General features: G+C 65.4%; 92 protein-coding genes, 1 tRNA gene and 1 pseudogene (2 of these 94 only partly in view). 30 read left to right on the forward strand and 64 right to left on the reverse strand.

Features of this window, described 5'->3' with window-relative positions:
• From ACFQU1_RS12965 to ACFQU1_RS12975, 3 genes are all read right to left on the reverse strand, one after another.
• Positions 1–633, reverse strand: partial view of a hypothetical protein gene (locus ACFQU1_RS12965; protein ID WP_378133117.1) — the 5' portion only. 18 nt of this gene lie to the left of the window's left edge; 633 of the gene's 651 nt are visible here — the first part of the coding sequence; its start codon is at positions 631–633; its stop codon lies beyond the left edge, outside the window.
• Positions 634–670: 37 nt separating this feature from the next.
• Complete coding sequence (locus tag ACFQU1_RS12970) at positions 671–1,663, reverse strand: TRAP transporter substrate-binding protein (RefSeq protein ID WP_378133119.1); 993 nt, start codon at positions 1,661–1,663, stop codon at positions 671–673.
• Positions 1,664–1,788: 125 nt separating this feature from the next.
• The gene (locus ACFQU1_RS12975; protein ID WP_378133121.1) at positions 1,789–2,109 is read right to left on the reverse strand and encodes an NIPSNAP family protein; all 321 of its coding nucleotides are present in this window, start codon (positions 2,107–2,109) and stop codon (positions 1,789–1,791) included.
• A 120-nt stretch (positions 2,110–2,229) separates the two neighbouring features.
• Here ACFQU1_RS12975 and ACFQU1_RS12980 point away from each other — a divergent pair, with 120 nt between their 5' ends.
• Complete coding sequence (locus ACFQU1_RS12980) at positions 2,230–3,087, forward strand: amidohydrolase family protein (protein WP_378133124.1); 858 nt, start codon at positions 2,230–2,232, stop codon at positions 3,085–3,087.
• A gap of 220 nt (positions 3,088–3,307) precedes the next feature.
• Positions 3,308–3,958, forward strand: coding sequence for a TetR/AcrR family transcriptional regulator (locus ACFQU1_RS12985; protein WP_378133126.1), 651 nt, complete (start codon positions 3,308–3,310; stop codon positions 3,956–3,958).
• A 12-nt stretch (positions 3,959–3,970) separates the two neighbouring features.
• Here the strand turns inward: ACFQU1_RS12985 and ACFQU1_RS12990 are convergent, their stop codons facing one another.
• From ACFQU1_RS12990 to ACFQU1_RS13005, 4 genes are read right to left on the reverse strand one after another with little or no spacing between them, the layout of a single operon-like run.
• A complete protein-coding gene (locus ACFQU1_RS12990) occupies positions 3,971–5,104 on the reverse strand; it encodes a mandelate racemase/muconate lactonizing enzyme family protein (RefSeq protein ID WP_378133128.1) in 1,134 nt (377 codons plus the stop codon).
• Positions 5,105–5,127: 23 nt separating this feature from the next.
• A complete protein-coding gene (locus ACFQU1_RS12995) occupies positions 5,128–5,931 on the reverse strand; it encodes a 2-keto-4-pentenoate hydratase (RefSeq protein ID WP_378133130.1) in 804 nt (267 codons plus the stop codon).
• Positions 5,932–5,940: 9 nt separating this feature from the next.
• Positions 5,941–6,738 (reverse strand): HpcH/HpaI aldolase/citrate lyase family protein, encoded by a 798-nt coding sequence (locus tag ACFQU1_RS13000; RefSeq protein ID WP_378133132.1) that lies wholly within the window; start codon positions 6,736–6,738, stop codon positions 5,941–5,943.
• Positions 6,731–7,963: an alpha-hydroxy acid oxidase gene (locus ACFQU1_RS13005; RefSeq protein ID WP_378133134.1), complete on the reverse strand. Its 1,233-nt coding sequence runs from the start codon at positions 7,961–7,963 to the stop codon at positions 6,731–6,733. The genes ACFQU1_RS13000 and ACFQU1_RS13005 overlap by 8 nt, the downstream gene beginning before the upstream one ends.
• Positions 7,964–8,275: 312 nt before the next feature.
• On the opposite strand from ACFQU1_RS13005, the gene ACFQU1_RS13010 reads away from it, so the two are divergent.
• Complete coding sequence (locus ACFQU1_RS13010; RefSeq protein WP_378133136.1) at positions 8,276–8,998, forward strand: FadR/GntR family transcriptional regulator; 723 nt, start codon at positions 8,276–8,278, stop codon at positions 8,996–8,998.
• Between the two features lie 43 nt (positions 8,999–9,041).
• Here the strand turns inward: ACFQU1_RS13010 and ACFQU1_RS13015 are convergent, their stop codons facing one another.
• Entirely contained in the window at positions 9,042–10,307 is a 1,266-nt protein-coding gene (locus ACFQU1_RS13015) for an alpha-hydroxy acid oxidase (protein ID WP_378133138.1), read from the reverse strand.
• Positions 10,308–10,613: 306 nt separating this feature from the next.
• Here ACFQU1_RS13015 and ACFQU1_RS13020 point away from each other — a divergent pair, with 306 nt between their 5' ends.
• From ACFQU1_RS13020 to ACFQU1_RS13030, 3 genes are all read left to right on the forward strand, one after another.
• On the forward strand, positions 10,614–11,000 hold the full coding sequence (locus ACFQU1_RS13020) for a nuclear transport factor 2 family protein (protein ID WP_378133140.1): 387 nt from the start codon (positions 10,614–10,616) through the stop codon (positions 10,998–11,000).
• A 93-nt stretch (positions 11,001–11,093) separates the two neighbouring features.
• A complete protein-coding gene (locus ACFQU1_RS13025; RefSeq protein WP_378133142.1) occupies positions 11,094–12,053 on the forward strand; it encodes a 2-hydroxyacid dehydrogenase in 960 nt (319 codons plus the stop codon).
• A gap of 133 nt (positions 12,054–12,186) precedes the next feature.
• Entirely contained in the window at positions 12,187–13,146 is a 960-nt protein-coding gene (locus ACFQU1_RS13030) for a peptidyl-alpha-hydroxyglycine alpha-amidating lyase family protein (RefSeq protein ID WP_378133144.1), read from the forward strand.
• Positions 13,147–13,228: 82 nt separating this feature from the next.
• On the opposite strand, the gene ACFQU1_RS13035 is transcribed toward ACFQU1_RS13030, so the two are convergent.
• From ACFQU1_RS13035 to ACFQU1_RS13055, 5 genes are all read right to left on the reverse strand, one after another.
• On the reverse strand, positions 13,229–14,557 hold the full coding sequence (locus ACFQU1_RS13035) for an MFS transporter (RefSeq protein ID WP_378133146.1): 1,329 nt from the start codon (positions 14,555–14,557) through the stop codon (positions 13,229–13,231).
• A gap of 151 nt (positions 14,558–14,708) precedes the next feature.
• Entirely contained in the window at positions 14,709–15,764 is a 1,056-nt protein-coding gene (locus ACFQU1_RS13040) for an amidohydrolase family protein (protein ID WP_378133148.1), read from the reverse strand.
• Positions 15,765–15,790: 26 nt separating this feature from the next.
• A complete protein-coding gene (locus ACFQU1_RS13045) occupies positions 15,791–16,984 on the reverse strand; it encodes a lactonase family protein (RefSeq protein WP_378133150.1) in 1,194 nt (397 codons plus the stop codon).
• Positions 16,985–17,025: 41 nt separating this feature from the next.
• Positions 17,026–18,321, reverse strand: a complete 1,296-nt coding sequence (locus ACFQU1_RS13050; RefSeq protein ID WP_378133152.1) for an MFS transporter — start codon at positions 18,319–18,321, stop codon at positions 17,026–17,028.
• A gap of 86 nt (positions 18,322–18,407) precedes the next feature.
• Positions 18,408–19,697 (reverse strand): MFS transporter, encoded by a 1,290-nt coding sequence (locus ACFQU1_RS13055; RefSeq protein ID WP_378133154.1) that lies wholly within the window; start codon positions 19,695–19,697, stop codon positions 18,408–18,410.
• 252 nt (positions 19,698–19,949) lie between these two features.
• Between ACFQU1_RS13055 and ACFQU1_RS13060 the strand changes: the two genes are divergently transcribed.
• Positions 19,950–21,008 carry a hydroxyacid dehydrogenase gene (locus ACFQU1_RS13060; protein WP_378133155.1) on the forward strand — a complete coding sequence of 353 codons (1,059 nt, stop codon included), beginning with the start codon at positions 19,950–19,952 and terminating at the stop codon, positions 21,006–21,008.
• Positions 21,009–21,026: 18 nt separating this feature from the next.
• Here ACFQU1_RS13060 and ACFQU1_RS13065 read toward each other — a convergent pair whose 3' ends face one another.
• Complete coding sequence (locus ACFQU1_RS13065) at positions 21,027–21,989, reverse strand: hydroxymethylglutaryl-CoA lyase (RefSeq protein ID WP_378133156.1); 963 nt, start codon at positions 21,987–21,989, stop codon at positions 21,027–21,029.
• Positions 21,990–22,204: 215 nt separating this feature from the next.
• On the opposite strand from ACFQU1_RS13065, the gene ACFQU1_RS13070 reads away from it, so the two are divergent.
• The gene (locus ACFQU1_RS13070; RefSeq protein ID WP_378133157.1) at positions 22,205–22,885 is read left to right on the forward strand and encodes an antibiotic biosynthesis monooxygenase family protein; all 681 of its coding nucleotides are present in this window, start codon (positions 22,205–22,207) and stop codon (positions 22,883–22,885) included.
• A 4-nt stretch (positions 22,886–22,889) separates the two neighbouring features.
• Here ACFQU1_RS13070 and ACFQU1_RS13075 read toward each other — a convergent pair whose 3' ends face one another.
• The 8 genes from ACFQU1_RS13075 to leuC all read right to left on the reverse strand — a co-directional run bounded on the left by ACFQU1_RS13075 (position 22,890) and on the right by leuC (position 30,789).
• Complete coding sequence (locus ACFQU1_RS13075; protein WP_378133159.1) at positions 22,890–23,984, reverse strand: LacI family DNA-binding transcriptional regulator; 1,095 nt, start codon at positions 23,982–23,984, stop codon at positions 22,890–22,892.
• 352 nt (positions 23,985–24,336) lie between these two features.
• Positions 24,337–25,134: an ABC transporter permease gene (locus ACFQU1_RS13080; RefSeq protein WP_378133161.1), complete on the reverse strand. Its 798-nt coding sequence runs from the start codon at positions 25,132–25,134 to the stop codon at positions 24,337–24,339.
• A gap of 59 nt (positions 25,135–25,193) precedes the next feature.
• On the reverse strand, positions 25,194–25,946 hold the full coding sequence (locus ACFQU1_RS13085) for an ABC transporter permease (RefSeq protein ID WP_378133163.1): 753 nt from the start codon (positions 25,944–25,946) through the stop codon (positions 25,194–25,196).
• Positions 25,943–26,761 carry an ABC transporter ATP-binding protein gene (locus ACFQU1_RS13090; RefSeq protein ID WP_378133165.1) on the reverse strand — a complete coding sequence of 273 codons (819 nt, stop codon included), beginning with the start codon at positions 26,759–26,761 and terminating at the stop codon, positions 25,943–25,945. Before ACFQU1_RS13090 ends, ACFQU1_RS13085 begins: the two co-directional genes overlap by 4 nt.
• Positions 26,758–27,750: an ABC transporter substrate-binding protein gene (locus ACFQU1_RS13095; RefSeq protein ID WP_378133167.1), complete on the reverse strand. Its 993-nt coding sequence runs from the start codon at positions 27,748–27,750 to the stop codon at positions 26,758–26,760. The genes ACFQU1_RS13090 and ACFQU1_RS13095 overlap by 4 nt, the downstream gene beginning before the upstream one ends.
• A gap of 101 nt (positions 27,751–27,851) precedes the next feature.
• The gene (locus ACFQU1_RS13100) at positions 27,852–28,730 is read right to left on the reverse strand and encodes an oxaloacetate decarboxylase (RefSeq protein ID WP_378133169.1); all 879 of its coding nucleotides are present in this window, start codon (positions 28,728–28,730) and stop codon (positions 27,852–27,854) included.
• Positions 28,727–29,365, reverse strand: coding sequence for a 3-isopropylmalate dehydratase small subunit (gene leuD, locus ACFQU1_RS13105; protein ID WP_378133171.1), 639 nt, complete (start codon positions 29,363–29,365; stop codon positions 28,727–28,729). Before leuD ends, ACFQU1_RS13100 begins: the two co-directional genes overlap by 4 nt.
• Complete coding sequence (gene leuC / locus ACFQU1_RS13110; protein ID WP_378133173.1) at positions 29,362–30,789, reverse strand: 3-isopropylmalate dehydratase large subunit; 1,428 nt, start codon at positions 30,787–30,789, stop codon at positions 29,362–29,364. The genes leuD and leuC overlap by 4 nt, the downstream gene beginning before the upstream one ends.
• A gap of 235 nt (positions 30,790–31,024) precedes the next feature.
• Between leuC and gcvA the strand changes: the two genes are divergently transcribed.
• On the forward strand, positions 31,025–31,966 hold the full coding sequence (gene gcvA, locus ACFQU1_RS13115; protein WP_378133175.1) for a transcriptional regulator GcvA: 942 nt from the start codon (positions 31,025–31,027) through the stop codon (positions 31,964–31,966).
• 198 nt (positions 31,967–32,164) lie between these two features.
• Here the strand turns inward: gcvA and ACFQU1_RS13120 are convergent, their stop codons facing one another.
• From ACFQU1_RS13120 to ACFQU1_RS13160, 9 genes are all read right to left on the reverse strand, one after another.
• The gene (locus ACFQU1_RS13120) at positions 32,165–32,920 is read right to left on the reverse strand and encodes a 2-keto-4-pentenoate hydratase (protein WP_378133177.1); all 756 of its coding nucleotides are present in this window, start codon (positions 32,918–32,920) and stop codon (positions 32,165–32,167) included.
• A 13-nt stretch (positions 32,921–32,933) separates the two neighbouring features.
• On the reverse strand, positions 32,934–33,677 hold the full coding sequence (locus tag ACFQU1_RS13125) for an HpcH/HpaI aldolase/citrate lyase family protein (protein WP_378133178.1): 744 nt from the start codon (positions 33,675–33,677) through the stop codon (positions 32,934–32,936).
• A 33-nt stretch (positions 33,678–33,710) separates the two neighbouring features.
• Positions 33,711–34,685, reverse strand: a complete 975-nt coding sequence (locus tag ACFQU1_RS13130; RefSeq protein WP_378133180.1) for a D-2-hydroxyacid dehydrogenase family protein — start codon at positions 34,683–34,685, stop codon at positions 33,711–33,713.
• A gap of 22 nt (positions 34,686–34,707) precedes the next feature.
• Entirely contained in the window at positions 34,708–35,718 is a 1,011-nt protein-coding gene (locus tag ACFQU1_RS13135; RefSeq protein WP_378133182.1) for a TRAP transporter substrate-binding protein, read from the reverse strand.
• A gap of 43 nt (positions 35,719–35,761) precedes the next feature.
• Complete coding sequence (locus tag ACFQU1_RS13140) at positions 35,762–37,675, reverse strand: TRAP transporter large permease subunit (protein ID WP_378133184.1); 1,914 nt, start codon at positions 37,673–37,675, stop codon at positions 35,762–35,764.
• The gene (locus ACFQU1_RS13145; RefSeq protein ID WP_378133186.1) at positions 37,672–38,427 is read right to left on the reverse strand and encodes an alpha/beta fold hydrolase; all 756 of its coding nucleotides are present in this window, start codon (positions 38,425–38,427) and stop codon (positions 37,672–37,674) included. Before ACFQU1_RS13145 ends, ACFQU1_RS13140 begins: the two co-directional genes overlap by 4 nt.
• 72 nt (positions 38,428–38,499) lie before the next feature.
• Positions 38,500–39,231: a dienelactone hydrolase family protein gene (locus tag ACFQU1_RS13150; protein WP_378133188.1), complete on the reverse strand. Its 732-nt coding sequence runs from the start codon at positions 39,229–39,231 to the stop codon at positions 38,500–38,502.
• Between the two features lie 77 nt (positions 39,232–39,308).
• The gene (locus ACFQU1_RS13155; protein ID WP_378133190.1) at positions 39,309–40,340 is read right to left on the reverse strand and encodes a TRAP transporter substrate-binding protein; all 1,032 of its coding nucleotides are present in this window, start codon (positions 40,338–40,340) and stop codon (positions 39,309–39,311) included.
• A gap of 30 nt (positions 40,341–40,370) precedes the next feature.
• Positions 40,371–42,278: a TRAP transporter large permease subunit gene (locus ACFQU1_RS13160; RefSeq protein WP_378133192.1), complete on the reverse strand. Its 1,908-nt coding sequence runs from the start codon at positions 42,276–42,278 to the stop codon at positions 40,371–40,373.
• 120 nt (positions 42,279–42,398) lie between these two features.
• On the opposite strand from ACFQU1_RS13160, the gene ACFQU1_RS13165 reads away from it, so the two are divergent.
• A complete protein-coding gene (locus tag ACFQU1_RS13165; protein ID WP_378133194.1) occupies positions 42,399–43,298 on the forward strand; it encodes a LysR family transcriptional regulator in 900 nt (299 codons plus the stop codon).
• A 10-nt stretch (positions 43,299–43,308) separates the two neighbouring features.
• Here the strand turns inward: ACFQU1_RS13165 and ACFQU1_RS13170 are convergent, their stop codons facing one another.
• The 3 genes from ACFQU1_RS13170 to ACFQU1_RS13180 form a co-directional block, all read right to left on the reverse strand.
• Positions 43,309–44,415, reverse strand: a complete 1,107-nt coding sequence (locus ACFQU1_RS13170; RefSeq protein WP_378133196.1) for a Gfo/Idh/MocA family protein — start codon at positions 44,413–44,415, stop codon at positions 43,309–43,311.
• Positions 44,416–44,605: 190 nt separating this feature from the next.
• Complete coding sequence (locus tag ACFQU1_RS13175; protein WP_378133198.1) at positions 44,606–45,688, reverse strand: malate/lactate/ureidoglycolate dehydrogenase; 1,083 nt, start codon at positions 45,686–45,688, stop codon at positions 44,606–44,608.
• A gap of 247 nt (positions 45,689–45,935) precedes the next feature.
• Positions 45,936–48,149 (reverse strand): PAS domain S-box protein, encoded by a 2,214-nt coding sequence (locus ACFQU1_RS13180; protein WP_378133200.1) that lies wholly within the window; start codon positions 48,147–48,149, stop codon positions 45,936–45,938.
• Positions 48,150–48,518: 369 nt separating this feature from the next.
• Between ACFQU1_RS13180 and ACFQU1_RS13185 the strand changes: the two genes are divergently transcribed.
• Positions 48,519–50,942 carry a glycosyl hydrolase family 28-related protein gene (locus ACFQU1_RS13185; protein WP_378133202.1) on the forward strand — a complete coding sequence of 808 codons (2,424 nt, stop codon included), beginning with the start codon at positions 48,519–48,521 and terminating at the stop codon, positions 50,940–50,942.
• 48 nt (positions 50,943–50,990) lie between these two features.
• On the opposite strand, the gene ACFQU1_RS13190 is transcribed toward ACFQU1_RS13185, so the two are convergent.
• Together ACFQU1_RS13190 and ACFQU1_RS13195 are read right to left on the reverse strand one after the other, a co-directional pair.
• Positions 50,991–51,065, reverse strand: a tRNA-Gly gene (locus ACFQU1_RS13190).
• A gap of 292 nt (positions 51,066–51,357) precedes the next feature.
• The gene (locus ACFQU1_RS13195; protein ID WP_378133204.1) at positions 51,358–51,654 is read right to left on the reverse strand and encodes a hypothetical protein; all 297 of its coding nucleotides are present in this window, start codon (positions 51,652–51,654) and stop codon (positions 51,358–51,360) included.
• A gap of 292 nt (positions 51,655–51,946) precedes the next feature.
• On the opposite strand from ACFQU1_RS13195, the gene ACFQU1_RS13200 reads away from it, so the two are divergent.
• On the forward strand, positions 51,947–56,428 hold the full coding sequence (locus tag ACFQU1_RS13200) for an autotransporter outer membrane beta-barrel domain-containing protein (RefSeq protein ID WP_378133206.1): 4,482 nt from the start codon (positions 51,947–51,949) through the stop codon (positions 56,426–56,428).
• Positions 56,429–56,481: 53 nt separating this feature from the next.
• Here the strand turns inward: ACFQU1_RS13200 and cysW are convergent, their stop codons facing one another.
• The 5 genes from cysW to ACFQU1_RS13225 all read right to left on the reverse strand — a co-directional run bounded on the left by cysW (position 56,482) and on the right by ACFQU1_RS13225 (position 61,641).
• Entirely contained in the window at positions 56,482–57,351 is an 870-nt protein-coding gene (gene cysW / locus ACFQU1_RS13205; protein ID WP_378133208.1) for a sulfate ABC transporter permease subunit CysW, read from the reverse strand.
• A complete protein-coding gene (cysT, locus tag ACFQU1_RS13210) occupies positions 57,348–58,214 on the reverse strand; it encodes a sulfate ABC transporter permease subunit CysT (RefSeq protein WP_378133210.1) in 867 nt (288 codons plus the stop codon). The genes cysW and cysT overlap by 4 nt, the downstream gene beginning before the upstream one ends.
• Positions 58,215–58,218: 4 nt before the next feature.
• The gene (cysP, locus tag ACFQU1_RS13215; RefSeq protein ID WP_378133212.1) at positions 58,219–59,244 is read right to left on the reverse strand and encodes a thiosulfate ABC transporter substrate-binding protein CysP; all 1,026 of its coding nucleotides are present in this window, start codon (positions 59,242–59,244) and stop codon (positions 58,219–58,221) included.
• Between the two features lie 38 nt (positions 59,245–59,282).
• Complete coding sequence (locus tag ACFQU1_RS13220) at positions 59,283–60,383, reverse strand: sulfate/molybdate ABC transporter ATP-binding protein (protein ID WP_378133214.1); 1,101 nt, start codon at positions 60,381–60,383, stop codon at positions 59,283–59,285.
• 145 nt (positions 60,384–60,528) lie between these two features.
• Positions 60,529–61,641 (reverse strand): 2'-deoxycytidine 5'-triphosphate deaminase, encoded by a 1,113-nt coding sequence (locus tag ACFQU1_RS13225; RefSeq protein ID WP_378133216.1) that lies wholly within the window; start codon positions 61,639–61,641, stop codon positions 60,529–60,531.
• A 148-nt stretch (positions 61,642–61,789) separates the two neighbouring features.
• On the opposite strand from ACFQU1_RS13225, the gene apaG reads away from it, so the two are divergent.
• Entirely contained in the window at positions 61,790–62,182 is a 393-nt protein-coding gene (apaG, locus tag ACFQU1_RS13230; RefSeq protein ID WP_378133218.1) for a Co2+/Mg2+ efflux protein ApaG, read from the forward strand.
• Between the two features lie 28 nt (positions 62,183–62,210).
• Positions 62,211–63,374 carry an acetylornithine deacetylase gene (gene argE / locus ACFQU1_RS13235; protein WP_378133220.1) on the forward strand — a complete coding sequence of 388 codons (1,164 nt, stop codon included), beginning with the start codon at positions 62,211–62,213 and terminating at the stop codon, positions 63,372–63,374.
• Positions 63,375–63,551: 177 nt separating this feature from the next.
• Here the strand turns inward: argE and ACFQU1_RS13240 are convergent, their stop codons facing one another.
• From ACFQU1_RS13240 to ACFQU1_RS13250, 3 genes are read right to left on the reverse strand one after another with little or no spacing between them, the layout of a single operon-like run.
• Complete coding sequence (locus ACFQU1_RS13240; RefSeq protein WP_378134040.1) at positions 63,552–64,535, reverse strand: Hsp33 family molecular chaperone; 984 nt, start codon at positions 64,533–64,535, stop codon at positions 63,552–63,554.
• Positions 64,535–65,503, reverse strand: a complete 969-nt coding sequence (gene argF / locus ACFQU1_RS13245; protein WP_378133222.1) for an ornithine carbamoyltransferase — start codon at positions 65,501–65,503, stop codon at positions 64,535–64,537. Before argF ends, ACFQU1_RS13240 begins: the two co-directional genes overlap by 1 nt.
• Entirely contained in the window at positions 65,500–66,708 is a 1,209-nt protein-coding gene (locus ACFQU1_RS13250; RefSeq protein WP_378133224.1) for an aspartate aminotransferase family protein, read from the reverse strand. The genes argF and ACFQU1_RS13250 overlap by 4 nt, the downstream gene beginning before the upstream one ends.
• 411 nt (positions 66,709–67,119) lie before the next feature.
• Here ACFQU1_RS13250 and ACFQU1_RS13255 point away from each other — a divergent pair, with 411 nt between their 5' ends.
• Positions 67,120–67,650 carry a GcrA family cell cycle regulator gene (locus ACFQU1_RS13255; protein ID WP_378133226.1) on the forward strand — a complete coding sequence of 177 codons (531 nt, stop codon included), beginning with the start codon at positions 67,120–67,122 and terminating at the stop codon, positions 67,648–67,650.
• A 76-nt stretch (positions 67,651–67,726) separates the two neighbouring features.
• Here the strand turns inward: ACFQU1_RS13255 and ACFQU1_RS13260 are convergent, their stop codons facing one another.
• The 9 genes from ACFQU1_RS13260 to ACFQU1_RS13300 form a co-directional block, all read right to left on the reverse strand.
• Positions 67,727–69,655, reverse strand: a complete 1,929-nt coding sequence (locus ACFQU1_RS13260) for a zinc-dependent metalloprotease family protein (RefSeq protein ID WP_378133228.1) — start codon at positions 69,653–69,655, stop codon at positions 67,727–67,729.
• Between the two features lie 391 nt (positions 69,656–70,046).
• Entirely contained in the window at positions 70,047–70,748 is a 702-nt protein-coding gene (gene phoB / locus ACFQU1_RS13265; protein ID WP_378133230.1) for a phosphate regulon transcriptional regulator PhoB, read from the reverse strand.
• Between the two features lie 52 nt (positions 70,749–70,800).
• A complete protein-coding gene (gene phoU / locus ACFQU1_RS13270; protein ID WP_378133232.1) occupies positions 70,801–71,520 on the reverse strand; it encodes a phosphate signaling complex protein PhoU in 720 nt (239 codons plus the stop codon).
• A 39-nt stretch (positions 71,521–71,559) separates the two neighbouring features.
• Entirely contained in the window at positions 71,560–72,342 is a 783-nt protein-coding gene (gene pstB / locus ACFQU1_RS13275) for a phosphate ABC transporter ATP-binding protein PstB (protein ID WP_378133234.1), read from the reverse strand.
• Positions 72,339–73,178 (reverse strand): phosphate ABC transporter permease PstA, encoded by an 840-nt coding sequence (gene pstA, locus ACFQU1_RS13280; RefSeq protein ID WP_378133236.1) that lies wholly within the window; start codon positions 73,176–73,178, stop codon positions 72,339–72,341. Before pstA ends, pstB begins: the two co-directional genes overlap by 4 nt.
• Positions 73,179–73,180: 2 nt before the next feature.
• Positions 73,181–74,176, reverse strand: a complete 996-nt coding sequence (gene pstC, locus ACFQU1_RS13285) for a phosphate ABC transporter permease subunit PstC (protein WP_378133238.1) — start codon at positions 74,174–74,176, stop codon at positions 73,181–73,183.
• A gap of 263 nt (positions 74,177–74,439) precedes the next feature.
• The gene (gene pstS / locus ACFQU1_RS13290) at positions 74,440–75,489 is read right to left on the reverse strand and encodes a phosphate ABC transporter substrate-binding protein PstS (protein WP_378133240.1); all 1,050 of its coding nucleotides are present in this window, start codon (positions 75,487–75,489) and stop codon (positions 74,440–74,442) included.
• Positions 75,490–75,702: 213 nt separating this feature from the next.
• Positions 75,703–76,986, reverse strand: a complete 1,284-nt coding sequence (locus ACFQU1_RS13295) for an ATP-binding protein (RefSeq protein WP_378134042.1) — start codon at positions 76,984–76,986, stop codon at positions 75,703–75,705.
• 61 nt (positions 76,987–77,047) lie between these two features.
• Positions 77,048–78,148, reverse strand: coding sequence for a UPF0104 family protein (locus ACFQU1_RS13300; protein ID WP_378133242.1), 1,101 nt, complete (start codon positions 78,146–78,148; stop codon positions 77,048–77,050).
• A 255-nt stretch (positions 78,149–78,403) separates the two neighbouring features.
• Between ACFQU1_RS13300 and ilvD the strand changes: the two genes are divergently transcribed.
• From ilvD to ACFQU1_RS13325, 5 genes are all read left to right on the forward strand, one after another.
• Complete coding sequence (gene ilvD / locus ACFQU1_RS13305) at positions 78,404–80,263, forward strand: dihydroxy-acid dehydratase (RefSeq protein WP_378133244.1); 1,860 nt, start codon at positions 78,404–78,406, stop codon at positions 80,261–80,263.
• A gap of 47 nt (positions 80,264–80,310) precedes the next feature.
• Positions 80,311–80,781, forward strand: a complete 471-nt coding sequence (locus tag ACFQU1_RS13310; protein ID WP_378133246.1) for a TerB family tellurite resistance protein — start codon at positions 80,311–80,313, stop codon at positions 80,779–80,781.
• Positions 80,782–80,893: 112 nt separating this feature from the next.
• Complete coding sequence (locus ACFQU1_RS13315; RefSeq protein ID WP_378134044.1) at positions 80,894–81,955, forward strand: acyltransferase family protein; 1,062 nt, start codon at positions 80,894–80,896, stop codon at positions 81,953–81,955.
• Positions 81,956–82,365: 410 nt separating this feature from the next.
• Complete coding sequence (locus tag ACFQU1_RS13320; RefSeq protein WP_378133248.1) at positions 82,366–84,408, forward strand: autotransporter outer membrane beta-barrel domain-containing protein; 2,043 nt, start codon at positions 82,366–82,368, stop codon at positions 84,406–84,408.
• A 258-nt stretch (positions 84,409–84,666) separates the two neighbouring features.
• Positions 84,667–86,967 (forward strand): autotransporter outer membrane beta-barrel domain-containing protein, encoded by a 2,301-nt coding sequence (locus ACFQU1_RS13325; RefSeq protein WP_378133250.1) that lies wholly within the window; start codon positions 84,667–84,669, stop codon positions 86,965–86,967.
• Between the two features lie 66 nt (positions 86,968–87,033).
• On the opposite strand, the gene polA is transcribed toward ACFQU1_RS13325, so the two are convergent.
• The 3 genes from polA to ACFQU1_RS13340 all read right to left on the reverse strand — a co-directional run bounded on the left by polA (position 87,034) and on the right by ACFQU1_RS13340 (position 92,730).
• Positions 87,034–90,090, reverse strand: a complete 3,057-nt coding sequence (polA, locus tag ACFQU1_RS13330) for a DNA polymerase I (RefSeq protein WP_378133252.1) — start codon at positions 90,088–90,090, stop codon at positions 87,034–87,036.
• Positions 90,091–90,153: 63 nt separating this feature from the next.
• Positions 90,154–91,377: a peptide ABC transporter permease gene (locus ACFQU1_RS13335; RefSeq protein ID WP_378133254.1), complete on the reverse strand. Its 1,224-nt coding sequence runs from the start codon at positions 91,375–91,377 to the stop codon at positions 90,154–90,156.
• 96 nt (positions 91,378–91,473) lie between these two features.
• The gene (locus ACFQU1_RS13340; RefSeq protein ID WP_378134046.1) at positions 91,474–92,730 is read right to left on the reverse strand and encodes a cytochrome-c peroxidase; all 1,257 of its coding nucleotides are present in this window, start codon (positions 92,728–92,730) and stop codon (positions 91,474–91,476) included.
• A gap of 265 nt (positions 92,731–92,995) precedes the next feature.
• On the opposite strand from ACFQU1_RS13340, the gene ACFQU1_RS13345 reads away from it, so the two are divergent.
• The 3 genes from ACFQU1_RS13345 (at position 92,996) to ACFQU1_RS13355 (ending at position 95,803) form a co-directional block, all read left to right on the forward strand.
• Positions 92,996–94,540 carry an acid phosphatase gene (locus ACFQU1_RS13345; protein WP_378133256.1) on the forward strand — a complete coding sequence of 515 codons (1,545 nt, stop codon included), beginning with the start codon at positions 92,996–92,998 and terminating at the stop codon, positions 94,538–94,540.
• Positions 94,541–94,647: 107 nt separating this feature from the next.
• Complete coding sequence (locus ACFQU1_RS13350; protein WP_378133258.1) at positions 94,648–95,073, forward strand: GNAT family N-acetyltransferase; 426 nt, start codon at positions 94,648–94,650, stop codon at positions 95,071–95,073.
• A gap of 13 nt (positions 95,074–95,086) precedes the next feature.
• Entirely contained in the window at positions 95,087–95,803 is a 717-nt protein-coding gene (locus tag ACFQU1_RS13355; RefSeq protein ID WP_378133260.1) for a class I SAM-dependent methyltransferase, read from the forward strand.
• Here the strand turns inward: ACFQU1_RS13355 and ACFQU1_RS13360 are convergent.
• The 4 genes from ACFQU1_RS13360 to ACFQU1_RS13375 all read right to left on the reverse strand — a co-directional run bounded on the left by ACFQU1_RS13360 (position 95,772) and on the right by ACFQU1_RS13375 (position 100,679).
• Positions 95,772–97,052, reverse strand: a complete 1,281-nt coding sequence (locus ACFQU1_RS13360; RefSeq protein ID WP_378133262.1) for a CaiB/BaiF CoA transferase family protein — start codon at positions 97,050–97,052, stop codon at positions 95,772–95,774. The two genes, ACFQU1_RS13355 and ACFQU1_RS13360, sit on opposite strands and share 32 nt — an antisense overlap.
• A complete protein-coding gene (locus ACFQU1_RS13365; protein ID WP_378133264.1) occupies positions 97,049–97,645 on the reverse strand; it encodes an endonuclease domain-containing protein in 597 nt (198 codons plus the stop codon). The genes ACFQU1_RS13360 and ACFQU1_RS13365 overlap by 4 nt, the downstream gene beginning before the upstream one ends.
• Positions 97,646–97,731: 86 nt before the next feature.
• Complete coding sequence (locus tag ACFQU1_RS13370) at positions 97,732–98,943, reverse strand: acyl-CoA dehydrogenase (RefSeq protein ID WP_378133266.1); 1,212 nt, start codon at positions 98,941–98,943, stop codon at positions 97,732–97,734.
• 200 nt (positions 98,944–99,143) lie between these two features.
• The gene (locus ACFQU1_RS13375; protein WP_378133268.1) at positions 99,144–100,679 is read right to left on the reverse strand and encodes an aldehyde dehydrogenase family protein; all 1,536 of its coding nucleotides are present in this window, start codon (positions 100,677–100,679) and stop codon (positions 99,144–99,146) included.
• Between the two features lie 476 nt (positions 100,680–101,155).
• On the opposite strand from ACFQU1_RS13375, the gene ACFQU1_RS13380 reads away from it, so the two are divergent.
• Entirely contained in the window at positions 101,156–102,046 is an 891-nt protein-coding gene (locus tag ACFQU1_RS13380) for a hypothetical protein (protein WP_378133270.1), read from the forward strand.
• Positions 102,047–102,204: 158 nt separating this feature from the next.
• On the opposite strand, the gene ACFQU1_RS13385 is transcribed toward ACFQU1_RS13380, so the two are convergent.
• Complete coding sequence (locus tag ACFQU1_RS13385) at positions 102,205–103,380, reverse strand: fumarylacetoacetate hydrolase family protein (RefSeq protein WP_378133272.1); 1,176 nt, start codon at positions 103,378–103,380, stop codon at positions 102,205–102,207.
• 357 nt (positions 103,381–103,737) lie between these two features.
• Between ACFQU1_RS13385 and ACFQU1_RS13390 the strand changes: the two genes are divergently transcribed.
• The 4 genes and pseudogenes from ACFQU1_RS13390 to ACFQU1_RS13405 all read left to right on the forward strand — a co-directional run.
• Entirely contained in the window at positions 103,738–104,979 is a 1,242-nt protein-coding gene (locus ACFQU1_RS13390) for an HlyD family secretion protein (protein WP_378133274.1), read from the forward strand.
• Positions 104,980–105,073: 94 nt separating this feature from the next.
• Positions 105,074–107,167, forward strand: coding sequence for a peptidase domain-containing ABC transporter (locus ACFQU1_RS13395; protein WP_378133276.1), 2,094 nt, complete (start codon positions 105,074–105,076; stop codon positions 107,165–107,167).
• Between the two features lie 242 nt (positions 107,168–107,409).
• The gene (locus tag ACFQU1_RS13400) at positions 107,410–109,740 is read left to right on the forward strand and encodes a xanthine dehydrogenase family protein molybdopterin-binding subunit (RefSeq protein ID WP_378133278.1); all 2,331 of its coding nucleotides are present in this window, start codon (positions 107,410–107,412) and stop codon (positions 109,738–109,740) included.
• A 133-nt stretch (positions 109,741–109,873) separates the two neighbouring features.
• Positions 109,874–110,536 (forward strand): annotated as a pseudogene (locus tag ACFQU1_RS13405) (UdgX family uracil-DNA binding protein); the annotation flags it as partial.
• Positions 110,537–110,566: 30 nt separating this feature from the next.
• On the opposite strand, the gene ACFQU1_RS13410 reads toward ACFQU1_RS13405, so the two are convergent.
• The 3 genes from ACFQU1_RS13410 to ACFQU1_RS13420 all read right to left on the reverse strand — a co-directional run bounded on the left by ACFQU1_RS13410 (position 110,567) and on the right by ACFQU1_RS13420 (position 114,467).
• Entirely contained in the window at positions 110,567–111,373 is an 807-nt protein-coding gene (locus ACFQU1_RS13410) for a class II glutamine amidotransferase (protein ID WP_378133280.1), read from the reverse strand.
• 126 nt (positions 111,374–111,499) lie between these two features.
• A complete protein-coding gene (locus ACFQU1_RS13415) occupies positions 111,500–112,708 on the reverse strand; it encodes a carboxylate-amine ligase (protein WP_378133282.1) in 1,209 nt (402 codons plus the stop codon).
• A complete protein-coding gene (locus tag ACFQU1_RS13420) occupies positions 112,698–114,467 on the reverse strand; it encodes an N-acetylglutaminylglutamine amidotransferase (RefSeq protein ID WP_378133284.1) in 1,770 nt (589 codons plus the stop codon). Before ACFQU1_RS13420 ends, ACFQU1_RS13415 begins: the two co-directional genes overlap by 11 nt.
• A gap of 280 nt (positions 114,468–114,747) precedes the next feature.
• On the opposite strand from ACFQU1_RS13420, the gene ACFQU1_RS13425 reads away from it, so the two are divergent.
• Together ACFQU1_RS13425 and ACFQU1_RS13430 are read left to right on the forward strand one after the other, a co-directional pair.
• Entirely contained in the window at positions 114,748–115,038 is a 291-nt protein-coding gene (locus ACFQU1_RS13425; RefSeq protein ID WP_378133286.1) for a muconolactone Delta-isomerase family protein, read from the forward strand.
• Positions 115,035–115,343, forward strand: partial view of a CoA transferase gene (locus tag ACFQU1_RS13430; protein ID WP_378133288.1) — the 5' portion only. It continues 1,092 nt past the right edge of the window; 309 of the gene's 1,401 nt are visible here — the first part of the coding sequence; its start codon is at positions 115,035–115,037; the stop codon falls past the right edge of the window. Before ACFQU1_RS13425 ends, ACFQU1_RS13430 begins: the two co-directional genes overlap by 4 nt.

Here is a 115,343-nt window from a genome sequence, read left to right on the forward strand (position 1 = left end):
AGGGCCCGCCAACCATCTCTCGTAGCGTGTGTAGACATTGACCATGTCGAGGTAGCGCCGGCCCTCGCCGAGAGTGGCAACAGCGCCCTCGGGCGGCGTCCAGGGGGCATGGAGCTCGGCGATGCCGAGGAGGTCGGTGCCGTCAGACTGCTCGGCCTCGAACAGGCGCAATTGCGCTACTTCGGGCCTGCCTTCGTAGATCTCGCGCAAGCCGGCCAGGATCCGCTCGCCTGCGGAGGGCGGCACCTGCCGGAAACGCCAAACGGCGAGCCGCGACGAGGAGCCGTTCTGACCGAGGAGGGCCTTGCCCGGGTAGATCTGCCGCGCGCCGGCGCGGTAATGGCCCCAGACGCGCGGGACAACACGCGCCGTCCAGCGCGAATAGTTCTCGCCGGCGATCTTCGCGTATTCGGGCCCGCTCAGGACGCCGAGATCTTCGAGATCATAGATGGCGAGATAGCGCGGCCATCCGTCCAAGCAGACGAAGCGCGCGGCGGTCAAAAAGCCCTTGGTGCCCTGCCGCTCCGGGAAATGCTCCGTATCGTACCACTGCTGAAACTCCTCCTCCAGTTCCGGCGAGGGTTCCATGGCGGCCAAGAGGAGCCCCGCCTGGCCCGAGTTTGCGTTGTCCATGCGATCCGATGATGTTGCGAAGATGAAGATGACGATGCTATTGCGCGGAGGCGATCTTCTCGAAGAGATCCTTGTATTTGGGTCGGAACTGATCGTAGACCGGCTCCATCTTGGCGCGGAAGGCGGTGAAATCCGTCTCGCTCACCTGCATGCCCCGTTCCTTGCAGACGTCCATCGCTTTCGTCGAGGCCTCGGCGACGGAGCTGCGCCAGAACGGCTGCACATTCACCGCGGCAGCCTTGAAGATGTCACGCTCGGCCGGCGTCAGGCGCGACCACAAGGCCTTGCTGACCATGAGCGCGCCGGCATTGTAGACATGGTTTGTCAGCGCCAGGTTTTTCGTGACTTCATAGACCTTGAAGGTGACTGCGGTCGGCAGCGGAAAATCGACGGCATCGACCGTCTGTTGCGACAGGCCGAGATAGACCTCGCTTCCGTCGAGGGCGATGGGCACGGCGCCCAGCGCCTTGAACATCGCCGCGAAGACAGCACCCGGCTGGATCCGGATCTTCAGGCCTTCCATGTCGGCGGGCGTCTTCACGGCCCGATCGCGCGTCTCGAGCTGGCGCCAGCCGTACCAGCCCCAGGAGAGGCCGATGATGCTCTTTGCCTCCATGTCGGCGAGAAGGCGCTGTCCGACGGGGCCGTCGAGGATTTTCTCGGCGCTCGGCTTGTCTTTGAAGATGAACGGCAGGTCGATGACCTGCACGGTCGGCACGAGGCTCTCGAGATAACCGGAGGTCAGGATCGCGCAATCGACGATGCCCGTCTGCAGGCTGTTGCCGATATTGACTGTGCTGCCGAGCGCCCCGCCGACATACAGCTGCACGCCATATTTGCCGCCGGTCTTCTCGGCGATCTCGGCGCCGAAGCGCTGCCCGACCTGGTAGGACATGTCCTGGGTCGTGTCGGCCGTCGCGAGCTTGAGCTGAATGGGTGCCGCCGCCTCGGCGCGTCGCACATAGGGCGCCGCGACGGCACCGGCCATCAGGGCGACGAGACAGCTGCGGCGTGAAGGATTGATCGTCATCGTAACCTCCCCAGGGTCGGCGAATGATTGCGCCGCGATCGGCCGGCCTCGTTCGCTGGGCGGCTCGTCGCGAGTATTCAAGCTTAGTTATAGATATGTCAATAACAAAGAGCGTGGGACTGCCCCTAGGGCATCGGCGAGAAATCGGTGGGCGCCAGGAAGCGGTTCTGGGTGTTGAGCAGCAAGCCACCTTCGCCCAGGCGGCGAAGATAATCCTGCCAGGCGGGATCGCGGTTCATGACGGCTCGGCGGCTTTCGCGGTCGGCCTGGCTATCATAAGCCCAGAGATGCACCACCTGGTTCAGCTCGCCTTCAAGCCCCGTGTACCACCCGAGGCATCGGCCGAGGTATTTCTGCTGCAGTGGCCAGCCATATTCTTTGTAGAAGGCGACGAAGTCCCCGACGCGTCCGGGCTTCACAGTATAAATGCGCATGTCGACGATCATCTGTTCCACCATGCCGGATGAGGGAGTGCACCGCCTCCCATTGTCGCCTTGACAGAGCTGTTATTCATAGATCACTAAATAACGATACTCAAGGTCCGAAGCCATAAAGGAGGATGCCCGATGGAGCCATGCCAAGGTCCGCGCGACAGCACGAGGCCGCCGCGGTTTTCTGTTCCGGCCCGGGCCTGCGATTGCCACTCGCATATCCTCGGGCCGGTCGACCGCTACCCTTATGTATCGACGCGCAGTTTCACGCCGCCGGATGCTTTGCCCGATGCCTATCTGACGATGCTGGGGGCGCTCGGCATCGAGCGCATGGTCGTCGTGCAGCCGAGCGTCTATGGCTCGGACAACAGCCGGACGGCCGATGCCGTGGCGGAACTCGGCATCGCGCGCGCCAGGGGCGTTGCCATGGTGGGCGAGGGGATCGACCTTGCCGAGCTCCGGCGCCTCGATGACAGCGGCATTCGCGCGGCACGCTTCATCACGACGGCGGGCGGCGGCCCGTCGCTCGACAATCTGCCGGGGGTTGCCCGCAAGGTGGCGGAGGTCGGCTGGCATATCGAAATGTACGTTCCGCCCGAGGTCTGGCCGGAGCTTCTGCCCATCATCGAGACCTTGCCGGTACCGGTCGTCTTCGACCATATGGGCGGCCTCAAAGCCGATGTCGATCAGAACGACCCGACGTTGCGCGGCATCCTGCGCCTGCTCGGAACCGGCCGCCATTGGGTGAAGCTCTGTGGCTATCGCAATTCGGCCGGCCATCCCTATGGGGATGTGGCCGCGCTCGCCCGGCGCTTTATTGCCGAGGCGCCGGACCGCTGCGTCTGGGGCACGGATTGGCCGCACACCGCGATCAAGGGCTATATGCCGGACGATGGCGAACTGCTGGACCTGCTTGCCGATTGGGCTCCCGAGCCGGAGGTCCGCAGGAAGATCCTGGTCGACAATCCGGCCGCGCTTTATCGGTTCGACTAAGGCTCCCTGCGACCCCGAGACAGCGCGTGGGCGAGGTGTCAGTGCCTCGCCCTTCTGTTTTGCGCCATCGGATGCTAACGAGAGGCGCTTCATCACGCGCGAGTTATGCAGAGTGGCCGAGACGATGAAGGCGCGTCGGCGGGTTCCGCCCCGCGCCGCCAAACCAAATGCCCCCAAGGCGACCTCGAGGGTCCATGAACCTGCGCGCCCGCGCCGGCGCATGCTGGCGGCCGAACGGGAGGAGCTCATCCTCATTCAGGCGACCCGCTATTTCGCCGAATTCGGACTGAGCGCCGGCACGATCGAGCTCGCGCGTCGCATCGGCATGACGCAGCCGTTGCTTTACAAATATTTCCCGACCAAGGAAGCGCTCCTCGTCAAAATCTACGAGCGGCTCTTCCCGCAGAACTGGGGGCCCGAGCTCACGGAAATCCTCGAGGACGAGAGTCTTGCACTGCGCGAGCGGCTCACGAAGTTCTATCAGACATTTGCTGCATCTGTGCTCACCTATGAGCATGTGCGGCTCTTCCTGTTCAGCGGCTTGACGAATAATTCGCTCAATGCCCGCTATTACGCCATCCTGTCGGAGCAGTTCTTCACCCGGATCGTCATGGCGCTGAGGCTGGAATTCCTCGGCAGGAAGACCCGCCGCGCCATTGACGATGACGAGATGGAACTGGTGCAGTCGCTGCACGCCGCCATCTACCATGTCGCCTTCCGCCGTTGGGTGCACGGCTTGTCGGAGGATACCGACTGGGATGGGCTCATCGCCCGCAAGATCGACATCTTTCTCGACGGTGCCGCCCGGACCATGGAGAAGGTCCACGCCGGGCGGAGCCGCCGGCCTGCGAAGAAGACCGGCGCCCGCTAGCGAACCGGTCCATCACGCCTCCACCGTGAAGCGCTTGATGGCATCGCGGTCGACCTCGATGCCGAGGCCGGGGCCGGTGGGGATATCGACGAAACCGCCGTGCTGCTCGATGGGCTCCACCAGGACCGCCTTGCGGAAGGGATGTTCGGAACGGTCGAATTCGAGCAGCGGCTCGCGCGGGCGAAGCCGCGCCGGCGTGTGCGGAATGGCGCCGAGCAGTTGCAGGGCAGCCGCCATGCCGATGCCGGTGCCCCAGACATGCGGGATGTAACGGATGCCGAAAGCCGTCGCCATATCGGCGATCTTCTTGCATTCGGAGAGGCCGCCTGCCGCGCAGGTGTCCGGCTGCACGATGTCCATCGCGCGGCTCGTGAAGATATTGATGAAGCCCCAGCGCGTATAATCGCATTCGCCGCCTGCCACCGGAATCGGCTGGCTGGCTTTGACTTCGCGATAGCTGGCGAGATCTTCCGGAACGACCGGCTCTTCGAACCAGTCGATATTCTGGTCGGCGACACGCCGGGCGAGCGCGATGGCATCGAGCGCGTCATAGGCATGGTTGGCGTCCAGCATGAGCTGCCGCTCCGGCCCGATCTCCCTGCGCACGGCCTTGATGAGCGCGATGTCTTCTTCGAAATCGACGCCGATCTTCAGCTTCACGGCCTCGAAGCCTTCGGCCAGGCGCTCGCGTATTTCCCGGACGATGTAATCGAGCGGATCGCCCTCGTCGAGCCGGTAGGTGCCGGTTGCATAAGCCTGCACACGACTGCGCATCGGCCCGCCCATCAGGCGGTGCACGGGCACGCCGAAGGCCTTGCCCTTGATGTCCCAGAGCGCGATGTCGACGCCGCTCAGTGCCGTGACCGCGATGCCCTTCTGCCCCTGGTCGCGAAAGCGGTTGTAGAGGTTCTGCCAGATGACCTCTGTCGCGAGCGCGTCGGCATCGATGAGATGCCTGCGGAAGGCATTGACCATGGCGGCATTGACGCGTGCCGGGCCGAAGCACTCGCCCCATCCGACGAGCCCCGTATCGGTCACGATCTCGACGATGCAGGAGGCGCGCACCGTCGTGCGGTCAACCGACCAGCTGAAGGGCTGCTCCAGCGGCGCTTCCAGAACATGGGTGCGGAGCTCGGCAATTCTCATTGTGTGGGTCTCGTTCCTTTGGTTCAGTCCGCGAGCGTCAGGGCGCCAAACCCCTCGACCCGGATTGAGACGGATTGGGCGGGCAGCCTGATCGGCGTCGGCTTGACGAGGGAGCCGGTCAGCACGATCTCGCCGGCTGCAAGGCCATGGCCGTGACCGGCGAGCTTCTGCACGAGCCAGCGCAGCGCCTCGAACGGCCGCAGCACATCGGCCGTGCTGCCATGGACGACGGCGCCGTCGATTTCGGTGGCACCCCGGCGATCGCTCGTCAGAAGGTCCCGCCAATTGGCCTGCGGCGGGCCCAGGACGAAGGCGGCGTGGAAGAAATCGTCGGTGAGGATCGTTGGAATGCCGACCTCGAGCGGCGCGCCATAGCGGTTGTCGATGACCTCGCAGGCGAGATGGGTCGATTGCACAGCTCCCTGCAGGATATCGTCGGAGAGATCGCTGCCGCCGTGGAGATCGGCCCCCATCACGAAGGCGATCTCGCATTCGAGCGAGGGCGCGGTGAGCGGCCCTGCCAGCGCTTCGTGCAGGCTCGCGGCCTGCGTCGCGTCATAGATGCCGGCATAGATCGGCTCGGAGAGGCCGAGCGCGCGCTGGCCGGCGGTTGAGGTCGAGCCGATCTTGTAGCCGACGCGGCATATGCCGGCGGCGGCGAGCGCGCCGTGGATGGCGTGCTGCAGGTCGTAGCCTTCGGCCATCGTCTGCGGATGCGCGGCCGGCAAATGCCACTCCGGCCGGCGCCGGCGTGCGGCGACGAAGCCGGCGAGATCGCCGGCGGCAGGGGCTGCGGAGGAGGGGGGCACAGGGGAATGATCCGTCATGGTGGCGGCTCAGACCAGCGCGCGAAGGCTCGCCGCGGCGCTCGTCGCCCCGGCCATGATGAAAGCGGCGTCCGACTGCGTTGGAATAAATTGCGAGCCCAGCTCGATATAGGTGCTCTGGCGTTCGAGATTGGTGTCGCCGCCGACGCCGAAGAACTTGCCGTGCGCCTTGCAAGCCGCAGCCACACGCGCAACGGCGGCCATGACCTCCGGATCGCCCAGGCCGCCGGGCTTGCCCATGCTCGTCGTCAAGTCCGTCAAGCCGATGAAAACGACGTCGACCCCTTCGACCGCGGCGATCTCCTCGACATTGCCGAGCCCCTCCAGGGTCTCGATCATGCAGACCACGAGTGTGTTGCGGTTCATGATCGCGATCGCCTCGGCCTGGGGCACGGGGCGGAAGTCGAGGAGGGGATAGCCGCTCGTCGCCGAACGGCGGCCGATCGGCGCGAACTTGCAGGCATTGACGCCGGCGCGGGCATCCTCGGCCGTATTCACGTCCGGGAAGACGACGCCGGTCGCGCCGCCGTCGAGCAGCACCGAGATGTTCGGATCGCGGCAGCTGCGCACCCGCACGAGCGCTGTGATGCCTGCCCCGAGGGCGGTTTGCGCGATATGGCCGACGGTTTCCAACGCGAACAGGCCGTGCTGGGTGTCGATGAAGAGGAAATCGAGCCCGCTCGATTTCGCCACCCGCGCGATGTCGCCCGATCGGGCGAGGCGCACGATGAGGCCAAGCGCGAGCTCGCCGGCTTCGAGCCGCTGCTTGGCGGGATTGGTCACGACGGGAGCCATCGTCTCAGGCATGTCCGGCCTTTCTGAGCGGGGTCGGGGCGGGGCCGGCGTAATCGTCGGCGCAGCCGATGCGGAAGGGCGGCTCGCGCTGGAGGAGGCAGTGCGGGCCGAGGCCGTCGAGGGTGGGACAGCCGATCTGCGCCATGTTGAGATCGATCTCGTTGCGCAGGATATCGATCGCCTTGCGCGCTCCCGGCTTGCCGAAGGCTGCGACGCCGTAAAGCGTCGAGCGGCCGATAAAGACGAATTGCGCACCGAGGCAGAGCGCAATGAGGATGTCGGAGCCGCGCCGGACGCCGCTGTCGAGCATCAGCACCACCCGGTCGCCGACGGCGGCGCGGATCAGCGGCAGCATCTCGATCGGCGAGGGCGCCATGTCGAGCTGCCGGCCGCCGTGGTTGGAGACGATGATGCCGTCGACGCCGAGCGCGGCGGCGCGGAGCGCATCGTCCGGATGAAGGATGCCCTTCACCACGAGCTTGCCCGGCCACAGCTTGCGGTAATGCTCGAGGTCCGCCCAGGTCTGTTCGGAGGCCGGTGTCTGGCTGGCGAAGAGATTGGCCACGTCATCCGGGCTCGCGCCCTCAGGGGCGAAGGGCTGCCAGTTCGGCATCATCGGCGTGCCGCCGCCGGCCCTGAGATAACCGGCGAGCCAGCGCGGTCGCGAGAGCCCGTCGATGATCGTGGAGAGCTTCAGGCGCAGCGGCCGCGTGAAGCCGTTGCGGATGTTGCGCTCGCGTTTCGGGGCAATCGGCACGTCGGCGGTGAGCACGAGGGTGTCGATACCGTGCTCGGTCGCCCGTTCCATCAGCCGCCGGCCATAGCTGCGGTCGTGGGTTGTGTAGAGCTGGAACCAGATATTGCCCGGCGCACGGCCGACGAGGCCCGCGAGCGGGCTGTTGGTGGCGCAGGAGAGGGCGAAGGGGATATTGGCACTCGCCGCGGCTTCGGCGAGCATGTCGTCGGCGCCCGGCCGCCAGAGGCCTGCAAGGCCCGTCGGGCAGATGCCGAAGGGGCTGTCATAGGTCTTGCCGAAGATGGTCGCCGACTGACTGCGCTTCGACACGTCGGTGAAATAGCGCGGCAAGAGCCGGTAGGCCTGAAAGGCCGCCCGATTGCGCTGCAGACAGAGTTCGGCCTCGACGCCGCCGTCGATGAAATCGAAGGCGAGCCTGGGCAGCCGGCGCCTCGCGGCCTCGCGCAAATCGTCGATTGTGACGACCTTCTCGATCTTCATGACGATGTCTCGGGCATGGCGACGGAAAGGTATGGAACGGGCAGCGGATCGGCGCGAACGGCCTGTCGATGACGTCGCGTCGATTGCTTGTAATTCATATCATAATACTAAATGGAAGCCTGTCAACGCAGCCCGTCGAATGACCGGCGATTGGCGCCATCGACGGCAGGCGGCAAAGACACACAGCTGCGTCGATGTGAGCGATCCGCTTAGAATTTCAGCCTTTTTCGACTTGAGGTCTAGCCGGCACGCGTTGACACTTCGTCTCATCAACCTTAGTATTATTATATGCCGGAATCATCATCTTCACTCATGGACAAGACACTCAAGCGAAACCTGCGCGAGCAGATCGTCGACGTGATCGGCAGCGATATCGTCTCCGGGCGACTGAAGCCTGGCGATCTCTTGCCGAGCGAGGAGGTGCTGCTCGAACGCTACAGCGTGAGCCGCACGGTTTTGCGCGAAGCGCTCAATGTGCTCGCCGGCAAGGGCATCCTCGACGCGCGCCCGCGCCGCGGCACGATGGTGCGGCCACGCAGCGAGTGGAACCAGCTCGATCCTGTGGTGCTCGCCTGGCGCGGTCGGGCGAAGGGCAGTCAAGCCAAGCAGGAGAACGATCGGCGGACCGACCAGCTCATGGAGGTGCGCCGCATCGTCGAGCCGGGGGCCGCCGCCCTGGCCGCCCAGCGCGGGACGGACAAGGACTTCGCCGCCATCAAACAGGCCTATGACGCCATGGAGAGGGGGAGCGATTCGCCCGACGCCTTCATGGAGGCGGACCTCGCCTTTCATGTCGCCTGCCTCCATGCCAGCAAGAATGATTATCTCTCTCCGATCGCCCATGCCATCCGCACGGAAATGATGGCGTCGCTGCGCATCACCAACCGCGATCCCAAGCTAAACCGCAGCATCTCCCTGCCCCTGCATAGGGCCATTCTGGACGCCATTCTCGCGCGTGATCCCGAAGGCGCCGCCGAAGCCATGCGGCGGCATCTCGACGACACGGAGCGTCGCCGCGCACAGTCGCAGCGCTGACCGGGAAAAGAACGGCGCGACCACAGCCTTTCCAGCCGAACGGTCAATGCCTGCCGCTGGCCGGCACGAGAAAGGCCGGACTGAGATCCGCCAGGCTCGTGCAGCCGATGAGCGCCATGTCGCGGTCGATCTCCTCGGCGAGCAGGGTGATGGCGTGCCGCACGCCGGCCTCGTCCGCGACGGCGGCCGCGAACAGAAACGGCCGTCCGACGAAAACGAAGGAGGCGCCGAGCGCCAGCGCCTTCATGACATCGGTGCCGCGCCGGATGCCGCTGTCCAGCATGACGGTAAGACGGCCGGCAGCCGCGGCGACCTCGGGAAGCGCCCGGAGCGAGGCCATGGCGCCGTCGAGCTGCCGGCCACCGTGGTTGGATACGATGATGCCGTCGGCGCCAACCGCCTCGGCCTGGCGCGCGTCCTCCGGCGCCAGAATGCCTTTGATGACGAGCGTGTCTTTCCACTGCGCACGGATCCAGGCGATGTCGTCCCAGGTGAGTGAATCCCGCCGGCCGAAGGAGCGCTCGGCATGCGGCGAGATGAGCGGCGGCCCCCGCTCGATGGTGATGTTCTCGAAATGCGGCATGCCGTTCTTGAGCAGCGTGCGGCAGAGATTCATCACCAGCCAGCGCGGGTGGGTGATGCCGTCCCAGGCGAGCCGCATCGTCGGGCGCAGCGGCAGCGAGAAGCCGTTGCGGGCATTGTTCTCGCGGTTGCCGTTGACGGGAACGTCGACGGTCACCACGAGCGTTCTGTAGCCCGCACGCGCGGCACGCGCGATAAGCGGGCCGACGGTCGCGCGGTCGCCGGGAATATAGGCCTGGAACCAGGCGTCGGGATTGGCCTGGATGATCTTTTCCATCCGCATCAGCGTGGAGCCGCTGAGGATGAACGGGATGCCGGCCTCATAGGCCGTTGCGGCGAGCACGCGCTCGCCTTCGAAGGCGCCGAGCGACGTCGAGCCCATGGGGGCGATGCCGAAGGGGGCGCGGAAGGTCTGGCCGAAGAGCGTCGCCGCCTGGCTGCGCCCGACGGTGTTGACGAGCACGCGCGGCCGGAAGGACCAGTCGGCGAAGGCCGCACGATTGGCCTCACGCGAGACATTGGTCTCTACACCGCCGGAGACGAAACCATAGACACAGCGCGGCAGGCAGCGCTCAGCAGCGAGCTGGAAATCGTCGAGCGAGAAGATCTTCGCGAGCCGGCCCGGCGCCGCCGAGGGGCCGGCGGCGGCTGCCTTGACGTCCGACATCTTGATCAGCGGTGTGGCGGAATTCTCCGCGGATTCGATCTTTCGGTCGGCGGCAACCACGCGTTCCTGCCCTCGCTTTAGTCCTTCGCGATCGAGCCTCACATCTTGACGTATTCTTGCGGTCGACTGTCACGCCTAGGCGTTCCGGCCGCTCAGGGCCGTCCTGTCGTGAGCCGTTCGATGGGCCGTCTCGATCTTGCCTTTGGAAATATAATAGTATTTATTTGCTGTCAATTGGCAGTGGCCGCCGCCAGACCGCGTGAATGCTGCGGCGGCTGTGAGAGGGGATGAGGACGGACCTCGCGACGCACATACTGCCGCAGGTTTTCTTCGCGCGCCAAATCGGCCGCAGACGACGGAGATGACATGACGCAATCGCCGGATATGGCCGCGACGGCCGCAGTTTGGGAGCGCCGGCTCTATGACGCGATGGTCGCGCTCGATTACGACCGGCTGGACGCATTGCTCGCGGATGATGTCGTCTATATCCATTCGACCGGCGTCGCCGAAAGCAAGGCGGAGTATTTCGCCGGCCTGCGCCAGGGCCTCTATGATTACGAGACGGTCGAGACGCGCTCTGCCCGCACCTATGCCGACGGCCGATATGTGGTGCGCAACGGCATCGTCGAGATGGCCGTCGGCGAACGCGGCAAGGCGCGCAACCGCCTCGCGCTTCTTCACACTTTCGTCTGGAGGGTCGAGGGCGCGAACTGGCGCCTCGTCATTCGCCAGGCGACGCGCATACCGGGCTGACAGGCGCCGCTCAGGGCGGAGAGCCGCGCTTGCGCCGGCGACACCGCGCCTAAGAAAAGCAACAGAGTGTTTGAGAGAGTGCTTGGAGAGATCATGCCGAAACCGCTTGTCGTCATCACCAGCCGCTATTCCGATGCGCTCGTTGCAAAGCTCGAGCGGCACGCCTCGGTGATGCAGGGGGCGGACCAGCTCAAGGGCATGCCGCGCTGCGAGATTCTCGGCCTTATGGGCGACTGCGTCGGGCTCATCACGCAGGCGGAGCTCAAGATCGACGAGGAGCTCATCGCGCATGCCCCGAAGCTCCGCGTGGTCGCCAATGCGACGGCCGGTTTCGACAATATGGATATCGCCGCCATGCGCGCGCGGCGCATCTGGGGCACCAATTGCCCGGACAGCTTTTCGGCTGATACGGCGAGCCACGCCATCGGCCTCATGCTCGCCTTGACGCGCAACATTTTGGCGGCGGATCGCTATGTGCGGTCCGGCCAATGGAAGAGGGACGGCTGGATGCCGGGCGGGCGCTGGGACGGTGTCGCCCTCCCGGGCAAGATCATGGGCATCGTCGGTCTCGGCCATATCGGCCGCGAGGTCGCCCGCCGGGCGGAAGCCTTCGGCATGACGGTCCGCCACTTCTCGCGCTCGGGTGAGGGCACACCCGGTTATCTGCCGCTCGACGAGCTTCTCGCCGTGTCGGATGTCGTCAGCCTTCATTGCCCGCTCAATGCCGAAACGCGCCATCTGATCGATGTCCGGGCGCTCGCGCGCATGAAGAAGAGCGCCATCCTCATCAATGTCTCGCGCGGCGCGGTAGTGAAGATCGACGACCTCGTCGACGCGCTCGGGCGCGGCGAGATCGCCGGGGCAGGGCTCGACGTCTTCGAATTCGAGCCGGAGGTGCCCGAAGCGCTCTTCTCGATGGGCAATGTCGTGCTCTCGCCGCATATGGGTGGCTGCACGGCGGAGGCACGCCAATCCGCCTGGGAGCTCAGCGTCGACAATGTCATCGCCGTTTTACGGGGCGAGCCGCCGAAGACGCCGGCATTCGCCCTCTAAGCATGGCAGACAACGCCTCCGCGCGTCTCGCGAAGCCCGTACGTAAAGAGCAATCGACCGTGATTCTCGCCATACCCATAGCCGGCGCGCAGCGCGCCTGCCGGCCGTGAGCCAAATCAGGGAGGACGTGCCGATGAGCACGATCGTTGGAAGCGGTGAATTCACTTATCGCGTCGAGGAGGGCTGGGGAAAGTTGCCGGACGGCTGGAGCCTCGGCGATGTCGGCGGCGTCGCCGTCGACGCGCAAGACCGCGTCTATGTGTTCAATCGCGGCGGCCATCCCATGGTCATTTTCGATCGCGACGGAAATTTCTTGAAGTCTTGGGGCGAGGGCATGTTCCAGCGCCCGCATTCGATCTCGATGGCACCCGACGAGACGATCTACTGCGTCGACGAGGGCAACCACTGCGTCTATAGATGCACGCTCGGCGGCGAGGTGCTGTTCACGCTGGGCACGCCCGGAGAAGCCGCGCCGGAATTCAGCGGCAAGCCCTTCAACCGCCCGACCCAGGTGGCGCTGTCACCCGAGGGCGACATCTATGTGGCCGACGGCTACGGCAACGCCCGCGTGCACAAGTTCAGCCCCGATGGACAGCATATCCTCTCATGGGGCGAATACGGCACCGATCCCGGTCAGTTCAATATCGTGCACAACATCTCTTGCGACAGCGCCGGACGGGTCTATGTCGCCGACCGTGAAAACCATCGCATCCAGGTTTTCGACGGCGATGGCCGGTTCATCGAGCAGTGGAACAACCTGCACAGGGCCTGCGGGCTCACCATGGTGAACCCGGACGACCCCATTTTCTTCATCGGCGAGCTCGGGCCTTTTCTCGCCATTCATCGTCGTTATCCCAATCTCGGCCCGCGCGTCTCGATCGTCGACCGCCATGGCCGGCTGCAGGCGCGGCTCGGCGGTCCCCATGCCGGCACGGAGCCCGGCACCTTCATCGCGCCGCATACGGGCGCGGTCGACTCCCGTGGCGATCTCTATATCGGCGAGGTCTCGCATTCCGCCTGGGAGACCGTGTTCCAGACGCCGAAGCCCGCCTTCGTGCGCAGCCTGCAGAAATTCTCAAAGGTGCAGGCCTGAACGTTCCTCCATAGAACCGGCAGGCCCAAAAGACAGCGGGCGGCGAGGTTTTCATCTCGCCGCCTTTTTTTTCAGCCAGCTCCTACTGGCTTGTCATCGGCCGCCGGGTGACGCCGAGGACGATCAATGCCGTGATCACCGGCGCGATGGCGATCGGCAGCAGCGCCATCGAGAAGCTGCCGGTGCGGTCGCGAAGCAAGCCGATGACATAAGGGCCGGCAAAGCCACCGATGCCGCTGCCGACCGCATTGATCATGGCAAAACCAACCGCGGCAGCCGTTCCGGACAGGAAGGCGGCAGGCAAGGTCCAGAAGGACGAGACCAGCGAGAAGGAGCCGATCGCGGCGACGCAGAGCGAGCCGACGATCAGGGTGGGCGCCGCCAGCACCGTGCAGCCGGCAAAGCCCACGGCGGTGAGCAGTGCCGCGCAGGCGACGTGCCAGCGCCGCTCCCTCGTTTTGTCGGAATGGCGATTCCACAAGATCATGCCGACCGTCGCGCAGAGATAGGGGAGGGCCGCGATGAAGCCGACCTCGACTGTCGATAGCGACCCGAAGGCGTTGACGATTTGAGGTGTCCATAACGACAGGCCGTAATTGGTGATCGCCGCGCCTGTATAGGCGAGGGTGAGCGCCAGCATGAGCGGATGCGACATCGCCTGCCAGATGCTCCATTTCACGACCTTCTCGCGCTCCTGCCGCTCGAAGGCCAGGCGCTCCGCGAGCCAGGTCCGCTCGGCGGGCTTGAGCCAGCGGGCCTGGTCCGGCCGATCGATCAGATAGACAAGGACGAAGACGCCGAGCACGACGGAGGGCACCGCCTCCAGGATGAAGAGCCACTGCCAGCCGTGCAGGCCGGCAATGCCGTCCATGCGAAGCACGAATCCCGAGATCGGCGAGCCGATGACCACGGCGAACGGCGCGGCGGCCATGAACATGCTGATGATCCGCGCGCGATAGGCCGCGGGAAACCACCAGGTGAGATACAAAAGAATGCCAGGAAAGAAGCCTGCCTCGGCAAAGCCGAGCAGAAAGCGCAGGATGTAAAAGGACGTCTCCCCGGACACCGTGGCCATGAGGCCGGAGATGATCCCCCAGGTGATCATGATGCGGGCAATCCACAGCCGGGCACCGACCCGCTGCATGATCAGGTTACTCGGCACCTCCCCCAGCAGATAGGCGATGAAGAACACGCCCGCCCCCAGCCCATAGACGGTGGCGCTGAAGCCGAGATCGCGATTCATCGTCAGTGCGGCGAAGCTGACATTCACGCGGTCCAAGTAGTTGGCGATATAGCAGATGAAGAGCAGCGGCAGCATTCGCATCGCCGCCTTCCTCATGAGCGCGCGCTCGTCGACGCCGACGGCAGCGGCGTCCGGCGCCTCGAGCGCCAAGGACTGTGCTTGGCTCATTCCCGTCCCTCCCACGTCCAGCCGTTGCGCTGGTAAATATATGATATTACTTTTGTGCTGAGGCGAGGCAGAATGCCCCGCGAGGGCGTCCGCATCAGGCTGCGGCGGTGTCGACGGACGGCGTTCGTCCCGCGCCGTCCATCAAGGCAGGTCAGGTCAAGCGATAGGTATCGGCGGCCGTGCCGCTGAACAGCGCCGCCTTTACATCGGAGGAAGCGCCGGCCGTGATCCGCTTGAAGGCGTTCCACAAGGTCAGATAGCTGCAGGACTGCTTGTCCGGCGGGAAATTGCTTTCGAACATGCCGCGCCGCGGGCCGAAGGCCTCAATGCAGGTCTCGATATAGGGTCGCCAGGCGTCGGCGAGCGCTTGCGAGGAGGGGGGCTTGTCCTGCAGATGGAAATCGAAGCCGAAATGCAGGAGCCCGAGACCACCGAGCTTGACGCGCACGTTCGGGCATTCTGCCACGGCCAGGATGTTCTTCCGCCAGACCTCGAAGACCTCGGCGCGGTGGCCGGCATAGGGGCCGACACCTAAGGCGCCGCCGACATGGTTCAGAATGATCGTCGTGTCGGGGAAGGCGCGTGCGAGCGCAACCACGTCCTGCAGTTGCGTGTGATACATCCACAGATCGAAGGTCAAACCGAGCTTGGCAAGTTCAGCGAAGCCTTCTCGGAGCTTGGCATCGAAGAGGAGGCCCGGCGGGATATAGCGGGCGACATATTTGACAACTTCGTCATGCTTGTCCCAGGGCATGCAATAGCGCACGCCGCGCAGGATGCCGCCGCCGGCGGCGATCTCGGCTTCGAGCGTTTCGCGGACGCGCGCGCCGAGGGTGAGCTCGGCGAAGCCGACCATGCCGGCCGCGATCTTCGCCGGGCCGTATTGGCCGGATGCGCTCATGGCAGCTATGCCCCGCACGAATTCGACCTCGCCGACCGGATGCATCTCCTCGGGGCCCGAGGCGCGGTACATCGCCTCGCATTCCAGGAACATCGTCTGGACGACGTTGTGGCCGCTGTTGAGATCGGCCAGGAACTCGTGCAGCAGATAGCGCCCGCGCTGCGGCGTTTCCCAGAAGTGATGATGCGGATCGATGATCGGCAAGCCCGGGTCGAGAACCTCCTCGGGCTCGGCCAGCGCGTGCCAGGCGCGCAATTGGTCATTATTGCGATAGATCGCGCCGCGATAGACATAAGGCTCTGACATTATCCTCTCCAAAATGCCCGCGCGTGTCAGGCTGACATGCTCTGCTCGCCTGGCACGGCAACCAGTCCCATCCAGAACAAGAGATCGTCGCCGACGTCCTCCTCGTGGCGCCGCGCCAGCGTCAGCCGGCCGTCGTCGGCGATGCGGAAGATCGAGATACCCGCCGGCACGAGGCGTTCGAAGGCGCCTTCGCGTACCTTCAGGGCGGTGATATGAGCCGCGATCAACAGGCGGCCGCTCGCGTCGATCTGAAAGCAACGGCAGTGAATGCCGGCCGTATCGACATGCTGGATGAGCTGCGGCTCACCGCTCTCGGGATCGATGGCATAGACCGCAATGGTGTTGTCGCCGCCCGTGAAAGCGGGCCTGTGTCCCGGCCCGCGGATCTCCGGCGCGCGGTTCGCCACATAGACGAAGCGGCCGTTCGGATGCACGCGAACGAGGCCAGCCAGTTGATGCACATCGGGCCGGGCCGCGGCGAGGGTCGACACGCGTAAGCGCGGCTCGGCTTCGAGCGCGCCATCCGCGCTCCAGGCGAACATCGCGAGTTCGTTCTGCCGTTCCTGCGACACATAGAGCCAAGGCTTTGCAGGATGACAGTCGACATCGCGCGGGCCGAAGCCGTAGCCGCCTTGCGGCGCCACGACCTGCTGGTCGTGAAGCTGCCCGTCGTCAAAGGAAAAGACATTCAGCGACCCCGGCTGCTCCGGCTGCTCCGTGGTCGCGTCATGGCCGCGGCAGACGAGGATGGCGCGGCAGCCGTCGGGCGTGACATGGACGTGGTGGAGAAACCGGCCGAGCGTGATCGCCGCCAGCTGCCCCACCAAGCTGCCGAGCGTCTCGTCCGGCGCGGTGCGATAGATCTCGACCGCCGCCGGAACGCTGTAGGCGACGAGCAGGTGCCGGGACGCGGGATCGGCCGAGACATGGATCGGCCGCGACGGCAGTACGCGTGGCGCGCCGTGCGGCGTCAGCGCCCCAGTTCTTGGCTCGATGCGGAATGCCTCGAGACGGTGGATGCTGCCGGCGATGCCGAGCCCCGGCGCGCCGTCACTCGAGGCCACATAGAGCGTGCGGCCCGACTTATGTGCAACGGCATATTGCACGGCGGCCGGCAGGCGCAGACTGTCCCCTTTGGTCAGCCGCGCGCCATCGCTGTCGAGCAGATGACAGGTCAAAGCCGGTCCGATGGCGGCGTAGAGGAACGTCTTCGTCCGCATGGACTGTCCTTGGCCGGGGTCCGCCTGCATCACCGGCCGGCTCATGCCATCGAGTGGACGGGCTGGGCCACCGGGTCCGGGCTGGCTTCGCCGATCGTGCCGCGCGTCGCGAAGATCGCCGTGAGTGCGCCGATGACGGCAAGCACGCCGCAGACGATGAAAGCGGTGGTGAAGCTCCCCGTGCTGGAGACGAGATAGCCCGTGACGATCGGCGCCAGGATGCCGAAGCTGTTGCCGCCCAAGGTCAGGAAGGCGAAGGCGCGGCCCACGTCGTTCTGCGACGTGAGCAGGTCATTCGTCAGGGCGAAGTTCCACGATTGCGACGCGCCGTTGAAGGTGAGCGCGATGGTGAGCAGCACGACCATGATCGTGGTGGAGGAGGCAAAGGGCGTCAGCAGAACCACGCCGGCCGCGAGCGTGCCCAAGGCGACGGCATAGCGCCGCTTGCCGCCGCGCAGCTTCTCCGGGTCGAGCAGGCGGTCGCTGAAATAGCTCAACAGCAGACAGAAGATGATCGCGAAGCCGTAGGGCAGCGCGGTATAGATGCCGCTGCCCATGATGGAGAAGCCGCGGGACATCTGCATGTAGCCGGGCAGCCATGTCAGGAGGAAATAGGCCGTATAGGTCTGGCAGCCCTGTGTTACGGCGAGCCCCCACATGGTGCGCGAGGCGAATAAGCCGCGATAGCCGATGCTGTGGCCATCCGATACGCTGGCCGATTGATGGTCGCGCTCCGCCAGGATCTTCGCTCGCTCGTCGGGATGCAGCCAGCTTGCCTTCTCGGGCAAACGGAAGACGAGCAACCAGATGCCGACCCAGACGATGCCGATGAGGCCGGTGACGATGAAGGACGAGCGCCAGCCGAAATCGGACACGAGCCAGGCGACGAGCAGGGCGCCGACCGACGGCCCGGCGAGCGAGCCGCTGATCCAGATGGCCGAGGCGAGCCCACGCTCGGATCGCGGCGCCCATTCGCGGATGACGCGATTGGCGCCGGGGTTCGTCGCGGCCTCGAAGACCCCCAGCCCGAGCCGCGTCAACAGCAGCGGGACGAGCGACGATACGAAGCCGCCGAGCATCTGGGCGATGGACCAGAAGCCCACGGCGCAGGCGACGGTGCGCCGTGAGCCGAGCCGGTCCGTGAGGGCGCCGGCCGGTAGGAGGCAGAGGATATAGATCCACAGGAAAGAGGAGAACAGATAGCCGAGAGCCGTGGGGCTGAGGCTCATCTCCTTGGCGATCGAGCTGCCGGCGACCGACATGTTGATGCGGTCGAGCATGCTGATCATCAACAGACTGAACAGTAACGCATAGATGAAGCCTCGTTTCGTCTTCATCGCGGCCATTCCTTCCGTTCGCGCAATGTGTCGCCTCGCGCGGCGAGCGCGGCAGGCGTGAAGGGGTGGTTGGAACTGCCCGCGCGCTATCGCGCGGGCGCCGAGCGCAACTGGCGCTGCGTCCCTCTGCGGACCGCCAGCAGCCACAGCACGAACAACGCACCGACGGCGGCCAGCGTCCTCAGTCCGGCCTCGAAGCTGCCGGTCGTGTCGCGGAGATAGCCCATCAGATACGGGCCGACGAAACCAGCGACATTGGCGATGGCATTGATGGCGGCAATTCCCGATGCCAGGGCGGCGCCCCGCAGGAACTGCTGCGGTATTGCCCAGAAGGCAGGAAGATAACCGAACATGAAGAAGCCGGCGGCCGTCAGTGCGGCCATCTTGAGCACCAGCCCATCGAAGAAGGTGGAGAGTACAAGGCACGCGGCGACCAGCAGAATGGCGACTGCGGTACAGCCGAAACGACTGCCGGTCTTATCGGAGATATAGCCGAATGTCATGATGCCGCCGAGGGCAGCGACATAGGGAAGGGCGGATACGACGCCGACCGCAGTATTCGACAGTCCGAATCCCTTGATGATCGTGGGAAGGAAGAAACTCACACCGTAATTGATGATCACGGCGCCGAAGCAGACCAGCCCCATCGCGAGAACTCTGCTGTCCGTGATGGCGGCCAAAGCGCTATGGGGGCTTTCCTGGGATGCCGCGGCCTGTTCGCTCGCCATGCGCTCCACCAGCCATTCGCGCTCGTCACGCTCGAGCCAATCGGCTTCGGCCGGCCTGTCGGTCAGGACCCGCAGGAGGACGAAGGCCATGAAAATGGTGGGCAGCGACTCCAGGATGAAGAGCCACATCCAGCCTTGCAGGCCCCAAACTCCGTCAAGGCCGAGAATGAGGCCGGAGATTGGTGCGCCGATGACCGTCGACAGCGGGATCGAAAGCCAGAAGAGGCTGCCGATGCGGCCGCGGTACTCGGCCGGGAACCAAGTCGACAGAAAGTAGACGATGCCGGGATAAAGACCGGCCTCGGCGATGCCGAGCAGGCCACGCAGGATGTAGAAGCTGTACTCCCCCCGCACGAAGACCATGCAGAGTGAAATGATGCCCCAGGTGACCATGATTCGCGCCAGCCACCGGCGCGCGCCGACCTTTTCGAGAATGATGTTGGATGGAACCTCGAAGAGGACGTAGCTGAGGAAGAAAACGCCCGCGCCAAAACCGTAAGCGGCGGCCGAAAGGCCGATATCCGCATTCATGGTGATGGCCGCGAAACTGACGTTGACGCGGTCGAGATAGGCGAGAAACGCGCAGGTGATCAGGAGCGGAATGAACCGCCAAGCCACCTTGCTGATGACGGCTTTCTCTTGAACCAAGGCTGCCTCCCTAGTTGGGCGCCGAACCGTCGGCAATCGCCGCGGACGTGTTTTGTATTTATAATATGATAATATGGTAACTGCAGAGCGGCAAGCCGGTCGGGGTGGGTTGAGAGCTCTGCTCGTCGCGCTATGCTGGTCTTTATGGCCGCGGGGGCCTGAACCGGCCGCCTCCGGCCGTTGACACGTTTATATGGCTATAAATACTATAATAAGATATATGATTTGCAAAGAAGGAAAACGGGGAGGCCCATGACCGTCAATCGCAAACGGCTCGTCTTTTTCGAACGTTGGTTCCACCCCGTTGCGGAGGACATTCTCGGCGCGCAGGACGACATCGAGCTCGTCCGGCTGCATTATGGCGATCCCGAGCCGGAGAACTGGTCGGCGCTGGCCTCGGCCTGCGGCTATCAGGTGGCTGCGCGCACCGAATTGAAGGAGCCGTGGTTCGGCACGGCGGAGCTCTTGTCGCGATGCCCTCGCATGCTCGCCCTCTCGTCAGCCGGCGCGGGCTTCGACGTCATCGATGTCGAGGCCTGCACGGCGGCCGGCGTCATCGTCTGCAACCAGTCGGGCACCAACAGTCAGCCGGTCGCCGAACACGCCATCGGGCTCATGCTGGGGCTGACGAAGCGGATCGCCTTCACCAACCGCGCCTTGCTGCAAGGTACGGCGCAGGATCGCTTTCGGCTCACCGGCAGCAATATCATGGGCAAGACGGTCGGCATCGTCGGCATCGGCTATATCGGGCGCCTCACGGCGAAATATTGCCGCGCTTTCGATATGCGCGTGCTCGCCTATGATCCCTATCTGAGCGCCGGGGAGATCGCGGCGCGCGGTGCCGAGAAGGTCGATTTCGCGACGCTCCTCGAACAATCGGATTTCGTCTCCGTGCATTGCCCGCGGACGGACGAGACGCTCCGGATGTTCGGCGCTGAGGAATTCGCGCGCATGAAGCCGGGGGCCTTCTTCGTCAACACGGCCCGCGGCATGATCCACGATGAGGAGGCATTGCTCGCGGCTCTCCAATCGGGCCACCTCGGCGGCGCCGGCATCGACGTCTTCGATGTGGAGCCACCGCCGCCCGACCATCCGCTTCTCCACTTCGACAATGTCATCGCCACCCCGCATATCGCCGGCGCCACGCATGAGGCGGTCCACGACATGTCGAAGGCGGCGGCGGAGCAGTGGCTCGCCCTCTTGCGCGGGCGCGTGCCGCCCCGGCTCGTCAATCCCGAAGCCTGGCCGGCCTATTCCGCGCGTTTCGAGGAGATCATCGGCTTCCGCCCGGATCCACTCCTGGCTGCGTGAGGCCCTGAGGGGCCGCTCTCAGCCACCCGCCTCCAGCACAGCGACTTTCTGCTGCGCCTGGGGGGCCGGTTTCAGGTCGCTGCGCTTGCCCGCCCGCAGCAGCGCGCTGTCGAGCGGATGGTCGATGAAGGCCTCGTGCCTGCGCGCTATCGCCAGGACCTTGTCGAGATCGACGCCGGTCTCGATGCCCATCTCCTGCAGCATGTTGACCAGGTCCTCCGTCGCGATATTGCCGGAGGCGCCCGGCGCATAGGGGCAGCCGCCGAGGCCGGCGACCCCGCCGTCGAAGCGGTCGATGCCGGCCTGCATGCCGGCGAGCACATTGGCGAGCGCCATGTCGCGGGTGTTGTGGAGATGGAGCGTCCACGTCACCGCGGGATAGTTCGCGCGCATATGCGAGGCGACGCGATAAATCTGGAGCGGATTGGCGACCCCGATCGTATCGGCGAGCGACATATGCGTGATGCCGAGCGCGAGATAGCGCTCGGCCACCCGCTCGAGCTGACTGAGCGGCACCTCGCCCTCGAAGGGGCAGCCGAAGGCGCAGATCACGCTGCCGGAGACGATGAAGCCGGCCTCCTGCGCCACGGGCGCCATCGCCTCGATCTCCGCGAAGGTGTCGGCGATGGAGCGATTGCCGTTGGCTCGATTGTGCGATTCCGTGACCGACAGCATGACGCTGACGCCATCGAGCCGATCCTTGAAGGCAAGCGCGCGTTGCAGCCCGCGCATATTGGGCGTCAGCGCCCGATAGCTCACACCCTCGACGATATCGATGCCGCGCATCATCTCCTCGGCATCCGCGAGCTGCGGGATGGCCTTCGGATGGGTGAAGGACGTGACCTGGATCGTCGGCACGCCGGTGCGCGACAAGGCGTTGACGATCTCGATCTTGGTCTCGGTCGGAATCCACTTGCGCTCGGACTGGAAGCCGTCGCGCGGACCGACCTCCATGATATGCACCTTGTCGACGAGCTTCACGGCATTTCCTCCCTCGGGAACGCGGGCGCGTGGCGGTTTAAATGATCAGGCCCCAGGCTGGCGCCTTGCGCAAGAGCGCCGCGCGCTGCTGGCGCCCGCCGTTCTCCTCGTCGGCCCCTTGGCTCCAACCGCGAGGACTGTCCTTCGGCAGGCACGTCGGCTAACTTGGCGTCTTGCGCCCGATGACCTTTTCTCTGGCAGGGTAGAAGGAAAAAATGTTCGCGGTGATCTTCGAGGTCCAGCCGAAGGCCGAGCAATGGGATGCCTATCTCGGCGAAGCCAAGCTCCTCAAGCCGGAGCTCGAGCAGATCGACGGCTTCGTCGACAATGTCCGCTACCGCAGCCTCACGCGCGATGGTTGGCTGCTCTCGCTGTCGAGCTGGCGCGACGAGAAGGCGCTGGTCCGCTGGCGCACCAAGGCGCTGCACCACGACGCCCAGGAGAAGGGCCGCTTTCGGATCTTCAACGACTATCATCTGCGGGTGGGGCAGATCATCCGGGATAGCGAGCTGCCCGCCGGCTGTGAGCTGCGCGAACAGCGCCTGGACGAAACGGAGGTCGGCGAGGCAACCGTCGTCACGCTGGTCACCGGGCGACGCCCTGCGGATATCGCGGCCCCCGCCGCGCTGGCGAGCTGGCTCGGTCTCGACATCACGCGTCCGGGCCTCGTCGCCTGGGACGTGCTCGACGCCGTGTTGACGCCCGGCGACCTGATCCTGCTCACCTCCTGGCGCGACAAGGCCGCCGTGGAAGCCTACGAGACTTCCGCCGCCCTGCCGCCGGGCGCGCGCCTGCGCAGCGTGCGCATCCTGCGCGACTACGGCATGTTCGACCGCCGCGAGGCGCCGCAATATTATCCCGATGTGCCGCAATCGGCCGGGGCAGGATCGTTGTAGCGCGTCAACCGTCGACCTGCGGCACGCGCACGGTGCGCCGCCAGACCATCTGTGGTTTGACCTCGATCCGCACCGGCGCATCTTCTGTCGCCCGTTCGCCTGTGACCAGAGCGGCGACATGGTCGGCGATCGCGTTAACCGGCTGATCGAAGGTCGTCAGCGCATAGGACAGCCAGTCGGCCTCCCTGATATTGTCGAAGCCGATCACCGAGACATCGTCGGGCACACGCAGCCCGAATTCGCGTCGGGCCGCGTCCATCACGCCGCAGGCGATAAGGTCGTTGACGCAGAAGACGGCATCCGGCCGGTCGAGCCCGGTGAACAGCCGGCGGCCGGCGATGAGCCCGTTGTCGTAACTCGACGGTATTCCCTGCCGCACCACGTCGACCGTGAGCCCGACCGCCTGGGCTGCAGCGAGGAAGCCCGCTTCGCGCGCGGCCAAGCTCGGCGTGCCGAGTTCCGTGTTGACGACGGCGAGCCGCCGGCAGCCTGCGCGAAGAAAGGCATAGAGCGCGCTGCGGGCAGCGCCTGCATTATCCAGGCGGATATTGGCCGGTCCCTCGATCCGGTCGTCGCGGTTGATCAGGATGAGGCGCTGGCCGTTGTCGAGGCAGGTGCGCACGAGCGACTGCGCCGGTGTTCCCGACATGACGACCGTCGCGTCGGCACGGTAGTTGAGGGTCTGGCGGAGAGCCGCGCTGGCGTCGTCGTCCGGGCCGCCGGTCGAGAGCACCATGGCAACCTTGCCGGCCGCCTGAAGCGCATCCGTCAGCGCCCGCACCAGCCGTGCCGGCTGGGGCGCATCCATGTCGCTGACGATCAGACAGACGATGCCTGTCTCACGCCGCATCAGGCCGCGGGCGAGATGATTGACGTGGTAGCCGAGCTCGCTAGCCGCCGCGAGCACCCGCCGTCGGGTCTCCTCGGACACGCTCGCGCCCGGCGTGAAGACCCGCGATACGGCCGATCTCGACACGCCCGCGAGCGCCGCCACTTCGCGTGCCGCGACGAAAGCCCTCGCCGAACGCGCTTCGCCATCCGGATCCTGCACCGGTAATTTGTCGTGCACGAGCGATTTGCTGCGGCCGGAAATGCTCATCGGCGAAGACCCTGACCCGCCCGGACTTAAGGCGTGCGCGAGAGTTGAACGCCGGGGCGGATTTTGCAAGTCTCTGCACGCGTGTGCAAAAGAGAGTGTGCGGGCGTTCCAGCTGAGTGGTTGCGACTCGTGCCAACGCCGCTAAAGCGTTATTGCCCGGTGCCGAGCAGACGGCGAGGGTGAGCTCCGTCTCGGGGATCGCGGATAAGCGGCTGCGCCGGTGCATGGGCCAGCGCCTCGGTGATTAAGCAAGGCCTCCGGCAAGATCTGCCAGATCTCGAATTCCCGTCGCGCTACCTATGGCTATGACCGGCGCATGGCTGCGCAGACGTGAGCCTTTCGGGTTCTGTGATCAGGACTGCCCGTAGAGCCGCTTATTGAGATAGAGCAGGAAGCCGCTCGACGCGCCCGCCACGACGACGAGCAGGAAGGTGAGCGCCATGATCAGGTCGACATTGTGCAGGCCGATGGCGTTCATCAAGAGGAAGCCGAGGCCGCGCTGGGAAGCGAACATTTCGCCGAGCAGCGTGCCGATGAGCGTCAGCGAGAACCCGATCCGGATGCCGGCGAAGATCTCCGGCATGGCCGCGGGCAGCACGATGCGCGCGATCATGTCGGCCGAGCTCAGGCCCATGACATGCCCAGTCTTGATATAGACACGCCGGACGTTGCGCACCGCATTGATGGTGAAGAGCGCGATCGGGATCACGCCGTGAATGGTGCCGAAGGCCACTTTCGCCGACATGCCCAGGCCGAAGGCGAGCAGCAGAATCGGATAGAGCGTGATCTTCGGGATCGAGTAGATGGCGACGAGCATCGGCTCGAAGACGTCGGCAATCATGCGATTGAGGCCGAGGGTGAAGCCGATGGTGAGCCCGATGGCGACCGCGAGCACGAGCGCGAGGCCGAAGGCCTGGGCGGTCTCGGCGAAATGCACCCAGAACTGGTCGGTGGTGACGAGGTGAGCCGTGTAGCGGAGCGTCTCGAGCGGTGAGCGCAGCGCGATATCGCCGACGATCCAATAGAGGACCTGCCACAGGACGAGCAGCGTGACGATCAGGGTCAAGCCGTTGCGCAGGCCGTCGGGGATACGGACGGCCGCGGGTGTCGAGGCCTCGGCCGGCGAGGCCCGTTCGACTGTGGCGCTCATTGTTTTCATTGATCCCGAATGGTCCGCTCCGGAAGCGACCGCGTTCGCTGGCAGCTTGCTCATCGCAGCCCCCGCCGGTTCATCAGCATCTTCTCCCAGCGGGCGAGAAGCGTATTGATGGTGATCGACACGATCAGGATCAGCAGAATGAGCGGATACATGATCGCATTGTCGAAATTGTTGTAGGCGAAGCTGATCTCGTAGCCCATGCCGCCCGTCGACATGATGAATTCGGCACCAATGATGCCGATGAGCGAATAGGCCACGGCGAGTTTGGCGCCGGTGAGAATGTAAGGCGCCGCGCAGGGCAGGGTGATGCGCCAGGCGGTCTCGACCGCCGACATCTGGTTCACCTGCGCCGTCTTCAAAAGCACCCGCGGCACGCGGTCGAGGCCGTTCAACGTATTCACGATGACGGCGACGACGCCGAGCATGGCGCCGATGAAGATCTGCGGCGCGTCGCCCAGCCCGAGGAGGATGATCAGGAGGGGATAGAAGGCGAAAACCGGAATCGCATAATAGGTCGCGAAGACCGGTTCCAGCGTATCGCGCACGCGCTTGAAATGGTGGATGGCGATGGCGCTCGCGACGCCGGCAATCATGGACACGACGAAGGCGATCGCCGCATTGCCGAGCGTCTTGGCGATCGCCCCGTTGAGCGAGCCGGAAGCCAACATCGCCACGAGGTCGATGACGATGCGATGCGGCGGCTGCATTGTGAGCGGGGGAATGACCCCGACGAGGCACATCACTTCGAGGAGGCCGACGAGGCCCACAACGATGGCGATCCGCCAGATCGTAGCGCCTTTCATGCCGCTTCTTCCACTTTACCGATCGATTTCAGCGATTCCGCGCGCAAGGAGCGCCAGAGACGGGCGGTGATCGTTCCGAAGCGCTCTTCCTGCACGATGCGGCTGTCGCGGTCCTTCGGCCAGCCGGTCTCGACGACGTCGATCAGCCGTCCGGGCCGGGCCGACATCACGCCTATGCGGTCGGCGAGCATGGTCGCCTCGTCGAGCGCATGGGTGATGAGGAAGACCGTCGCGCCGGTCTTGCGCCAGAGGTTCAGCACCTCGTCGCCCATCAGGAGCCGCGTCTGCTGGTCGAGCGCGCCGAAGGGCTCGTCGAGCAGAATGAGCCGCGGTTCCGTCACCAGCGTCCGGGCGATGCAGACGCGCTGGCGCATGCCGCCGGAGAGCTGTGCCGGATAAGTCTTGGCGAAGGGCGTCAGCCCCATCATGGCGAGCGCGCGTTCGATGCGCCCGTCACGGTCCTGCTGGGAAATCTTCATGCGCCGGAGGCCGAAGGCGATATTCTCGGCGACCGTGAGCCAGGGAAAGGACGCATCCTCCTGAAAGACGACGCCGACGCCGTCCGGGATCCGGCCGGAGATCGGCCGGCCTTCGAAGGCGACCTCGCCGCGGGTTGCCGTCGACAGCCCGGCGACGAGTTCGAGCAGGGTCGACTTGCCGCAGCCGGAGGGGCCGACCACGGCGAAGAACTCGCCCTGCTTCAATTCCAGGTCCAGGGGGCCGAGCGCATGGACGGTATCACCCGGCCGTCCTGGCCGGGTGAAGATCTTGTCGACATCGCGCAGCGTGACCTGCGCACTCTGCGATTGGGTCATTTCAACGCCTTGATATCGTCCGGAAGAAACTGCGTATCGATCATCGACTTGAGGTCGATGTCACCGCTCAAGGCGCCGATCATCTTCTGCACCTCGACGGCCTTTTCGAGCCCTTCCATATGGATCTGGCCAGGACCCCAATATTCGACGCCGCTGGTGCGGCTGTCCACGAGGTTCTTGACCGCGCTGCGCGCCACTTCCGGGTCGAGGTTATAGACCTTGGCGACGATATCGCCGGCCTCGTCGGGGTTTTGCTTCATGAACTCGACCGCCTTGCGGCGGGCGCGGATCACCGCCTTGATGAAATCGGCCTTCTCCTTCGTCGCCGAGCCTGCGGCGGCGCCGAGCACATTGGCGATGGGCGGCAGGAGTTCGGACGCCCGGGCGATCGGCCGGTACTTGTCCTTGAACTTCGACCAGAGCGGCTCAGGGATAGGTGCGACATCGACAAGGCCGGTGTCGAGCGCCGCGACGCCTTCGCCGAAGCCGCCGGTCTTCACCAGTTCGGCATCCTCGGTCTTGAAGCCGCCGGCCTGCAGCACGAGCGTGGCGAGCCCCTGGCTGGTGGAACGCGGGTTGGTGTAGCCGATCTTCTTGCCCTTCAAGTCCTTCACGGACTTGATCGGCGAATCCGGCTTCACCGCCCAGACGAATTCAGCAACCGTCAGCACATTGTCGCTGATGATCTTGACGTCCGCGCCCTGCTTGATCGCCGCGATGATGGCGTTCGGATTGACTTCCGCATAGGGCGCATCGCCGGCGAGCATGTTGCGCAGCGTCGTGCCGCCGCCGGCCGAGGAGAGAATGCCGGTGACATTGGCGCCTTCCTCCTTGAAGAAGCCCTTCTCCATGGCGACCGCGAAGGGCATGCCGTTCGCCGAGACGCCATAGTTGCTGACGACGATCTGCTCGGCTTGCGCCGTGCCCGCCAAGGCAAGGCCCGCCACGGCTGCGGCGGCAACCCGCCACAATGCTTGTGATGCTCTCATCGATTCCTCCCTCGTGTTCCCTCGGGCATCGTTTGCCCCCAAACTGGCCGCTTCCTGCGGCCACTCGTCCGTGCGTCTAGAAGCACGGGCAATTCCTGACTTCACCTCTCCGCGGACTGCTCGATCGTCCGCCAGCGGGCGAGATCGACCGCGTCATCGAGGATGGCGCGCACGGCCGCGCCATTGGCGAGCGGCTTCAGCGGTTCGGTGCCGTCGGCGTGGCGCCTGAGCGCGGCGAGCGCCTCGTGCATCGCAGCAGTCGCGCGAAAGATGAGGCTCGCCGGAAACGAGATTTGGGTAAAGCCCATGGTGCCGAGATCGGCGGGGCTGAGCCAGGGCGTGTCGCCGCCCTCGAACATGGCGGCCGAGAGATAGGCGCCCTTGAAGGCGGCGCCGACCTTCCGGTAATCCGCCTCGGTCTTCAGTCCGGCGATGAAGATGCCGTCCGCGCCGAGCGCGAGAAACCGCTCGGCTCGCCGCATGGCGGCATCGAGCCCGAGCGGGCCATAGGCATCCGTGCGGCCGATAATGAAGGTTTCCGGATCCTGACGCACGCTCAAGGCGGTGCGGAGCTTGGCCTCGATCACCGCCTCGTCCGCCACGGCAGCGGCCTTGTCGGCGCGTTGCTGCTTGTGGTCGCGGCTCTGATCTTCGAGCAGGAGCCCGCGGACGCCGATCGCCTCATAGGCGACGATCGTGCGAGCGACGCTCTTTACGTCGCCATAGCCGTCGTCGGCGTCGCAGACGAAGGGGAGCGTCGAGGCCGCCGCGATGTCGCGAATGCCCTCGACCATATCCGTCAGCCCGATCAGGCCGATGTCGGGATAGGCATGGCGGGCGGCGAGCAGGGCCGAGCCGCCGATGCCGAAAGCCTTGAAGCCCGCCTGTTGGATCAGCCGGGCGGAGAGCGCATCATGGGCAAGCGGGGTGACGAGCGGCGTCTCCCGCGCCAGCGCCTCGCGGATGGTCAGACGCCTCACGGAGTCTGTTCTCCCGCCATGGCCTGGTAGAGCCAGCCGCGGCCGGCCTTGGCGGCCGCATAATAGGCCTCGATCTCGGCTCCGTGACGCAATGTGGTGTCGATCTCGTCGTCGCCGCGCATCAGCGCCTCGGCGCGGGTGGCGGGCACGCGGAAGGTGTAAGTTTGCCCGCCCGGTGCGGTAACGCTGCGCGCCGCGAGATCGACCTTGGCGATCGGCTCCATCGGGTAAGCCGCGACGGCGGCGGCAAGTGCCGAGAGCGTCTCGGCATCGATCAGACCGGCCAGCAGGCCGTTGCGGAAGGCATTCTCATAAAAGATGTCGGCGAAGCTCGGCGCCAGCACGCAGCGGATGCCGAATTGCTGGAGCGCCCAGACGGCTGCTTCGCGCGACGAGCCGCAGCCGAAATTCTCGTCCGCCAGCAGAATGCGCGCGGCGCGGAAGGGCGGTCGGTTGAGCACGAAATCCGGGCGCTCGCGGCCGGCATCGTTATAGCGATGGCCACCGAAGAGGCCCTTGCCGAGGTCGGCCTTCGCCGAGCGCAGATAGGCGGACGGAATGATCGCGTCCGTATTGACGTTGCTGAGCGGCATCACCGCCATCACGCCTTTGACGCAGGTGAAGGGCTCTCTCATAAACTGACCTTCCGGACATCGGTGATATGGCCGGCGAGCGCCGCGGCCGCGACCATCGCGGGGCTCGCGAGATGGGTGCGGCTGCGCGGGCCCTGTCGGTTCTCGAAATTGCGGTTGCTGGTCGCGACGCAGCGCAGGCCCGGGTCGACCACATCTTCGTTGATGCTGACGCACATGGAGCAGCCGGCGTCGCGCCATTCGAAGCCGGCGTCGCGGAAGATGTGGTGGAGACCTTTGTCTTCTGCCGCACGTTTCACGGACATGGAGCCGGGCACGACAAGCCCCCGGACATTGGGCGAAACCCTCCGGCCACGCACGACCGCGGCTGCCGCTTCGAGATCGGCAAGGCGCGAATTGGTGCAGGAGCCGATGAAGGCGATGTCGATCGGAATGCCGTCGAGCGGCGTTCCCGGCGGGATCCCCATGTAGCGAATGGCCTCGGCGGCGAGCTCGCGGCGCTTCACATCGGCGAAGGAGGCCGGATCGGGCACATGGCCGTCGATGCCGATGACGTCCTGCGGCGTCGTCCCCCAGGTCACCTGCGGCACGATCTTGTCGCAATCGATGATGACGTCGCGATCGAAGACGGCGTCCGGCTCGGTCGCGAGCGTCCGCCAATAGGCGAGCGCCCGGTCGAAATCCGGTCCGGTGGGTGCGTATTCACGACCGCGCACATAGGCGAAAGTCGTCTCGTCGGGGGCGACCAGGCCGAGCCGGGCGCCGAGCTCGATCGACATGTTGCAGAGCGTCAGCCGGGCTTCTGCCGCCAGCGCCCGCACCGCCGGCCCAGCATATTCGACGGCCGCGCCGCGACCGGCGGCGATGCCGAACTGGCCGATCGTGCGCAGGATCATGTCCTTGGCGGTCACGCCGGGCCCGAGCCTGCCCTCATAGGAGATGCGCATGGTCTGCGGCCGGGCGAGCGCCAGCGTCTGGGTGGCGAGCACATGCTCCACCTCGCTCGTGCCGACGCCGATGCCGAGCGCGCCGAGCCCGCCGACCGTGGAGGTATGGCTGTCGCCGCAGGCGAGCACCGAACCGGGCAGGGCAAGGCCGAGCTCAGGCGCGATCACATGCACGATGCCCTGGCGCGGATCGTCGACGCCGAAATGGCGGATCCGGCTCTGGTAGGCATTCGCCCGCATCAGCGAGAGAAGCTCGCGTCCGCCCGGATTGGTGTTTTCATCGCGGCCGGGGGCCGTCGAGATGATGTGATCCTGGGTGGCGACGGTCAGCTCGGGATGGCGCACGCTGCGTCCGGCTTTGCGCAAGCCGTCGAAGGCCGCGGCGCTCGTCGTCTCCTGGAGCACGTGCCGGTCGACGAAGATAAGGTCGCGGCCGTCATCGAGCTGCCGGATGAGATGGGCGGTCCAGATCTTCTCGAAGACCGTTTTCGGACCGGCGGAGCCTTGTTCGGTCGTCACGTCAGCCTCGCAAGACTGCGGCCGCAGGGCGGCATCGGCGCGCAATCAGAGTGGCAGCTGACATGACTTTTCCTCCCGGCCGAACATAAGTGTCCGGTCCTTTAAAGACTTGGCTCCGCCCGGTATTCGCGCCATGATGCGCCCGTTTGGAGTGATTGTAAGGTGACGCTACCCCCTCCATACGGGGCCGTATAGCCACAATTTGCTCTCGTGCTCTAAGGAAAAGTCATAGCAGATGACACGCCGGCTCCCCCCGCTGAACGCGCTCCGCGCCTTTGAGGCAACCGCTCGCAACGGCAGCCTGACGCGCGCCGCGCAGGAACTGTCGGTGACCCAGGGTGCGGTCAGCCGCCATCTGCACCAGCTGGAGAGCTGGCTCGGCACCACTTTGTGCCTGCGCCTGCGACGTGGAATCGAGACGACGCCCGAGGGCAAGGCCATGGCCTCGGTGCTGCGCGAGGCCTTTGACCAGATCGAGGCGCAGGCACGCCGGATCCAGGAGAAGCCGGGAGACAACAAGCTGCGCATCAAGCTGCCGCCGACCTTCGCCATTCGCTGGTTCGTGCCGCGGCTCGCGCGCTTTCATGCGCTCAACCGGCATGTGGATGTGCAGATCACCACCTCGCATCAGGAGGTGGATTTCGACCGGGAGGAGATCGACGTCTGCATCTATTCGGGATCGGCGCCGCTGCCGGGGCTTTATTGTCGGCGGCTGTTCGGGGAAATCCTGTTGCCGGTCTGCAGCCCCGGCCTGTTCCGCAATTCCCCGGCCTTGGCCGAGCCGGCGGATCTTACCCGCTATGTCCTGCTCTGCTCGATGCATAGGCCGGATGACTGGCCGGCCTGGCTGCGCGCCGCCGACGTCACCACTGTGGACGGCAACAGCGGCCTCAAATTCGAGAATTCGGCCCTCGCCTATCAGGCGGCGACCGACGAGCTCGGTATCGTCATGGCGCAGCGCGCCTTTGTGGAAGACGACCTGCGTGCCGGGCGCCTCATCGCACCCTTCCGGCTCAGGGTTCCGACGGAAGGCGCCTACTACCTGGTCTATCCGCGTACGCGGCGCGCGGCGCCGCTGATCCGCACCTTCGAGAATTGGATGGTGCAGCAGGCGGCGGAACTGGAGGAGGCGGCCGGTGAGCCCACCGACCCGGAGAAGGAAATGCGGGGTGTGTGATCGGTCATCCCGGGGCCGAGCGAAGCGAGGAGCCCGGGATCCAGAAACGATGTCGTATGAAAGTATTCGCGCCGTCCTGCCTCATCCGTTGTCCCGCATCGGTTCTGGATTCCGGGCGCGTTGCTGCACAACGCCCCGGGATGACCATCGCTCTACACCGATGAGTTTAAGCACGTATCAGCTAGTCCTGGAGGGCTTTCAAACCGACAAGGTCACCGTGATCTCGCCGTAGCCAGCGAATTTGGCCGAGACCACGTCGCCGGCCTTGGCATATTGCAGGCCGCTATAAGCGCCCGTGGTGATAATCGTGCCGCGCGGCAGGAGGTCCGGACGGCCGGGCGCCTGGATGAAGGCGAGCGCCGGCAGGCGCGGATCGCCGGCCGCATTGCCGCCGACCGTATCGGAGAGGAGCGTGTCCCCTGCCCGGAAGGTGATCGCGAGCTTCACCAGATCGTGTGAAGCGGCATCCGCCCACGGCTCGCCATAGACGAGCCCGCCGTTCGACATGAAGTCGGCTGCGCGATCGAGCAGGGGCGTGTCCGTGTAGCTCGTGAAGCGCGTATCCACCACCTCGATGGCCGGCAGGACGCTGACACGCCGGTCGAAGTCGGCGAGCGTTATACTCCGGTCGGCGGCGGTGAAGTCGTCCTCGAGCCGGTAAGCGATCTCCGCCTCGACCCCGAGCAACGGTACCTCGGTGGCGGCAAAGACGGCCGGGGCCGGCTTGAGGCGGGACCTCAGCACAGCACCCCACATCACCTCGGCGGGATCGGAGCCGGCAACCTTGTAACCGGCGACGGAATCGCGGAGCACACGAACGGTCGCCACCTGAATGGCGGCCGCATCGGCGAAGGTCGCGGGGCGGACGTCGTCGGGAAGCGCCGCGAGCGGACGCCCTTGCCGGCGTGCATCCGCCAGAAGATTCGCCGCCGTCATGATTGCGGTAGGTTGCACGGCAATGCTCCGATCAATAGGGCAGGGCGGTCGGGCGCGCCATGAGCTCCCGCATTCCGGCCAGAAGAACCTGATTGATCCAGGCGATCTTCATGAAATCCTCCCGGATCGGCTTGCCGGCCGCGCGGATGCGGTTGGCGGCCGCCTCCACCTGCCGGGCGACCTCCTTATGGCTCGGCTCGCCGGGAAAGCCCAGGGCCTGCGCAAGATCATTGAGGCCGAAGCTCAGATAATCCACACCCGGCAGGGCGGCGATCTTGTCGGCAGCTTCGAGCCCCGCCACGCTCTCGATCATGATGCCGACCGAGACGTCGTTGTTGCAGTCGACGAGGTGCTTGGGCAGATCGTCGATGGCCGTGAAGAAGGGGCGGCCGCCGCCGAAGGAGCGGTTGCCGGTCGGCGAGAAATAGATCGCGTCGAGCGCCTCCTCGGCGTCGGCCACCGAGTTCACATGCGGCACGACAATACCGCGCACGCCACGGTCGAGAAAGCGCGTGATGGTCGGCGCGGTGCGGTCCGGCACGCGGGCGATCGGCACGAGGTCGTGGCGCTCCGCGGCGAGGCAGGCGGTTTCGATGTCCTTGAAATCGAAGGTGCCGTGCTCGCCGTCGAGATAGATGAAATCGAGCCCGAGCGAGGCGAGCACCTCGATCACCGGCGGAGCGGCGAAGGTGAGATGGCAGCCCTTTATGGTTTCGCGGCTCGCAGCGGCCCGTTTGACCGCGTTCGGACTCAATCTCAGCGTCTTGTAATTCATGTCGAGGGCCCTTGAGGCGTTGGAATGAGGGTTTCAGGCGCCGTCCGTCAGCGGCCGAAGCGGCGGCTTTCCGTCGAGAAAGGCGAGCACGTTCTCGACGGACTGTCGGTAGAAGACGGCGAAATTCTCCTGGACGCAGTAGCCGAGATGCGGCGAGAGCACCGTGTTGGGCGCGCGGCGCAGCGGATGGTCCGCCGGCAACGGCTCGCGGTTATAGACGTCGAGCGCCGCGATGATCCTGCCGGCATTCAACGCATCGAGAAGCGCCGTCTCCTCGATGAGCGGACCGCGTGAGGTATTGACGATGATCGTGCCGGGGCGCATCAGCCCCAGCTCGCGCGCACCGATGATGCCGATCGTGGTCGGCGCCAGCACCATATGCAGGCTGACCACGTCGGCTCTTGCGAGAAGGTCATCCTTGGCGGCCCACTGGGCGCCGCCGGCCTCGGCCCGCTCGGGCGTGAGATTAGGGCTCCAGGCAAGCACGGACATGCCGAGCGCCCGGCCGTAGCTTGCCATGAAGGAACCGAGACGCCCGAGCCCGACGAGCCCGAGCGTCCGGCCGCGCAGGGTGAAGCCCGGCGCGATGCCCTCCTGGAAGCGGCCGGCCCGAATCGAGGCATCGCCGGCCGCGATCCGCCGTGCGGCGGCCAGCATGAGGGCGAGCGCGAGCTCCGCGGTCGCAGAGCCGTCCTCACCCGCCTCGGTGCGCGTCACGACGATGCCGCGCGCCGCGAGCGCCTTCAGATCGACGGACTTGTTGCGCGCACCCGTGACGCTCAGCATCTTGAGCTTCGGCAATCGGGCGATCAGGCTGGCAGGGAAGGGGGTGCGCTCGCGCATCGACATGATGACGTCGAAGTCTTCGAGCCGAGCCTCCGCCGCGTCCTCGTCGGCGACGGCATCCTCGAAGAAGCGGATCTCGGCGCGGGCACTGAGCCCCGACCAGTCGGCGCTCGTCTTGGCCACGCCCTGCCAGTCGTCCAATACGGCGATTTTCATCCTCATGCCTTTTCTGCCGGGTCGCGGCTCAGCTCAGGGCCGCGATGCCCTGGGCCAGGAGGTCCTTGCCGATCGGTTCTTCGAACTGCTGATAGACCGGCTTCGTCGCGTCGACGAAGAGCTTGCGGTGCTCGGGCGTGATGTCGTTGACGGCCATCAGCGTCTTGAGCTTCTCCAGCGCGGCGATCGTCGCCTCCGGCTGGACCTTCCATTCCCAGTCCATGGAGGTCTTCATGGCCGCGTTGAGAATTTCCTGCTGCTCCTTGCTCAGGCCGTCCCACAGGCCCTTGTTCATCGAGACGAGGAAGAAGTCCGTGACATGGGCGGTCAGCGACACATATTTCGAGACTTCGTAGAGCTTCACGTCGAGCAGATCGCGCAGCGGATATTCGAGGCCGTCGACCACCTTCTGCTGCATCGCGAGATAGATTTCGGCAGAATCGAGCGCGACGGGATTGGCGCCGAGCGCGCGGAAGGCCGCGAGATAGACCTGGCTGGAGATGACGCGGATCTTGAGGCCGGCGACATCCGCCGGCGTGTGAATCGGGCGGATGTTATTGACCATGTGCCGCGCGCCCATGAGCCAGGTGCCGAGGATCTTGAAGCCGGCCGCTTCGGCGAGGTCGTTGATATGGCCGCCGAAGGGCGTGTCGAGCGAGGCCCTGAGCTTGTCGGGCGAGGACACCAGGAAGGGCAGGGTGAACACGTCCATCTGCCGAATGAAATTGGAGTACCAGGCAGGCGTCGCATTGGTGAAGGCGAGGCTCCCGAGCTGAACGGAGGTCAGCATCTCCTTGATGCTGCCGAGCTGGGAATTCGGGAAAGTCTCGATCTTGAGCTTGCCCGACGACAGCTTCGCCACCTCGTCGGCGAAGATCATCATGGCCTGATGATAATTGGAGCCCGTCGGCTGGGGATTGCCGAAGCGCAGCGTCCGCGCGCGCTGGGCGATCGCCGGCGAGGCGATGGCCGCAGCCCCCGCCGCGAGCGACAGCTTCAGGAATGTCCGGCGGCTGCCGGCCGAATGCGATGTGTTCATGATGTCCTCCCTGGATATTGGTTGGCGTTCTCTAGCCATGGCGTCAGCGCATCCCGAAGAGCGTGGGCAGCCATGTCGTGATCTGCGGGAATAGGATGACGACGACGAGCCCGAGGATGAGAAAGATGTTGTAGTAGTAGGACGACCGCATGGCCTTGTTCACGGGCGCTTCGCCGATGGTGCACGCAATGTAGAAGCCGATGCCGACCGGCGGCATCATCACGCCGATGCCGGTCGCCATGATGATCAGAATGCCGAACTGCAGCGGATCGACGCCGAGCTTCTCGGCGAGCGGCAGCAGGATGGGAGCGGCGATCAGGATGGCGGGAAAGCCTTCCAGGACGAAGCCGATGACGATGAGCGCCGCGACGCTCAGGAACAGGAAGACCGTCGGATGGGCAGTGCCTGCGAAGGCATTGGCCAAGGTCACGCCGAGCCCGTCGATAACGATCGCCTGGACCAGGAGATTGGCCATGCCGACCATCAGCAAGACCATGCCGGAGACGAGCGAAGCCTCGCGCAATGCGAGCCAACAGCTCGACAGTTTCACCGAGCGATAGAAGAAGAGTGCGGCGAGGAAACCGTAGACGACCGCGAAGGAGGAGGACTCGGTCGGCGAGGCGACGCCGCCGACGAGCCCGCCGATGACGATGACCGGAACCCCGAGGGCCGGCAGGGCCGGCGGCACGCTGAGCAGCGCGCGCTTCAGGCTGAAGGGCGGCCCCTTCTGCCAGTTGCCCTTGCGGCTGCGCAGCACGACGGCGATGATGAGCGCAATGGCGAGAATGGCAGCCGGCAGGAAGCCCGCGATGAACAGCGCGCCGACCGAGAGGCTGGTCACTGAGCCGAGGATCAGCATGGCGACCGATGGCGGGACCGTCTCCGCCATGGCGGCGGAGGCCGCGAGCACCGCGACGAATTCGGTGGAGGGATAGCCGCGCTCGCGCATCGGCGCCTTCATCACCGAGCCGACGGTGGCGATATCGGCCGCCTTCGAGCCGCTGACGCCGGAAAAGACGTAAGTTGCGAGCACCTCGGCGATGAGCAGGCCGCCCTTCCAATGACCGACCCATTCCTGGACCATGTCGATCAGCTTGCGGGCCATGCCGGTGACGTCCATCAGCGAGCCGGCCGCCATGAAGAAGGGAATGGCGAGAAGGACGAAGCTGCTGATGCCGTATTGATAGGCGGCCGGGATGGCGACGAGCGGCGCATCTCCCGTCATCACCATGAAGAGCGCGCCGCCCGAGGCGAGGATGATCGGGATCGGCGTGCCGGAGATGAAGCCGAAAACGAGAAAGCCGAAGATGGGCAGGAAGGGATCGATCTCGATGGCGCCCGAGTAATAGCCGCTGCGCAAGAGAAGAACGAGAACGCCGAGGGCTGCCGTAATGACGAGCGCGATGGCGAGCGCCTTGGCGGTGATGCCGGCGAGCTTCTCGAGCGTATAGATGATCATCAGCACGAGCCCGACGCCGAGCCAGATCGCGACGCTGCCCATATTGAGTTCGAGAACGGGCAGAACCTGACGCGTCTGGGCAGCGAAGAAGGCGGGATAGACCGAGAGCGACAGCAGACAGAGCAGGATGACATTGAGGAGGCCGCAGCCCCGCAGCACGTCCCGCTTCAGGCCGGACATCTGGTCGATGAGTGCCGTATAGGCCATCCCCGTCGTCCGCCGCAGGAAAGCGGGTGCGCCGAGAAAGGTGACGATCGACATGAGCAGGGTGGAGACATCTGCGGCCCAAGGCAGGTCCTGGCTGACCACGTAGCGGAGCAGCGTGCTCGCGAAGGTCACGAGGATATTGACGAGAACGGCGAGGATGACGACGGTCTCGACCGCGGTGGCGAGCGCATCGAGCGGACGCCGCAGGCGATGGCGCGGCACGTCGAGGCCTGCCGTCTCCATGGGCGGCAGGTCGATGCCGGCTTCGGCCGTGGCGCCGACCGTGCTCATCGTGAAGCTCCGGGCGTGTGTTCGAGGAAGAAGTCGCGCGTGCGCTCGACGGCGGCATCGCGATGGTCGGGACCCTTCCAGGGCGACAGCACCTCGGCGCCGGTCAGGCGTGCGATATCCGCGGAGACCGTGACCGGATGCATGGTGTCGTCACCCGGCATCAACAGGGACGGCACATTGCAGCGTCCGGCGAAGTCGCGCGTGACGCTGAAGATGAAATCGCCGGCGAACATGCGCTCCCCCGCGGCCTTCAGCAGCGCAGGGTCCACATCCGGCCGCTGACCGACCTTGTCAGCCCATTGCGCGACCTCCTCGTCGACCGCCGCGCGGTTGGTATCGGAGAGGCCGATCGGGTTTTGCAGAACCTGCGCCGAGACGGTGCCGGGTGCTGCCTCCTCCAGCGCGAAGGCGAAGGAAACGCCGATGCAGCCGCCCATGACATGGCAGCGGCTGACGCCGAGATGACGCAGGAGAGCCAGATGATCCGCCGTATAGGAATGCCAGTCGTAGTCCGGCCCGATCTCCGCCCAGGACTGGCCGGCATTGCGGACGTCGAAGGCGATGACCGTGAAATGCGGCTCCAGCACCGGGATCGGATCACGCCAGGCCTGCGGCAGGCCGGGCTTCGAGGGATTGCTCCGCCAGCGCTCGATGCGCGAGCTCAAGAAGCCCGGCGCAAAGAGAAGAACGGGATAGCCCTTGCCCGACACTTCATAATAGAGCTCGCCTTTATCGATCGGCAGCAAAGCCATCGAGCATCCTCCAAACGGTAACTTACGCGTGTTGACTTGCGCCTGTGACGTGTTCAGTGGCCTAGCGGCCGTTCATTGCTTCAGATTGCGGTCCCAGAGGTCGAACAGGACCTCCCAGGCCTTCTCGGACGCAACCGCGTCGTAGTCGGGCCGCGCGGCGAAGCAGAAGCCGTGGTGGGACTTGGCATAGGTTTCGATGGTGTATTTCGTGCCGGCCTTGTCGAGCGCGGCGCGCAGATCCGGCACGACGTTCTCCGGCACGGCCGGATCGACCTCGGCGAAGCCGAAATAGAGCTCGCCCTGGACCTTATCGACCAGGAGATGAGGGGAATCGTCGCGATCGGTGACGATGTCCACACCATAGAGCGAGGCAGCCGCCTTCATGCGCGGGAACTGGGCGGCGATGGTCGTCACGAAGGAGCCGCTCATGCAATGGCCGACGCAGCCCAGCGGACCGGGCTTCACCTGGCTCTGGGCGTCGAGGAAGGCGATCATGCCGCGCGTGTCCTCCGCCACCATCTGATTGGTGAGGCTGTTCATGGCGCCGCGGATGACCACCGACATGGCAGGGTCGCGCCGCGCCACGTCGAAGCGCAGGGTGCCGAGCCGGTAGTAGAGATCCGGCAGCATGCAGTAATAGCCGTGGTTGGCGATGCGCCGGGCCATGTCGCGCAGTTCTTCGCGGAAGCCGGGCGCATCCATATAAAGAATGACCGCCGGATAGCTGCCGTTTTCATCCGGACAGGCAACGAAAGCGTGCTGCCGGCCGTATTTCGTCGTAACCAGGACGTCTTTCTCGTACATGGCCTAGCCTCAATGCTGCATAAGAAGTGCGACGACGGCACGGCGCGCCGTCGTCGTCTGGCGTGGTTTCGTTCGTGTCAGGTGCGCGCCGCCTGCGCCATCTTCACGAGCTCGGGACGGAACAGATCGGGGAAGTCCGTCACGACCTTGGAGCAGGCGACCCGGAAGGACTCCACGTCCGGCGTGGCATTCACTTCCATGCCGTTCGCCTTGAGAAAGGCAAGCGTCTCCTGCTCGTCCTTCTGCGTGTAGGCTCGCAAATACTTTGTCGCCTCATCGGCAGCTTCGTTGAAAGCGCGCTGTTCGTCGGGGTTGAGCCCGTCGTAAGCCGCGGGATTGACGATTGCGTAAGAGGTCGTCAGCACGTGGTCGGTCTTCGAGATGTGTTTCTGCACCTCGTAGAGTTTGTTGGATCTCACGACCGGCAGCGGCGTCTCCTGCCCGTCGGCGACGCCCTGGCTCAGCGCGAGATAGAGCTCGCTGAGGTCGATGGTGACGATCGAGGCGCCGAGCGCCTGCATCATCGCTACATAGGATTTCGAATCCGGCACGCGCATCTTCAGGCTCGCCAAATCCTTGGCGGTGTTGATGGGGTGCTTGTTGTTGGTCATCGAGCGCGAGCCGAGGTCGTGCCAGCCGGCCACACGAAAGCCCTTCTCGAGCGCCCGGCGCTTGAGCTCGGTGCCGAGTTCGCCGTCGAGCGCCGCATAGCACTGCGCGCGATCGCGGAACAGGAACGGCGCGTCGGTCACCGAAAAGTCGGGCACCCAGTTCATCAGCGCGACGCCGACACCGCCCATTTCGAGAGAGCCGAGGCGTACCGCCTGGGCGATGTCGCGCTCGGTGCCCATCTGGGCATTCGGATAGATCGTGACCTCGACGGCACCGGACGTTTTCTTCTCGATGGCCGCCTTGAACTGCTCGCCCCAGATGTGCCAGCCGTGGGTGGTCGGCGTGGAATGCGCATAGCGAAGGCGCTTGACGCGCGAGCGCCGCTGCGCGAGCGCCGGCGCGGCGATGAGCCCGGCAGCCGCTCCGGCGCCGAGGCGGATGATGTCGCGGCGGCTCTGCGTCAGCCCGATGATGGGGCGATCGTCGATCTTTGTCATTCTATCCTCCCAATAGGCCCGCTTGGCGGGTCATCCCTTCATGTTGAAAGCAGTCGGCAGCGCCGTGGTGATCCAGGGCACCGAGGCGACGAGCAGAAGCGCGACGCACATCACGACGAGGTACCAGGTGAGCGGGCGCATGGCCTTTTCCACCTGTGTGCGGCAGATCGTGCAGGAGACGTAGAGGGCGATGCCGATGGGCGGCAGGATGCCGCCGATGCCGAAGGCCTCGACCATGACGATGCCGTATTGCAGCGGATCGATGCCGAAATGCAGGGCGACCGGCAGCAGCAGCGGGCCGAGGATCACGATGGTGACCAGGCTTTCGAGCAGCGCGCCCATGAGGATCGTCAGGACGATGACTGTCGGCAGGAAGAGCGACGGCCCGAGATCGCCGACCGCATCGGCAATCGCCTGCGGAACGCCTTCGAGCGACAGCGCCCAGGAAAAGACGGTCGAGCCGGCGAGGGTGAAGAAGATCATGCCGCTCAGGATCGAGCTCTCGCTGAGCACCGACCACATGTCGCGCAGCTTGATCTTGCGATAGAGAATGCCGAGCACGATGCCGTAGACCACGGCGAAGGTGGAGACCTCCGTCGGTGTGCCCACGCCGCCGACGATGCCGCCGACGAGGACCACCGGCATGAGGAGCGGCAGGATAGCCGCCTTGCCGCTTGAGCGGACGATGCTGAGAGGGGCCCGCTCGCTCCGTTCCCAGCCGGAGATGCGGGCGCGGACATAGACAAGCAGCATCAGGCTGGCGGCGAGCGTCGCCGCCGGCAGGAAGCCCGCCAGGAACAAGGCCCCCGTCGAGACGGATGTGACCGAGCCGAGCACCAGCACGGCAATGCTCGGCGGAATGGCCTCGCCCATGGCGGCGGAGGCGGCGAGCAGGGCCGCGCATTCGGGCTTCGAATAGCCGCGCTTGTTGAGCAGCCGGTTCATCGGGATGCCGATGGTCGCCATGTCGGCAGCCTTCGAGCCGGAGATGCCCGAGGAGATATACATGCCGACGATCATGACCTGCAGCATGCCGCCGCGCAGATGGCCCATGAGGGAAGCCAGGAAGTCGACGATCTTCGCCCCGATCCCGGCGCGGTCCATGATGAAGCCGGCCAGAATGAAGAAGGGCAGCGCCAGAAAGATGAAGCCGCCGGCGCCCCGCTGGGCGTTCATCGCGACCGCCGCCATCGGCGCAGCATCGGTGACGACGATCGCGCCGAGACCCACCGAGGCGAGCACGAAGCCGATCGGCACGCCGATGACGAGGAGGCCGACGAAGAGGGCGAGCAGATAGATATAGTACCAGGAGGTGTCGATCCAGGCCGCGTCCTTGCTCAGGAGGATCGCCGCCAGCAGCGCCGCGACCACGACTGCCGCGCTAATCGACGCCGAACGGGGCACCCGCCACAGCGCGATCAAGGCGAAGATGACGAAGAGCGCAGCGCCGAGTGTCATCGGCACGGTCAGCCAGATCATGTCGAGGCCGAGCATCGTGGTCTTGGCCCCGGCATTCATCTGGATGAGCGGGATCGAGAATACGCCGATCACGAGCGCATTGACGATGGTGATCCACTCACTGGCCGCGGTGAGAAAGTTCTTCACCTTCTCCGGCATGTTGTCGACCACGATTTTGATCGACATGAAATCGCCGCGGCGATAGGCGATCGCACCGCCGAGAAAGGCGACGACAATCAGAAGAAGCTGCGAGGTCTCCTCGATGCCGAGCAGGATCGGCGTGCCGAACATCGTGCGCGCCAAAGTATTGGCGAAGACGAGGACGACCTCGAAAGCGAGCGCGATGTTGAGCAGCGCGAGCACGAGCCCGTCGAGCATTTCGAGCCAGCGCGGCAAGGCGATGGGCGCGACGGTCGGTCCGAACGCAGCCTCTTCGAGCGCGAAGTCCGGCCCTTCCTCCCTGGTCAATGTTGTGTTCATGTCCGCCTTGATGGTCGGTTGATGCGATGGTCGCCGTCAGAGGCGATGATCAGCCATAGCAGGTTGCCATTGCCAGAAAAAATCGATTGTTTGCAGCCATTGCGATAGTATGATCCTATCATGACAATCACCCTCGCTCAGATCCGCGCCTTCGAGCGCATCGCTCGCCTCGGCAGCTTTCATGCAGCGGCGCGGCATGTCGGCATCACCCAGCCGAGCATTTCCCAGCGGATCAGGGATCTCGAAGCGACGCTCGAGGTCGAGCTCTTCACGCGCAACGGACCGCGCGTGACGCTGACGGCAGAGGGGCATGCCATGCTCGAATATGCCGACCGCCTGCTGCAGACGGCCGACGACGTTGTGGTTCGCTTCAAGCGCCGCGATCCGCTGCTCGGCCTGCTGCGCATCGGCGTGAGCGAGAGCTTCGGTCTGATCTGCCTGACGGATCTGATGCGGCGGCTCGAGCGTCGCTATCCGAAGCTGAAGACCTCGGTCATCGTCGGCGATACCACCATGGTGAGCGGGCTCTTGAACGACCACCAGCTCGATTTGGCCGTGATCTCCGAGCCGGGGGTCGCCAACCACGTGCATCAGGTGCCGATCGGCCGCAATGAGCTCGCCTGGGTGGCGAGCAGCGACATGGACGTGCCGTCGGGCACGCTGACGCCGGCCGAGCTTGCGGCCTATCACCTCATCGTCAGCCCGCAAACGGCGCGGCTCTACACGACGATGACCAATTGGTTCGCCCAGGGCGGGGCCGTTCCCCAGCGGGTCAGCACCTGCAACAGCCTCTCGGTGACACTGATGATGATCCGCAGCGGCTTCGCGATCGGCCTCGTTCCCATCCGGGTCGTATCCGACGAACTGGCGCAAGGGCGCATCGTGCGCGTTCCGGTCAATCCGGCAGTCGGGGCGCATAGTGTGACGCTCTGCTACCAGATCGCGCAGTTCGGTCCCAATCTTCAGGCGATCGTCGACCTCACCAAGGAGCTGATCGCCCACCACCAGCTGTTCAAGTAAAGGCCCTGGCTTACCGATAGCTCTGCCGAGAGCCCGTCTCGGACGCGTGCTCGATCGCCTCGATCATGCGATGGCGGACGACGGCGTCGGCGAAAGTGGGCACATGCGTCGTGCCGAGCTTGATGTCGCTGCGCATCAGCGCATAGGCATGGGCCAGCGTATAGAACATGTCGGATGGGGCGGCGTCCGCGACGAGCTTGTAGCTCTCCGGCACGGGTAGGGATTCGAGGGCGCCGGTGGTGCGGCTCGTGCCCTGAATACGCAAATCGGCGTATTGCAGGCGTCCCGACGTGCTCGTGATGACGAGATCGCCCTTGCTGCCGTTGATCTCCCAGAAGAAATTGGCCGCTTGCGAGATGCCCGAGCGATAGTGGACCGCAGCCACCGCGCCGTTGTCCAGGATGCCGGTGATCGCGATCTGATCATCGATCGTCTTCGGCACCTTCTCGCCCGTGTCCGTGCGCTTGGGGAACGGATAGCGCGTCGCCAACGTGGCGGACAATCCCTTGAACTCGCCGAGGCACCAGCAAAAGCTGTCGATCGTGTGGCCGAACTGGACCGTCAGCATCGAGACGCCGTTCTTGCGGTCGAGGCCATAGACCAGCCGTGGCTCGATGGTGGCGCCCCAGGCACCGGCCGAGGCGACGAGGGTCGACGAGATGACCTCGCCGATCCGGTCCGAAGCGACGAGGTCGCGGATATAGCGAATTGCGGGGGAGGAACGCCCCTGCAGACCGACATAGGCGGGAATGACCTTGCTCTCGGCGAGCGCGGCCAAGGTTTCCGCCTCTGCACGGCCGTTGCCGAGCGGCCATTCGCAATAGACCATCTTGCCGGCTTCGAGCGCCGCCTTCACCAGCTCGAGGTGATAGGGGACGCGAACGGCCACGACGACGACATCCACTTCCGGCCGCGCGACGAGTTCCGCCGGATCGTGGAAGGCGAGCGGCACGCCATAGATCTCCGCGGCCTGCGCCGCGGATTCGGGCCGCGACGTCGCCAGAGCCCGGATCTCATAACCCGGAACGGCCTTGAGGGCGGGAACATGCGCTCTGCCGGCCCACGATCCCTCCGGGCTCAGCCCGATGATGCCGAGCCCGATGTCACTGGTCGCCATATGCACTGCCCCTGTGGATTGAAATAATCATACCGCCGGCCCGCAGAACACGCACCGACGAGAAGAGCGGGCTGCGCCCGCTGGACGGTTGTTTACCAGCGCAAGGCGGGGGAGAAAAATCGATTATTCTGGCAAGTTATGATCGGTTCTGCCGATGGCCTAGGTGTCAGCTTTTGCATTGCCCGGGGATTTAGGCCGGATGGCTGCCGTAAGTGTCGGGCGAGAGGCCGGCCGCGCGCGCGGCCTCCGACAGCGAGGCCCACACCTCGTCCGGCAGCGGAATGCCGTTGTTGGAGCGCTCAGCGCGGATGCGCGCCTCCGGCTCGCCGGGCACGAGCACTTCACCCCCGGGAGTGGCAGGACGCGCGCTCTTCACGAAGTCGATGAAGCCGCGCGTCTCAGCGCTGAAGGCCTCGGGGGAGCCGAAATGCGCAGGCGCCATATAGATCGACAGCATGCCGTTGGCGAAGCGCCGCTCGCCTGGGCCGGCACAGCCGGACCCGGTCAGCGCGCCGGCCAGGAGCTCACAGAACAGGGCAAGGCCCGAGCCCTTGTGCTCCCCGAAGGCGCGGATCGCCCCGGCGCCGTTCTTGGCCATGCGTGGCCCGCCGGTCGGCGGCCCATAGAGCGTGTCGGGGTTGCCGGAGAGGTCGCCCGCAGGGGTGATCAGGCTGTCCGGCGGGATCGGCTTGCCGCCGTTTGCCGCCACCAGCACCTTGCCTTCGGCGATGGCGGAGGTGGCGAAGTCGAGGACGATCGGCGCCTCCCCCGGAACGGGAAAGCCCGCCGCAAAAGGCGCTGTGGAAAAGCGCCGGTCGACGCCGCCGAAGGGGGCGACCAGCATGCTGCCGGCCACATTGACGAAGTGGACCGAGGCGAGCCCTGCGGCGGCCGCCATCTCCGCCCATTCGCCGATGCGCCCGAGATGGCCCGCATGCCGCAGCGCAACGATGGCGGTACCGGCGGCCTCCGCCATGCCGATGCCGAGCTCGACCGCCAGCGGGCCGACCGTCTGGCCGAAGCCGTAGCCGCCATCGACGATCGCGAGCGCGTCCGACCGGGAGATGATTTCGAGCTCGCGGTCGCGAAAGAGGTCACCCGTCCGCAAAAGATCGAGGTAGCGCGGCACCCGCACCACGCCGTGGCTGTCGTGACCGGCGAGATTGGAGCGGACGAGATAGAGCGCGATGCGCGCGCTTTCGGCCTCAGAGCAGCCCGCCGCACGGAAAATGTCGCTGATCATGTCCTGAAGGCGCGCTGCCGCGATGAGCATTCCGTTTCTCTCCCGTCACCTGTCGCGTTCGGACTTCTGTTTATCCCAAGCTCAGCCAAGAGGCCTTTGAAGAGGCCGCAATGCAAGACCGTTTGCATGCCCTAGTGGAGGACCTGCTCTGCGGCCAGCTCATCCGGACTTGGTCGCCGTTGCAGTTCGGGCACGCGTTCAGGCCGGAGACCAGCGACGCTCTTGATGAAGTAACGAGCGTGTCGGGAACTGGGAAGCGCGTCTCGCAGGGCCGGGCTCACCGCGCGTCGATGACGTCCCGCACCTTGGTGGCGAGATCGGCGAAGCTGAAAGGCTTGGTGATCAGATGCACGCCCTTGTCCAGCCGACCCTGGTGAATGATGGCGTTGCGCGCATAGCCCGTGGTGAAGAGCACCTTAATCTCCGGCCGGATCTGGCGGGCCTGCACGGCGATTTGCGCGCCCGTCATTCCGCCCGGAAGAACGACATCGGTGAACAGCAAGTCCACATGCGGCTGACGTTCCAGCAGCCGGATCGCCGAGGGGCCGTCATGGGCCTCGAGCACCCGGTAGCCGAGCTCGCGCAGGATCTCGACGGAATAGGCGCGCACATCGTCGTCGTCCTCGACGACGAGGATCGTTTCCTCCGTCTGGCCCTCGGGCAGCGGAAGGGCGTCCGCACTCTCGGCCTCCGCGCCGTCCGCGATCAGCCTGGGAAGATAGATCTTGACCGTCGTTCCCTGCCCGATCTCCGAATAGAGCTTCACATGCCCGCCGGATTGCTTGACGAAGCCGTAGACTTGGCTCAGCCCGAGGCCGGTGCCCTTGCCGACCGGCTTGGTCGTAAAGAACGGCTCGAAGGCTTGCGCTATGGTCTTCGCGTCCATGCCGGAGCCCGTGTCGGACACGGAGATCACCACATACTGGCCAGGCAGCACCTCCGCATGGGCGGCTGCATAAGCTTCGTCGATATGGGTATTGGCGGTCTCGATGGTCAGTCGCCCGCCCTCTGGCATGGCATCGCGCGCGTTGACGGCGAGATTGAGGATGGCGGCTTCCAGTTCGTGGGGGTCGACCTCGACCTGCCAGAGCCCCGCGCCGCGCACCGTCTCGACAGAAACGGTCTCGCCCAGGGTGCGATGCAGCAGCTCCGACATGCCGCTGACGAGAATATTTACGTTGGTGGCTTTCGGATCGAGCGGCTGGCGCCTGGAGAAAGCGAGCAGGCGCTGTGTCAGCGAGGCGGCGCGGCGCGCGCCGTTCATCGCATGGCTGGCGGCGCGCTGCAGCCGCCCGGAGCCGGCCGGCAGGTTGCGCTGCAGGGTCTCGAGATTGCCGATGATGATCTGCAGCAGATTGTTGAAGTCGTGCGCCACACCGCCGGTGAGCTGGCCGACAGCTTCCATCTTCTGTGACTGGCGTAGCGCCTCTTCGTTCTGACGCAGCTGTTCGGTGCGTTCCGCCACCTGCTGTTCCAGCGTCGCATTGAGCTCGCGCAGGGCCTCCTCGGCCCATTTGCGCTCCTCGATCTCCCGCTGGCTCTGCTGGGTGAGCCGGCTGTTGTCGATCGCGACCGCGGCCTCCCCGGCAAGCCCGACCAGGAGACGCTCGCAACGCTCCGTGAAAACGCCCGGCCGCGCATGGCCGAAGAACAAACCGCCCGTCACCTCGCCCGTTCGCGAGATCACCGGAACCGCCAGATAGCTGCGGACCGGCAGATGTCCTTCCGGCATGCCCTTGCGCGGGGCATTGCGGCCATAGCGCGGGTCCTTGGTGATATCGTCCGACCGGACAATGCCTTCGCCGTTGAATGTCGGCGCGAAGACATCGGTGTTCCGAGGCATCGGGAATTTTGAGAAGGCCTCCATCGGAGCACCCGAGAGGGTGTAGAGCGTATAGCGTTCGCCGGCCTGATCGAGCACATTGTAGAAGAAGGCGCCGAATTCCGCGCCGGTCAGCTCCACGCCGGCATCCGTCACGATCTGTACGAGCCGGTGGACATCGGTCTCGCTCGCCAGCGCAGAGCCGGCGCGGTTGAGAATTTCGAGCGCCCACCTCTCTTCGCGTATCGCTTCTTCGGCCTCGCGCTGCGCTGTGCGGTCCCTGAGGATCTTGACGTAACCGACGATCTCGCCCTGCCCATTGCGAATGGGCGTCATCTCGCCCGAGGCCCAGAAGCGGCTGCCGCCCTTGCGCAGGCGCCAGCCCTCTTCGCCCCCGCCGCGTCCCTTTGTCCGGGCGTCCGCCATCTCGCGGGCGATCAGGCCGCGCGCGCGATCCTCCTCTGTGAAGATGCGGTCGAGGCTTTCGCCGGTCATCTCGGCCTCGGTCCAGCCGAAAATGCGTCGCGCGCCCTCGTTCCAACTCGTTACCCGGCCCTGCGGGTCTGTGCTGATAATTGCGGTATCGGTCGCACTATTGACGATCTGGCGCCACTCCGAGCCGGAAATGGTCTGCGCGCCGCCTTCCGGCCCAGCATTGCCTTCACTCATCACAGACCTGGCCCCACCCCGAACAACGGTTCAATTACCAGCCTCGTCTCAGTCTGTCGCGTTCTGGGCTATCCGCGCTCCCTGACAGCGGCTTCCAACCCAACAAACTGGACCTAGGCTACGTAACGCCCGAGCTCGCCCTTTGTGCCGGAGCCTTGCGCAAATCACCGGATGCATGTGCTCACGGTGCATCAGTTGGCCGCTTCATCGCAAGACCCTCGGGCTGGCAGACAGAGTGGGCGCAATCTCCATCTGAGGCATGGACGCATCCTTTTGGTCAGGTTTTCGCAGGCGGACCTCGGACCTAATGTCCCACAGGCCGCGAACGGGCCATGACAATGCGCCCTGTTGCGCCTCGGCAGGTGCCCGATGCTCCGACCTCATGATGACCGGCGCGGTGCCCCGGCTCTCCTGATCGCGCTCGCGGCGGCGCTGTGCATCGCAGCCAGCCCCTCGTATGAATCGATCGCGGCTACCGCGCCTACCGCGGGCCAAGCCTCGCCCGCCGATTTCGGCTTTCCCGTTCCAATCCCCGAGCCGCCCCTGCCGGAGGGGACCGATGCCTTCGATCCGCCGAGCTTTCCGACGAGCGCGACGGGTCCTCTCATTGCCGAGAGCGCGCGCACGGCCGATCGCGACCAGATCGTGACGATGACGGGCGTAGATCTCGACGGCGAAACGCGTTTTGCCGTCTTCGCGCAGGATGGCGCTGCAGAAACCAGCTCGGTGCGCAGCATCACGACGCTCCGGGCCGACAAAACGGCCGCATCTCTCCTGCTGCCGACCACATTACCACCCTGGTCCATGTACTTGCTCTGGCCCGAACGGCGAGGCCGCTACGGCGCACCGGTCGCCGTCAACCGCACGGAGGCGTGGTGGATCGGGCCGGATAACGCCACGACGGGCGCGGTGGTGTCCGTCTTCGGCCGCAATCTCGCCCGCGCGAACGGCACCGCCACCTCCTTTGTCTATATCAAGCCCGCGCGCGGAGCCGGGCGCTATATCGAGCCGGTCGCGGTCAATCCCTTCAAGGTGGATGTCCGGTTGCCGTCGCTCGCCCCCGGCGCCTATGAGGTCTGGATTCACAACGGTCACGGCGGGCGCTTCGGCTGGAGCGGCCCGCTCGCACTTACCGTGCTCGACCGCTCGCCTTGGGCCGCGCAGGCGGAGACCGTCCTCGACGTGATGCGTTTCGGCGCAAAGGGCGACGGCACGGTCGACGATACGAATGCCGTCCGGACGGCGCTCGCGGCGGCGGCGGCACAAGCGCCTGCCACGCTTCATTTTCCAGCCGGGCGCTATCTGGTTTCCGCGCCGCTCCAAGCGCCGGACAATGTGCGATGGCTGGGGGAGGGCATGGACCAGACGGAGATCGTGCTCGATGCCCTGCTCAACGGCAGCCTGATCGACGGCGCAGAGGAGAATGCCCGCTTCGAGGCGCTGACGCTCGATGCCAATGGAAACACGGGCAAACATCCGCTCCTGTGGATCCCCGCGGTTTCGAATTTCAGCCTCGAGGCCGTGCGCATCAGGGCCTGGAACGCGCCGGCGCTAGAGACGCGCGACTCCCGCGGCATCTTCATCAACGCATCGGAGATGATCGAAAACGGCTCCTTCTACGGCAACAGCCGGCAGATCTTCATGACCGGCAACCGCTTTCGCATGACGGGCTATGGCGAGAGCGTCGTGGCGCTGTGGGGCGGGAGCGATCTCGCCATGGTCGGCAACGATCTCGCCAATGCCGATGAGAGCCGCGACGACGGCCATGGCATCGGCCGCTTCTTCGTCGCCCAAGGCCATCACGGCAGCCTGCGCAACCTGTATTGGGGTGGCAACGTCTCGCATAATGCTGCACCGCACGACTGTTCGAAGGTCGATTGCAACAAGGGCGAGCAGATCTGCTTCGAGATGGCGAGCGGCGGGCTCCTGGAGGGTTTTAGGGGGGCGAGCGAGACGACGGCTTCCTTTTCCGCCTCTGCGATCGGGCCATCAGCGGTCGGCTGGGATCTCGTCATCGTCGGCGGTCGCGGCGCCGGCCAGCGCCGCGCGATCACCGCCGTGCGCCAGGGTAGCGCGACCTTGGAGACCCCTTGGAAGGTGGTGCCCGACGCATCGAGCCGCTTTGCGCTCGCAGGCGCGGCCTATCGTGCTGCCATCTACGGCAACAGCTTCGAGGGCCGGGCGAGCTACAGCGCCCATGATTCCAATTCCACCGCCGTCCTGCTCTACGGCAATGTCTATGACATGGTGGTCGACAGCAACCAGGTCCGGCAGATGCGACACGGCCTGATGACGGTCGCCCTTGCCTCGACCGGCGGCATGAGCCCTTATTTCCTGCAGTATTCGAATAATAATGTCAGCGACAGCAACAGCGGGCTCTATGTCGGAACGAGCTTCGCCGAGGCCGGCGAGGCCGGCATCTGGGGCGGGCTCGGCCATATCTACCGCAACAACCGCTTCGAACGCCTTGCCCATATCGGCGTCGAATTTGAAAGCTGGACCTTTGACGGGGCGGATTTCAACACAACCGTCTTCGAAGGAAACAGGTTCGAGGACCTGCCCTTCGGCTTCATCGACGCCTTTCAGCTGTTGTGGACCTATGACGGCGCCTTCAAGGCGCCCCCGCCGCAGAGCTCACGCAAATACAATACGGTTCTCTACCGGAACAGTTTTGAGCGCGGCGCCGCTCCGCTCGCCGGGAGCGTCGGCTTCGCGAGCCGCCAGCCGCAGAACACGTGGCTGAATAGGGGCTCTACCTGGACGGGCTTCGCCGCCGGCAATGCAGGGCCTTGATCACGCTCTGACAGGCGCCACCACAATAAAGGAATCTACTAAGCATTGTGGAGCGGGCGATGGGAATCGAACCCACGACATACAGCTTGGGAAGCTGTCGTTCTACCACTGAACTACGCCCGCCTAAAACGCCGTTGTTGATCGGCGTTTACGCATAGAGGTCGCACCTGAGCCATAGCTGGCGAAGGTGGGACCTCCTTCTACTCGGTTTGCCCCGGGTCGATCAAGCCCATCGCAGCGCGGCGCGCGTCAGCGTTGATGAGCGCGCGCCGCACCGAATATGCGCCGGCCGTATGCGGCGCGCCTGACCTCACCGAGGCTTAGCCGGTCGCGACGGACGGAATCCGACAGCACGGATAAAGGATCCGCCTGCTCGCATGGACTGCGCTACGCGAAGTCGTGAACGCGCGGTGGATCAGCTCGGTTGGCCCTGCGCGTTCGAGGCGAGCAGCAGGAGCTGCTCGATCGAAGTTCGCAAGAGCTGTAGCCCCTCCAGACTGCATTGGAGCTGCGCGCGCACGACCGACACATTCGGAACCTGACCGTCCGTCATCACCGTGGGCCGAGAGGCCGCCAAGACGATGTTGAAGAGTCCGTTCGTCATGCCAAAGGCCGGTATGTTATCAAAAGAGACGAATGGAGCATCGAGATCGAGTGCGAAAGGTGCTCTTTCCTCGGTCGCCGGCAACGGCGCCTTCGTGGGCTTCGGCATCATAGGTCTCCACAAGCGACAGACATCCCCAGCCCCTCGCTCACCAAAGAAATTCTTCAACAATCATCTGCCCCTCGCGGGGAATATAAACCGGCGGCAGCGATGCCGTCGCGGCAACGCGTCCAAACTTTACCGTGGCCAGCATTAGGACGGTCGGGATAGCGGCGTCAAGGAGGGGTGAACTGTAGAGGGCCACTCCAGCAAACCCTATACTCCCTAATTCTACCATGGTACCACTTATGGATTGGCGGCTGATGATAAGCGCTGATTCTGGCAGCGCATGGGAGGGGCGATGCTCAAACAGGTCTCGCTCGGAACGAGCGCAATCGGTTTGGTCCTGGCGCTTACGAGTAAAGCGGCCTTCGCCGCATGTTCCGCGGCAGCTCCCTCTTTTACATGCGGGCCTGACGGCGGCAATTATCCGAGCGGTCTGGATTATCAGAACGACAACCCCACCGTAGGAAACGTTCCCAATCTGTCGCTGACGATCACCGACGGCACGACGATCAACAATACGCTCGGCCAGGACGGGGTGAGCATCGAGCAGAGTGGCAATCTCTCGCTGACGACGGAGGGCGTGGTCGCGGTCACCGTCGGCGATCCCGCTCGCGCGGACCGCGATGGCCTTCGTCTCGATTCTCTCAACGGCAATGTCATCATCAATTCGACCGCTGACATTACCGTCCTCAATAACGAGGGCGACGGCATCATCGGCCGTTCCAATACGGTCGACAACGAGGCCCCGACTTGGGGCGACACGACCCGCGCGCGTGGCGCCGGGACGGTTACCATCTCGTCCAGCGGCGCGATCTTGGTGACCGGAAATGAAGCGACCGGCATCACGGCGGGTGCAGCAGGCAATCTCGTCTCGATCACAGTGACGGGCAACATCACCACTCAAGGTGCGACGGCAAGCGGCGCGATCCTCGCGCAGAACAATCGAACGACGAATACGACGAGCATTGTCACTGAAGTCACCGTCACCGGTGCGGATCTTTCCACCCTCGGAGCCCAATCGGCTGGCATCGCCGCGGCGGCCAATCGTGGCGGGACAAGTGTCTCCCTTGCAGGAGGAACGATCACAACACAGGGATATCAATCCGCCGGTATCGGCGGGGCGAGCGGCCTCACTAACATCTACGCCATTGACGCCAGCCTGATTGCCCTCACACCGACGGGCGGCGCCGTGCAGATCACTAACGGCTCCGCAGACACAATCGGAGCCGCCGTAAGGACCGCGGGCGGATGGGCCTTTGGCATCTCCGCCTTGAGCCGCGGCGGGGCGGTCGACATCCTCAACAACGGTTCCGTCGAAACCGCCGGCGATGTCGCTCCCGGCATCGCTGCGCTCAGCACCTATGCCCCGTTCTTCGGCACGGCTAAGGGCGGCACCATCACCATCGACAACCTGAACAGCGTGTCGACAGCGGGCGGGTCGTCTGGTGGCATTGCGGCAATCGCCCTGAGTTCCGACATCGCCATCACGTCGAGCGGCGCCGTGAACACAACAGGCGACAGCATTCCGGTTCCCGAATTCGCGGCGCTCGGAGTTGATGTCACCTCGGCGGGCATTCAAGCCGTCATCAGTCAGGCGACCTCCGGTGCTTTCACCGTAGGCGGGAACGGCAATATAGTCATTGCTACAAACGGAAGCGGGACCATCTCGACGTCCGGTGTCAACGCCGCCGGCATTCTTGCGCAGGCGATCCGGGGCAGTGTGACCGTTGACGCACAAGCCGCGATCACCACACGAGGTGACGAGTCGCCGGGTGTGGCGGCCTGGAACACCGGTGCGGCGGCCGTCACTGTTGCAGCCGGGGCGATCACGACCGGGAACCGTGCTGCCGGCACCGGGCGTGAGGCCCACGGCATCGTGGCCGGCCTGAATCCGCTCGATCCGTTGAGCCAATATACCTCCGGCAATGTCACCGTGACCGCTGCGGGTCCGATCGCGACCGAAGGGGACGGGGCGTCCGGCATCTGGGCCTTCGCCTCAGGAAATGGAACCGTCACGGTGACCGCCGATGCGGGCATTACGACCCTTGGCGAGCCCGCGACCAGGCGCGCCACCGGCATCCTTGCGGAAGCCGATGCCGGCGCTCTTACGATCACCGCAGGAGATATCACCACTGCGGGGGAAGCTGCGTCCGCGATCGAGGCGGCTTCAGGCGATGGCCCGATCACGGTAACCACCCGGGCTGGAACGACCCTTTCCACCGCCAAGGATCACGCGTTCGGAATCAATGCGGGCAGCATGGCCGGTCCGGTCCTCGTCACGGTCGGAGGCACGATCGAGACCCGAGGCGCATTCGCCGATGGCGTCAATGCCGTCTCCTTCGGCTTCGGCACAAGTGCTCCGGCGGCCGTCGCTCTCGAGGCAGGCTCCGTCATCGCCGTGTCGGGCGCGAGTTCCGTCGGAGCCCTCGCCATAGGCGCTTTGGGTGCCTCCATCGTCGCCGAAGGGCCGACGGTCACGGCGAGCGGTGAGTTCGGTGCGGGTCTCGTCGCCGCTGCAAGAAACGCGAGCGATGCAACCGTCACTGTTGGAGCGGGCACGACGATCGCCGGTGGTTGGCAGAGCGACGTGGCCGGCACGAGCCCGGCGAGCGGCTTCTCGGCAGCCGGGATATTGCTTGGATCGGACGGAGGAACCGCGTCGCTCCTCAACAACGGCGTCATTGGCGCCCTGTCGGACCGGGCGGTGGCAGATCTCGAACGGCTCGGTGTGACGTCGGGCGCACCGGCGACCATCACGAACTTCGGCACGATCACCGGCTTCGTCGAGCTCGGCTCTGCGGATGACAGTTTCGTCAACTGGTCGTCGAATTCGTTCAACCTTCGGCACTTCGCCGACACGGACGGAGACGGTGTTCGCGATACCGAGCGCGTCGCGATCTCCGATTTCGGAGGCGGCACGAACGCGTTCGACAATGAAGCGACAGGCACTGTGCGGCTCGTAACCGTCACCGGTGCAGCGACGGTCGACCAGACTGGCGCTTACGTGCCTGCGAATCTCAATCCCGCCTTCCACGACATGTCGCAGAGCGGCGTCGAGCAGGCCCAGATCCTGAATTTGGGCACCTTTCGCAATGCCGGCGTCATTACCATGATGGACGCAGAAACCGGCGGCTCCGGCCCGGTCGCGGGCGACGTTCTCGTCATCACTGGCAATGCCGTGGCCGGCGGCACGCCGGGAACCGGCGTCTATATCGCCGACGGCGGCCAGTTGCGCCTCGATACCGTCCTGAACGAGGGCGGCGCCAACTCCCAATCGGACGTGCTCGTCGTCGACACCACCGTGCTCGGCAGTGCCCCGACCCAACTCGCGATTGCCAATGCGGGTGGGTCGGGAGCGCTCACCGTCGGCGACGGCATCGAGGTCGTCGAGGTGCGTGAGAAGGCGCCTGGCGCCTCTGCGTCCGGAGTCTTCGCCCTGGGCGATCGCGTTGTGGCGGGCGCTTATGAATACGGGCTGTTTCTCGGCGGTAACGCGGCGGCCGGCGGTGACCCCGGCGACGGGAATTGGTATCTCAGAAACATAAGGGTCATCGAAATGCCGCCCGTCGACCCCGGCCCGCCGCCGGTCGATCCAGGCGAGGTGCCGACCGACCCAGGTCCGGCACCTCCGGCTCCGGCTCGGCCGCCGGCCGTGGTCGTTCCCAACTACCGGGTCGAGGTCCCGCTCTATTCGGCGCTGCCGGCTCTCGTTCAGCAGTTCGGTTTTGCGATGGTCGGCACCCTCCACGAGCGGATTGGCGACGATTTGCCGATGGCTGGCTCTGCGATGGCGCTCGCCCCTGCTTCTGCAGCCCCGCGCGTGATCTGGTGCAAGAACCCTGAAAAGAACTTTCGCTGCACGGTTCAGCCCGAACAGAATGCCTTCTATGCGGGTGCGCAGCCGGGCAGCAACGCCTATCGGCAGTACGGGGTGTGGGGTCGGGCTTTCGGCGAGACCGGGAAGCGGAAGGAAGGCTCCTTCTGGTCAGGGCATGGCCCGAGCTACTCATATGACTTCGGCGCCCTGCAGGCCGGCATGGATCTTTTCCGGCGCGAGGACAAGGACGGCTCGCGGGATCATGCAGGCTTCTTCGTCTCGGCCGGCTTTGCCGAGGGCGATGTCAAGCATGTCTTCGGCGGTCCCGCCGGCACCCTGTCGCTCGAAGGCTATTCCCTCGGGCTCTACTGGACCCATTACGGACCCACGGGCTGGTATCTGGACGCGGTGGTCCAAGGCAATTGGTATGCCGACGTAACGGCGCGGTCCGTGCTGGGCCAAGGCCTGTCGAGCGACGGCTGGGGCGCAACCGCATCGCTCGAGGGCGGCTATCCCATCGCCCTCGGTAACGGCTTTACGCTGGAGCCGCAGGCGCAGATCGTCTACCAGCGCGTATCGCTGGATGGCGGCGGAGATGCCTTCGGTCTCGTTTCCTACGACGATACTGACAGCTTTTTGGGGCGCGTCGGAGCCCGCCTGACGCATACCGCCACCATCGAGCAGGGCGGCAAGTCCCGGCCGCTGACGACTTGGCTGCGTGCCAATCTGTGGCACGGCTTCGGCGAGGTGCCGCGCACCACGTTCAGGGCTCTCGACGGTCTCGATCCTGTCGCCTTCAGCGCCGGGTCTGCCGGCACCATGGCGCAAATCGGCCTGGGGGCGACGAGCCAGATCACGGACAACGCCGCGTTATTCGCCTCTGGTGATTACGACTTCTCCGTCGACGGTGGCGCGAGCACCGGCTGGGCGGGTCGGCTCGGTCTGAAGGTCGTCTGGTAAGCGCGGTCCCTGCCTGGGCGGCTGCACCGCAGGAATGGATGGCGGCGACGCGGTTAGCGCTCGCCCATGCGCCGCTCCAGCGTGGCTTTGATCACCAGCGTGATGAGCGCGATGACCGTCAGCGTCGAGGCGGCGGCGAAGGCCCCGGTCGCGTTGTAGTCGTTGTAGAGCAGCTCTATCTGCAGCGGCAGCGTATTGGTCTCGCCGCGGATGCGGCCGGAGACGACCGAGACGGCGCCGAATTCGCCGATGGCGCGGGCGCTGCACAGCACCGCGCCGTAGAGCAGAGCCCAACGGATATTGGGCAGGGTGACGCGGCGGAAGATCTGGAAGCCCGTGGCGCCCAGCGTCGCGGCCGCCTCTTCCTGACTCGAGCCTTGCGCCTGCATCAGCGGCAGCAGTTCGCGCACCACGAAGGGACTGGTGACGAAGAGCGTCACGAGCACGATCGCGGTCGGGCTGAACATGATGCGCAGGTCATGTGCGGCGAGCCATTCGCCGAAGAGGCCCTGCGAACCGTAGACGAGCAGATAGGCGACGCCGGCGACGATGGGCGAGACGGAGAAGGGAAGCTCGATCAGGCTGATCAGCGTCTTCTTGGCCGGAAAATCGAATTTGGTGATCGCCCAGGCCGCGCAGACCCCGAAGACGATATTGACCGGCACCACGATGATCGCGGTGATGACCGTCAGCCAGATGGCGCTCACCGTCTCGGGCGCGGTGATCGCCTCGCGGTAGCCTGCGACGCCCTTGGCGAAGGCCTCGGCGAAGATGACGATGACCGGCATGACGATGAAAAGCGCCGTCAGCACGAGCCCGGTGCCGATGAGCAGGCGCGGCACGAGGCGCGAGCTGTCGTGTCGGGCGGCTTCGATGCCGCTCGGCACGGCCCGGCGTGCGGAGAGGGCGGTCGCGCCGGTCATGAGGACCTCGTGCGCCGTTGCCAATGGGCCTGCAGCACATTGGTGGCAAAAAGAATGACGAAGGCGAGCGCGAGCAGCACTGCCGCGACGGTGGCGGCGGCCGGATAGTCGAACTCTTCCAGGCGAATGAAGATGAGGAGCGCGGCGATTTCCGTCTTGAAGGGCAGATTGCCGGCGATGAAGACCACGGCGCCGAACTCGCCGAGCGAGCGGGCGAAGGCGAGCGAGCAGCCGGCGAGATAGGCGGGGGCGATCGCCGGCAGGATGACGCGGCGGAAGACCGTGCCGGGATAGGCACCGAGCGTGGCCGAGGCCTCCTCGATCTGCGGATCGAGATCCTCCAGCACCGGCTGCACCGTGCGGATCACGAAGGGCACGCTGGTGAAGGCCATGGCGAGGGCGACGCCGGAGAGCGTATAGACCACCTGGATGCCGGCGGCCTCCAGCCACTGGCCGTACCAGCCGTTATTGGCGAAGAGGGCGGTGAGCGCCACGCCCGCCACGGCGGTCGGGAGAGCAAAGGGCAGATCGACCAGGGCATCGATGATCCGCTTGCCGGGGAAGTCGTAGCGCACCAGGATCCAGGCCATCAGCAGCCCGTAGACGGCGTTGAACGCCGTCGCGATCACGGCGGCGCCGATGGTGAGCTGCAAGGAGGCGATGACGCGCGGGCTCGTCAGCACCTGCACGAAGCCGGCCCAGCCGATATCCGCCGCTTTTAGGACAAGAGCCACGAGCGGCAGCAGCACGAGCACGCCGAGATAGGTGAGGGTGAGCCCCATCGTCAGCGTAAAGCCCGGCAGAACGCGCCGGGCGCGCGGCTTCACCCGTATGGTGCTCGCAAGGGCGGCCGGGGCGCTCATCGGATCACCGGTTGACGAAGACCTGGTCGAGAATGCCGCCGGACGCGAAATGCTCCTTCGTCACCTTGTCCCAGCCGCCGAACACGTCCTCGACCTTGAGGAGCTTCACCTCCGGGAACTGCGCCTTGTATTTCTCGACAACGGCGGGCGCATGCACGCGGTTGAAGAATTTGGCGAGGATCTCCTGGCCGGCATCGCCATAAAGGAACTGGAGATAGGCGGTTGCCACCTCCCGCGTGCCGCGGCGGTCCACCACCTTGTCGACGACGCTCACCGGGAATTCCGCGAGAATGCTGACGGGCGGCACGACCACCTCGAAGCCCTGGTCGCCATATTCGCGGCGAATGCCGTTCACCTCGGATTCGAAGGTGATGAGCACATCGCCGATGCCACGCTCGACGAAGGTCGTCGTCGCACCGCGCCCGCCGGTGTCGAACACCGGCACATGGGCAAAGAGCTGCTTCACGAAGTCCCGTGCCTTGGCATCATCACCGTTGTTCGCCTCGAGCGCATAGCCGTAAGCCGCGAGATAGGTGTAGCGGGAATTGCCCGAGGTCTTCGGATTGGGAAAAACGACCTGGACGCCCTCCTTGATGAGGTCGCCCCAGTTCTTGACGCCTTTGGGATTGCCCTTGCGCACCAGGAAGGCGGGCAGGGAATAGAAGGGCGAGGCGGAATTCGGCAGCCGCTTCTGCCAGTCGGCGGCGATGAGATTGCCGCGGTCGTGCAGGATCTGCACGTCCGTCACCTGGTTGAAGGTGACGACGTCGGCCGGCAGCCCTTCGAGGATCGAACGCGCCTGGGCGGACGTTCCGCCGTGCGACTGGCGGATCGTCACCGTCTGCCCGGTCTTGGCCTGCCAATCGGCGGCGAAAGCCGGATTGATGGCGGCGAAGAGCTCGCGCGCCACGTCATAGGAGGAATTGAGGATCTCGACCGGCTTGGGTGCGGGCGCTTGGGCCTGCGTGCCCGGCGCGGCGATGGCCACGGCGGTCATGAAAGCGGCGGTGAGGCCGGCAAGACGCTTCATCACATGTCCTTGATGTGCTTGGCTCGTTGAACCAGAGGTCAGTGGGCGGCGACCGCGGTGCGCGCGCCTTCGCCCGTGCTGGCGGAGCGGGTCGGCGGATGGAAGACACGGCCGCGCCGGATGTCGAGCCGCACCGCATCGCCGCGGGCGAGCAGTGGCACCACCTCGGCGCCGCGCGGCAGTTCTACCTCGACGGGCTTGTCGGTGCCGGGCAGGGCGATGTCGTAGCGGATGGTGGCGCCGCTCGACACGATGTCCTGGATATGCGCCGCCCCGCCCGCCTCACGCGTCAAATCGATCTCCTGCGGGCGAACGAAGAGGATCGCCCGGCCGTCGCCGAGCGCCATGCGCCCGAGCCGGCTCGTATCGGCCCCGGGCACGAGCACGTGGCCGTTGCTGAGCTCGGCCGCGATCTCGTTCACGCCCCCGAGGAAGCGCGCGACGAAGGGGCTCGCCGGCCGCTCGTAGATTTCGTCGGGTGTGCCGACCTGCTCGATGACGCCTTCGCCCATCACCACGACGCGGTCGGCGAGCTCGAAGGCTTCTTCCTGGTCATGGGTCACGAAGACGGTGGTCATGCCGAGCTGGTCGTGCAGGCGGCGAAGCCACCGGCGCAGTTCCTTGCGGATGCGGGCGTCGAGCGCGCCGAAGGGCTCGTCGAGCAGGAGCATCTTGGGCTCGATGGCGAGCGCCCGGGCGAGCGCCACGCGCTGCCGCTGGCCGCCGGACAGCTGTGCCGGATAACGCGCACCGAAGTCGCCCATCTGCACAAGTTCGAGCAGTTCCGTCACGCGTCGGCCGATGTCCGCCTTGTCCGGCCGCCGGTCGCGCGGGCGGATCGTCAGGCCGAAGGCGACATTGTCGAAGACGCTCATATGCGGAAAGAGCGCATAGTGCTGGAAGACGAAGCCGACCTGCCTCTCCTGCGGGCGCAACGCGAGCCAGTCGTCGCCGTCGACGGCGACGGCACCCGCCTGCGGCCAGTCGAGCCCGGCCAGAATGCGCAGGAGCGTCGTCTTGCCCGAGCCGGACGCACCGAGCAGCGCGACCAATTCGCCGTCGGCGATCGACAGATCGACCCCCTTCAGCACCGGCACATGGCCGAACTGCTTGAAGACTTGGCTGATTTCGACGCCCATTGCGTGTCGCCCGTTCTTCGAAGATGTCTCGATGCAGCGAAGATCGCCACGATTTCACGCCCTTATATCGAGCGTCAATCGAAAAAACTCAATAGACCTGTGATTGACGAAATAATACCAGAAAAATCTTGTAATTATTCCAACATCACTCGCCCATGCGAAAATGCTTGGAAAGCTTGAGCCCCTGGGCCTGGTAGTTAGAGCCGGCCCCGGCGCCATAGAGCACGCGTGGCCGCGCCGCCATGCGCTCGTAGATCAGGCGTCCGACGATCTGCCCATCTTCGAGAATGAAGGGCACATCGTGCGAGCGCACCTCGAGCACGGCGCGGGATCCCGCGCCGCCGGCCCCGGCATGGCCAAAGCCGGGGTCGAAAAAGCCGGCGTAATGCACGCGGAATTCGCCGACGAGGGGATCGAAGGGTACCATCTCGGCAGCAAAGTCCGGCGGCACATGCACCGCCTCCTTGGAAGCGAGAATATAGAACTGACCGGGGTCTAGCACCAGCGAGCCCTGGCCGTGGACATGGAGCGGCTCCCAGAAGTCGCGGGCCGGATAGGCCGCAATGCGGTCGATATCGACGAGGCCGGTGTGTCGTTTGGCGCGAAACCCGACGAGTCCGTCCTCACCGAAGCCCGAGAGATCGACGCTGACGGCCACGCCGTCCTGAATGGAGGGCGCCGCCGAGGTGACGACGGCCTCGCGCTGGTGGAGATCGGCGAGGGCGTCGTCGTCAAGCCGGCAGGCGCCCGCGCGGAAGCGCAATTGCGAGAGCCGCGCGCCGGTGCGCACGAGCACCGGGAAGGTGCGGGGCGAAATCTCGGCATAGAGCGGCCCGGCATAGCCGGCATCGATGATGTCGAACTCGCGCGAGCCGTCGACGATCACGCGGGTGAAGACATCGAGCCGGCCCGTCGAGCTCTTGGGATTCGCGGCCGCCGAGAGCACGTCTGGCAGAGCGAGCCCTTCCAGGATCTCGGCGATATAGACGCAGCCGGTTTCGAGCACCGCACCGCGTGTCAGGTCGATCTCGTGCAGAGCGACGGACCCGAGGCGCTCCTCCACGCGCCGGCCACGACCAGGCAGGAAGCTCGCGCGCACCCGGAAGGCGCGTCGGCCCAGCCGGAGGTCGAGGCTGGCGGGCTGCACCTGGTCGCCGGCGAAGGGCTCCGGCGTGCGGATGACGCCCGCCTGCGCGAGCGCCACGATGGCTTCCGCGGGCTGGATACCGGAGACGATTGGTGGGCGCGTGCTGGCCATGAGGTCTCTAATTCGGACAATGCTCCAGTCCTCCTAGCGGAATGCCGGCGCTGCGTGAAGCAAGAACAGGCCAGCGACACCGCAAGCGATTGACGATGCACCCCCGGCAGGCTTAACCAACAGCCGTGCGTTGACTGGAGGCGCAGCCATGTACGAAGCGGTCACTCGCAGCATTCGCGTAGGTGTCGAGCCACGCTTCCTCGAGAAGGAATCCGCGCCCGGTCAGAACCGCTTCTTCTGGGCCTATACCGTCGAGATCACCAATCTCGGTGCCGAAGCCGTGCAGCTGAGAGCCCGGCATTGGCAGATCACGGATGGCTTCGGCCGGCAGCAGCAGGTGAGCGGCGCGGGCGTCGTCGGCGAGGAGCCGGTGATCGCGCCCGGCGACAGCTATAGCTATACGAGCGGCTGCCCGCTGGAGACGCCGCACGGCACCATGACGGGGACCTATGTCATGCAGAGCGCGGGCGGCGAGACCTTCATGATAGACATTCCGCTGTTTCCGCTCGACAGTCCCTATGTGAAACGCGTCGTGCATTGATGCGGCGCCCCAGGCGCCAGGAGGAGCAATGGCCGGCACCCGCCTGACGCCGCTCGAAATGCTGGCGGAGCTCGTCGCCTTCGACACGGAGAGCGCCAAGTCCAATCTGGCGCTCATCGATTTCGTCGAGGATTATCTGAAGGCTTGGGGCGTGCCGGCTGTCCGGCTGCCGAATGCCGAGCGCGACAAGGCGGCGCTCTTCGCCACGATCGGCCCGGCGGTCGACGGCGGCGTCGTGCTCTCCGGCCACACGGACGTGGTGCCCGTGGCCGGCCAGAGCTGGGCGAGCGATCCCTATCGCCTGCATGTGGAGGAGGGCCGCGCCTACGGCCGCGGCGCCGTCGACATGAAGGGCTTTGTGGCGCTGGCGCTTGCCCATGTGCCGGATTTCCTGGCGGCGGATCTCGCCCGGCCCATCCACCTCTTCCTGTCCTACGACGAGGAACTCACCTGCCTCGGCGTGGTGGACGGCATCCGCCGCTTCGGCATCGACCTGCCGCGGCCGGAAATCGCCATCGTCGGCGAGCCGACCGATCTTGCCATCGTCGATGCGCATAAGAGCGTCGTGACCTTCACCACGACCGTGCGCGGCCGTGAGGCGCATTCGGCTAAACCGGCGCTGGGCGCAAGCGCCGTGATGGCCGGCGGTCTGCTCGTCGCTGAGCTCGATCGCCTGAGCGAGCTCTACAAGGTGAAGGGCGACGCCTCGGGGCGCTTCGACCCGCCCTGCACGACGATCCATGTCGGCACTGTCGCGGGGGGCACGGCGCGCAACATCTTGGCCAGGCAATGCGTGATCGACTGGGAGTTCCGCGGCCTGCCGGATCTCGACGAGGAGGAAATTCCGCTGCGCTTCGCCCGCTATGCGGAGGAGGTCGTGCTTGCGCGCATGCGCCGCACGGCACCGGAGGCCTCGATCACCACCATCTGCCACGCGGCCGTTCCAGGGCTGAAGCCTTGGCCGGGCTCCCCGGCGGAAGATCTCGTGAAAGCGCTCACCGGCCGCAACGGCACGACGACGGTCGCCTTCGCGACCGAGGCGGGGCATTTCCAGAATGCGGGCGTGGCTACCGTCGTCTGCGGGCCGGGCTCCATCGACCGGGCGCATCAGGCGAACGAGTTCATTACGCTCGCCGAGCTCGAAGCGGGATCTGAATTTTTGCGGCGGCTGACGGCGAGGCTAGCAGGGTAGGATCAGTAAACGGGCCGTTCCAAGTCACCCCGGGGCCGCGCGAAGCGAAGGGCCCGGGATCCAGGCCGTGCCGGTTCAAGGCTTACTTTGCCGTTCGCGCTCGATCATTAATCCACATCGGTTCTGGATCCCGGATAGCGCCGGCGGCACTTCCGGGATGACGCGAGGCAAGGGCACTTACCCCTCGCTTTTCAGCTCGGTCGGATCGACCTCGTAATGGCGTGAGCAGAATTCGCAGGTGATGCCGATGCGGCCGTTGTCGCCGATCATGTCCGCCCGGTCTTGCGGCGAAAAACTGCGCAACATCGAGATGATGCGCTCGCGCGAGCAGCGGCATTCCTCGCGAACCGGCTGGGTCTCGAACACCCGCACGCCCCGCTCGTGAAAGAGGCGCAGGAGCAGGCGCTCGCTAGGCAGGGTGGGGTCGAGGAGCTCGTGGTCCTCGGTCGTGTCGGCGAGAAGCTTGGCTTCCACCCAGGCATCGTCTTCGAAAGCGTCGCCCGCTGACCCTTCGTGGCCCTCCGGCACATCGCCTGGAGCAAGGTCCCCCTGGCGCATGCGTTCGGGCGACTGGGGCAGGAACTGCACCATCAATCCGCCGGCGCGAAAGCGCATCCGGGCCTCGCCATCCTCGCTCGTCAGGGCCTCGCCGACGGCGAGCCGGATGCGGGTCGGGATCTGCTCGGACTGGCGGAAATACTGGTGGGCCGCGGCCTCCAGGTCCTCGCCCTCCAGCGCAACGACGCCCTGGTAGCGGGACATGTCGGCGCCCTGGTCGATCGTAAACGCCAGATGGCCGTGGCCGATGAGCTCACCCGTTCCGAGCGTGCCCGCCGTGCCCATGGCGGCGAGCCGGTCCGCATCGAACCGCGCGCAGGCGCGCAGCCGGTCGGGCGCATCGAAATCGACCACGATCATGTCGATGACGCCGTCGGAGCGGGTCTGCAGCTGGAAGCGGCCGTCGAACTTCAACGCTGAGCCGAGGAGCACCGTGAGAGCCGCAGCCTCGCCCACCACCCGCGCGACCGGCGGCGGATAAGCATGCCGGCTCAAGATCGTGTCGAGCGCCGGCCCGAGCCTGACCACGCGGCCGCGCACATCGAGGCCCTCCACCGCGAAGGGCAGGACGCGATCGTCGTCGGGCAGGACGCCGGTATCCATCATCCGCCGACGGCCCCGAGACACCAGGCCAGAATGCCTTTCTGCGCGTGCAGGCGGTTCTCGGCCTCGTCGAAGACCACCGAATGCGGGCCGTCCATGACCTCGTCCGTGACCTCCTCGCCGCGGTGGGCGGGCAGGCAGTGCATGAAGATGGCGTCCGGGTTCGCCGCCGCCATCAGCTTGCCGTTGACCTGGTAGCGCTTGAGCAGATTGTGCCGGCGGCCTTCGTCCTCGTCGCCCATGGACACCCAGCAATCGGTCACGACCGCATCGGCGCCTTTGACTGCGGCGAAGGGATCGTCCGTGACCGTGATCTCCGCCCCGTCGCCGCGCGCCCGGGCGATGAGCTCCGACCGCGGCGCAAGCTCCGACGGTGATGCGATATTGAGACGGAAATCGAGGCGTGAGGCAGCCTGCACCCAGGAGGCCAGCACATTATTGGCGTCGCCCGTCCAGGCGACCGTGCGGCCCTTGATCGCTCCGCGATGCTCTTCGAAGGTGAGCACGTCGGCCATCACCTGGCAGGGATGCGAGAGCTTCGTCAGGCCGTTGATCACCGGCACGGAGGCGTGTTCCGCAAGCTCCAGCATGGCGGCGTGGTCGAGAATGCGGATCATGATGGCATCGACATAGCGCGACAGCACCCGTGCCGTATCGGCGATGGTCTCGCCGCGGCCGAGCTGCATTTCCGCGCCGGTCAGCATCAGGGGCTCGCCGCCGAGCTCGCGCATGGCGACATCGAAGGACACGCGCGTGCGCGTCGATGGCTTGTCGAAGACCATCGCCAGCACCTTGCCGGCGAGCGGCCGCTCGCGCGGCGGTTCGCCCTTGCGCCGCCCCGCCTTCAAGGCGGCGCTCGCGTCGAGCACGCGCCTCAAGTCGGTGCCGCTGAAATCGGCGAGATCGAGAAAATGCCGCGGGCCGTCCCCCGTCGGCCGGGAGACGGCGGGCCTCACGCCGGCGGTCATGGCAGAGCCCTCCGTGTGTCGCCCGCTTGCGCCTTCTGCGATACGGCCTTGATGGCCGCCTCGAGACGATCGAACGCTTCCGCGATTTCCGTTTCGCTGATGACGAGCGGCGGCACCAGGCGCACCACATTGTCGCCGGCGCCGATGACGAGGAGATGGTGGGCGCGGGCGGCTTCCACGATCTCGTTGTTCGGCGGTTTCACCTTCAGGCCGAGCATGAGGCCCTCGCCACGTATGTCCTCGACCACGTCCGGATAGCGGTCACGCAGCGACGCCAGCCGTTGCTTGAAGAGAATTCCCATCTGCCGGACATGCTCCAGGAACCCGTCGGCGAGCACCACGTCGAGCACGGCATTGCCGACGGCCATGGCGAGCGGATTGCCGCCGAAGGTCGAGCCGTGCGTCCCGGCCGTCATGCCCTTGCCGGCCTCTGCCGTGGCAAGGCAGGCGCCCATGGGAAAGCCGCCGCCGATGCCCTTGGCGACCGCCATGATATCGGGCGAAATCTCAGCCCATTCATGCGCGAAGAGCTTGCCCGTGCGACCGACACCGGACTGCACCTCGTCGAAGATGAGGAGCAGGCCCTTCTCGTCGCAGATCTGCCGGAGGCGGCGCAAATCGCCGAGCGGAAAGGGGCGGATGCCGCCTTCGCCCTGAATGGGCTCCAGCAGAATGGCCGCCGTCTCGGGCCCAATCGCTGCCTCGAGCGCGGCGAAATCACCGAACGGCACCTGGTCGAAGCCTTCGACCTTCGGGCCGAAGCCCTCCAGATATTTCTTCTGGCCACCGGCGGCGATGGTGGCGAGCGTGCGGCCGTGGAAGGCGCCTTCCACCGTGATGATGCGGAAGCGCTCGGGGGAGCCGCTCACAGCATGATATTTGCGCGCCATCTTGATGGCGCATTCGAGCGCCTCCGCGCCGGAATTGGTGAAGAACACCGTATCCGCAAAGCTGGCATCGACGAGCCGCTGGGCGAGCCGCTCGCCCTCCGGAATGCGGAAGAGGTTCGACGTGTGCCACAGCTTGGCCGCCTGGTCGGTCAAGGCCTCGACGAGATGCGGATGGCTGTAACCCACGGAGTTCACCGCGATCCCGGCCCCGAGGTCGAGATATCGTTCGCCGTCTCGCGTGACGAGCCACACGCCTTCGCCCTTTTCGAACACAACATCGGGACGTGCATAGGTTGGCAGCAGCGGCGAATTCACGGTCAAAGCCTCCACAGGGGGACGGATGCCGGGCGATCGGGGGTTAAGGCCCAAAGCCCGGAAAATCAAAGTGCCGCCCGAGAGGGGGCGGCACTCTCCCAATTCTAAAGGTCATGGCCCCAGTGTCAATTCAAACACTTTGATCGGTGGCATCACCGATGGTGCTTTCTGCGCGACATGCAAGCTTGGCAGAAAGAACACAGGTTCCTGGGGAAAACGAAATAGGCGGCAGGGCGACTCTTGCCCCCGAGTCCGGCCATATTGTAGTTTCCCTTCCAACGACTACGACATCTCGTGTAGCAGATCTTATCACTCGCACTCGTACCGACGATGCGACGCGGTCTGGCCCGACCAGGGCGAGCCGTGACGGGTGAGGGATTCGGCGCACGGCAGCCGCTGACGGAGAAGGCAATGACCGACCCGAGCATCACATGGAGCGACGAGCGCGTGGAGCTCTTGCGCAAGCTCTGGTCGGAAGGTCTGAGCGCCAGCCAGATCGCCGCCGAGCTCGGCGGTATCACGCGCAACGCCGTGATCGGCAAGGTGCACCGGCTCGGCCTCTCCGGTCGCGCCAAGGCCGCGGGCGCCACGACGCCCCGTCCGCGCAAGCCGATCCGCCCGCCTGGCCAGCAATCCCATCCGGCAGCCGGCCCCCACACCCGCGGCAATACAGCGCTGGCGGCGCAACCGTCCGCGGAGGCCGCTCCGCTACCGGTCTATGCGCCGGCCCCGCGCGAGGATGTGGTCGTACCGATGTCGGAGCGCGTGACGATCATGGAGCTTAGGGAGTCCATGTGCCGTTGGCCTTTGGGCGATCCGACGAGCCCCGATTTCCGTTTCTGCGGGGCACGGTCGATCGTCGGCTTGCCCTATTGCCCGCATCACTCGCGCATCGCCTATCAGCCGGTCGCCGACCGCCGCCGCGACCGCAAGCGGGCGTGAGCTTGGCGAATTGGCGATTGCTCCGGCAGAGGTGGGGCGGCGGCAGGCCCGCCGCCACCCCGGTCCGCATTGTCGATCAGCGATAGGCTGCAACCTGTGCGGCTCTCTCGTTCATTGCGCGAACGGAATCGTACCGTCCTTCGATGCCCATAGGAATTCCATAGTCCGGCGTATAGCGGTTCGGGTTCGCATAATAAGGAATTGCGTTGCCGGACATGACGTCCGGCAGATTCGGATAGCCTTGGGCGTAGGAGCCCCCCTCTCCGCCATGCGCCAATCCCATGACGTGTCCCAGCTCATGGCGCATAACGGAGGTTGGATTGTAGATGTTTCCGGTGCCGACCATGTTAGTTTCGGGGCCACCCACATACGCGAGACCTCCGCCCGTTTCGGTTCCGACGTAAAACGTCACGTCCGCTTTCAATTCGCTCTTTAGCGCTTGGGCTTCCGCCTGAGACCGCAGTGCTAGCAGCGCGTCCTCAAGAGTTTTCCATTTATCGTCCGAGTGTATCTTTTCCGTGCCGACCTGTCGGAAGCGGAAGTTAGCTCCGGAGTTCTCGAGTGCCTCGTTTGTGAGTTGAAAGCTATCGCGAAGATAGTCTTTTACTGTTTGCTCGCCGACATCTTCGGCGGCCTTATGGCTATAGAGCAGCAGCAGATCGATGGTAATGGTCTCCCGCTCCCACTCGCCCTTTTCGTTAACGATGAAGGCGACCGTCTCGCCCTGGTCGATCTGATAGCGTTGGCTGCCGGCCGTAACCGAAAAACTCCATGCGGCCACGGTGTCGAACACAACTCTGCTCCCGGATGGTTGGCCGGGCGGCAATTCGATGTTGGCCTGCCAGTTGCCGTCGGATACGTGAACCAAGATCTTCGGCCTGTCCAAGGGCGGCAGTTTGCCGTCGGTCAGATCGCCGGCTCGGTAGGTGGTATCCGGGCTTCGCACCATCTCCCATTTCTGCTTTTCCGCAATGTAGAGGAACTCGTAGGTGTCGCCGTTGTGCAGTTTCGTGGGGCCCGGATTGTTGATGTTCGAGCTATCAATTTCAGCCGTCGTCGCTGCAGTGGAGCGCAGAATCACGCGGTCGCGATCGCCTGCCGTTTCGGGCAGCTTGATCTGCGGCAGGAAACTCTCGTCCGAAAAGTCCACCACCGTTATCGGCGTCGTTGGCCGCGGCATGGCCGCCGTCGCGTCGGTCGCGTTCAGCTCCGTCGTGGGGCCTCTATCGAGCACCCATTTGCCGAAGCGAGCCATGTATTTGAATGCATAGGCATCGCCCGCCGTGATATCTGTCGTGCCGGCATATAAAAGGTTATCGCCGTTGATCTTGGAATTATATGTGGCCTCTGAATGAACGAGGATCACGGCGCTGTCGTCGGCATGCGCGGGAAGCTTGATGCTCGGTGCCCAGCTGCCGTTATACATCGTGTAAATGCTGAGAGCGCTGCCTTTGGCGACGTCTGGGATATTCTCGCTCACGGTCGATGGTGACATCATGTCGCTCGAAGGAGGCATAAAGCGCCATAGATTTTCTTTGAAATCATATTGGAACGTATATTTGTTCCCACTGGCGATGTTTATGCTGCTTGCCTCTAAATTTTCTCCTGTTAAAGTCGCCAAGAGTGTCGCGCTTGATGCGATAGTTACTTGATCTCCGTCGTTGGGGTTTTTTGGAAGGGTTAAATATTTACGCCAATTTCCATTGCTTAGAGTGAATGTTATGCTTCTGTAACCCGATGGAAGCTGACCTCCGTCTATGTCGTTAGGCGTCAGAGAAGTGACCGCGCTGGCGATCGGGTCGACATGGCTGCCCGCGGGGGGCGGTGTGAGTTCCAGTTGGGCGCTTGGCTCGTTGGAGGGCGGCGGAAGTTTGAACTCCGGATGATCGCCCGGATCCGCCGAGGGCGGCAGCGCAGGTGGCAATGTAAACTCCGGACCTTTATCGGCCCTCACAGAAAGGGATTGGGAAAGGTCCGTGTTGCTGCTTCCGGAAATACTGCTCATAATAAACCTCTAATATATCACATATACATTAATATAATCAATGCTATATCATTGTATTAAATTTTATGCAGCCGCAACTATGATCTGTGACTCTGACCTCGCGATCACTGTCGCTTGCAATTCGCTAAATGAGACCGTTCGGTCGCGTTGATGCTCGGCTATTTAGATGTGACCAGCTGTGGCGAGCTGGTCCGGCTTGTCGAGCGGACGGGTTCTACCGCTTCGCGAACCACGATGGCTCAGGTGATCAAGGGCGGCTGACTCCGGATCAGGTGCACCTCGACCTCCGAGAGTCGATATCCGGCCCCCTTGGCCTGAGTGCAAGCACCAGCGTTCTCGGGCGCACAGTGGCGGCGTCTACTCCATGACGTCTAAAGCGGCTTTGCCCGGCTCAGCCCGTTTTCGAGAAAGTCTCGTCGAAGGAATAGCCCGCGCCGCGCACCGTGCGGATCGGGTCCGGCCGGCGCATGCGGTTGATCGCCTTGCGCAGGCGGCCGACATGCACGTCGACGGTACGCTCGTCGATATAGACGTCATGCCCCCAGACGCGGTCGAGCAGTTGCTCGCGCGTGAAGACGCGGCCGGGGCTCTGCATCAGGAACTCGAGCAGCTTGAACTCCGTCGGGCCGAGGTGAAGCTCGCGCCCGCCGCGCTTGACGCGATGCGTCTCACGGTCGAGCTCGATGTCGCCGGCGATGAGCTGGGTCGCGACCTGCCCGGGCTTGGTGCGGCGGAGCAGGGCCCTGACCCGTGCCAGAAGCTCCGGCACGGAGAAGGGCTTGACGATATAGTCGTCGGCGCCGGTCGCCAGCCCGCGCACGCGCTCGGCCTCCTCGCCGCGCGCGGTCAGCATGATGATGGGCAGGCGCTGCGTTTCCTCACGCGCCCGCACACGCCGGCAGAGCTCGATACCGGACAAGCCCGGCAGCATCCAATCGAGAAGGACGAGGTCGGGCACCGTTTCGCGCAGGCGAACTTCTGCCTCGTCGCCACGGGCGACATTGTCGACCACGTAGCCTTCCGCTTCCAGGTTGTAACGCAACAGCAACGTCAGCGGCTCTTCGTCCTCAACGATCAGAATGCGTGGTCCCATCGGCCTGTCCATGACGTCATGCCCGTTTGCCATTGGCTCAGAGCCCCGATCTTCAGGCGTTGGGCTCCGTCGTGACGGTCGTGAAGCTCGATGTGTCGCCCTTCGGGCGGTCGACACCCAGCGTGATGCCCGTCACGAGGTAGTGGACGGTCTCGGCGATATTGGTCGTGTGATCTCCGATCCGCTCGATATTCTTGGCCAGAAAGAGGAGATGCGTGCAGAAGGTGATGTTGCGCGGGTCTTCCATCATATAGGTGAGAAGTTCGCGGAAGATCGACGTGTAGAGCGCATCGATGCGGTCGTCGCGCTGCCAGACGTCGAGCGCCCGTGTCTCGTCACGCTGCACATAAGCGTCGAGCACGTCCTTGAGCTGGCCCTGGACCAGGTCGCTCATATGCTGCACGCCGACGACGAGCTTCGGCGGTTGAGTTTCGCCGCTGACGGCGACAACGCGCTTGCTCGTGTTCTTGGCGAGATCGCCGATCCGCTCGAGATCGGCGGCGACGCGGATGGCCGAGATGAGCTCGCGCAGGTCGACAGCCATGGGCTGCCGGCGTGCGATCGTCATCACGGCGAGTTCCTCGATATCGCGCTGCAATCCGTCGAGACGGGCGTCGCCGGTGATCACCGCCTGCGCGAGACTGACGTCGCGGCGGACGAGTGCGGCGGTGGCATCACCAAGCATCTTCTCGGCGACGCCGCCCATCTCGACGATCCTGCTGCGCAGCAGGTCGAGTTCCTGATCGAAGGAGGTGACGGTATGCTCAGCCATCGGCCTGTGATCCCCTGTTCGTCGTCTGACGGCTCGGTCTCAACCGAAGCGGCCGGTGATATAGTCCTGTGTGCGCTTGTCTTGCGGCACCGTGAATATTTTCGACGTCTCGTCGAACTCGACGAGGTCGCCGAGATACATGAACGCCGTATACTGCGACACACGCGCCGCCTGCTGCATGTTGTGCGTGACGATGGCGATCGTATAGTCACGCTTCAACTCGTCGATCAGCTCCTCGACCTTGGCGGTCGAGATCGGATCGAGCGCCGAACAGGGCTCGTCCAGCAGAATGACCTCCGGCTTGACTGCCACGGTCCGGGCGATGCACAGGCGCTGCTGCTGACCGCCCGAGAGGCCGAGACCGCTCGTGTGGAGCTTGTCCTTCACTTCCTCCCACAAGGCCGCGCGCCGTAGCGCCGACTCCACGCGCACGTCGAGCTCGGCCTTGTCGAGGCTCTCATAGAGCCGGATCCCGAAGGCGATATTGTCATAGATCGACATCGGGAAGGGCGTCGGCTTCTGGAAGACCATGCCGACCTTGGCGCGAAGCATGTTGAGATCCTGCTTCGGGCTGAGCACGTTGTCACCGTCCACGAGAACTTCACCCTCCGCGCGCTGCTTCGGATAAAGATCGTACATCCGGTTCAAGACACGCAGCAGTGTGGACTTGCCGCAACCGGACGGGCCGATGAAGGCGGTGACGATATTCTGATAGAGCGGCAGATTGATGCCCTTCAGCGCGAGCGTATCGCCGTAGTAGAACTTGAGATTGCGGACCGAGACCTTCTCGGCGCGGGCGTTATCAGTGGCAGTGGGTGTCATTTCGAGTTCCCCGACGAGGCGAGCGCCCGTGCCGTGATGCTGAGGGCGAGAACGGCGAAGGTGATGATGAGTGCGCCGACCCAGGCCAGCTGCTGCCAGTCCTTGTAGGGGCTGAGCGCGAACTGGAAGATCACGACGGGCAAGCTCGCCATCGGCTGGTTGAGGTCGGCGCTCCAGAACTGGTTGTTGAGCGCGGTGAAGAGGAGCGGCGCGGTCTCGCCGCTGACGCGGGCGACCGCCAGCAGGATGCCCGTGACGATGCCGGCCCGCGCCGCCCGATAGGCGATGCGCCGGATCACCACGGAGCGCGGAAGCCCGAGCGCCGACGCCGCCTCGCGCAGCTGGTTAGGGACGAGGTTCAGCATATCCTCGGTGGTGCGCACGACGACCGGCACGACGATGATGGCGAGCGCCACGCCGCCGGCCCAGCCGGAGAAGTGCCCCATCTGCGCAACCATGACCTCATAGACGAAGAGGCCGATGACGATCGAAGGCGCGCTCAAGAGAATGTCGTTGATGAAGCGCACGACCGTGGAAAGCCGGCTGTGGCGGCCGTATTCCGCCATATAGGTCCCGGCAAGGATGCCGAGCGGTGTACCGATAGCGACACCGATCATGGTCATGACCAGGCTGCCGGCGATCGCGTTGAGGAGCCCCCCTTGACCGCCGGGCGGCGGCGTCATTTCCGTGAAGACGGCAAGGTTGAGCCCGCTGAACCCCTCCCAGAGGAGAACTCCGAGGATGAGGACGAGCCAGCCGAGGCCGAAGGCCGTCGCTGCAAGGCACAGGCTCATGGCGACGGTGTTGGAGCGGCGTCGTGCGGAATAGGAGGCCATGATCAGCGCCCCGCCTGATTTTCGAGCCGCAGCAGCATGTAGCGGGCCACGGCGAGCACGAAGAAGGTGATGATGAAGAGGATGAGGCCGAGCGCGATCAGTGAGGACGTATAAATGTCGCCGACCGCCTCGGTGAATTCGTTGGCGATGCTCGCCGAGATCGTCGTGCCGGGCGCGATGATCGAGGCGGAGATCTTGTGGGCGTTGCCGATGACGAAGGTGACCGCCATGGTCTCGCCGAGTGCGCGGCCGAGGCCGAGCATGATGCCGCCGATGACGCCGACCCGTGTGAAGGGCAGCACCACGTGGCGCACGACCTCCCAGGTGGTGCAGCCGACGCCGTAGGCCGCCTCCTTCAGCACGGGGGGCACGGTTTCGAAGACATCACGCGAGATCGAGGTGATGAAGGGCAGCACCATGATGGCGAGGATGAGCCCGGCGGTTAACACGCCGATGCCGTAGGGAGGCCCCGCGAAGATGGAATTGAGCACCGGGATCGGCCCGAACATCGCGATCAGCGCCGGCTGCACCGTCTGCTGAAGGAAGGGGGCGAAGACGAAGAGGCCCCAAATACCGTAGATGATCGAGGGAATGCCGGCGAGCAGCTCGACGGCGATGCCGATGGGCCGTTTCAGGATCGGCGGGCAGAGCTCCGTCAGGAAGATCGCGATGCCGATGCCGACCGGCACGGCGATGATCATGGCGATGAGCGACGTCATGATCGTGCCATAGATCGGCGCGAGCGCGCCGAAGCGTTCCGTCACCGGGTTCCAGGACTGCGTATAGAAGAACTCGAGCCCGAAAGCTTGGAACGCCGGAAGCGAGCCGTGAATGAGCGCGAAGATCACGCCCGCCAGGATGACGAGGACGGCAATGGCCGCCGTACGTGTCAGGAAATGGAAAAGGGCATCATTGAAGCGAAACCGTCGCAGCGCCTTGATGCGATCCGCCGCTTCTTCGGATGCCACGACGCCGCTCTGCAGGGCAACATCGGCCATGGGTTTTTGCCTCATGAGAAATGACGATCCTCGACTGCGATGCTCGGCTCGGTTCGAGGACGAGCATAAGCGAGCCGGCTGCGAGATGGGAGTATTACGGTTTGGTGAGAGGCCAGCTGCACCGGGAGCGAAACGGCCTCATCTCTGGCCGGGTTTTCCGAGATCTCGCGACGCAGCCCGTTGCGGTCGAAAAACATCTGCCGCCCGGTTACCGGTTGCGGGCGCGAAGGTTAATCCGCGCCCGCGTCCTTGATGGTTAGGTATCAGTTGCTCGCGGTGAACAAGGGCTTGCCGTCGGCCCCCTTGATCTCGGTCGCCCAGACCTTCTCAACCTGGGTGACGACGTTGGCCGGCATCGGGATGTAGTCAAGCTCCTCGGCCATCGCGGTGCCCTTCTCGTAGGCCCAATCGAAGAACTTGAGAGCCTCGGCGACCTGCTGCGGATCCTGCGGCTGCTTGTGGATCAGGATGAAGGTCGCGGCCGTGATCGGCCAGGAGTCGGCGCCCGGCTCGTCGGTCAGGATCACGCCGAAGCCCGGCACGCTGCTCCAATCCGCATTGGCGGCGGCAGCCTGGAAGCTCTTGATTTCCGGCGCGACGACCTGGCCGTCCTTGTTCTTCATCTTCGCGAAGGTCAGGTTGTTCTGCTTGGCATAGGCATATTCGACATAGCCGATCGCGCCCTTGGTCTGGGCCACGTTGGCGGCGACGCCTTCATTGCCCTTCGCGCCGATGCCGGCGGGCCATTCGACCGCTGTCGCCGAACCGACCTTGGACTTCCAGTCGGGGCTGACTTTGGCGAGGTAGTTCGTGAAGTTGAAGGTCGTGCCCGAACCGTCGGAGCGGTGCACCACGACGATCGCGGTCGACGAGAGCTTGGCATTCGGGTTCAGCGACTTGATGGCCGCGTCGTCCCAAGTCTTGATGTCGCCCATGAAGATCTTGGCGAGCGTGGGACCGTCGATGACCAGTTCGCCGGCAGCGACGCCATCGAGATTGATGACGGGCACAATGCCGCCCATGACCATCGGGAACTGCACGAGGCCGGCCTTGTCGAGGTCAGCGCCCGAGAGCGGCGCGTCCGTCGCACCGAAGGCGACCGTCTTGGCCTGGATCTGCTTGATGCCGCCGCCGGAACCGATCGACTGATAATTCAGGCCAACCCCAGTTTCCTTCTTATAGGCGTCGGCCCATTTGGCGTAGATCGGATAGGGGAAGGTCGCGCCGGCGCCGGAAATATCGGCGGCGAGCGCGGGCGTCGCGAGGGCCGCGACGGCAAAGCCGGCCGCTGCAACGAGTGACGAGTATTTCACGAGAGCTCTCCCATGTGGCGATGTTGGCCCCGGCGTCCGAAAGCCACGAACGTCTTCGAAAGGGGCAGTGAGCGGACACCGGAGGTCTTAACCATCCTGCGCATCGTCTCTATGACGGTTGCATGACATTTAAATGACAGTGCTTGCCCAGCTGCCGCTTGGCGTTTGGCGCTATTGCCAGCGCGAATGCCGCCAATCGGCTCCCGTATGGCGTTATTCAGCCGGCGCTACTGTGCTGGCGAGCGGCAGGCGGACGCGAAAGGCGGCGCCCTCGCCCGGCGTGCTCTCGATGGCGAAGTGGCCGCGGTGGCGATTGACGATATGCTTGACGATGGCGAGCCCGAGACCGGTGCCACCCTTCTGGCGGCTGTCGGCGACGTCGACCCGGTAGAAGCGCTCGGTCAGGCGTGGCAGATGCTCGGGAGCGATGCCTGGCCCGAAGTCCCGCACGGTGACCTCGACCTCCTCCGCCGTACCGCTGCGGCCCGGCGAGGTTGCAACCGTCACCTCCACCCTTTCGCCCGACTCGCCATATTTGACGGCATTCTCGATGAGGTTTTCGAAGACGCGCAGGAGTTCGTCCCGGTCGCCCAGTATGGACAGAGGACCGTCGGGGGCCGTCAGCGTGATCGTCACGCTGCTTTCGCGGGCAAGAGGGGTCAATGTATCGATCATATGGCGGACGATGCCGAGGAGATCGACCGGGGTTTGCGGCTGCACATGCGCGTGCATCTCGATGCGTGAGAGCGAGAGGAGGTCGTCGATCAGCCGGGCCATGCGGCGCGCCTGCTCGCGCATGATGCCGAGGAAGCGTTCGCGCGCCGTGGAATCATCGCGAGCGGGGCCCTGCAGCGTCTCAATGAAGCCGAGCACGGAGGCGAGCGGCGTGCGCAATTCGTGGCTGGCATTGGCGACGAAGTCGACGCGCATGTGTTCGAGCTGCCGCGCCGCCGTCAGGTCGCGGAACACGAGCGCTGCTCCGCGCTGGCCGTCGTCGGCGGCGGGCGATGTCTCGACCGCCGCGATATGCACCTCGTAGGCCCGCTCGATCGGCACGCGCTCGCCGAACTCCACCTTGCGCTGGCCACCGGTGCGCAGCACCGCCTCCAGGCCGTCGAGCACGTCCGGCGACCGTAGCGCGAAAGAGAGCGGGGTCGCTTCGCGCAGCGTCGGCAGCATGGCCTGGGCCGCGGCATTCATGCCCGTCACGAGGCTGCGCCGGTCGACCACGACGACCGGATCGGGGAGGGCGGCGAGCAGGGCTCGGGGTGTGAGAATCCCCTCCCTGCGCCGCACCGGTGCGGCGAGGCGGTCCTGCAGCGGCATGGTGTTGCGGAAGAGCGCGGCAGCGGCGAAACAGGTCGTGAATGCGGCGGCGGCCGTCCAGAACAGTGATCCGCCCCCGATGGCGGCTGCCGTGCCGAAGATAACCACGGCGACGAGCGCCGTGCGCACGGCAATGCCGCGGGCGCTGAGACGAAGCGCATTGCCACGAATGGCCGCCGTTTCGCGCCGATCCTCGGTCACGTCATTCTCCCGCCTGGCCGCCGCAGGCGACTTATGGTCTTCTGCGCAAACGCTTACGCGCCTCGTAGACGCCGAGCATCGCCAAGGCAAGCATGAAGGGCGCGAGATAGTAGAGCAGGCGGAAGAGGAGAAGCGCGCCGAGCACGCCGCTCGTCGGCAGATGCGCCAGCGCGATGAGGATCGTCGCCTCGAAGACGCCGAGGCCGCCCGGGGCATGGCTTGCAATGCCCAGCATGCAGGCCACCACATAGACCGCGAGGAAGGTCTCGTAGCTCAGCCCATGGCCGCCCGGCAGGAGCACGAACAGCACGCCGGCGGCGGCACAGACGTCGCCGGCGCCGATCAGCATCTGGATGAGAGACAGCTTGACGCCGGGCAGTTCCAGCCGCCAGCCGCGCACGGTAACCGCCGGATTCATCAAGGCGACCCAGATGAAATAGGCGGCGAGCGCGGCAAAGCCCAATACCCCGACGAGCTGGGTGAGACTGAGGCGCGTATTGGCGAGAAAGGAGATCTGGTCGGCGTGGCGCACCAGGCTCCAGGACAGCACCGCGCTCATGCCGAGCCAGAAGGTGATGCCGGCGATCACCGTGAGGCTCGCGATCTTCGCGGCTTTCACCCCATGGGGAGAATAGATCCAGTAGCGGACGGTGCCGGCCGTCACCAAAGGAAAACCCAGCGTGAAGGAGACGGCGTAGCTGGTGAACGAAGCAAAGGCGGTCACGCGATAGGCGATGCGCTCCTTGAGCTGCTTCAGGGCGACATAGTCATAGCCGGTGAGGAGCGAATAGCTGATGACGGTGAAGAGAATGGCGAGAAGGATTTGCCGGCGGCTCGCCGAGGAAAAAGCCGTCGTCAGTTCCTCGAGGCTGAGATCCGAAAGAATCCGCCAGAGGACGACGAAGGAAGCGAGAAAGATCGCGGCGCTCACCAGCGTGCCGATGATCGACAATCGCCGTCGACGCCGCTCGCCCGCCTCTTCGCGTTCGCGTGTCGTCGGTGGGGCGACCGGAACGGATCTGTCCTGCCGGTCGGGGCCCGACGCGGCTTTGCCGTGAGAGCTCGCGGATTGCTCGTGCGAGGATGCCGTCCCGTCGATGGCAGTCGCTGCGTCGCCGTTTTTTGCCTGCATGCACCCGTGCCGCACGTTCGCGAGGGAAGGGCCGGCGCCAGTTCGGAAACCGGCGGTCGGCCTCTCCAGCCCCGCGTGTTATGGTGTGATGACGGCCGGACCGCAAGATTGACCCGACTATGCATGATCCCGCCCAGGACAGAGCGGCTATGCCGAGGGGGAACATCGAAAAGGATGCGTCTGGTCGTTTGTTGCGCTAAAGAGGGCGGCAACAGCTCAATATCGCGCCCGAAGCGCGCCCGAGGACATTGCGTTATGCCAAGCTATCGCTCCCGCACCACGACCCACGGCCGCAACATGGCCGGCGCACGCGGTCTGTGGCGCGCCACCGGCATGAAGGACAGCGATTTCGGCAAGCCGATCATCGCCGTCGTGAATTCCTTCACGCAATTCGTGCCCGGCCACGTGCACCTCAAGGACCTCGGCCAGCTCGTGGCGCGCGAGATCGAGAAGGCGGGCGGCGTCGCCAAGGAATTCAACACCATCGCGGTCGACGACGGCATCGCCATGGGCCACGACGGCATGCTCTATTCGCTGCCCTCGCGCGAGATCATCGCCGACAGCGTCGAGTATATGGTCAATGCCCATTGCGCCGACGCGATGGTGTGCATCTCGAACTGCGACAAGATCACGCCCGGCATGCTGATGGCGGCGCTCCGTCTTAACATCCCCGTCGTCTTCGTGTCCGGCGGGCCGATGGAGGCCGGCAAGGTGGTGCTCGGCGGCGAGCAGAAGGCGCTCGACCTGGTCGACGCCATGGTGGCAGCGGCCGACGACCGCGTCTCGGACGAGGACGTCAAGATCATCGAGCGCTCCGCCTGCCCGACCTGCGGCTCCTGCTCGGGCATGTTCACGGCGAATTCGATGAACTGCCTGACGGAAGCGCTGGGTCTGGCGCTGCCCGGCAACGGCTCCACGCTCGCCACCCACGCCGACCGCGAGCGCCTCTTCGTGGAGGCGGGCCATCTCATCGTCGACCTCGCCCGCCGCCACTACGAGCAGGACGACGCGAGCGTGCTGCCCCGCGCGATCGCGAGCTTCGAGGCCTTCGAGAACGCGATGACGCTGGACATCGCCATGGGCGGCTCCACCAATACGGTGCTGCATCTCCTGGCCGCGGCCCATGAGGGGGAAGTGCCCTTCACCATGAGCGACATCGACCGGCTGTCGCGGCATGTGCCCGTCCTGTGCAAGGTGGCGCCCGCCGTCGCCAATGTTCACATGGAGGACGTGCATCGCGCCGGCGGCATCATGGCGATCCTCGGCGAACTCGATCGCGCCGGTCTCCTGCACAAGAACGTGCATTCCGTTCATAGCCCGAGCCTGACAGATGCCCTGGAGCGCTGGGACGTGCGCCGCACCAAGAGCGAGACGGTGCAGAATTTCTTTCGCGCCGCCCCCGGCGGCGTGCCGACCCAGGTCGCCTTCAGCCAGAGCCGTCGCTGGGACGAGCTCGATCTCGACCGCGAGACGGGCGTGATCCGCGACGCCGAGCATGCCTATTCCAAGGATGGCGGGCTCGCGGTGCTGTACGGCAATCTCGCCGAGGACGGGGCGATCGTGAAGACCGCCGGCGTGGACGCCTCGATCCTCACCTTCTCCGGTCCAGCCCGCATCTTCGAGAGCCAGGACGCGGCCGTCGAGGGAATCCTCGGCAACAAGATCAAGCCGGGCGACATCGTGCTGATCCGCTATGAGGGACCGCGTGGCGGCCCCGGGATGCAGGAGATGCTCTATCCGACGAGCTATCTGAAGTCGCGCGGCCTCGGCAAGGCCTGCGCCCTCGTCACCGACGGGCGCTTCTCCGGCGGCTCCTCGGGGCTCTCCATCGGCCATGTCTCGCCCGAGGCGGCCGAAGGCGGCGCCATCGGGCTCGTGGAGGAGGGGGACGTCATCGAGATCGACATCCCCAACCGCCGCATCCACCTTGCGGTGCCTGACGAGGAACTCGCGCGCCGCCGCGCCGCGATGGAGGCGAAGGGCGATGCCGCCTGGCATCCCGCCGCGCCGCGCAAGCGCAAGGTGACGACGGCACTCAAGGCCTATGCGGCCTTCGCGACGAGCGCCGCGCGCGGCGCCGTGCGCGATGTGAGCAGCGCGTTCAAACGTCAGTGAACGCCGCCCCGATTGGCGCGCACGCGGCGCTGTGCTAGACCCGCCGCGTGTGGCAGACCCTGAAAAAATTCTTCCCCGACGCTTCGGCTGATAACGCGAGCGGGCAGGACGTGGAACTCGCCGTCGCAGCGCTCCTCGTCCGTGCGAGCGTGATGGACGAGCACCCGTCCCCTGTGGAGGCACGGCGCATCGAGGCCGTGCTGGCTGAGCGTTTCATGCTGCCGCCAGAGGCGCTCGCCCAGCTGATGGCGGAGGCTCGCGCGGCCGAAGCCGACGCTATCGACATCTACCGTTTCACACGCGTGATCACCGAGCATTTCGATCAGGAGGGCCGCAAGAGCCTCATCGAGATGCTCTGGGAGGTCGTTCTCGCGGACGGCCAGCTCGATCCCTTCGAGGAAAATCTCGTCTGGCGCGTCGCCGAACTGGTGGGCGTGTCGACCCGCGACCGCGTCCTCCTGCGCAAAGCGGTCGAGGCGAAGCTCACCGAGGCCGGCCGGCCGAGCCCCTGGGGCTGATCCCGGCACAGCTCTTGCTCTTTGTCAGTGCAGTTGGGTGTGTGGCGCATGGAGCCGTCGCACCGTGCCGTAATGGGACAGATCTGTGCCAGGGGAGAGGGTCGTGGCAGCTATGAGCGGACATGGGACAGCCGAGGCCGGACGGGTCGCCTGGGTCGACGTAGCCAAGGGCATCTGCATCATTTTCGTCGTCATGATGCATTCGACCCTCGGCCTTGAACATGCCGCCGGCCAGGACGGCTTCATGAATGCGGTCGTGACCTTCGCACGCCCCTTCCGCATGCCCGACTTCTTCCTGCTGTCGGGACTTTTCCTGTCGCGCGTCATCGACCGCGACTGGCGCACCTACGGCGACAAGCGCGTTTTGCACTTCCTCTATTTCTACGTGCTTTGGTTCCTCATTCAGTTCGGCATGAAGGGCTGGGGACTTGCCGGCGGCGACCCCAAGGAATTCCTGCGACTGTTCCTCCTCGGCTTCATCGAGCCGCTCGGGACCTTGTGGTTCATCTATATGCTGGCGGTCTTTTCCGTCGTGACGAAGCTTCTCAGGGGCGTACCCGCCATCCTGCTCATCGCTGTGGCGGCCGCACTCGAGATCGCCCCTGTCGCGACCGGCTGGACGGCCATCGATGAGTTCAGCGAGCGCTGGGTGTTCTTCCTCTTGGGCTATTTTGGCGCGCCCCTCATCTTCCGCCTCGCGGCGCTCGTGCCCCAGCATCGCCTCGGCGCGCTCGTCGGCCTCGGCATTTGGGCGCTCATCAACGGCTTCCTCGCTTTCACGCCCGGGCCGAGTGCGGACTGGCCGACGCTTGCGAGCTTGCCGGTCGTCAGCCTGGTGCTCGGCGTCGCTGGCGCCTTCGCCATCATCACGGTCGCCAATCTCCTCCTCGTGGCCGGCCGCGGCGAGGCGCTGCGCTACTGCGGCACCAATTCGATCGTCATCTATCTCGCCTTCTTCCTGCCCATGGCGATCATGCGCACGCTCCTGATCAAGACGGGCGCGGTCGATGTCATCGGCACGGGCTGGGGTGCGGTGATCGTCACCACGACGGCGGTCGTTGTGCCGCTCATCGTGGCGCGCATCCTGCGCGGCACTCCGCTCGATTTTCTCTTCGTACGCCCGGCCGCCTTTCGGCTGGCGCCGCGCCGGGCACCGCTTGCACCGGCAGAGTGAAGGGGAGGGCCGCTCGGGCGCCAGTCGCGTAGACGATTGGCGGCCCTCACAAGCCCTGCCTGAGATTACCTTCAGCTGCGACCAGGCCCTGCGATCCGGGGCAATCTGCCGACGCGCAGAAAATCCTCTGCGCTTCCCATTAGTCGCGTCCAGCAGAGAGTGCGCGAAACCGGACATTCTGCTCATCCCTTTCAGTATTGCGCGAATAAGCATTTGATCCGATCTACCCATAATTTACTGAAATCGTAACGGACAGGGTCGCTTGCGTCACATGCAAGTCATTCTGCGTATATTGCTGACTGGCGGCCACTGCCGTTAACGTCTTCGCTGAGCACAACCTGCGACATTTCTCGCGAGCCGGCCGTCAGAGCTGGTCGCGAAGTTCATTTCTTGTGTCGATAGGGAAGCTCATGCGTAATTCACAACAGCAAGGCTGCGGCAAGCCATGGGCGTTGCCGGACATAGGCCGTTTGCTACGGGCTGCCGGCCTCGTGCTGATGATGGCGGGCATAGCCACACCGGCCAGTGCACTGCCGCAGGCCTCCGGCTCCAAAGATGCTGGCCTGACGCGCAGCACGTCCGGTTTCGGCGGTCTGAGCGATAGTGTCCAAGATGACAGCTCCTGCGGCCACGGCAACAACGGCAACGGTAACGGTGGCGACAACAAGGATTGTGGCGACGGTGGCGGCGGCGGCAATGGCGGCGGCACGAGCAACTGCGGCAATACGAACAACGGCAACGGTAACGGTGGCAACAACAAGGATTGTGGCGACGGTGGCGGCGGCGGCAATGGCGGCGGCACGAGCAACTGCGGCAATACGAACAACGGCAACGGTAACGGTGGCAACAACAAGGATTGTGGCAACGGCGGCAGCGGCAACGGCGGCGGCACGAGCAACTGCGGAAACACCAACAACGGCAACGGCGGCAATAGCCGCAACTGCGGCGGCACCACGATCGATTGCGGCAACACCAACAATGGCAACGGGCGCGGCGGCAACAAGCGCGGCTGTGACCACGAGGTCAGGGACTTGCAGCCCGACGAGCGGTTCGAGGGGGCGGGCGTGATCGGCGACACCACCAATGCCGGGGTGATCGCTCCCGGTGGCGATACCATCGACACGCTGACCGTCGACGGCGCCTACACCGGCAAGGGCGGGACCTTGGAGATCGACGGCGTTCTCGGCGGCGACCATTCACCTACGGATCAGCTCATCGTGACCGGCGACACCGACGGCTCCACGGACGTGAAGGTGACGAACCGCGGCGGCTTGGGCGCGCCGACCTCCCAAGGCATCAAAGTGATCGATGTCCAAGGCGCCTCGAACGGCATCTTCAATCTCTTGGGCGATTACAAATTCCAGAACGATCCGGCAGTCGTCGCCGGTGCCTATGGATACACGCTGCAGAAGGATGACGGCGATTGGTATATGCGGTCGTCGTTTCTGGACAGCGAAGGACATCTGCGGCCGATCTACCAGCCGGGCGTTCCCCTCTACGAGGCCTATCCGCAGGTTCTGCAAAGCCTCAACAACCTGCCGACCATGCAGCAGCGCATCGGCAACCGCTATTGGGGCGACGAGACCGCCAAATCGGCCATACCAGGCGCCCATACACATTCGGCTTTCTGGGGGCGTATCGAAGGCAATCGCATCGGGCTCTCGCCCGCCCGGTCCACCGCCGGCGCGCATTCAGACACAGATCAATTGACGCTCCAGACCGGCCTCGACGGGTTGTTCAGCGAAACCGGCGAAGGCCGGCTCATCGGCGGGCTCAACATTCATTACGGCAAGGTCTTGGCCGACATCGGCTCGATCTACGGCCGTGGCAAGATCGACGCCAAGGGTTACGGCTTCGGCGGCACGGTGACTTGGCTGGGCTGGGACGGCCTCTACGTCGACAGCCAGGCGCAGGTGACCTGGGCCGACGGCAATCTCGACTCGAGCACGCTCGGCCGCACCATGGCCAGCAACAACCGTGCGTTCAGCTATGGCCTCGGCGTTGAGGTTGGCAAGCGCATCAGGCTCGGGGAGGCTTGGGGTCTCGTGCCGCAGGCACAGCTCATCTATTCCGCTGTCAATTTCAACAGCTTCACCGATCCTTTCGGAGCGCGCGTCAGTCTTGACGACGGCGATGCGGTCACGAGTCGGATGGGATTGGCGACGGAGTACCAGAGCAGCTGGAAGAACGAGACAGGGCAAGTCTCGCGAGCCACCTTCTACGGTATCGCCAATCTTTATTATGCCCTGGACGGCAAGACCGCGGTCGAGGTCTCGGGCGCGAGGTTTGCGAGCGCTGCCGACAAGCTCTGGGGCGGCATTGGCGCCGGCGGAACCTATAGCTGGTCGGACGCCGTATCGGTTTTCGCCGAGGCGACGGCCAACACGAGCTTGGCCAACTTCCGTGACAGCTACAGCTACAAGGGCACGGCCGGCCTGCGCCTGACCTGGTGATCAAGGCGGCCGAAAGCGCGTGGCGCGCCTTCGGCCGCACCAGCTGTACGGTCCGCGGCGCGCCGCCCCCATCAACCCATAGGCAAGTTCATGTGTGAAGCACAACAGCAAGGCTGGAGCGGCCTGTGGGCACTGCTCCAAACGAGCTTTCGACCCTCGGTCTGCATCCTGGCAGCGGCTGCAGGCCTGGCGCTGTCAGCGGCGGGGGCTTGGGCTCAGACGTCCAGCTATTGGGACCCCGGGACAAAGAACGATGATGTGGTTTCTGGCGGGACCGGCACCTGGCAGGGATCCAACGGGAATGATAACTGGACTGGCGCCAGCGGCAATACCAACACGCCGTGGCCAACGACCAATTCCGCAGCGATCTTCGGGGGAACGCCGGGAACGGTAACCATCGACCGGAGCCAGGGATCGGTTGATACCACGGCCATCCAGTTCACGGCCGACGGCTACACGGTGCAAGGGGATGAGCTAGGCCTGACCAGTGTCAGTGGACCCATCGCTATCCAGGTCGGCGACGGCACTCCTGACACGAGCGCCTATATCGCGACGATCGATGCGGTCTTGACCGGCAAGAATTTGCTCAAGACCGGCTCGGGAACCCTGATCTTGAACGGTGACAATGAGCAGGGCAACACCACGATCGAGCAAGGTGTCCTGCAGGTCTCGCGTGACCACAACATAGCCGGCTCGGCATCGCGGCTGATCTTCGACGGCGGAACCTTGCGGACGACTGCGAGCTTCGAATCGGGCCGCGAAATGCGTGTCCAGAGCTCCGGCACCATTCTGACCGATCCGGGAACGACGCTCACCTTGACGGGTTTCGACGCGCTCTTCACGGACGACAGCAGCGGCAGCCTTGTGAAAACGGGTGATGGAACGGTGGTCGTGGCGCAGGATCAGCCGTTCTTCGAGGGCACGATGACTGTGGATGCAGGCACCGTCGAGGTCAACGGCGCCGTCCCCGGCACATTCGATGTGCGGGCTGGTGGACGTCTCGCCGGCATCGGCACCGTCGGGGACACGACCAATGCCGGAGTAATCGCGCCTGGCAGTCAAAACCGCGGCACCATCGGTCGGCTCACGGTCGGTGGCAATTACACCGGCGGCGGCGGTACGCTCGAGATCGAAGCCGCCCTGGCGGGCGACGATTCTCTGGCGGATCAGCTCGTGGTCACCGGCGACACGTCCGGCACAACCGATGTCAAGGTCATCAACCGCGGTGGCGGCGGTGCGCCCACCGTCGAGGGCATCAAGGTGGTCGATGTCGCCGGAAGCTCGAACGGCACCTTTACTCTCGTTGGCGACTACACCATCCAGGGTCAGCCCGCGGTGATCGCAGGCGCCTACAGCTACACGCTGCAAAAGAACGGTGCCAGCACTCCCACCGACGGTGACTGGTACCTGCGCTCCTCGCTCGTTCCCGAGCCGCCGGCCGACCCGTGCGGCGAGAACGGCGATGGACAGGGGAGCGCCGACTGCGGCGTTCCGCCCCCAAGGCCGCCAGCGCCCGGGACCCCGGGCGTGCCCAGCCTCCCGACGACACCGCGAGCCGGCCCGATCTTCCAGCCTGGCGTTCCCCTCTACGAGGCCTATACGCAAAGTCTGCTCGGCCTCAACGGCCTTTCGACGCTGCAGCAGCGTGTCGGCAGCCGATATTGGAATGACGGCCGGCCGGACAACGCGGGGCCGGATGCGTCCGGCACCGCCGCGCGCCGGCCAGGCGCCCTCTGGGGCCGGCTGGACATGAGCCGCAGCTCTCTAAGCCCCAGCCATTCCACCTCGGGCGCAGAAACCGATGCCGGTCGCCTGACGTTGCGCGCGGGGCTCGACAGCCTCTTTTTCGACGGCGGGAGCGGCGCGCTGATGGGCGGCGCGACGATCCATTACGGAAGCGCGTCGACCGATGTCCGCTCCGTCTATGGCCGCGGCGAAATCGCCACCGACGGCTACGGCTTCGGCGGTTCGCTGACCTGGCTCGGCGCGAACGGCTTCTATGTCGACGGGCAGGTGCAGGCGACCTGGTTTGATAGCAATCTCGTCTCGACGACCCTGCGCCGCAGTCTCGTGGAGGGCAACAATGCCTTCGGGTACGGGCTCGGTATCGAGACGGGCAAGCGCATCGACCTTGGAGGGGCCTGGGGCCTCACGCCGCAAGTGCAACTCATGCATGCTGCGGTCGACTTCGACCGTTTCACCGATCCGTTCGGTGCCGTCGTCACACCCGGACGCGGCGAGGGACTGACGGGTCGCCTGGGGCTCGCGGCTGATTATCGCAAGACGCGAAAGGACGATGCGGGAGAGACCGTAAAGTCGAGCTTCTACGGCATCGCCAATCTCTACTATGCCTTCGATGGCCAAACCGACGTCAATGTCGCGGGCATCAAGATCGCGAGTGCGACCGATCAGCTTTGGGGTGGTGTGGGCCTGGGCGGAAGCTACAACTGGGCCGATCAATGGTCGGTCTTTGCCCAAGCCTCGGTCAACACCAGCCTCACCAATCCCGGCGATAGCTATAGCTACGGCGGAACCGCCGGGCTGCGCGTGGCCTGGTGAGCCGGGATTGAGGGCGGGATGGGACGTCGTCTCTCCGCCCTCGACTTCGATCGACGAGGAGCGTCGTCAATGCGCCTCTTCCCAATTGTCCGCGGCGCGCGCGTCCACATGCAGCGCGACACGGAGCTCGGCAGCGGGGAGGGGGGCTGCCTCCATCACCTGGGTGATGATCGGCAAGGCCCGCTCGACCTCATCGTCCGGCACCTCGAAGACGAGCTCGTCATGCACCTGCAAGAGCATGCGGGCCGCCAGCCCCGCCGATGACAGCGCTTTCTCCATGCGCGCCATGGCGCGGCGGATGATGTCGGAGGCCGAGCCCTGAAGCGGTGCGTTGATCGCCTGCCGCTCGACAAAGGCGCGCTGCGAGGGATTGGACGAGCGGATATCGGGATAGTGGCAGACGCGGCCGAAGATGGTCGTGACATAGCCGTGCTCGCGGCAGAAGGCCTTGGTCTCGTCCATATAGTCGCGGATGCCGGGGAAGCGCTCGAAATAGCGGCGGATATAGGCGCCGGCTTCCTCGCGCGGAATGCTGAGCTGGTTGGCGAGGCCAAAAGCCGAGATGCCGTAGATGATGCCGAAATTGATCGCCTTGGCACGCCGACGCACCATGGGATCCATGCCCTTGACCGGCACGCCGAACATTTCCGATGCGGTCATCGCATGGATGTCGATGCCCTCGGAAAAGGCCTGCCGAAGCTGCGGAATATCGGCCATATGGGCGAGCAGTCGCAGCTCGATCTGGCTGTAGTCCGCCGAGACGAGCTTCATGCCGGGCGCTGCCACGAAAGCCGTGCGGATCTTGCGGCCTTCCTCCGTGCGCACCGGAATGTTTTGCAGATTGGGCTCGGAAGAGGAGAGCCGGCCCGTCGTCGTCGCCGCCAGCGAGTAGCAGGTGTGCACGCGCCCGGTTTCCGGATGGACATAGCTCGGCAGCGCATCGGTATAGGTCGACTTGAGCTTCGCGAGCTGGCGCCATTCCAGGATCTTGACGGGCAGGGGATAGCCTTCCGCTGCGAGATCCTCGAGCACATTGGCACCGGTCGCCCATTGCCCGGTCGCGGTCTTCTTTGCACCCGGCAGCCCGAGCTTGCCGAAGAGAATATCGCCGAGCTGCTTGGGCGAGCCGATGGTGAAACGCTCGCCGGCAATCGTATAGATCTCCTCCTCGAGCCTGGCGAGGGTCTGCGCGAAGGAGCCCGACAGGCGCGACAGGATCGTGCGGTCGATGGCGATACCACGCCCTTCCATGCGCGCCAGCACGCCCACGAGTGGTCGCTCCAGCGTTTCATAGACGGTGGTCTTGCTCTCGGCGACGAGCCGCGCCTTGAAGATCTGCCAGAGCCTCAGCGTCACGTCCGCGTCTTCGGCGGCATAGGCGGTTGCGTTGTCGATCGCCACCCGGTCGAAGGTGACCGCGTTGCGACCCTTGCCGGCGACGTCACCGAAGGCCAGCGGCTTATGGCCGAGGAACTTTTCCGACAAGGCATCCATGCCATGGCCCGCGATACCCGAGCGGCCGGCGTCGAGCGCATAGGACATCAGCATTGTGTCGTCATAGGCTGTGACGGTGATGCCGTAGCGGCTGAGCAACAGAATATCGTATTTGAGATTCTGGCCGATCTTGAGGATGTCGGGCCGCTCCAGGAGCGGCTTCAGCCGGGCGAGTGCGTCGCGGATCGGGATCTGGCCGGCGAGCATGCCGCCGCCGAAGAGCCCGTCGCCGCCTTCCGCCTTGTGCTGTAGGGGAATGTAGCAGGCCCTGCCGGGCGCCACCGCGAGCGAGATGCCGACGAGCTCGGCCTGCATGGCGTCGAGCGAGGTTGCCTCGGTGTCGAAGGCGACGCTGCCGGCCTCAACGGCCTCGGCGATCCAGCCGTCGAGCGCATCGAGCGTGGTCACCGTCGGATAGCTCTCACGGTCGAGCGGTACTTCGCGGGCCTGCTTGGCGCGTTCGGCGGCAAGTACGGCGGGCGTGCCCACAGCCGCCTCTGCGCCGGCGCTCACGGCCACCTGCGCGGCGGGCGCCACGACGGCCGCGCCATTTGCTCCGGCTGCGGCCTCTCCGGTCTGTGACGGCACAGATGGAGCGGCTCCGGTCTGCGACGTCTGGCCGTGCCAGATCTCGCCCGTGCCGACGGCAAGCCGCGCGTCGGGCGCTATCGCATTCGCATCGGTTTCGTAGATTTCTGATACGCGCTTGGTGATGGTGGTGAATTCGAGCGCCTTGAGGAAGGAAACGAGCGTCGTCGGCTCGGGATCGACGAGTTTGAGATCGGCGAGCGGCGTCTCCACCGTTACGTCGTCGACTAGCGCCACGAGCTGCTTCGAGATCCGCACGCGCTCGACGATATCCGGGGCGGTCAGGGTCTCACGGCGCTTCGGCTGCTTGATCTCTCCGGCGCGCGCGAGCAGTTCTTCCAGGTCGCCGAAATCATTGACGAGCTGGGCGGCCGTCTTGATGCCGATGCCGGGTGCGCCGGGAACGTTATCGGTCGCATCGCCAGCAAGCGCCTGCACATCCACCACCTTGTCGGGCGTCACGCCGAAATAGGCGATGACCTCCTCGAGCCCGATGCGCCGCTCCGGCCGGAAGCTGCCCTTCGCCTGCGTGCCCGAGGCCGGATCATACATGGCGACGCCCGGCCCGATGAGCTGCATCAGGTCTTTGTCGGCGGAGATGATGAGCACGTCGGCGCCGGCTTCCGTCGCATGGCGGGCGTAGGTCGCAATGAGATCGTCGGCCTCGTAGCGGTCCTGCTCCACCGGCTTCAGCCCGAAAGCCCTGACCGCCTCGCGCATCAGCGGGAATTGCGGCACGAGGTCCTCGGGCGGCTCCGACCGGTTGCCCTTGTAAGCTGGGTAGATCTCCTTACGGAAGGAGTTCTCCGATTTGTCGAAAATGATGGCGAGATGGGTCGGCCTGATGCCGACCGCGCCCTCGCGGATGAACTGGAAGAGCTTAGTGCAGAACAGCCTGACTGCCCCGGTCGGCAGGCCGTCCGAGCGATAGTTGTATTTCCGGTCCTGGTTCATGGACTGGAAATAGGCGCGAAAGACGAAGGAGGAGCCGTCGACCAGGAAGACGTGGTCGCCCGGCTTCAGGGGCGTCGTGTCACTCATGGCTGAGGGATAGCGCAATGTCGCGCGCGGCACCATGCCATTGGCGCGTATAGGCGGCCCGCCTCAGCGATCGTTCGCCGCCGTCCACAGCCGTGCCTTGGGGCGGCTGGTGCGGAACTGGCCGCGTTCGATGGCGACGAAGGCGATCACCGCGATGCTCATCGTCGTGACCCACCAGGCGATGGCGCTGCCCACCCCGAGGCAGGCGAGCATGAAGCTCGCCGTAAAGGCGGCCATGATGCCCGGCACCAGAACCGGATTGGCGAAAGAGGCGCGCCGCGCTGCCCAGAACAGCCCGACCGCGAGCGCTGCCGCGCCGACCACGCCGAGTTCGTACCAGACCTCGAAGGGCAGCCCGACCGGTGTATTGGCCGGGATCTCACCGGCGACGCGCCCGCGCAGGCTCGCATCGAGCCCATGGCCCGTGATGAGACGCATCGGCTCGGCCCGCACGATCATCGTCCAGGCCCGCAGCGATTCCGTCAGGGGATGCGCCGTGCCGAGAACGGTTTTGACGATCGGCTGGGCGATGAAGGGAATAACCGGCGCGAGAGCGACGGCGGCGGCCATGCCCCAGGCGACGACCGCCACGCCGGTCCTCGGCCGGATGGACGACAGGCCGAAGATGAACGCACCCAGCGCAAAAGCCACGAAAGCCACCGGCACGGTGCCGACCAGCATGGCGAGCACCGCAACGGCAGCCAGGGCGAGCGACAGGACGTTGCGTTGGCGCGACACGAGCCAGGCAAGCGCCGGCCAGATCATGACCGACAGCCCCGTCAGTCCGCGTTCCAGGCTCGCGATCGCGGAAATATTCTCCTCGTCCGGCTGCAGCAGGAAGACGGCAATGGCGAAGACGGCCGCAGCCGCGGCGCCGATGCCGGTCAGATAGAGATTCGCGGCGCGTACACGCTCCGGCAGCGCCGCGGTGCCGGCGAGCACCAGCACCGTCGCGCCGATGATATTGAAGAGCTTGTTGGCGGCCGTATCCGGAAAGCGCGTCCAGATCAGCGACAGCGCGGCCCAGCCGAGCAGGATCAAGCCGGCCATGCCCGCACGCGAGCTCATGATGCGACGAACTGCCGCGAGCATATGCGCCTGCCCGTCGAGAAGCGCGGCCATGACGAGGAGCGCGACCCCGATCGGCGCCAAAACCACCGCCGCGCGCCGAGTCACCAGCGCAGCGACAGGCACGGCGACCACGAGCGTGGCAAAACCGATGCGTCGCAGCAGGGCCGCGGCATCGGCTGCTGGATCGAGAGCGGGGGAGTGGGAACGCGTGACCATCGATAGCCCGGCAAGAGCGGAGCCGCCCGGTGGGCCCCGCCTTCCGGACAGGCTAGCCTGCCGGCCGCTTTTAAGCTGTAGGTCCCATGCAACAGTTCACCTTTGTTGCGTCACGGCGAGGCCGGCACCTCCCGCCTGCGCCTGCCCCTGGTCGGCATCCGTCAGCGTGCCGAGAAAGGCGACGACGTCGTCGATTTCGGCATCCGTGAGTGCGGGCGGATCGCCCGGCTTGCGGCCGAAGGGCGGATCGCGGTTGAGATTGCTCCAATAGGCCGGCGTCAGGTCGTCATAGGGCCGGACAGTTCCGTCAGGCGCGTGGGAGTACCAGCGGCCGGGGTCCGTGTCCCGTGTCGCATAGAAGGCCACCACGTCGCGCAGGCTATGCAGGCTGCCGTTGTGGAAGAAGCTTTGGCGCAGCGCTACATTACGCAGGGAAGGCGTACGGAAGAGCCCGCAGTAGTCGGCGCGATCCTGCAAGTCCGTGCGCAGCGGCCCGCACAGGCCGAGGTCGTGATAGTTCGGGTCGCGATTGGCGGAAATGGCCGGATTGCGAGGCGGCGCGATGGCGATCATGCCGAAATCGGTGAATTGCGGCGGTTCGCCGTCATTGGCCGGCTGGCTGCGATGGCAACTCGCGCAATTGCCCTTGTCCGGATCCTCGAAGAGCTTGAGGCCCCTGAGTTCCTGCGCGGTCAGTGTTGCCTTGCCGGCGAGATAAGCGTCGTAGCGGCTCGAATAGGGGTAGAAGTCGGACGGGCTCTGCTCGAAGGTGCCGAGCGCCTCGCCGGCCGCCTTCAAGGCGTCCTGCGGGTGGTTGAAAATGTCGGCCCCGAACAGCGCCTCGAGCTCGTCCGCATAGGGCGCTCGGCGCAGGGCTGCGGCAACCTGCGCGGCATCCTTGTTGGCCATCTCGAAGGGCGACAGCAGCGGGATCGCGGCCTGGTCGCGGCCGTGGTCGACGCGCCCGTCCCAGGTGAGGCCGCCGGTCGGGCCGTTGTCGACGCTCTCGTCGCCCTCGTCCTCGGATTCGAAATAATGCTCCGTGAAGGCCGGCACCGCCTGCAGATAGCGCAGCGACGGCACGGCGCGCACGCCTGGTTGGTCGAGCATGGGGCCGCCCATCTCGACGGGGGCGGCCGAAGCCGGCCCAAAGCCGTGGTGCGGATCATGGCAGGAGGCGCAGGACCGCGCCCCTGAAGCGGAGAGGGACGGATCGAAGAACATCGCGCGGCCGAGTTGGGTCAAGGCAGCCGCGCGCGCGAATGCCTCCGGGCGCGAGAGAGGCCCGGGCCAATGGCCAGCGCTGACTGTTCCGGGCGCGGCGAGAAGCGCCAGGCCGCCCAGCGCGGCCATGGCGACGATTGCCGCCCCAAATATTTGCCGGCTTTTGTCTTTCACGACACGCCTCATGCTGCTTTCGCGACATAGATCGCGCGCGATTGCAAAGCATGCATGACGCTCCTGCCGTTGCGCCGCCTGTGGCTCCGCGACAAAACGCCCATCGTCACAAATGCGATATACGCCGGTGCGCTAGATCGCGCCCGTCCTGCCCGCCGCCCGTTCCGAGCGGCCGCCGCAGCGCTCTCTCTCCCGGATTTCATCCATGAGGATTGCCGACATGACGAGGCAACGACTTCTTTCATCGCTTCTTGCCGCCACATCCGCCCTAACGCCGCTCGTCACTGCGGCGCGCGCCGAGGCCGCGCCAACCGGCTTCGACAAGATCGACACGATTGTCGTCATCTATGCCGAAAACCGCAGCTTCGATAACCTGTACGGGAATTTCCCGGGTGCTGACGGGTTCGCCAATGTGACGCCTGGTCAGGCGCGCCAACTCGATCGCGACGGCAAGCCGCTGTCCGAGCTGCCGCCGGCCTGGGGCGGGCTCACCGCAAAGGGCGTGACGCCGCCGGTCACCGAGGCGCAGTCTGCGCATCTGCCGAATGCGCCTTTCGGCATCGACGACCCCAAGGGGTTCAATCAGCCTCTGTCGGTGATCACCCGCGACCTCTGGCACCGCTTCTACCAGGAGCAGATGCAGATCGACGGCGGCAAGAACGACAAATTCGTCGCCTGGGCCGATTCCGGCGGCCTCGTCATGGGCCACTACGACGGTTCCACACTGCCCTTGTGGAAGCTGGCCCAGAAATACGTGCTCGCCGACAACTTCTTCCAGGGCGCCTTCGGCGGCTCCTTCCTCAATCACTTCGCGCTCGTCTGCGCCTGCGCGCCCGTCTATCCCAACGCCGACACGAGCCCGGCCAAGGGCCAGATCTCGGCGGTCGAAGACGACGGGATCACCCTGAAGGTCGCGGCCAATTCACCGGCCTCGGCGCTCGACGGCGTGCCGAAGTTCGTGCAGGACGGCACGCTCACACCAGACTTCTATGCGGTCAACACGATGCAGCCGCCCTACCAGCCGAGCCAGAACAAGCCGGCCCACGGCGCTGACGCGGCCACCGCCGACCCGAATGCGCCGACGACGCTGCCGCCGCAGAGCGAGATCACCATCGGCGACCTCCTGTCGCTCAAGGGCATCAACTGGGCCTGGTATGCGGGCGCATGGCAGGTGGCCCTCGACGGCAAGAACGCCACGCCGGTGCCGAATTTCCAGTTCCATCACCAGCCGTTCAACTATTTTGCCGCCTATGCTCCCGGCACGAAGGCCCGCGCCGAGCATCTCAAGGACGGCGGTCTCGACGGCAAGGCTTTCATCGCCGACATCGATGCCGGCAAGCTGCCGCCGGTCACCTTCTACAAGCCGCAGGGCAATCTCAACGAGCACGGCGGCTATGCCGATGTGTCGAGCGGCGACCAGCATATCGCCGACGTCATCGCCCATCTCGAGAAGAGCCCGCAATGGGAGCATATGCTCGTCGTCGTCACCTATGACGAGAACGGCGGATTCTGGGATCACGTCGCCCCGCCGAAGGCCGACCGCTGGGGGCCAGGCAATCGGATCCCGGCCTTCATCATCTCGCCTTATGCGAAACACGGCTGGGTGGACCACACGGAATACGACACGACCTCCATCCTGCGCTTCATCACCGAGCGCTACGACCTGCCGGTCCTGCCGGGGCTCATCGCGCGCGACGCGGCCCTGCGCGCCCATGGCGAGCCGCCGCTCGGCGACCTCACCGCCGCGCTCGACCTGACGCGCTGAGCGACGGAAAACGGCGCGTTCCGGCATGCCCGGAACGCGCATGCGGAAGGGAAGGGGCGACGTCGTCGCCCTTTCTGGCGCCGGGCAAATGTTGCAAAGTCCGGCGCATGACCGAGCGTTCAGAGATCCTCTACGCGCGCGAGCCCGACCTCGCCCTGGCCGAGTTCCGCCAGATCCTGGTGGAATCGGGGATGGCGGCGATTCGCCCCATGGACGATGAAGATCGTCTCCGGGCGATGCTCGCCGCCTCAGGGCTGATCGTGACAGCCCGTCGCGGCGGCCCCGATGGGCCGCTCGTTGGTGTGGCCCGCGGCATCACCGACGGGGTCTGGTGCTGCTATATTGCGGAACTCGCGGTCGCCGCCTCGGCCCAGCGCCTCGGCATCGGCCGGGGGCTCTTGGACGAGGCGCGGCGCCAGCTCGGTCCGCGCGTCAGCATCATGCTCGCATCCGTGCCGGACGCTGTCGGCTTCTACGAGCGAGCCGGCATGATGCGCATCGCCGACGCCTTCTGGTATCGCCGCGAGCAATAGGCATGTCGGGCAAATGGTAGCCAGACCGCGCCGGCGGCAGCTCGATCCGGTGCAGTTCATTCGCGAGCAGTTGCCGCTCGCGCCTGTGCCCCTTCTGCCCGGCATCTGCCTGCACCGGGCGCAGCCCTCGAGCGGACTCTGGCGCCTCGCGGAAAGCGATCCTGATTTCGGCGCGCCCTATTGGGCCTATGCCTGGGCGGGCGGCTTGGCGCTCGCCCGCCATTTTGCCGAGCATCCGGAGACGGTCGCGGGCCGGCGTGTGCTCGACCTCGGGGCGGGGTCCGGCCTCGTGGCCATTGCGGCGGCCAAGGCCGGTGCGTGCGAGGTCATGGCCGCCGAAACCAACCGCTATGGTGTCGCAGCGCTCGGTCTCAACGCCGCGGCGAACGATGTCGTTCTGTCCGTCGTCGGGGAGGATATCACGGCCGGGCCGGCCCCCGACGTGGACCTCATCGCGGTCGGCGACCTCTTTTACGCGCAGGAACTCGCCGATCGCGTGACGGCTTTCCTCGACCGCTGCGTTGTCGCGAATATCACCGTGCTCGTCGGCGACCCCGGCCGCGCTTTCCTGCCCCGCTCGCGTCTTCGGCTCGTCGCCGATTATGCGGTGGCGGATTTCGGCGAGGGTGCGCAGGCGCCAGGCGGACGAAGCGCCGTCTTCGCCTTCGAGCGAGCGGAATTGCCCTGCGCCGGCCCGCTCACGACGCCCCGCCCCAGCTCGGATCCTTGAGCACGTCGTCCGTCTGTTCGCCGAGCCCGGGGGAGGGGCGCTTTGCGACCTGCGGCTCTCCATCGAGCACGATGGGCGAGCGCACGGAGGGAATGGCCCCACCTGCGGCGGTGGGGTGGGGCAGGTCGATACGGAGGCCGCGCGCGATGACCTGCGGATCGGCAAAGACCTCGGCCACGGAATTGATGGGGCCTCCCGGCACGCCCTCGGCTTCGAGCCGCCGGAGGAGATCGGCGCGTGTGAAGCGCAGCATCAGCGCGGCGAGTATCGGCACGAGCCGCTCGCGGTTGGCGACACGCGCCTTGTTGGTGGCATAGGCCGGCTCGTCCGCGAGCGCCGGCTCGCCGAGGATGGTGACGAAGCGTCGGAACTGCGCATCATTGCCGACCGCGACGATCACATGTCCGTCGGCGACCTCGAACACCTGGTAGGGCACGATATTGGGATGGGCGTTGCCGAGCCGCTTCGGTGCGACGCCCGACACGAGATAGTTCATCGCCTGATTGGCGAGCACGCCGACCTGGGTATCGAGCAGCGCCATGTCGACCTGGCCGCCCTGGCCCGTCACCTCCCGCCGCTTGAGGGCGGCAAGAATCCCGACCGTCGCATAAAGGCCGGTGAAGATGTCGGCGAAGGCGACGCCCATCTTCATGGGCTCGCCGTCGGGCGAGCCGGTCAGGTCCATGATGCCGGCCATCCCCTGGACGAGATAGTCGTAGCCGGCGCGGCTGGCATAGGGCCCGGTCTGGCCGAAGCCGGTGATGGAGCAATAGACGAGCCGCGGATTGACGGCTTTCAGGCTTTCGTAGTCGAGCCCGTATTTCTCAAGGCCGCCGACCTTGAAATTTTCGATGACCACGTCCGCATGGGCTGCGAGGCGGCGGATGAGCGCCTGGCCTTCGGCCGTTTCGAAATCGACCGCGACGGAGCGCTTGCCGCGATTGGTCGCGTGGAAATAGGCGGCCGAGAGGTCGCCGCCGCGCTCAGTCGGAACGAAAGGTGGTCCCCAGCCGCGGGTGTCGTCGCCCGCGCCAGGCCGCTCCACCTTGACCACATCGGCGCCAAGATCGGCGAGCAGCTGCCCGGCCCAAGGCCCGGCGAGGATGCGCGCGAGTTCGAGGACCTTGACGCCGTGGAGGGGAGGGCTTCCACCCGGCTCCACCGCCACTCTCCCCTGCGGGGAGGGACCGCCCGCCTCGATCTCATCCACGCCCATGCTGTTCGTATCCGTATCGTCCGTGCCGCTCATGGCGCGCTCCGATCCCTCCCTGCAGGGGAGGGTGGCACGCGCGCCGAAGTCGGATTTATCCGACTTCGGCACTTTGAGAATCGAACTCGGGCCAGCCCTAGTTCGATGGCGCGTGACGGGTGGGGAGTTGCGCAAGTCAACGCCGCATAGATCGTGTCGAGAACCATCCGCTTATTCTGATCCACATCGGCGTTCGAGAAGCGCAGCACATGAAAGCCATGCTTCGACAGCGCCTCGTCACGCGCCCGATCGGCCGCAGCATGGCCATGGAGGCCGTGATGCCCGCCGTCGACTTCGACGATGACCCGGTGCTTGAGACAGGCGAAATCGACAACGAAGCGGCTGATGGCGACCTGCCGCCGGAAGTGGAGCCCGGCCGGCGCAAGCTCCTCGCGCAGCCAATTCCAGAGCTTCACCTCCTGCGGTGTCATGCGCTTGCGCAGGGCGCGGGGAAGGGCATTTGGGAGCGGGCTTTCGGGACGTCCATGTGCCCGGCTTTGGCCTTTGCGCCGGTCCCCACCCGGCGGCTTCGCCGCCACCCTCCCCTGCGGGGAGGGATCGTCGGTGCTTGTATCATCATCAGGACCGCTCATGGCGCACTCCGATCCCTCCCCGCAGGGGAGGGTGGCACGCGCGGAGCGCGTGACGGGTGGGGACGAACGAGCACCGTCCTTCGAGCCTAAAAAAACGCCTGAATCCCGGTCTGGGCGCGGCCGAGGATGAGGGCGTGCACGTCGTGGGTGCCCTCGTAGGTATTGACCGTCTCCAGGTTCTGGGCGTGGCGCATGACGTGGTATTCTTCCTGGATGCCGTTGCCGCCGTGCATGTCGCGCGCTTGCCGGGCAATATCGAGCGCCTTGCCGCAGTTGTTGCGCTTCACCAGGGAGATCATCTCCGGCGCCATCTTGCCCTCGTCGAAGAGACGGCCGACGCGCAGGCTCGCCTGCAGGCCGAGCGCGATCTCGGTCTGCATGTCGGCGAGCTTCTTTTGCACGAGCTGCGTGGCGGCGAGCGGCCGGCCGAACTGCTTGCGTTCGAGCACATAGTTCCGGGCGCGGTGCCAGCAATCCTCGGCGGCGCCCATGGCGCCCCAGGAAATGCCATAGCGGGCGCGGTTGAGGCAGCCGAAGGGCCCCTTCAGGCCGGAGACATTCGGCAGCAGCGCTTCTTCCGGTACCTCGACGCCATCCATGACGATCTCGCCGGTGATCGAGGCCCGCAGCGAGAGCTTGCCGCCGATCTTCGGCGCGGACAGCCCCTTCAGGCCCTTGTCCAGGATGAAGCCGCGGATCGCCCCGTCATGGCCGGCTGACTTCGCCCAGACCACGAAAACATCGGCGATGGGCGAGTTCGAGATCCATGTCTTCGTGCCGGTCAGGCGATAGCCGCCGTCGACCTTCTCCGCGCGGGTCTTCATCCCGGCGGGATCGGAGCCGGCGTCGGGCTCCGTCAGCCCGAAACAGCCGACCCATTCGCCCGACGCGAGCTTCGGCAGATAGTGTCTGCGCTGCGCCTCGTCGCCATAGGCATAGACCGGATACATGACGAGCGAGGACTGCACGCTCATCATGGAACGATAGCCGGAGTCGACGCGCTCCACCTCACGCGCGACGAGCCCATAGGCCACATAGGACGCGCCCGCGCAGCCATAGTCTTCCGGCAGCGTCACGCCGAGCAGGCCGAGCTCGCCCATTTCGGTGAAGATGGCGCGGTCGGTCTTTTCTTGCGCATAGGCTTCTATGACGCGCGGCAGCAGCTTGTCCTGCGCGTAAGACTGCGCCGTGTCGCGGATCATGCGCTCGTCATCGGTGAGCTGATCGGTGAGCAGAAAGGGATCGGCCCAGTCGAAGGCGCCTCCGCCCTTGGTGCTGCTCATGACTGCCTCGGCCATTGGAAACTCCGCTTGTTATCGTTGCGCGTTTTCCGCGACCTTGCCCCTCCCCCTTGTGGGGAGGGGCAAGGGGTGGAGGCGGTTTTATTCAGCTGGTGGGGCTATGTCGAAGATCAGTTCCAACGTCGCGTTCTCTCAACGAGGACCCCCACCCCCAACCCCTCCCCACAAGGGGGAGGGGCGACCGCCGGGATAACTAGCTACGGCCCGACGTCGAAGGTCACGCCTTGCGCCAGGGGCAGGGTCGCGCCGTAATTGATGGTGTTCGTCGTCCGGCGCATATAGGCCTTCCACGCGTCGGAGCCCGCTTCGCGGCCGCCGCCGGTTTCCTTCTCGCCGCCGAAAGCTCCGCCGATCTCCGCGCCTGACGGGCCGATATTCACATTGGCGATGCCGCAGTCCGAACCCGCGACCGAGAGGAAGCGTTCCGCCTCGCGCATGTCGGACGTGAAAATGGAGGAGGAGAGCCCGGCGCCCACCGCATTATGCAGCGCAATCGCCGCCTCGAGTTCCTTGTAGCGCGTGACATAAAGGATCGGCGCGAAGGTCTCGCGCAGCATCGGGCCGGACTGTCCGGGCATCTCGACGAGCGCAGGCGCCACATAGAAAGCCTCCGCCCCGCCGATGTCGTGCCGGCCGCCGCCATGGACCGTGGCCCCGACCGAGCGCACTTCGGCGAGCGCCTTTTCCATGCCCTCGTAGGCGGCGCCGTCGATGAGCGGACCGACGAGCGTCGTCGCTTCGCGCGGATCGCCGATCGTCACGCTGCCATAGACCCTGGCGAGGCGCGGCACGAAGCTGTCGTAGACACTCTCGTGCACGAAGAGGCGGCGCAGCGTCGTGCAGCGCTGGCCGGCCGTGCCCATGGCGGCGAAGGCGATGCCGCGCAGCGCCAGGTCGAGATCGGCCGAGGGCGCGACGATCGCCCCGTTATTGCCGCCGAGTTCGAGGATCGCGCGCGCAAAGCGCGTCGCAAGCTTCGGGCCGACCGCGCGGCCCATGGCCGTGGAGCCGGTCGCCGAGACGACGGGAACGCGTTCGTCCTCGACCAGCGCCTCGCCGACGGCGCGGCCGCCGATGACGACCTCGAGCAGCCCCTTCGGCACGCCGCCGAAGCGCTCGGCCGCGCGGGCGAAGATCGCCGCGACCGCAAGCGCCGTGAGCGGCGTCTTCTCCGACGGCTTCCACACGACCGGATCGCCGCAGACAAAGGCGAGCGCCGCATTCCACGACCAGACCGCGACGGGAAAATTGAAGGCGCTGATGACGCCGCAGACGCCGAGCGGATGCCAGGTCTCCATCATGCGGTGGTCAGGCCGCTCGGTCGCGATGGTGAGCCCGTAGAGCTGGCGCGACAGGCCGACGGCGAAATCGCAGATGTCGATCATCTCCTGGACTTCGCCAAGGCCCTCGGAGGTGATCTTGCCCGCTTCGAGCGTCACCAGCCGGCCGAGGTCAGCTTTCGCGGCGCGCAACTCTTCGCCGAGCAGACGCACGAGCTCGCCGCGCCGCGGTGCCGGCACTTGGCGCCAGGCCTTGAAGGCGGCGTCCGCCCGGCCGATCGCCGCGCGCGTCGCCTCGCCATCCGCTTCGCGCAGCGTGGCGATCACCTCGCCCGTGATCGGCGAGCGCGCGACAAGGCCGGAGGCGGCGAAGACCTCGTCCGAAACGCCGAGGCGGCGCAGGATGCCGAGCGCTTCGTCACGGACAGGAGAGAGCGACAGTAAAGAAGGCATGGTCGGATTGTCCATTGCTTCGGTCGGCCTGATCGCAGGGTCGCACCGCGTCGAGCCGTCATGATCCTGCGATTGTCGGCCGCACAATGGCGATACGCAATCCCCGTTTCAACCGATATGTCTCCGGACCCTCGTGGGTCGCGCCCGCCTCGCTTCCGCTCGGCAATGCATGCACCTAGGCCAGTGTATGTCGCCACACTGAAATAGTTTCAGTGGTTACCATTCCTTTGCGGGCGCCGCTATTAAGAGACATGTGTGCAAATCAAAAAAGCTGATCCACACTCCGAGGCTGTATGGACACCCGAAGTATTTTGATTCGTATATATTATTGCGGAATATTGATTATGCCGTCCAATCGTCTCACGCCTATTCCGAGTATTTCTGCAAATATTAGCGCGAGTGGACCGGTGAGGGCTCCCGCGGCGGGCCGGATACCAAGCGGCATAGTCCGACAGCTGAACGTAACGGCGTCGGCGATGACCTGGCCGAGCGTGTCGCCACCTGCCGGTCGCAGCGAGCGGCTAAGTTTCACGATGTCCGGAGACGGGAACAGCGGACGCTGGCAATCGTCGCCGTCGATGCGCCCGGGGATGTATGGTGCTTTAGATGAGCACGGCGGCTCGCTGCTCGCGTTGCAGTTGCGCTGGGCATTGACGAAAGCTGCGATCGAGGCCGTTGTCGCGGCTGGTACCGCCACCGCAACGAGCCTGGGCGGTTTAGCCGGTATAGGCATCGGCGGCCTGGTTGGCGCTGGCGCCGACCGCATTGCGCTCGATCTGACCAGCACTGATCTAGCCGAGGCGGTGGGCCGCGCCGTTGCGGGAGCTGCGGCTCACGGCACAGCTGGTGCCCTCACACCGCTCAAGCATTGGGCGAATGCCAGGCTTCAGCCCCGCGGGAACTGGCCTCGTCCCGCTCGGCTGGATTTGGGGGAAATCGTTGTCGGGATTGCGGTGGCAACGGCACGTAGCTTGATCGTCACGGCTTTCGTGCCGCCGGGGTGCGATGTCGTCATCGTTTTCATCAGCGCAAGCAGCGCCTTCTTGAGCACCGCCATTGCCAATGTCATTGCCGCGCGCCTTGATCCTTCGCTCGGGCCGCCGGGCAAACCGGATCCGTGGTGCGATCAAAGAACGCTTTTCCGCAGTCTTGCCGGCATGATGGACGCTTATTACGGCAGCGCATCTTTCGCCCTCGGGAGAATGTTGCGGAATTACCCGGCGTGCCGCTTTGCGGTGATTGGCGTGCTTGGGGCGACGGGCGCGGGCATGACCGCCGTCATGAAGAGGTGGAAGGGCTGGGCTGAGCCGCTCGAGGTGTTCGTCTCAGGGGGGCATCACGGCGTCCATGGCGCGATCGGTCTGTGAGAGCAGACCGATGCCGGGCATAGGCTCGCCATCCTCGGGTCGCCGCCTCCAGGACGCTTGGGCAGTTGCTCGGTCCGCCGATCACGGGCTCCCACGGCCCGCGCCTGGGCGCGGGCGATTCCGGGTGCAGCCATCGACTCAAGGCGGTTGGCCGACGGTTAGAGCAGGCCGCGCGCGGCGAGATTGCGCATGAGATGGCCGACGCCGAAGGTCCAGGGCTCGCAGCGATCCGTGTGGCGGATACGGTTGACGAGCCCCCCGAGCTGCGGCGCAGCGATTGTGACGATGTCGTCTTCCTTGTGGGTGAAGCCCTTGCCCGGCGCGTCGCGATCCTCCACCGGTGCGAAGAGCGTGCCGAGGAAGAGCACGGCGCCGTCCGGATAGTGGTGATGCTTGCCGAGCATCTGCGCCACGAGATCGGCCGGATCGCGGCTGATCTTCTCGATCGTCGAGAGGCCTTCGAGGCGGAAGCCCTCCGGCCCTTCGACGGTGAGCGTCACCGTCATTTTGCGCACGTCGTCCAGGGCGAAATCCCGGTCGAAGAAACGCATGAAAGGCCCGATGGCGCAGCTTGCGTTGTTGTCCTTGGCCTTCGACAGGAGTAGCGCCGAGCGGCCTTCCACGTCGCGCAGATTGACGTCATTGCCGAGCGTCGCCCCGACGATGCGGCCGTCGGATGCGACGGCGAGAACGACCTCCGGTTCCGGATTGTTCCAGGTCGAGATGGGGTGGATACCGGCATCCATGCCCGTGCCGACCGCCGACATGGGCTGGGCCTTGGTGAAAATCTCGGCGTCCGGGCCGATGCCGACCTCGAGATATTGGCTCCAGGCGCCTTGTGCGATGAGCATCTCTTTGAGTCGCATCGCCTCGGGTGAACCGGGCTTCAGCTTGGCGAAATCCTCGCCGACGAGACTGATGATCTCGGCGCGGATGGCCTCGGCCGCGCCGGCATCGCCGCGGGCCCGTTCCTCGATCACCCGTTCGAGCATCGATATGGCGAAAGTGACGCCAGCAGCCTTGATGGCCTGCAGGTCGATCGGGGCAAGGAGCCAGGGCTTGGAAGCATCGCGCCCGTCCGGTGGCGTATTCGCGAGAACCGCTTCGAGCGGCGCGACGAATTCGCCCTCGGCCGCGCGCAGAGCCGCTGCAGGGTCGTCGCTCTCGCAGAGGTCGCGCGTGGTCGGGAAGCGGGCGGAGATATCGACGAGCCCACCGTCGCGTATCGCCACGACCGAGGGCCCCGCACGGTCAGGCCGGAAGATGCGGCCCGCGAGCGCCGCGCGCGGCGCATCGGTGGGCAGTGCCGCCGCCAAAGTCAAACCGTCGATCATGGGCCGATCCTCCGCCGTTCACCTTGAGACGGACCGCACCGGTCCGCTGCTCCATCGGCCGCATTGAGGGCATCAATTCCGTCGCGTCAAGCGGGAGGCTGCGGCGACGGGCGGAGGAACCCTGCCCAGCGCAGCGTCGCTTCCAAGCAAATCTGATGAGATATGCAGCAATTATCGGCCTAATATAACGAATTATCAAGAAAATCTTTTTATAAACTCGACATTACGCCGCTAACGAGAAGAATATTGCAAAGAAGATGGCTATCTTTCATATGGATAGATTCAACCGGGGCATGTGACGTGCGATCGTTTGCCTGCGAAGCGTGCGGAGCACATGCGGATTGCGAGCAGATTTTGATGACTACACCGCTGTTTCGGGAAGAGGTCGTCGGTCGCGAATTGGACCAGATCGGCGTCCCGCTCGGTATGACGACCGGCTGGATGCGCCTGTTCGCGCTCTGCCTCACGGTCGCCGTCGTTGCCGCGCTGGTCGGCGTGACGGTGGGATCATACACACGCAAGGAACGCGTCGTCGGCTTCCTTGTCCCCGACAAGGGGCTCATCAAGGTGATATCGCCACGCGACGGGCGGGTGGTCGAGCGGCATGTGCGCGAGGGGAACGGGGTCCGCCGCGATGACATGCTGTACGTGGTGGATGTCGCATCCGCAACCAGTGTCGGCAGGACGGGCGATCTCGTCGCCCGCGAGCTGCGCGAGCGAAGGCGCCTGCTCGCTGCGGAGCGCGCGCGCAGGCCGACAATCGCAGCCGCCGAGGAGGCAAGGCTCAAGGCGCGCGTCACGGCGATCGCCGCGCAGCTCGAGAGCATCGAGGCCGAAGTGGCGTCACGCGCGACCGTTGTCGCACTAGGGCAGAAGGCGGTGCAACGGGCGCTGGAGCTCGAGCAGAAGTCTGTTTTCGCCGCGGCAAAACGCGAGGAGATCGAGCAGAATCTCGCGGCATCGCGGGCGGTTCTTGCTCAACTCGCGCGTGTTAGTGCGGAGCTTGAGGGCGAGCGTCGCCAGATCGAGGCCGACCTTGAGAGCCTGGCTGACCGACAGGCGAACGAAGGCTCCCAGATCGACCGGCAGTTGAGTGAAATCGACCAGCAACTGAGCCAGGCGGAGGAGCAGCGCGCCGTCGTCCTGCGCGCCCCGCGAGGCGGTACGGTGACGCGGCTCGCCGCCGACATCGGCCAGCGCGTCGATCCCGCCACGCCGCTCGCCACCATCGTGCCCGACGGGGCGACGCTCCAGGCGCAGCTCTATCTGCCGACGCGGGCGGCCGGCTTCGTTAAGCCCGGCAACCGCGTCAATCTCTTCTACGAAGCCTATCCCTATCAGAAGTTCGGCATCCAGAAGGGCACGGTTCTGTCGGTGACGCGGGCCGCCGTCATCCCCCGCGAGCTGCCTTTCCCGGTGGCGAGCGACGAGCCGCATTACGTTGTGACGGTGAAGCTCGAGCGCCAGACCATCACGGCCTACGGACGGGAGGAGCGGCCTCAGGCTGGCGCGCGCCTTCTCGCCGACATCCTCGTCGAGCGGCGCCGGTTGTGGGAATGGATCCTCTCGCCGCTCATCAGCCTCGCCAAGATCGAATAGCGACCGTCGGTGTCTGCGTCCTGCTCATAGGCGGCACCGACGCGCGTCGCGTGCGATCGGCCGGGTTCATTGCTGTGGTGCTTGAGGTATTCCCATGAAAACGCGACTGATCCTTCAATCCGAACGCGCGGAATGCGGTCTGGCCTGCATTGCGATGCTTGCGAGCGCTCATGGGCTGGAGATCGACCTTCCGGGGCTCAGGGCGCGCCATTTCGTCTCCACGAAGGGCACGACCTTGAAGGATCTGATCGGGGTGGCGCGCGTGCTGCAGCTCGAGACGCGGGCCCTGCGCTGCGAGATCGATGAGCTCGATCAGATCCGCCTGCCCGCCATGCTGCATTGGCGGCTCGACCATTTCGTCGTGCTCGTGGCGCGCCGGGGCAAGCGCTACATCATCAATGACCCAGCCATTGGGCGGGTCACCGTCTCCGCGGAGGAGATGAACCGCTCCTTCACCGGGGTTGCTCTGGAAGCTTGGCCGAGCCCGACCTTCGCAAGACGCGACATGCGCCGGAAGTTGCGCCTCGGCGCCGTCATCCCGCGCACGGGGGGGCTGGTGCAGTCCATCTTCATTCTCTTCCTTTTTGCCTTTGGGTTGCAATTCATCTCCCTGTCGCTGCCGATCCTGCAGCAATTCGTCATCGACGATGCGCTCGTCAGCGCCGATCGAGATCTCTTGACGGTGATCGCGGTCGCCATGTCCCTCATGCTTCTCGGCAAAGCGGCGACGGTGGCCATCCGCGCGCTCGTGCAGCGCAACCTCTCAGCGTCGCTGTCGGTGATCGTGCCCTCGCATATCTTCCGCCATATGGCCGATCTGCCCACCGCCTGGTTCGAGCAGCGCTTCGCGGCCGACATCATGAACAGGGTCGAATCCGGCAATACGATCCATCACACGCTGACGTCGAGCGTCATCACGGTCGGAATCGACAGCATCGTCGCCGTCGTCGCCATCGTCGTGATGCTGCTCTACAGCCCGATCCTGACCGCGATCGTCGTCGCGACTTTTCTCGTTTACGGCGCCGTGCGCGCGCTCTGGTACAACATGCTGCGCGAGCAATCGCTGGGCGCGATCGTTCAGGCCGCCAAGGTGCAGAGTGTGCTGCTCGAGACCATGCGCGGCATCGCGACCCTCAAGCTGTTCAACGCCGTGAACTTGCGCCACGAGCGCTATCTCGCTTTTCTGAGCCGCTCCGTGCGCCTGCAGAACAAGATCACCACGAGCAATGTCGGCTTCACCTTCGCTCATGACATGGTGACGGGCATCGAGACGGTGCTCGTGCTCGTCATCGGCGCCGGCGCGGTGATGCGGGGAGAGCTTACCATCGGCATGCTCGTCGCCTTCTTCAGCTTTCGCGATCACTTCATCAACAGCGCAACGAGCCTCATCAATGTGGTGGTGGAATTCCGCATGCTGGGCATCCATCTCGACCGCCTCGCCGATATCCTGCTCACCGCCCGCGAAGAGACCCAGCCGCTGCCCTATCTCGGTGCCCCCGCCGTCGACGGCCGGGTTGAGCTGCGCGGTGTCTCCTTCCGTTACGGCGCCCATGAAGCGGACGTGCTCAAGGACTGCTCACTGGTCGTCGAGCCCGGCCAGTGCCTTGCGATCATCGGCCCGTCGGGGGCGGGCAAGTCTACGCTCCTCAAGCTGCTGTCGGGGCAGTTGCGCCCGACAGAGGGGCAGGTGCTGATCGATGGCGAGCCGGTCACCGCGATCGGGCTCACGCGCCTGCGCGACCTCATCGGTGTCGTCCGCCAGGACGACGTGCTGTTTTCCGGCACGATTGCCGAGAACATCGCCATGTTCGATACGAGCCCCGACCACGAGCGCATTCGCGCGGTGGCGGCCGAGGCCCGCCTTCTCGGCGAGATCGAGCGCATGCCCATGGGCTTCAACACACTCGTGGGCGACATGGGAACGGGGCTTTCCGGCGGACAACTCCAGCGCCTCATGTTGGCGCGCGCGCTCTACAAGACGCCGCGCATTCTGCTGCTCGACGAGGCCACGAGCCATCTCGACCTGGCCAACGAGCAGAGCATCACGGCCAATCTGCGCAAAGTCGGCATAACCCAGGTGATCGTCGCACATCGCCCCGAGACGATCGCCAAGGCGGATCGTGTTGTCGACATTCGCGAGATCAACAAGGCGGCTTCGGCGAATTTTGCGCCGCTCGCGGTCGCCTAGGGCGCGAATGCGTCGACAGCCAGAAGGGGCCCGCCCACTGCATGACAGGGTTGCAATCCGGGGCTTGACCGACGGGATCACGCCATAAGCAGCGCTACGCCACGTCGGTGCGCCACGGCGGGACGTTGACATGCGGCCTCGAGGAGACATCCTTCCATTGTTGAATTCGGGCCATTTCTCGTCATCTCTCCGTCTGCTCCGATCGAGAATATGCCCGTCGCTGCTTGGCAGGGGACGGCTCTATGAATGTTGTCACGATGGATCGGGTGAAACGGCGCGAGGATCAGCGCCTGGTGACGGGCGCTGGCCGTTACGTCGGCGATCTCAGGCCCTCCGGCATCCTCCATGCCGTCATGGTCCGCTCGCCGCATGCCCATGCTCGTATCGTCGCGGTCGATACGGCGGCGGCCCGGCAGGCCGACGGCGTGGTGGCCGTCGTGACGGGAGGGGACCTCGCGCCGGACGGTCTGGCGATGATGCCGGGCGGCAGCCGCTTTTCCCGCCCGGACGGCTCTTCGTCCCCGAAAACCGATCGCCCGGTGCTGGCGACGGAGCGGGTGCGCTTCGTCGGCGAGCCGGTGGTGGCGGTCATCGCCGAGAGCCGCGCCGCAGCACTCGCCGCTGCCGAGCTAGTGGTCGTGGACTATGAGGAAGAGCCGGTCGTCGTTCGGCCGGCCGAGGCCCTCGCGTCGGGCGCGCCCGCGGTCTGGGACATCGCGCCGGACAATGTCGCTTTTCTCTGGCAGGGCGGGGACCATGGTGCGACGGATGCGGCGCTGGCCAGCGCCCACCACGTCACGCGGCTCGAGGCGAGCATCTCGCGCGTGTCGGCCAACTCCCTCGAACCGCGCGCCTTTCTCGCGGAGCCGCAAGCCAGCGGCCGGCTTGTCCTCCACGCGAGCCACCAGAATCCCTTTCAGCTCCGCGACCGGTTGCTCGATCTGGGCTTTGCGCGCGACGGGCTGCAGGTCGTCATCGGCGACGTCGGCGGCTCTTTCGGCATGAAGGCTGGTGTCCAGCAGGAAGTCGTCGTCAGCCTATGGGCTGCCCGGAACCTCGCAAGGCCCGTGGTGTGGGAGAGCGACCGCACGGAAGCCTTCCTCAGCGACGAGCATGGACGCGAGCTCGACTTCACCGCCGAGATCGGTTTCGACAAGGCACAGCGCATCGTCGCCCTGAAGGTGCGCATGAATGTCAATCTCGGCGCCTATCTCAGCGATCGCTCCGGCTCGGCGGTCACCAATATCGGTGGCATCGCCGGCGTCTATGACATCCCGCATATCGCGGCCGACATCTATGGCGTTCTCACCCATACGGTGCCGACCGCAGCCTACCGCGGAGCGGGCCGCCCGGAGGCGACCTATGTCATCGAGCGTGTCCTCGATGTGGCGGCGCGGGAGCTCGGCGTCTCGCCCTTCGAGCTACGGCGGCGAAACCTGATCCCGTCCTCCGCCATGCCCTACAAGACCGCTCTCGTCTTCACCTACGACTGCGGCGAGTTCGGCGAGAATATGAAGGTGGCGGCGAATATGGCCGGTTGGGAGACCTTCGAGGCGAGGCGCAAGGCCTCCGCCGCGGCCGGCAAGTTGCGCGGCATCGGTGTCGCCAACTGCATCGAGGTGGCGGGCGGACCCTTCACCCGGCCCGGACGCGACTTTGCCAGGCTCACGCTGACGCCCGAAGGGCGCCTCGTGGTCGATTCCGGCAGTGTCTCGGTGGGCCAGGGCTATGAGACCATGTTCCCGCAGATGATCGCCGACCGCTTCGGCATTTCCGCGGACCTGGTGGACTATCACCAGGGCGATACCGACCGCCTGCCCGGCGGCCGGGGCAACGGCGGCTCGGGCGGGCTCTGCGTCGGCGGCTCGGCGGTGACCATCGCCACCGACGGGGCGATCGCCAAGGCAACCCGCATCGCCGCCAAGCTCCTGGAAACGACCGAGGACGAGGTCGTCCTGTCCGACGGTTCTTTCCGTGCCGGGCAGACGAACCGCTTCGTCACATTGAGCGAGGTCGCCCGCGCCGCCCATGACCCGCGCTGGTTGGACGAAGGCGAGGAGCCGGGAATTTCGGCGACCGGCGAATTCCTGCCTCCCACCGTCACCTTCCCCAACGGCACCCATATCTGCGAGGTCGAGATCGATCCCGAAACCGGGGTCGTCGCTATCGAGCGCTACTGCGCGGTCGAGGATCTCGGCCGGGTGATGAACCCGACGCTCGCGAGCGGCCAAGTTCACGGCGGCGTGGCCCAGGGCATCGGCCAGGCCATGGGCGAGCAGATCGTGCATGACCCTTCCGGCCAGCTGATCACCGCCTCGTTCCAGGACTACCAGATGCCGCGCGCGGCGGATCTGCCCTTCTTCACGCTCGACTATCGGGAGGTGCCGACCAAGGTCAATCCGCTCGGCGTCAAGGGCGTGGGCGAGGCCGGAACGGTCGGGGCCTTGGCCGCCACCATGAATGCGGTCAATGACGCACTGGCGTCGGTCGGCATTCGCCACTTCGACATGCCCGCGACACCGGCCCGGGTCTGGTCGGCCATCGCGGCGCAGACGGCGACCAATTCGAAGTAGCAGCGGGCCATCTTTGGCAACGACGAGGGCCGGCCGTCGCGCCGGCCCTTTTTGTTTCCCGTGGAGCCGCCGCTTCGAGCCACCCAGCCATCTCTCCCAGCCGATCCAACCGCCGTTCCGTGCGTTAGGAAGGGAAAGGAGAATGGCCATGCCTCAATCGATGCCGCAGGATCCGGAGGCTCTCGCACGCACCACCGCCGAGGAGCCTCAAAGCCTCGCAGAGCTCAACCGCTTGATCGCCGCCGCGCCCCCGCTCGTCGCCACCGGCGGGCGAGCCGTTCTCGGCGAGGGGCCGGAAGGCGCGGCCATCGCTTTCGTTGGCGAGCAGCCGGGGGACCAGGAGGACCTGCAGGGCAAGCCCTTCGTCGGCCCGGCCGGTCTCCTTCTCAACCGCGCCATGGCGGAAGCCGGCATCGACCGCGACAAGGTCTATGTCACCAATGCCGTCAAGCACTTCAAATTCCTGCAGCGTGGCAAGCGGCGCATCCACCAGAAGCCGACCACGGGCGAGGTGAGACATTATCGCTGGTGGCTGATGAAGGAACTCGACTTCGTCCACCCGAGGCTCACCGTCGCTCTCGGCGCAACCGCTGTGCTGGCGCTTGCCGGCAAGGCACTGCCGATCGGGCGCAACCGGGGGCCGGCCTCCTTCGAGAACCGGCCGGGCTTTATCACCGTCCATCCATCTTCGCTGTTGCGCATCCCGGAGGAAGAGGCGCGCCACGAGGCCTATGCCGCCTTCGTTGCCGATCTCGTCCAAATCCGCGAGCTCGCCCGCTACAGCGCCGCTGCCTGACCGCTACCGGCTCTGGAGGGTGAAACGGCGCTATTCGGCGGCGTCCTGTCTCCGCGACAGGAAAGGCACGACCTCGACGGGCTCGCCGGCTCGCGCGATGACGACGCTGTCGTTCGGCACCGCCGTCCAATGCGATCGGTCGCTGTCGAGGGGTTCCGACACCACCACCACCCCCTTGCGCTCGGACCTGTAGTAGAGGCTGTTGGCTGCATCATTGACGGCAAAGCGGAAGGCATAAAGATCCTGCCCGTTCGAGAGAGCGGCGGTGAAGCGCAGCGGTTCGCCATAGCCTTCCTCATTGACCAGCCTGACCAGTTCGGCGATCACGCGCGCCGTGGCGGCAACGGGATCAGCCTGCACGACTGAGCCGATCAAACCTGCTCCGAGAATGGCGAGAAATACGGCCTCGGAATCGGTGGTGCCGACGCGTGACGGATAGAGCTCGTCCGGGATCAGGGCCTCGACCTTGCGCCGCAGGCGGTTCCAGCTGCCGATGAAGCCGTTGTGCATGAACAGCCAGCGGCCGCAGGCAAAGGGATGGCAGTTGGGGCGCGTGATCGCCGTTCCCGTGGCGGCGCGCACATGCGCGAAGAACAGATGCGAGCGTAGATGCCGGCAGAGGTAGCGCAGGTTCTCGTCGGACCAGGCGGGGCGAACCTCGCGATAGAGGCCGGGCTCCGGATGCTGGCCGTACCAGCCGAGGCCGAAGCCGTCACCGTTGAGCGCGGCGGTCGATTCCAGCGCGTGGATGCTCTGCGAGATGAGCGAATGTGCCGGTTCGGTCACGTAATGTTCGAGGGCGATCGTCTGTCCTCGGTATGCGATCCATCGGCACATGGGAAGCCTCCTCCGGCATGAGCATCGGGTCCTGGGAGATGCTCATGGAGCAAGAATCGTGCGAGGCACCTTCCTCCGCGTAGATCGTGGTGGTTTTCGGGCATCATCTGCGGGTAGCAGGATATTCTAGAACTTGAGCGTATTGTCGGCGATCCATTCGGCGACCGCCGTCAGCGCAGCTTCCACCCCCTGCTTGGGGACGTTGCTCTCGAAAACGGCGATCTGCGCATCGGCCGAGGTGCCCTCGGCGGCGATCGTCCGGCAATGGGCGATTTCGCTGCTGCAGCCCAGGATTTCGACATCCTCGGTGGTCATGGCGATCACCTCATCGAGCAGATCGCCGACCGTCACCGCGCCGTCCCGCGAGACGAAGGTTCCGCCGACGCCGTAGCGTTGCGCGCGCCATTTGTTCTCGACGGCAATCGCACGGTCGACCACGTCGAGATCGCCATTGCGCTCCCGATGGAAATAGAGATGGCGCACCAGCGCGCGATAGAGCGCGGCGATGGCAACCGCGTCGTCGAGGCGCGTGCAGCAATCCGGCGCGCGCAATTCGAGCGTTGGATATTTGACGGAAGGCCGGATCATCCACCAGAGATAGCTCGAATCCTCCATCACCCCGGAGCGAACGAGCGCCGCCACATAGGCGTCGAACTCCTGGGCCGTGCGGAACAGCTCCGGCAGGCCGGTGCGCGGCAGCTCGTCATAGGCCGCGAGGCGATAGCCCTTGAGGCCGGTGTGGTGCGATTGCCAGAAGGGCGAAGAGGTCGACAAGGCGAGCATGAGCGGCAGATAGGGCATTATCCGGCTCATGATATCGACGCGACGGTCGGGATCGGGAACCTCCACATGCACATGCATGCCGCAGAGCATGTTGCGCTGGCCGATCATCTGCAGGTCGTTCATGACCTCGTCGTAGCGTTCCTTCTCGCTCTGAACGGCATGGCGCCAGCGTGCGGTCGGATGCGTGCCGCAGGCAAGGATGGCGAGGCCATGCTCGGCCGCCATGGTCGCCAGCACGCTGCGGATGTAGCTCAGCTCGGCGCGCGCCTCGGCCATGGTGGCATAGGGCGGCGTCGCGACCTCCACCTGGTTCTGCAGGAACTCGCGCGCGATCCGGCCCTCGGTCGCCACATTGGCATGGGTGAAGAGGTGATCCGGCGTCTCGAAGGCCGCCCGCTTGGTGCGGGCATCGGCGAGGAAATATTCCTCCTCGATGCCGAATCCGAAGGCTTGGGCGTCAGGCCTCTTGAAGCTGCCAGAGCCTGCATAGAGGCCCTTTACGAAGCGCTGGAAGTCAAGAAGGTGGCTTCGCGCCGCGGGGTCATATTCCATGGGTCTGCAGCCAGAATTCGAGCAGGGAAACCTGCCACAGTTTCGAGTGACCTTTGGGTGTGAGCGTCCCGTCCGGGTCGTCCAGCAGGTGGTCGACATAGCCGCGATTGAACAGCTCGCGCTCGCGTGCCGCCGGCTGGTTCAGGATGTCGCGCACGAAATCGAGATAGGGCCCGCGGATATGTTTGAGCGCGGGAACGGGAAAATAGCCCTTCGGCCGGTCGATGACCTCGGCCGGCAGCACCTGGCGGCCCGCCTCCTTCAGGATATATTTGCCCCCGTCGCGCACCTTGAGCTCGGCGGGAATGCGCACGGCGAGCTCGACCAGCTCATGGTCGAGGAAGGGCACGCGCGCCTCGAGCCCGAAGGCCATGGTCATGTTGTCGACGCGCTTGACCGGATCGTCGACGAGCATGATCTCGGTGTCGAGCTGCAGTGTCTTGTCGATGGCGCTCGCCTTGCCCGCCCCGGCGAAGAAGTCCTCCACGAAGGCGCGGCTGTAGTCGCCGTTCACCCATTGCGGCGCGAGCGTCGACCGCATCTCCGCGTGATCCCTGTCGAAATAGACCCGCGCATAATCGCCCACCGGATCATTCGACTGCAGGAGCTTCGGGTACCAGTGGTAGCCGCCGAAGATCTCGTCCGCGCCCTGGCCGCTCTGGACGACCTTGACATGTTTGGAAACTTCCTCCGACAGGAGATAGAAGCCGACCGCGTCATGGCTCATCATCGGCTCGGCCATGGCGGCGACCGCATGCGGCAGCGCCTCGAGCGTGCGCGACGCATCGACCCGGATGCGGGTGTGGTCGGTGGCGAAGTCGCGGGCGATCAGGTCCGAATATTTGAACTCGTCGCCCTCGATGCCGTTGACCGCATCGAAGCCGACCGAAAACGTCTTGATGTCCGTCTGGCCCTGGCGCGCGAGCAGCGCGACGACGAGCGAGCTGTCGAGCCCGCCCGAGAGCAGCACGCCGGTCGGCACGTCGGCGACGCGCCGCCGCTCCACCGCGGCGGTGAGCGCATCGAGCACCATCTCGCGCCAGTCCGCCTCCGTCAGGCCGCGGTCCTCGGCGCGGGGCTCCACATGGAGCTTCCAATAGACGCTTTCGCGGCGCGTGCCGTCCGGCTCGATGGTCATGATCGTCGCCGGCGCCAGCTTGCGCACGCCCTTGATGATCGTCATCGGCGCGGGCACCACCGCGTGGAAACTCATGTAATGGTGCAGCGCAGCGCGGTCGATGGTGGTATCCACGTCGCCGGCCTCGAGAAGCGCCGGGAGGCTCGAGGCAAAGCGCAGCCGCCCGCCCGCCTCCGCATAATAGAGCGGCTTGATGCCGAGCCGGTCGCGCGCCAGCACGACGCGGCCGCTGTCGCGCTCCCAGAGGGCGAAGGCGAACATGCCGTAGAACCGCTCCACGCAAGCCGGGCCCCAGGCGTGATAGGCCTTGAGGATGACCTCGGTGTCGCCGGTCGAGAAGAAGCGGTAGCCCTTCGCCGTGAGCTCCTCGCGCAGGCGGCGGAAATTATAGATGCAGCCGTTGAAGACGATCGCGAGCCCGAGCTCGGGGTCGACCATGGGCTGCTGGGAGGTCGCTGCGAGGTCGAGAATGCTGAGCCGGCGATGGCCGAAAGCCACATGGTCCTGCTGAAAGAAGCCGCCGGCATCCGGTCCGCGGCTGTAAAGCTTGCCCGCCATTGTGTGGACAGCCTGAAGATCGGCAGGACCTTTGAAGTTCAGCTCTCCACACACTCCACACATTATCGACGATATCCTTGTTGTTGTTGGCGCCCAAGCCTCGACAAAGCTGTAAACGTCTGAGCGGCCGACATGTTCCTCGGCGGAGCCGTTGAGAATACGCAATTTCCCTTGAAAACCGTGCACATAGGGCGCGAGCTTGACTGCCGGGCAAGGCCGGGCAAGGCCGCCCATCGCCCGCGTTGACAGCGGCCGCGGCGCGCCGCAACTCTTGAGGCGTCAGCCATCGCATGGCGTCCGGCGGAAGTGGTGTTCGGCAAAGCGGCGGCAGGAGGAGAGCGGCATGCAATATATGGTGCTGACGCGGCGAACCGAGGCCTTCGCCGACAGCGACTACACGCCGGAGCGGCTCGAAGCCGAGGCGGAGGCCGCGCGCCGGCTCTACAGCGAGGGCATCGTCCGCCAGATCTGGCATCGCGGCGACATCGGCGGCGCCTGCATGCTCATGGAAGGCACCTCCGACGCGGAGATCCGCGCCGCGCTCGAGAGGCTGCCGCTCTTTGCCGCCGGCATGCAGGAGGCGGTCTCAGTCGTGCCGCTCAGGCCCTATCGCGGCTTCGGGCCGCGCGCATGAGCCGGGCAGAGGAGGCCGAGAGCCCGGCCAAGGCGATGCTCGCCGAGATCTGGGGCGGGCTCGGCGGCGACCCGGCGCTTCTCGCAAAGGTCGAGGTCGCCGGGCAGGGCGACCTGCCGTCGGTCTTCGCCGTCACGGATCTCGCCTCGGCCGCCATCGCCGCGGTCGGGCTCGCGGCGGCGGAGCTCATCGCCGCCCGCCATGGCGCGGTGCCCGCCGTCACCGTCGACCGGCGGCTCGCCTCCCACTGGTTCGCCTGGACGCTGAGGCCCGAGGGCTGGAGCGTGCCGCCGCCGTGGGATCCG

The sequence above is a fragment of the Chelatococcus sp. GCM10030263 genome (assembly GCF_042666455.1).
GTDB lineage: Bacteria > Pseudomonadota > Alphaproteobacteria > Rhizobiales > Beijerinckiaceae > Chelatococcus.

Excerpts from the sequence above, each read along its gene's own strand:
- ACFQU1_RS12970 (WP_378133119.1), bottom strand. The coding sequence starts at position 1,663 with ATGACGATCAATCCTTCACGCCGCAGCTGTCTCGTCGCCCTGATGGCC.
- ACFQU1_RS12975 (WP_378133121.1), bottom strand. The coding sequence starts at position 2,109 with ATGATCGTCGACATGCGCATTTATACTGTGAAGCCCGGACGCGTCGGG.
- ACFQU1_RS12980 (WP_378133124.1), top strand. The coding sequence starts at position 2,230 with ATGGAGCCATGCCAAGGTCCGCGCGACAGCACGAGGCCGCCGCGGTTT.
- ACFQU1_RS12985 (WP_378133126.1), top strand. The coding sequence starts at position 3,308 with ATGCTGGCGGCCGAACGGGAGGAGCTCATCCTCATTCAGGCGACCCGC.
- ACFQU1_RS12990 (WP_378133128.1), bottom strand. The coding sequence starts at position 5,104 with ATGAGAATTGCCGAGCTCCGCACCCATGTTCTGGAAGCGCCGCTGGAG.
- ACFQU1_RS12995 (WP_378133130.1), bottom strand. The coding sequence starts at position 5,931 with ATGACGGATCATTCCCCTGTGCCCCCCTCCTCCGCAGCCCCTGCCGCC.
- ACFQU1_RS13000 (WP_378133132.1), bottom strand. The coding sequence starts at position 6,738 with ATGCCTGAGACGATGGCTCCCGTCGTGACCAATCCCGCCAAGCAGCGG.
- ACFQU1_RS13005 (WP_378133134.1), bottom strand. The coding sequence starts at position 7,963 with ATGAAGATCGAGAAGGTCGTCACAATCGACGATTTGCGCGAGGCCGCG.
- ACFQU1_RS13010 (WP_378133136.1), top strand. The coding sequence starts at position 8,276 with ATGGACAAGACACTCAAGCGAAACCTGCGCGAGCAGATCGTCGACGTG.
- ACFQU1_RS13020 (WP_378133140.1), top strand. The coding sequence starts at position 10,614 with ATGACGCAATCGCCGGATATGGCCGCGACGGCCGCAGTTTGGGAGCGC.
- ACFQU1_RS13025 (WP_378133142.1), top strand. The coding sequence starts at position 11,094 with ATGCCGAAACCGCTTGTCGTCATCACCAGCCGCTATTCCGATGCGCTC.
- ACFQU1_RS13030 (WP_378133144.1), top strand. The coding sequence starts at position 12,187 with ATGAGCACGATCGTTGGAAGCGGTGAATTCACTTATCGCGTCGAGGAG.
- ACFQU1_RS13035 (WP_378133146.1), bottom strand. The coding sequence starts at position 14,557 with ATGAGCCAAGCACAGTCCTTGGCGCTCGAGGCGCCGGACGCCGCTGCC.
- ACFQU1_RS13040 (WP_378133148.1), bottom strand. The coding sequence starts at position 15,764 with ATGTCAGAGCCTTATGTCTATCGCGGCGCGATCTATCGCAATAATGAC.
- ACFQU1_RS13045 (WP_378133150.1), bottom strand. The coding sequence starts at position 16,984 with ATGCGGACGAAGACGTTCCTCTACGCCGCCATCGGACCGGCTTTGACC.
- ACFQU1_RS13050 (WP_378133152.1), bottom strand. The coding sequence starts at position 18,321 with ATGAAGACGAAACGAGGCTTCATCTATGCGTTACTGTTCAGTCTGTTG.
- ACFQU1_RS13060 (WP_378133155.1), top strand. The coding sequence starts at position 19,950 with ATGACCGTCAATCGCAAACGGCTCGTCTTTTTCGAACGTTGGTTCCAC.
- ACFQU1_RS13070 (WP_378133157.1), top strand. The coding sequence starts at position 22,205 with ATGTTCGCGGTGATCTTCGAGGTCCAGCCGAAGGCCGAGCAATGGGAT.
- ACFQU1_RS13075 (WP_378133159.1), bottom strand. The coding sequence starts at position 23,984 with ATGAGCATTTCCGGCCGCAGCAAATCGCTCGTGCACGACAAATTACCG.
- ACFQU1_RS13080 (WP_378133161.1), bottom strand. The coding sequence starts at position 25,134 with ATGAGCGCCACAGTCGAACGGGCCTCGCCGGCCGAGGCCTCGACACCC.
- ACFQU1_RS13085 (WP_378133163.1), bottom strand. The coding sequence starts at position 25,946 with ATGAAAGGCGCTACGATCTGGCGGATCGCCATCGTTGTGGGCCTCGTC.
- ACFQU1_RS13090 (WP_378133165.1), bottom strand. The coding sequence starts at position 26,761 with ATGACCCAATCGCAGAGTGCGCAGGTCACGCTGCGCGATGTCGACAAG.
- ACFQU1_RS13095 (WP_378133167.1), bottom strand. The coding sequence starts at position 27,750 with ATGAGAGCATCACAAGCATTGTGGCGGGTTGCCGCCGCAGCCGTGGCG.
- leuD (WP_378133171.1), bottom strand. The coding sequence starts at position 29,365 with ATGAGAGAGCCCTTCACCTGCGTCAAAGGCGTGATGGCGGTGATGCCG.
- gcvA (WP_378133175.1), top strand. The coding sequence starts at position 31,025 with ATGACACGCCGGCTCCCCCCGCTGAACGCGCTCCGCGCCTTTGAGGCA.
- ACFQU1_RS13125 (WP_378133178.1), bottom strand. The coding sequence starts at position 33,677 with ATGAATTACAAGACGCTGAGATTGAGTCCGAACGCGGTCAAACGGGCC.
- ACFQU1_RS13130 (WP_378133180.1), bottom strand. The coding sequence starts at position 34,685 with ATGAGGATGAAAATCGCCGTATTGGACGACTGGCAGGGCGTGGCCAAG.
- ACFQU1_RS13135 (WP_378133182.1), bottom strand. The coding sequence starts at position 35,718 with ATGAACACATCGCATTCGGCCGGCAGCCGCCGGACATTCCTGAAGCTG.
- ACFQU1_RS13140 (WP_378133184.1), bottom strand. The coding sequence starts at position 37,675 with ATGAGCACGGTCGGCGCCACGGCCGAAGCCGGCATCGACCTGCCGCCC.
- ACFQU1_RS13145 (WP_378133186.1), bottom strand. The coding sequence starts at position 38,427 with ATGGCTTTGCTGCCGATCGATAAAGGCGAGCTCTATTATGAAGTGTCG.
- ACFQU1_RS13150 (WP_378133188.1), bottom strand. The coding sequence starts at position 39,231 with ATGTACGAGAAAGACGTCCTGGTTACGACGAAATACGGCCGGCAGCAC.
- ACFQU1_RS13155 (WP_378133190.1), bottom strand. The coding sequence starts at position 40,340 with ATGACAAAGATCGACGATCGCCCCATCATCGGGCTGACGCAGAGCCGC.
- ACFQU1_RS13160 (WP_378133192.1), bottom strand. The coding sequence starts at position 42,278 with ATGAACACAACATTGACCAGGGAGGAAGGGCCGGACTTCGCGCTCGAA.
- ACFQU1_RS13165 (WP_378133194.1), top strand. The coding sequence starts at position 42,399 with ATGACAATCACCCTCGCTCAGATCCGCGCCTTCGAGCGCATCGCTCGC.
- ACFQU1_RS13170 (WP_378133196.1), bottom strand. The coding sequence starts at position 44,415 with ATGGCGACCAGTGACATCGGGCTCGGCATCATCGGGCTGAGCCCGGAG.
- ACFQU1_RS13175 (WP_378133198.1), bottom strand. The coding sequence starts at position 45,688 with ATGCTCATCGCGGCAGCGCGCCTTCAGGACATGATCAGCGACATTTTC.
- ACFQU1_RS13180 (WP_378133200.1), bottom strand. The coding sequence starts at position 48,149 with ATGAGTGAAGGCAATGCTGGGCCGGAAGGCGGCGCGCAGACCATTTCC.
- ACFQU1_RS13185 (WP_378133202.1), top strand. The coding sequence starts at position 48,519 with ATGCTCCGACCTCATGATGACCGGCGCGGTGCCCCGGCTCTCCTGATC.
- ACFQU1_RS13195 (WP_378133204.1), bottom strand. The coding sequence starts at position 51,654 with ATGCCGAAGCCCACGAAGGCGCCGTTGCCGGCGACCGAGGAAAGAGCA.
- ACFQU1_RS13200 (WP_378133206.1), top strand. The coding sequence starts at position 51,947 with ATGCTCAAACAGGTCTCGCTCGGAACGAGCGCAATCGGTTTGGTCCTG.
- cysW (WP_378133208.1), bottom strand. The coding sequence starts at position 57,351 with ATGACCGGCGCGACCGCCCTCTCCGCACGCCGGGCCGTGCCGAGCGGC.
- cysT (WP_378133210.1), bottom strand. The coding sequence starts at position 58,214 with ATGAGCGCCCCGGCCGCCCTTGCGAGCACCATACGGGTGAAGCCGCGC.
- cysP (WP_378133212.1), bottom strand. The coding sequence starts at position 59,244 with ATGAAGCGTCTTGCCGGCCTCACCGCCGCTTTCATGACCGCCGTGGCC.
- ACFQU1_RS13220 (WP_378133214.1), bottom strand. The coding sequence starts at position 60,383 with ATGGGCGTCGAAATCAGCCAAGTCTTCAAGCAGTTCGGCCATGTGCCG.
- ACFQU1_RS13225 (WP_378133216.1), bottom strand. The coding sequence starts at position 61,641 with ATGGCCAGCACGCGCCCACCAATCGTCTCCGGTATCCAGCCCGCGGAA.
- apaG (WP_378133218.1), top strand. The coding sequence starts at position 61,790 with ATGTACGAAGCGGTCACTCGCAGCATTCGCGTAGGTGTCGAGCCACGC.
- argE (WP_378133220.1), top strand. The coding sequence starts at position 62,211 with ATGGCCGGCACCCGCCTGACGCCGCTCGAAATGCTGGCGGAGCTCGTC.
- ACFQU1_RS13240 (WP_378134040.1), bottom strand. The coding sequence starts at position 64,535 with ATGGATACCGGCGTCCTGCCCGACGACGATCGCGTCCTGCCCTTCGCG.
- argF (WP_378133222.1), bottom strand. The coding sequence starts at position 65,503 with ATGACCGCCGGCGTGAGGCCCGCCGTCTCCCGGCCGACGGGGGACGGC.
- ACFQU1_RS13255 (WP_378133226.1), top strand. The coding sequence starts at position 67,120 with ATGACCGACCCGAGCATCACATGGAGCGACGAGCGCGTGGAGCTCTTG.
- ACFQU1_RS13260 (WP_378133228.1), bottom strand. The coding sequence starts at position 69,655 with ATGAGCAGTATTTCCGGAAGCAGCAACACGGACCTTTCCCAATCCCTT.
- phoB (WP_378133230.1), bottom strand. The coding sequence starts at position 70,748 with ATGGGACCACGCATTCTGATCGTTGAGGACGAAGAGCCGCTGACGTTG.
- phoU (WP_378133232.1), bottom strand. The coding sequence starts at position 71,520 with ATGGCTGAGCATACCGTCACCTCCTTCGATCAGGAACTCGACCTGCTG.
- pstB (WP_378133234.1), bottom strand. The coding sequence starts at position 72,342 with ATGACACCCACTGCCACTGATAACGCCCGCGCCGAGAAGGTCTCGGTC.
- pstA (WP_378133236.1), bottom strand. The coding sequence starts at position 73,178 with ATGGCCTCCTATTCCGCACGACGCCGCTCCAACACCGTCGCCATGAGC.
- pstC (WP_378133238.1), bottom strand. The coding sequence starts at position 74,176 with ATGGCCGATGTTGCCCTGCAGAGCGGCGTCGTGGCATCCGAAGAAGCG.
- ACFQU1_RS13300 (WP_378133242.1), bottom strand. The coding sequence starts at position 78,148 with ATGCAGGCAAAAAACGGCGACGCAGCGACTGCCATCGACGGGACGGCA.
- ilvD (WP_378133244.1), top strand. The coding sequence starts at position 78,404 with ATGCCAAGCTATCGCTCCCGCACCACGACCCACGGCCGCAACATGGCC.
- ACFQU1_RS13315 (WP_378134044.1), top strand. The coding sequence starts at position 80,894 with ATGAGCGGACATGGGACAGCCGAGGCCGGACGGGTCGCCTGGGTCGAC.
- ACFQU1_RS13320 (WP_378133248.1), top strand. The coding sequence starts at position 82,366 with ATGCGTAATTCACAACAGCAAGGCTGCGGCAAGCCATGGGCGTTGCCG.
- polA (WP_378133252.1), bottom strand. The coding sequence starts at position 90,090 with ATGAGTGACACGACGCCCCTGAAGCCGGGCGACCACGTCTTCCTGGTC.
- ACFQU1_RS13335 (WP_378133254.1), bottom strand. The coding sequence starts at position 91,377 with ATGGTCACGCGTTCCCACTCCCCCGCTCTCGATCCAGCAGCCGATGCC.
- ACFQU1_RS13340 (WP_378134046.1), bottom strand. The coding sequence starts at position 92,730 with ATGGCCGCGCTGGGCGGCCTGGCGCTTCTCGCCGCGCCCGGAACAGTC.
- ACFQU1_RS13345 (WP_378133256.1), top strand. The coding sequence starts at position 92,996 with ATGACGAGGCAACGACTTCTTTCATCGCTTCTTGCCGCCACATCCGCC.
- ACFQU1_RS13350 (WP_378133258.1), top strand. The coding sequence starts at position 94,648 with ATGACCGAGCGTTCAGAGATCCTCTACGCGCGCGAGCCCGACCTCGCC.
- ACFQU1_RS13355 (WP_378133260.1), top strand. The coding sequence starts at position 95,087 with ATGGTAGCCAGACCGCGCCGGCGGCAGCTCGATCCGGTGCAGTTCATT.
- ACFQU1_RS13360 (WP_378133262.1), bottom strand. The coding sequence starts at position 97,052 with ATGAGCGGCACGGACGATACGGATACGAACAGCATGGGCGTGGATGAG.
- ACFQU1_RS13365 (WP_378133264.1), bottom strand. The coding sequence starts at position 97,645 with ATGAGCGGTCCTGATGATGATACAAGCACCGACGATCCCTCCCCGCAG.
- ACFQU1_RS13370 (WP_378133266.1), bottom strand. The coding sequence starts at position 98,943 with ATGGCCGAGGCAGTCATGAGCAGCACCAAGGGCGGAGGCGCCTTCGAC.
- ACFQU1_RS13375 (WP_378133268.1), bottom strand. The coding sequence starts at position 100,679 with ATGCCTTCTTTACTGTCGCTCTCTCCTGTCCGTGACGAAGCGCTCGGC.
- ACFQU1_RS13380 (WP_378133270.1), top strand. The coding sequence starts at position 101,156 with ATGACCTGGCCGAGCGTGTCGCCACCTGCCGGTCGCAGCGAGCGGCTA.
- ACFQU1_RS13385 (WP_378133272.1), bottom strand. The coding sequence starts at position 103,380 with ATGATCGACGGTTTGACTTTGGCGGCGGCACTGCCCACCGATGCGCCG.
- ACFQU1_RS13390 (WP_378133274.1), top strand. The coding sequence starts at position 103,738 with ATGACTACACCGCTGTTTCGGGAAGAGGTCGTCGGTCGCGAATTGGAC.
- ACFQU1_RS13395 (WP_378133276.1), top strand. The coding sequence starts at position 105,074 with ATGAAAACGCGACTGATCCTTCAATCCGAACGCGCGGAATGCGGTCTG.
- ACFQU1_RS13400 (WP_378133278.1), top strand. The coding sequence starts at position 107,410 with ATGAATGTTGTCACGATGGATCGGGTGAAACGGCGCGAGGATCAGCGC.
- ACFQU1_RS13410 (WP_378133280.1), bottom strand. The coding sequence starts at position 111,373 with ATGTGCCGATGGATCGCATACCGAGGACAGACGATCGCCCTCGAACAT.
- ACFQU1_RS13415 (WP_378133282.1), bottom strand. The coding sequence starts at position 112,708 with ATGGAATATGACCCCGCGGCGCGAAGCCACCTTCTTGACTTCCAGCGC.
- ACFQU1_RS13420 (WP_378133284.1), bottom strand. The coding sequence starts at position 114,467 with ATGTGTGGAGTGTGTGGAGAGCTGAACTTCAAAGGTCCTGCCGATCTT.
- ACFQU1_RS13425 (WP_378133286.1), top strand. The coding sequence starts at position 114,748 with ATGCAATATATGGTGCTGACGCGGCGAACCGAGGCCTTCGCCGACAGC.